General features: G+C 69.8%; 112 protein-coding genes, 4 tRNA genes, 1 pseudogene and 1 riboswitch (2 of these 118 only partly in view). Of the genes and pseudogenes, 46 read left to right on the top strand and 71 right to left on the bottom strand.

Going from position 1 to position 110872, the window contains the following annotated elements:
• On the bottom strand, positions 1–1060 hold the 5' portion of the coding sequence (locus tag ACFW0G_RS00805) for a hypothetical protein (RefSeq protein ID WP_378322504.1). The gene continues 299 nt to the left of window position 1, outside the view; 1060 of the gene's 1359 nt are visible here — the first part of the coding sequence; its start codon is at positions 1058–1060; its stop codon lies beyond the left edge, outside the window.
• Positions 1044–1886, bottom strand: coding sequence for a hypothetical protein (locus ACFW0G_RS00800; RefSeq protein ID WP_378322503.1), 843 nt, complete (start codon positions 1884–1886; stop codon positions 1044–1046). The genes ACFW0G_RS00805 and ACFW0G_RS00800 overlap by 17 nt, the downstream gene beginning before the upstream one ends.
• Before the next feature lie 243 nt (positions 1887–2129).
• Here ACFW0G_RS00800 and ACFW0G_RS00795 point away from each other — a divergent pair, with 243 nt between their 5' ends.
• Positions 2130–2606 (top strand): LuxR C-terminal-related transcriptional regulator, encoded by a 477-nt coding sequence (locus ACFW0G_RS00795; RefSeq protein ID WP_378322501.1) that lies wholly within the window; start codon positions 2130–2132, stop codon positions 2604–2606.
• Between the two features lie 88 nt (positions 2607–2694).
• Here the strand turns inward: ACFW0G_RS00795 and ACFW0G_RS00790 are convergent, their stop codons facing one another.
• The 5 genes from ACFW0G_RS00790 to ACFW0G_RS00770 form a co-directional block, all read right to left on the bottom strand.
• Positions 2695–3510 (bottom strand): FAD binding domain-containing protein, encoded by an 816-nt coding sequence (locus ACFW0G_RS00790; RefSeq protein ID WP_378322500.1) that lies wholly within the window; start codon positions 3508–3510, stop codon positions 2695–2697.
• A complete protein-coding gene (locus ACFW0G_RS00785) occupies positions 3507–3977 on the bottom strand; it encodes a (2Fe-2S)-binding protein (protein ID WP_378322499.1) in 471 nt (156 codons plus the stop codon). Before ACFW0G_RS00785 ends, ACFW0G_RS00790 begins: the two co-directional genes overlap by 4 nt.
• Positions 3974–6235, bottom strand: a complete 2262-nt coding sequence (locus ACFW0G_RS00780) for a xanthine dehydrogenase family protein molybdopterin-binding subunit (protein ID WP_378322497.1) — start codon at positions 6233–6235, stop codon at positions 3974–3976. The genes ACFW0G_RS00785 and ACFW0G_RS00780 overlap by 4 nt, the downstream gene beginning before the upstream one ends.
• Positions 6236–6353: 118 nt before the next feature.
• Positions 6354–7928 (bottom strand): FAD-dependent monooxygenase, encoded by a 1575-nt coding sequence (locus ACFW0G_RS00775; RefSeq protein WP_378322496.1) that lies wholly within the window; start codon positions 7926–7928, stop codon positions 6354–6356.
• Between the two features lie 13 nt (positions 7929–7941).
• Positions 7942–8904, bottom strand: a complete 963-nt coding sequence (locus ACFW0G_RS00770; RefSeq protein WP_378322495.1) for an MBL fold metallo-hydrolase — start codon at positions 8902–8904, stop codon at positions 7942–7944.
• 100 nt (positions 8905–9004) lie between these two features.
• On the opposite strand from ACFW0G_RS00770, the gene ACFW0G_RS00765 reads away from it, so the two are divergent.
• The gene (locus ACFW0G_RS00765; protein WP_378322493.1) at positions 9005–9535 is read left to right on the top strand and encodes a MarR family winged helix-turn-helix transcriptional regulator; all 531 of its coding nucleotides are present in this window, start codon (positions 9005–9007) and stop codon (positions 9533–9535) included.
• Position 9536: 1 nt separating this feature from the next.
• Here ACFW0G_RS00765 and ribA read toward each other — a convergent pair whose 3' ends face one another.
• Entirely contained in the window at positions 9537–10169 is a 633-nt protein-coding gene (gene ribA, locus ACFW0G_RS00760; RefSeq protein WP_378322491.1) for a GTP cyclohydrolase II, read from the bottom strand.
• A gap of 53 nt (positions 10170–10222) precedes the next feature.
• Between ribA and ACFW0G_RS00755 the strand changes: the two genes are divergently transcribed.
• Positions 10223–10852, top strand: coding sequence for a LysE family translocator (locus ACFW0G_RS00755; RefSeq protein WP_378322490.1), 630 nt, complete (start codon positions 10223–10225; stop codon positions 10850–10852).
• An 18-nt stretch (positions 10853–10870) separates the two neighbouring features.
• Here ACFW0G_RS00755 and ACFW0G_RS00750 read toward each other — a convergent pair whose 3' ends face one another.
• Both ACFW0G_RS00750 and ACFW0G_RS00745 read right to left on the bottom strand, forming a co-directional pair.
• Entirely contained in the window at positions 10871–11935 is a 1065-nt protein-coding gene (locus ACFW0G_RS00750; protein ID WP_378322489.1) for a cobalamin-independent methionine synthase II family protein, read from the bottom strand.
• Between the two features lie 136 nt (positions 11936–12071).
• Positions 12072–13190 (bottom strand): FAD-dependent oxidoreductase, encoded by a 1119-nt coding sequence (locus ACFW0G_RS00745; RefSeq protein WP_378322487.1) that lies wholly within the window; start codon positions 13188–13190, stop codon positions 12072–12074.
• Between the two features lie 282 nt (positions 13191–13472).
• Between ACFW0G_RS00745 and ACFW0G_RS00740 the strand changes: the two genes are divergently transcribed.
• Positions 13473–13733: a DUF3040 domain-containing protein gene (locus tag ACFW0G_RS00740; protein ID WP_378322486.1), complete on the top strand. Its 261-nt coding sequence runs from the start codon at positions 13473–13475 to the stop codon at positions 13731–13733.
• 49 nt (positions 13734–13782) lie between these two features.
• Positions 13783–14823, top strand: a complete 1041-nt coding sequence (locus tag ACFW0G_RS00735; protein WP_378322485.1) for a DNA polymerase IV — start codon at positions 13783–13785, stop codon at positions 14821–14823.
• 4 nt (positions 14824–14827) lie between these two features.
• On the opposite strand, the gene ACFW0G_RS00730 is transcribed toward ACFW0G_RS00735, so the two are convergent.
• Together ACFW0G_RS00730 and ACFW0G_RS00725 are read right to left on the bottom strand one after the other, a co-directional pair.
• On the bottom strand, positions 14828–15526 hold the full coding sequence (locus ACFW0G_RS00730) for an MSMEG_1061 family FMN-dependent PPOX-type flavoprotein (protein WP_378322483.1): 699 nt from the start codon (positions 15524–15526) through the stop codon (positions 14828–14830).
• Positions 15527–15556: 30 nt separating this feature from the next.
• The gene (locus tag ACFW0G_RS00725; protein WP_378322482.1) at positions 15557–16531 is read right to left on the bottom strand and encodes a PDR/VanB family oxidoreductase; all 975 of its coding nucleotides are present in this window, start codon (positions 16529–16531) and stop codon (positions 15557–15559) included.
• Positions 16532–16598: 67 nt separating this feature from the next.
• Between ACFW0G_RS00725 and ACFW0G_RS00720 the strand changes: the two genes are divergently transcribed.
• A complete protein-coding gene (locus tag ACFW0G_RS00720) occupies positions 16599–17276 on the top strand; it encodes a TetR/AcrR family transcriptional regulator C-terminal domain-containing protein (RefSeq protein ID WP_378322481.1) in 678 nt (225 codons plus the stop codon).
• Here the strand turns inward: ACFW0G_RS00720 and ACFW0G_RS00715 are convergent.
• The gene (locus ACFW0G_RS00715) at positions 17243–17947 is read right to left on the bottom strand and encodes a TetR/AcrR family transcriptional regulator (RefSeq protein ID WP_378322480.1); all 705 of its coding nucleotides are present in this window, start codon (positions 17945–17947) and stop codon (positions 17243–17245) included. The genes ACFW0G_RS00720 and ACFW0G_RS00715 overlap by 34 nt on opposite strands.
• 85 nt (positions 17948–18032) lie before the next feature.
• On the opposite strand from ACFW0G_RS00715, the gene ACFW0G_RS00710 reads away from it, so the two are divergent.
• From ACFW0G_RS00710 to ACFW0G_RS00690, 5 genes are all read left to right on the top strand, one after another.
• Positions 18033–18929, top strand: a complete 897-nt coding sequence (locus tag ACFW0G_RS00710) for a diiron oxygenase (protein WP_378322479.1) — start codon at positions 18033–18035, stop codon at positions 18927–18929.
• Positions 18930–18983: 54 nt separating this feature from the next.
• Positions 18984–19646: a hypothetical protein gene (locus ACFW0G_RS00705; protein ID WP_378322478.1), complete on the top strand. Its 663-nt coding sequence runs from the start codon at positions 18984–18986 to the stop codon at positions 19644–19646.
• 70 nt (positions 19647–19716) lie between these two features.
• Positions 19717–20466 (top strand): BPL-N domain-containing protein, encoded by a 750-nt coding sequence (locus tag ACFW0G_RS00700; RefSeq protein WP_378322477.1) that lies wholly within the window; start codon positions 19717–19719, stop codon positions 20464–20466.
• 31 nt (positions 20467–20497) lie between these two features.
• Positions 20498–20575, top strand: a riboswitch (S-adenosyl-L-homocysteine riboswitch).
• Positions 20576–20700: 125 nt separating this feature from the next.
• Complete coding sequence (gene ahcY / locus ACFW0G_RS00695) at positions 20701–22161, top strand: adenosylhomocysteinase (RefSeq protein ID WP_378322476.1); 1461 nt, start codon at positions 20701–20703, stop codon at positions 22159–22161.
• A gap of 134 nt (positions 22162–22295) precedes the next feature.
• A complete protein-coding gene (locus ACFW0G_RS00690) occupies positions 22296–22451 on the top strand; it encodes a hypothetical protein (RefSeq protein ID WP_378322475.1) in 156 nt (51 codons plus the stop codon).
• 55 nt (positions 22452–22506) lie between these two features.
• Here ACFW0G_RS00690 and ACFW0G_RS00685 read toward each other — a convergent pair whose 3' ends face one another.
• From ACFW0G_RS00685 to ACFW0G_RS00670, 4 genes are all read right to left on the bottom strand, one after another.
• Positions 22507–23109: a cation transporter gene (locus ACFW0G_RS00685; RefSeq protein WP_378322473.1), complete on the bottom strand. Its 603-nt coding sequence runs from the start codon at positions 23107–23109 to the stop codon at positions 22507–22509.
• A gap of 53 nt (positions 23110–23162) precedes the next feature.
• Positions 23163–23504, bottom strand: a complete 342-nt coding sequence (locus ACFW0G_RS00680) for an ArsR/SmtB family transcription factor (protein ID WP_378322472.1) — start codon at positions 23502–23504, stop codon at positions 23163–23165.
• A gap of 312 nt (positions 23505–23816) precedes the next feature.
• Positions 23817–24029 (bottom strand): hypothetical protein, encoded by a 213-nt coding sequence (locus tag ACFW0G_RS00675; RefSeq protein WP_378322471.1) that lies wholly within the window; start codon positions 24027–24029, stop codon positions 23817–23819.
• A 252-nt stretch (positions 24030–24281) separates the two neighbouring features.
• On the bottom strand, positions 24282–25181 hold the full coding sequence (locus ACFW0G_RS00670) for a Ku protein (protein ID WP_378322470.1): 900 nt from the start codon (positions 25179–25181) through the stop codon (positions 24282–24284).
• A gap of 205 nt (positions 25182–25386) precedes the next feature.
• Between ACFW0G_RS00670 and ACFW0G_RS00665 the strand changes: the two genes are divergently transcribed.
• The 4 genes from ACFW0G_RS00665 to ACFW0G_RS00650 all read left to right on the top strand — a co-directional run bounded on the left by ACFW0G_RS00665 (position 25387) and on the right by ACFW0G_RS00650 (position 31533).
• The gene (locus tag ACFW0G_RS00665) at positions 25387–26043 is read left to right on the top strand and encodes a TetR/AcrR family transcriptional regulator (RefSeq protein ID WP_378322469.1); all 657 of its coding nucleotides are present in this window, start codon (positions 25387–25389) and stop codon (positions 26041–26043) included.
• Positions 26044–26086: 43 nt separating this feature from the next.
• Positions 26087–27820, top strand: coding sequence for an ABC transporter ATP-binding protein (locus ACFW0G_RS00660; protein WP_378322467.1), 1734 nt, complete (start codon positions 26087–26089; stop codon positions 27818–27820).
• 76 nt (positions 27821–27896) lie between these two features.
• Entirely contained in the window at positions 27897–29918 is a 2022-nt protein-coding gene (locus ACFW0G_RS00655) for an ABC transporter ATP-binding protein (protein ID WP_378322466.1), read from the top strand.
• A 157-nt stretch (positions 29919–30075) separates the two neighbouring features.
• Positions 30076–31533: a DNA polymerase ligase N-terminal domain-containing protein gene (locus tag ACFW0G_RS00650; RefSeq protein WP_378322464.1), complete on the top strand. Its 1458-nt coding sequence runs from the start codon at positions 30076–30078 to the stop codon at positions 31531–31533.
• A gap of 3 nt (positions 31534–31536) precedes the next feature.
• On the opposite strand, the gene ACFW0G_RS00645 is transcribed toward ACFW0G_RS00650, so the two are convergent.
• The 6 genes from ACFW0G_RS00645 to ACFW0G_RS00620 form a co-directional block, all read right to left on the bottom strand.
• On the bottom strand, positions 31537–31935 hold the full coding sequence (locus ACFW0G_RS00645; protein ID WP_378322463.1) for an SPW repeat protein: 399 nt from the start codon (positions 31933–31935) through the stop codon (positions 31537–31539).
• Positions 31936–32035: 100 nt separating this feature from the next.
• Positions 32036–32920 (bottom strand): non-homologous end-joining DNA ligase, encoded by an 885-nt coding sequence (ligD, locus tag ACFW0G_RS00640; protein WP_378322462.1) that lies wholly within the window; start codon positions 32918–32920, stop codon positions 32036–32038.
• Positions 32917–33834, bottom strand: a complete 918-nt coding sequence (ligD, locus tag ACFW0G_RS00635; protein WP_378322742.1) for a non-homologous end-joining DNA ligase — start codon at positions 33832–33834, stop codon at positions 32917–32919. The genes ligD (ACFW0G_RS00640) and ligD (ACFW0G_RS00635) overlap by 4 nt, the downstream gene beginning before the upstream one ends.
• A 139-nt stretch (positions 33835–33973) precedes the next feature.
• Positions 33974–34462 (bottom strand): hypothetical protein, encoded by a 489-nt coding sequence (locus ACFW0G_RS00630; protein WP_378322461.1) that lies wholly within the window; start codon positions 34460–34462, stop codon positions 33974–33976.
• Positions 34463–34572: 110 nt separating this feature from the next.
• The gene (locus ACFW0G_RS00625) at positions 34573–37419 is read right to left on the bottom strand and encodes a tetratricopeptide repeat protein (RefSeq protein WP_378322460.1); all 2847 of its coding nucleotides are present in this window, start codon (positions 37417–37419) and stop codon (positions 34573–34575) included.
• A 152-nt stretch (positions 37420–37571) separates the two neighbouring features.
• Entirely contained in the window at positions 37572–38276 is a 705-nt protein-coding gene (locus tag ACFW0G_RS00620; protein ID WP_378322459.1) for a DJ-1/PfpI family protein, read from the bottom strand.
• A gap of 98 nt (positions 38277–38374) precedes the next feature.
• Here ACFW0G_RS00620 and ACFW0G_RS00615 point away from each other — a divergent pair, with 98 nt between their 5' ends.
• The 3 genes from ACFW0G_RS00615 to ACFW0G_RS00605 are packed head-to-tail and all read left to right on the top strand — an operon-like array spanning position 38375 to position 41259.
• Entirely contained in the window at positions 38375–39352 is a 978-nt protein-coding gene (locus ACFW0G_RS00615) for a GlxA family transcriptional regulator (protein ID WP_378322458.1), read from the top strand.
• A gap of 48 nt (positions 39353–39400) precedes the next feature.
• Positions 39401–40945 carry a YibE/F family protein gene (locus ACFW0G_RS00610; RefSeq protein WP_378322457.1) on the top strand — a complete coding sequence of 515 codons (1545 nt, stop codon included), beginning with the start codon at positions 39401–39403 and terminating at the stop codon, positions 40943–40945.
• A 26-nt stretch (positions 40946–40971) separates the two neighbouring features.
• On the top strand, positions 40972–41259 hold the full coding sequence (locus ACFW0G_RS00605; protein ID WP_378322456.1) for a hypothetical protein: 288 nt from the start codon (positions 40972–40974) through the stop codon (positions 41257–41259).
• Here the strand turns inward: ACFW0G_RS00605 and ACFW0G_RS00600 are convergent.
• On the bottom strand, positions 41231–41887 hold the full coding sequence (locus ACFW0G_RS00600) for a hypothetical protein (RefSeq protein ID WP_378322455.1): 657 nt from the start codon (positions 41885–41887) through the stop codon (positions 41231–41233). The two genes, ACFW0G_RS00605 and ACFW0G_RS00600, sit on opposite strands and share 29 nt — an antisense overlap.
• A complete protein-coding gene (locus tag ACFW0G_RS00595) occupies positions 41884–42474 on the bottom strand; it encodes an MBL fold metallo-hydrolase (RefSeq protein WP_378322454.1) in 591 nt (196 codons plus the stop codon). Before ACFW0G_RS00595 ends, ACFW0G_RS00600 begins: the two co-directional genes overlap by 4 nt.
• A gap of 190 nt (positions 42475–42664) precedes the next feature.
• Here ACFW0G_RS00595 and ACFW0G_RS00590 point away from each other — a divergent pair, with 190 nt between their 5' ends.
• The 3 genes from ACFW0G_RS00590 (at position 42665) to ACFW0G_RS00580 (ending at position 44728) form a co-directional block, all read left to right on the top strand.
• On the top strand, positions 42665–43546 hold the full coding sequence (locus ACFW0G_RS00590) for a peptidylprolyl isomerase (RefSeq protein WP_378322453.1): 882 nt from the start codon (positions 42665–42667) through the stop codon (positions 43544–43546).
• 250 nt (positions 43547–43796) lie between these two features.
• Entirely contained in the window at positions 43797–43991 is a 195-nt protein-coding gene (locus ACFW0G_RS00585; RefSeq protein WP_378322452.1) for a hypothetical protein, read from the top strand.
• 86 nt (positions 43992–44077) lie between these two features.
• Positions 44078–44728: a hypothetical protein gene (locus ACFW0G_RS00580; protein WP_378322451.1), complete on the top strand. Its 651-nt coding sequence runs from the start codon at positions 44078–44080 to the stop codon at positions 44726–44728.
• A 4-nt stretch (positions 44729–44732) separates the two neighbouring features.
• Here ACFW0G_RS00580 and ACFW0G_RS00575 read toward each other — a convergent pair whose 3' ends face one another.
• The 14 genes from ACFW0G_RS00575 to ACFW0G_RS00510 all read right to left on the bottom strand — a co-directional run bounded on the left by ACFW0G_RS00575 (position 44733) and on the right by ACFW0G_RS00510 (position 57859).
• A complete protein-coding gene (locus tag ACFW0G_RS00575; protein WP_378322450.1) occupies positions 44733–45512 on the bottom strand; it encodes an enoyl-CoA hydratase-related protein in 780 nt (259 codons plus the stop codon).
• Positions 45513–45608: 96 nt separating this feature from the next.
• Positions 45609–47969, bottom strand: coding sequence for a RelA/SpoT family protein (locus tag ACFW0G_RS00570; protein ID WP_378322449.1), 2361 nt, complete (start codon positions 47967–47969; stop codon positions 45609–45611).
• 112 nt (positions 47970–48081) lie between these two features.
• Complete coding sequence (locus tag ACFW0G_RS00565) at positions 48082–48600, bottom strand: adenine phosphoribosyltransferase (protein WP_378322448.1); 519 nt, start codon at positions 48598–48600, stop codon at positions 48082–48084.
• Between the two features lie 14 nt (positions 48601–48614).
• A complete protein-coding gene (gene secF / locus ACFW0G_RS00560; protein ID WP_378322447.1) occupies positions 48615–49859 on the bottom strand; it encodes a protein translocase subunit SecF in 1245 nt (414 codons plus the stop codon).
• A gap of 1 nt (position 49860) precedes the next feature.
• Complete coding sequence (gene secD / locus ACFW0G_RS00555) at positions 49861–51636, bottom strand: protein translocase subunit SecD (RefSeq protein ID WP_378322446.1); 1776 nt, start codon at positions 51634–51636, stop codon at positions 49861–49863.
• A 180-nt stretch (positions 51637–51816) separates the two neighbouring features.
• Positions 51817–52230, bottom strand: coding sequence for a preprotein translocase subunit YajC (gene yajC / locus ACFW0G_RS00550; RefSeq protein ID WP_378322445.1), 414 nt, complete (start codon positions 52228–52230; stop codon positions 51817–51819).
• A gap of 133 nt (positions 52231–52363) precedes the next feature.
• Positions 52364–53440 carry a Holliday junction branch migration DNA helicase RuvB gene (gene ruvB, locus ACFW0G_RS00545; RefSeq protein WP_378322444.1) on the bottom strand — a complete coding sequence of 359 codons (1077 nt, stop codon included), beginning with the start codon at positions 53438–53440 and terminating at the stop codon, positions 52364–52366.
• 6 nt (positions 53441–53446) lie between these two features.
• On the bottom strand, positions 53447–54040 hold the full coding sequence (gene ruvA / locus ACFW0G_RS00540; protein ID WP_378322442.1) for a Holliday junction branch migration protein RuvA: 594 nt from the start codon (positions 54038–54040) through the stop codon (positions 53447–53449).
• Positions 54037–54636 (bottom strand): crossover junction endodeoxyribonuclease RuvC, encoded by a 600-nt coding sequence (gene ruvC, locus ACFW0G_RS00535; protein WP_378322441.1) that lies wholly within the window; start codon positions 54634–54636, stop codon positions 54037–54039. Before ruvC ends, ruvA begins: the two co-directional genes overlap by 4 nt.
• Positions 54637–54733: 97 nt before the next feature.
• The gene (locus ACFW0G_RS00530) at positions 54734–55255 is read right to left on the bottom strand and encodes a DUF4262 domain-containing protein (protein ID WP_378322439.1); all 522 of its coding nucleotides are present in this window, start codon (positions 55253–55255) and stop codon (positions 54734–54736) included.
• 88 nt (positions 55256–55343) lie between these two features.
• Entirely contained in the window at positions 55344–56099 is a 756-nt protein-coding gene (locus tag ACFW0G_RS00525; protein ID WP_378322438.1) for a YebC/PmpR family DNA-binding transcriptional regulator, read from the bottom strand.
• A gap of 45 nt (positions 56100–56144) precedes the next feature.
• Entirely contained in the window at positions 56145–56768 is a 624-nt protein-coding gene (gene pdxT, locus ACFW0G_RS00520; protein WP_378322437.1) for a pyridoxal 5'-phosphate synthase glutaminase subunit PdxT, read from the bottom strand.
• A 63-nt stretch (positions 56769–56831) separates the two neighbouring features.
• Entirely contained in the window at positions 56832–57152 is a 321-nt protein-coding gene (locus ACFW0G_RS00515) for an AzlD domain-containing protein (protein WP_378322436.1), read from the bottom strand.
• A complete protein-coding gene (locus ACFW0G_RS00510; RefSeq protein WP_378322435.1) occupies positions 57152–57859 on the bottom strand; it encodes an AzlC family ABC transporter permease in 708 nt (235 codons plus the stop codon). Before ACFW0G_RS00510 ends, ACFW0G_RS00515 begins: the two co-directional genes overlap by 1 nt.
• Positions 57860–57927: 68 nt before the next feature.
• On the opposite strand from ACFW0G_RS00510, the gene ACFW0G_RS00505 reads away from it, so the two are divergent.
• On the top strand, positions 57928–58500 hold the full coding sequence (locus ACFW0G_RS00505; RefSeq protein ID WP_378322434.1) for a helix-turn-helix domain-containing protein: 573 nt from the start codon (positions 57928–57930) through the stop codon (positions 58498–58500).
• Between the two features lie 57 nt (positions 58501–58557).
• Entirely contained in the window at positions 58558–60762 is a 2205-nt protein-coding gene (locus ACFW0G_RS00500) for a penicillin acylase family protein (RefSeq protein WP_378322433.1), read from the top strand.
• 60 nt (positions 60763–60822) lie between these two features.
• Here ACFW0G_RS00500 and pdxS read toward each other — a convergent pair whose 3' ends face one another.
• Both pdxS and ACFW0G_RS00490 read right to left on the bottom strand, forming a co-directional pair.
• On the bottom strand, positions 60823–61737 hold the full coding sequence (gene pdxS, locus ACFW0G_RS00495; protein ID WP_378322432.1) for a pyridoxal 5'-phosphate synthase lyase subunit PdxS: 915 nt from the start codon (positions 61735–61737) through the stop codon (positions 60823–60825).
• A 104-nt stretch (positions 61738–61841) separates the two neighbouring features.
• A complete protein-coding gene (locus ACFW0G_RS00490) occupies positions 61842–63296 on the bottom strand; it encodes an FAD-binding oxidoreductase (protein WP_378322431.1) in 1455 nt (484 codons plus the stop codon).
• Positions 63297–63470: 174 nt separating this feature from the next.
• Between ACFW0G_RS00490 and ACFW0G_RS00485 the strand changes: the two genes are divergently transcribed.
• A complete protein-coding gene (locus tag ACFW0G_RS00485) occupies positions 63471–65579 on the top strand; it encodes an elongation factor G-like protein EF-G2 (RefSeq protein WP_378322430.1) in 2109 nt (702 codons plus the stop codon).
• A 10-nt stretch (positions 65580–65589) separates the two neighbouring features.
• On the opposite strand, the gene ACFW0G_RS00480 is transcribed toward ACFW0G_RS00485, so the two are convergent.
• The 6 genes from ACFW0G_RS00480 to ACFW0G_RS00455 form a co-directional block, all read right to left on the bottom strand.
• Positions 65590–66099: an XdhC family protein gene (locus tag ACFW0G_RS00480; RefSeq protein ID WP_378322429.1), complete on the bottom strand. Its 510-nt coding sequence runs from the start codon at positions 66097–66099 to the stop codon at positions 65590–65592.
• Positions 66100–66243: 144 nt separating this feature from the next.
• Positions 66244–66726, bottom strand: coding sequence for an NUDIX hydrolase (locus ACFW0G_RS00475; protein WP_378322428.1), 483 nt, complete (start codon positions 66724–66726; stop codon positions 66244–66246).
• Positions 66723–67868: a glycosyltransferase family 4 protein gene (locus tag ACFW0G_RS00470; RefSeq protein ID WP_378322741.1), complete on the bottom strand. Its 1146-nt coding sequence runs from the start codon at positions 67866–67868 to the stop codon at positions 66723–66725. The genes ACFW0G_RS00475 and ACFW0G_RS00470 overlap by 4 nt, the downstream gene beginning before the upstream one ends.
• A gap of 25 nt (positions 67869–67893) precedes the next feature.
• A complete protein-coding gene (locus ACFW0G_RS00465; RefSeq protein ID WP_378322426.1) occupies positions 67894–68805 on the bottom strand; it encodes a phosphatidylinositol mannoside acyltransferase in 912 nt (303 codons plus the stop codon).
• Complete coding sequence (pgsA, locus tag ACFW0G_RS00460; RefSeq protein WP_378322425.1) at positions 68802–69473, bottom strand: phosphatidylinositol phosphate synthase; 672 nt, start codon at positions 69471–69473, stop codon at positions 68802–68804. The genes ACFW0G_RS00465 and pgsA overlap by 4 nt, the downstream gene beginning before the upstream one ends.
• Before the next feature lie 99 nt (positions 69474–69572).
• Positions 69573–70103 (bottom strand): MarR family winged helix-turn-helix transcriptional regulator, encoded by a 531-nt coding sequence (locus tag ACFW0G_RS00455; RefSeq protein ID WP_378322424.1) that lies wholly within the window; start codon positions 70101–70103, stop codon positions 69573–69575.
• 114 nt (positions 70104–70217) lie between these two features.
• On the opposite strand from ACFW0G_RS00455, the gene ACFW0G_RS00450 reads away from it, so the two are divergent.
• Positions 70218–70766, top strand: coding sequence for a YceI family protein (locus ACFW0G_RS00450; protein WP_378322423.1), 549 nt, complete (start codon positions 70218–70220; stop codon positions 70764–70766).
• Positions 70767–71182: 416 nt separating this feature from the next.
• On the opposite strand, the gene ACFW0G_RS00445 is transcribed toward ACFW0G_RS00450, so the two are convergent.
• The 5 genes from ACFW0G_RS00445 to ACFW0G_RS00425 form a co-directional block, all read right to left on the bottom strand.
• Positions 71183–71719: an HIT family protein gene (locus tag ACFW0G_RS00445; protein ID WP_378322422.1), complete on the bottom strand. Its 537-nt coding sequence runs from the start codon at positions 71717–71719 to the stop codon at positions 71183–71185.
• A complete protein-coding gene (gene thrS, locus ACFW0G_RS00440) occupies positions 71716–73776 on the bottom strand; it encodes a threonine--tRNA ligase (protein WP_378322421.1) in 2061 nt (686 codons plus the stop codon). The genes ACFW0G_RS00445 and thrS overlap by 4 nt, the downstream gene beginning before the upstream one ends.
• A gap of 114 nt (positions 73777–73890) precedes the next feature.
• The gene (locus tag ACFW0G_RS00435; protein ID WP_378322420.1) at positions 73891–74496 is read right to left on the bottom strand and encodes a malonic semialdehyde reductase; all 606 of its coding nucleotides are present in this window, start codon (positions 74494–74496) and stop codon (positions 73891–73893) included.
• Between the two features lie 161 nt (positions 74497–74657).
• Positions 74658–76190 (bottom strand): sugar transferase, encoded by a 1533-nt coding sequence (locus ACFW0G_RS00430; RefSeq protein ID WP_378322419.1) that lies wholly within the window; start codon positions 76188–76190, stop codon positions 74658–74660.
• A 732-nt stretch (positions 76191–76922) separates the two neighbouring features.
• A tRNA-Val gene (locus tag ACFW0G_RS00425) sits at positions 76923–76994 on the bottom strand.
• A gap of 385 nt (positions 76995–77379) precedes the next feature.
• Between ACFW0G_RS00425 and ACFW0G_RS00420 the strand changes: the two genes are divergently transcribed.
• The 4 genes from ACFW0G_RS00420 (at position 77380) to ACFW0G_RS00405 (ending at position 78186) form a co-directional block, all read left to right on the top strand.
• Positions 77380–77805, top strand: a complete 426-nt coding sequence (locus ACFW0G_RS00420; protein WP_005159130.1) for an SsgA family sporulation/cell division regulator — start codon at positions 77380–77382, stop codon at positions 77803–77805.
• A gap of 138 nt (positions 77806–77943) precedes the next feature.
• A tRNA-Gly gene (locus ACFW0G_RS00415) sits at positions 77944–78016 on the top strand.
• Between the two features lie 23 nt (positions 78017–78039).
• Positions 78040–78110, top strand: a tRNA-Cys gene (locus ACFW0G_RS00410).
• A 1-nt stretch (position 78111) separates the two neighbouring features.
• Positions 78112–78186 (top strand) — tRNA-Val (locus ACFW0G_RS00405).
• On the opposite strand, the gene ACFW0G_RS00400 is transcribed toward ACFW0G_RS00405, so the two are convergent.
• From ACFW0G_RS00400 to ACFW0G_RS00370, 7 genes are all read right to left on the bottom strand, one after another.
• A complete protein-coding gene (locus ACFW0G_RS00400; RefSeq protein WP_378322418.1) occupies positions 78157–79005 on the bottom strand; it encodes an integrase in 849 nt (282 codons plus the stop codon). The two genes, ACFW0G_RS00405 and ACFW0G_RS00400, sit on opposite strands and share 30 nt — an antisense overlap.
• Positions 78989–79582: a hypothetical protein gene (locus ACFW0G_RS00395; protein ID WP_378322417.1), complete on the bottom strand. Its 594-nt coding sequence runs from the start codon at positions 79580–79582 to the stop codon at positions 78989–78991. Before ACFW0G_RS00395 ends, ACFW0G_RS00400 begins: the two co-directional genes overlap by 17 nt.
• 92 nt (positions 79583–79674) lie before the next feature.
• Entirely contained in the window at positions 79675–80001 is a 327-nt protein-coding gene (locus ACFW0G_RS00390) for a helix-turn-helix domain-containing protein (protein WP_378322416.1), read from the bottom strand.
• Entirely contained in the window at positions 79998–80156 is a 159-nt protein-coding gene (locus tag ACFW0G_RS00385; protein ID WP_378322415.1) for a hypothetical protein, read from the bottom strand. Before ACFW0G_RS00385 ends, ACFW0G_RS00390 begins: the two co-directional genes overlap by 4 nt.
• The gene (locus ACFW0G_RS00380) at positions 80153–80620 is read right to left on the bottom strand and encodes an XF1762 family protein (RefSeq protein WP_378322414.1); all 468 of its coding nucleotides are present in this window, start codon (positions 80618–80620) and stop codon (positions 80153–80155) included. Before ACFW0G_RS00380 ends, ACFW0G_RS00385 begins: the two co-directional genes overlap by 4 nt.
• 74 nt (positions 80621–80694) lie before the next feature.
• Positions 80695–81696: a DNA methyltransferase gene (locus tag ACFW0G_RS00375; RefSeq protein WP_378322413.1), complete on the bottom strand. Its 1002-nt coding sequence runs from the start codon at positions 81694–81696 to the stop codon at positions 80695–80697.
• On the bottom strand, positions 81689–82681 hold the full coding sequence (locus ACFW0G_RS00370) for a hypothetical protein (RefSeq protein WP_378322411.1): 993 nt from the start codon (positions 82679–82681) through the stop codon (positions 81689–81691). Before ACFW0G_RS00370 ends, ACFW0G_RS00375 begins: the two co-directional genes overlap by 8 nt.
• 526 nt (positions 82682–83207) lie before the next feature.
• Between ACFW0G_RS00370 and ACFW0G_RS00365 the strand changes: the two genes are divergently transcribed.
• The 3 genes from ACFW0G_RS00365 (at position 83208) to ACFW0G_RS00355 (ending at position 86084) form a co-directional block, all read left to right on the top strand.
• Positions 83208–84230, top strand: coding sequence for a hypothetical protein (locus ACFW0G_RS00365; protein WP_378322410.1), 1023 nt, complete (start codon positions 83208–83210; stop codon positions 84228–84230).
• Positions 84231–84388: 158 nt separating this feature from the next.
• Positions 84389–84733, top strand: a complete 345-nt coding sequence (locus ACFW0G_RS00360; protein WP_378322409.1) for a pilin — start codon at positions 84389–84391, stop codon at positions 84731–84733.
• 4 nt (positions 84734–84737) lie between these two features.
• Complete coding sequence (locus tag ACFW0G_RS00355) at positions 84738–86084, top strand: hypothetical protein (RefSeq protein ID WP_378322755.1); 1347 nt, start codon at positions 84738–84740, stop codon at positions 86082–86084.
• Positions 86085–86375: 291 nt separating this feature from the next.
• Here ACFW0G_RS00355 and ACFW0G_RS00350 read toward each other — a convergent pair.
• Positions 86376–86555 (bottom strand): annotated as a pseudogene (locus ACFW0G_RS00350) (helix-turn-helix domain-containing protein); the annotation flags it as partial.
• Positions 86556–86773: 218 nt separating this feature from the next.
• Here ACFW0G_RS00350 and ACFW0G_RS00345 point away from each other — a divergent pair.
• Positions 86774–88474 carry a hypothetical protein gene (locus ACFW0G_RS00345; RefSeq protein WP_378322407.1) on the top strand — a complete coding sequence of 567 codons (1701 nt, stop codon included), beginning with the start codon at positions 86774–86776 and terminating at the stop codon, positions 88472–88474.
• Positions 88475–88484: 10 nt separating this feature from the next.
• Entirely contained in the window at positions 88485–88955 is a 471-nt protein-coding gene (locus ACFW0G_RS00340; protein WP_378322406.1) for an NUDIX domain-containing protein, read from the top strand.
• Between the two features lie 91 nt (positions 88956–89046).
• On the opposite strand, the gene ACFW0G_RS00335 is transcribed toward ACFW0G_RS00340, so the two are convergent.
• Complete coding sequence (locus ACFW0G_RS00335; protein WP_378322405.1) at positions 89047–89232, bottom strand: DUF397 domain-containing protein; 186 nt, start codon at positions 89230–89232, stop codon at positions 89047–89049.
• A complete protein-coding gene (locus ACFW0G_RS00330; RefSeq protein ID WP_378322403.1) occupies positions 89229–90098 on the bottom strand; it encodes a helix-turn-helix domain-containing protein in 870 nt (289 codons plus the stop codon). The genes ACFW0G_RS00335 and ACFW0G_RS00330 overlap by 4 nt, the downstream gene beginning before the upstream one ends.
• Positions 90099–90331: 233 nt before the next feature.
• Between ACFW0G_RS00330 and ACFW0G_RS00325 the strand changes: the two genes are divergently transcribed.
• From ACFW0G_RS00325 to ACFW0G_RS00280, 10 genes are all read left to right on the top strand, one after another.
• Positions 90332–90478 carry a hypothetical protein gene (locus ACFW0G_RS00325; RefSeq protein ID WP_378322402.1) on the top strand — a complete coding sequence of 49 codons (147 nt, stop codon included), beginning with the start codon at positions 90332–90334 and terminating at the stop codon, positions 90476–90478.
• Positions 90475–91332 (top strand): SAM-dependent methyltransferase, encoded by an 858-nt coding sequence (locus ACFW0G_RS00320; protein WP_378322401.1) that lies wholly within the window; start codon positions 90475–90477, stop codon positions 91330–91332. Before ACFW0G_RS00325 ends, ACFW0G_RS00320 begins: the two co-directional genes overlap by 4 nt.
• A 175-nt stretch (positions 91333–91507) precedes the next feature.
• On the top strand, positions 91508–91816 hold the full coding sequence (locus tag ACFW0G_RS00315) for a hypothetical protein (RefSeq protein ID WP_378322400.1): 309 nt from the start codon (positions 91508–91510) through the stop codon (positions 91814–91816).
• A gap of 29 nt (positions 91817–91845) precedes the next feature.
• Positions 91846–92178, top strand: coding sequence for a hypothetical protein (locus ACFW0G_RS00310; protein WP_378322399.1), 333 nt, complete (start codon positions 91846–91848; stop codon positions 92176–92178).
• Positions 92175–92714 (top strand): hypothetical protein, encoded by a 540-nt coding sequence (locus ACFW0G_RS00305; RefSeq protein WP_378322398.1) that lies wholly within the window; start codon positions 92175–92177, stop codon positions 92712–92714. Before ACFW0G_RS00310 ends, ACFW0G_RS00305 begins: the two co-directional genes overlap by 4 nt.
• 278 nt (positions 92715–92992) lie before the next feature.
• The gene (locus ACFW0G_RS00300; protein ID WP_378322397.1) at positions 92993–93451 is read left to right on the top strand and encodes an NUDIX domain-containing protein; all 459 of its coding nucleotides are present in this window, start codon (positions 92993–92995) and stop codon (positions 93449–93451) included.
• A 103-nt stretch (positions 93452–93554) separates the two neighbouring features.
• Complete coding sequence (locus ACFW0G_RS00295; RefSeq protein WP_378322396.1) at positions 93555–94028, top strand: zinc finger protein; 474 nt, start codon at positions 93555–93557, stop codon at positions 94026–94028.
• On the top strand, positions 93986–94771 hold the full coding sequence (locus ACFW0G_RS00290) for a DUF5753 domain-containing protein (RefSeq protein ID WP_378322395.1): 786 nt from the start codon (positions 93986–93988) through the stop codon (positions 94769–94771). The genes ACFW0G_RS00295 and ACFW0G_RS00290 overlap by 43 nt, the downstream gene beginning before the upstream one ends.
• Before the next feature lie 780 nt (positions 94772–95551).
• Positions 95552–96073, top strand: coding sequence for an SET domain-containing protein-lysine N-methyltransferase (locus ACFW0G_RS00285; RefSeq protein ID WP_378322393.1), 522 nt, complete (start codon positions 95552–95554; stop codon positions 96071–96073).
• A complete protein-coding gene (locus ACFW0G_RS00280; RefSeq protein WP_378322392.1) occupies positions 96057–96626 on the top strand; it encodes an AMP-binding protein in 570 nt (189 codons plus the stop codon). The genes ACFW0G_RS00285 and ACFW0G_RS00280 overlap by 17 nt, the downstream gene beginning before the upstream one ends.
• Before the next feature lie 77 nt (positions 96627–96703).
• Here ACFW0G_RS00280 and ACFW0G_RS00275 read toward each other — a convergent pair whose 3' ends face one another.
• Positions 96704–96979 carry a hypothetical protein gene (locus tag ACFW0G_RS00275; protein WP_378322391.1) on the bottom strand — a complete coding sequence of 92 codons (276 nt, stop codon included), beginning with the start codon at positions 96977–96979 and terminating at the stop codon, positions 96704–96706.
• A 699-nt stretch (positions 96980–97678) separates the two neighbouring features.
• On the opposite strand from ACFW0G_RS00275, the gene ACFW0G_RS00270 reads away from it, so the two are divergent.
• Positions 97679–100474 carry a LuxR C-terminal-related transcriptional regulator gene (locus tag ACFW0G_RS00270; protein ID WP_378322390.1) on the top strand — a complete coding sequence of 932 codons (2796 nt, stop codon included), beginning with the start codon at positions 97679–97681 and terminating at the stop codon, positions 100472–100474.
• Positions 100475–100486: 12 nt separating this feature from the next.
• On the opposite strand, the gene ACFW0G_RS00265 is transcribed toward ACFW0G_RS00270, so the two are convergent.
• The 3 genes from ACFW0G_RS00265 to ACFW0G_RS00255 are packed head-to-tail and all read right to left on the bottom strand — an operon-like array spanning position 100487 to position 104820.
• Complete coding sequence (locus tag ACFW0G_RS00265; RefSeq protein ID WP_378322389.1) at positions 100487–101677, bottom strand: cytochrome P450; 1191 nt, start codon at positions 101675–101677, stop codon at positions 100487–100489.
• Positions 101674–103284 carry an FAD-dependent monooxygenase gene (locus ACFW0G_RS00260; protein ID WP_378322387.1) on the bottom strand — a complete coding sequence of 537 codons (1611 nt, stop codon included), beginning with the start codon at positions 103282–103284 and terminating at the stop codon, positions 101674–101676. The genes ACFW0G_RS00265 and ACFW0G_RS00260 overlap by 4 nt, the downstream gene beginning before the upstream one ends.
• A gap of 24 nt (positions 103285–103308) precedes the next feature.
• Entirely contained in the window at positions 103309–104820 is a 1512-nt protein-coding gene (locus ACFW0G_RS00255) for a flavin monoamine oxidase family protein (protein ID WP_378322386.1), read from the bottom strand.
• Between the two features lie 297 nt (positions 104821–105117).
• On the opposite strand from ACFW0G_RS00255, the gene ACFW0G_RS00250 reads away from it, so the two are divergent.
• Positions 105118–105870, top strand: a complete 753-nt coding sequence (locus ACFW0G_RS00250; RefSeq protein WP_378322385.1) for an alpha/beta hydrolase — start codon at positions 105118–105120, stop codon at positions 105868–105870.
• 42 nt (positions 105871–105912) lie between these two features.
• Here the strand turns inward: ACFW0G_RS00250 and ACFW0G_RS00245 are convergent, their stop codons facing one another.
• The 5 genes in view from ACFW0G_RS00245 to ACFW0G_RS00225 are tightly spaced (at most 34 nt apart) and all read right to left on the bottom strand, a layout consistent with a single transcriptional unit that may run on beyond the window.
• Positions 105913–106413, bottom strand: a complete 501-nt coding sequence (locus ACFW0G_RS00245) for a flavin reductase family protein (protein ID WP_378322383.1) — start codon at positions 106411–106413, stop codon at positions 105913–105915.
• On the bottom strand, positions 106410–107666 hold the full coding sequence (locus ACFW0G_RS00240; protein WP_378322381.1) for a cation:proton antiporter: 1257 nt from the start codon (positions 107664–107666) through the stop codon (positions 106410–106412). The genes ACFW0G_RS00245 and ACFW0G_RS00240 overlap by 4 nt, the downstream gene beginning before the upstream one ends.
• A 27-nt stretch (positions 107667–107693) precedes the next feature.
• Positions 107694–109235 carry a tryptophan halogenase family protein gene (locus tag ACFW0G_RS00235; protein ID WP_378322380.1) on the bottom strand — a complete coding sequence of 514 codons (1542 nt, stop codon included), beginning with the start codon at positions 109233–109235 and terminating at the stop codon, positions 107694–107696.
• 34 nt (positions 109236–109269) lie between these two features.
• Positions 109270–110283 carry a methyltransferase gene (locus ACFW0G_RS00230; protein WP_378322378.1) on the bottom strand — a complete coding sequence of 338 codons (1014 nt, stop codon included), beginning with the start codon at positions 110281–110283 and terminating at the stop codon, positions 109270–109272.
• Positions 110280–110872 carry the end of an FAD-dependent oxidoreductase gene (locus tag ACFW0G_RS00225; protein ID WP_378322377.1) on the bottom strand. Its footprint extends 670 nt past the window's final position, so 593 of the gene's 1263 nt are visible here — the last part of the coding sequence; its start codon lies beyond the right edge, outside the window; its stop codon occupies positions 110280–110282. The genes ACFW0G_RS00230 and ACFW0G_RS00225 overlap by 4 nt, the downstream gene beginning before the upstream one ends.

Below are 110872 nucleotides of genomic sequence, written 5' to 3'. Positions count from 1 at the left end.
CGTCGATGAGCTTCGGGCGGGGATACAGCCGGTGCCACAGCCGCGCGTATCCCTCGGCACGCTGCGGAAAACCCATGCGCCGCAACAGTTCGACGGACAGCTTCCCGCGCAGGTACGGGATCGGGTGCACCGCGCGCGGGGAGAACCCGAGCGACTCCGGCCCGGTCCGCCCGATCACGTCGAACAGCGAGCCGACGATCTCCGGGCCGCCGAGCAGCAGCCCGGACAGATCCGCGAACGTCTCCCGGTTCCAGCGGACCCAGACCGACACCAGCGGACGCGGGATCCCCGCCTCGGTCAGGCGCGCGGCCACCTGCAACGGGATCGCCCTCGCCAGACCGAGATCGTTCTGCAGGTTGTGGCTGACCTCGTGCAGGACCGCGCCCAGCGTCCACGGATTCACCAGCCGGTGATACGGCAGCTGGATCAGCGGGAACGGGTTGAGCCGGTTCGCCAGCCGGCGCACCGGGATCCCGCGGCGGGTGGTGGCGGGCCCCGAACCGGTCTTGAGGTAGCAGAACGGCGGCGGCGACGGGATCGACCGCCAGCTGCCGATCCCGAGGTACGCGTACTGGTAGCAGTCGAGCGCGACCCTGTCGCAGGCGACCAGCCACGGGGCGAACGCGCCCTGCCGCTGGTTGAACAGGTCCAGGTAGAAGTCCCACACCCGCTCGGTGGTCCGCACCCAGCGATGCGCGCGCGACTTCGTGTACAGCAGCCCCTCCAGCTGCGCGGCGGTGGGATTCCCCGCCGCGCTTTCCGCCGCCCGGCGAGCCGCTCTCGTCGCCGTGTACAGCGGCGCGCGCAGGGTCGACATCATCGCGTTGACCGCGGCCAGATGGGCCCGGCTCGGGCCGGTGGCCGGATCGCCGAACTCGGACCACCGGAACGGCCGCAGGGCCGCCAGATGCCGTTCGACGTTGGTCGCCTGGGTCAGCACCCAGGTGCGGAGCTCCTCGTCGGCGGCCGGTGTGGTGAGCGTGCGCCGCGCCCGCCGGGACCCGGTGAGCGCGACGAGGTCACCGGACGCGGCGGAACGCGGGCTAACGGCGGCGCGCACGGCCCCGGCCGCGCCGCTGCCGGCTGCCCCCGCGTGCCCTGGCCCGCACCGGCTGCCTGCGGTGACCGTGCCGCCGCGCGTGTGCCGGACGGTGCCCGCGCCGTCGCTGCTGCGGACGGCCGCGGTGCCGGCGCTGCTGGTGCCGCGAGTGATCGGCGGCGTGCACGGCGTGGCCCACCAGCGCGCGGGACACGGTGTGGGCGTCGATCGGCCTGCCCGCCGCGTAGTGCTTGCCGAGTGTGCGGACCGTGCGCCCGAGGATCTTGGGCACCTGGCGGACGGCGGCGCGGGTGGCGGGCCTGCTCCACAGTTTCTTGCCGAGGTTGACCGCCCCGCGAATGATCTTCGGCGCGTACTTCGCGATATGCGGCGCCGCCCATTTCGCGGCCTGGAAAGCCAGCGGGGCGAGCGCGCCGAGGAATGCTTCCGCCTCTTCCTCCGATTCCGCGTTCTCCGCCTGAAAAGCGAGCTGCGCCATCATTTCCGCGTCGGAGTAGATGCGGCGGGCGGGGTTCGAGAAATCCTCGCCTTCGAGTTCGAATTCGGTTTCCAGCTCCCGGACGAGCGTCTCGAATTCGGCTTCGGCCTCGTCTTCGTCTTCGTACTCGAAGTACGCCTCGTCCTCGAGCTCGTCCTCCAGCTCGTGGGCGAGCCCGCCGACCTCGTCCTCGAACTCGTCTTCGTCTTCGTACTCGAAGTACGCCTCGTCCTCGAGCTCATCTTCCAGCTCGTGGGCGAGCCCGCCGACCTCGCTCTCGAACTCGTCCTCGAGCTCGCGGGACAACTCGTCTTCCAGCTCGCCCTGAATGGCCGGGTAACGGCTCATGATGTTCCTCCTTGACTGCATGACCGATGAAGAAGCCCAGATCCGTGAGATCCCCGGCGCGAAGCGTCGGTGAGCGCTGACCGACAGTGCACACGGCGGCCAGGACATCGGGTAGTCACACGTTCACCCGCAGCACGACAAAGCTAGTTCACCCGGGTGTCACACGAATCGACGATGCGGAATGGCCGATTTACGGGTTTCCTGGTCGGTAGGGAACCGGGGGGACTCTGGGGGAGGCAGGACATGTCGGCTCAGGCCACGACCACGTCCGAACCACGAACACGCACGGCCGCCAGGGCGCGGCCGGCGGAAAGACACGAGGAGCCCGTCGACGACGAGCTGGTCCAGCATCTGGTCCGCGCGCTCGTGCGCCGGGTGTCCGAGCTGGCCGATCCGGACGCGGCGCGGCGCCGTCCGCTGCTGGACTGCGCGGAACTGGGTGTCCGGTGCCTGCTGGTCCCGATCGCGCCCGCCGCCCACGACGTGCTCAGCCCGCGCGAGCACGAGATCGCGCGCATGGTCGGGCTCGGCTACACCAACCGGGCGATCGCGACCGTGCTCGACATCAGCCTGTACACCGTTTCGGCACATATGCGGCGCATCTTCACCAAGCTCGGGGTCGGCACCCGTGCCGCGATGGTGGCCGTGCTCTCCGACTCCGCCGAGCCCTACCCGGCTCCCGAGGACGGCTCCGACCCGGTACGCCCACTCCCGGCCTGAAGATGCTGAAGGGGACTTTCCTCGCATCGCACGCGACGAAAGTCCCCTTCAGCACGTCCTACGAGAGGAAAGTCCCCTTCAGCTCGTGTCAGGCGATACCGGCCTGGCGCAGGGCTCGCGCGGTGAGGACGCGCGCGAGATGACGCCGGTATTCGGCGCTGGCGTGTGCCTCGTCCGGGGGCGAGGTGTCCTCGGCGGCGAGCGCGGCGGCGTCGGCGGCCGAAGCACCGGCCGCCAGCGCTTCCTCGGTCGCGCGAGCGCGGACCGGCGTACCGGCCATGTTGACCAGCGCGACCGCCTTCCCCGCCACCACGACCCCGACGATCGCCCAGTCGATCGCGCGCCGGGTGAACTTCTCGAAGCCCCAGCCGATCCCGGTCTGCCGCGGCACCCGGATCTCGGTCAGCAGCTCGTCCGGCTCCAGCGGCGTGGTGAACGGGCCGACGAAGAACTCCGCGGCCGGGATCCGCCGCTCCCCCGACGGTCCCCGTGCCACGAGGACGCCGTCGCAGGCCAGCACCGCCGCGGGCAGGTCGGCCGCGGAGTCGGCGTGGGCGAGCGAGCCGCCGAGGGTGCCGCGGTGCCGGACCTGCTGGTCCCCGACCGAACCCGACACGTGCGCCAGCAGCGGCGCGTGCTCGGCCAGCACCGGATCGTGCTGCAGGTCGTGGTACCGCGTCAGCGCCCCGATCGCGATGTCGTCGCCGTCGAGCCGGACGTACCGCAGCTCGTCCAGCGGCGCGATGTCGACGACGACCTCGGGCGCGGCGAACCGGAGTTTCATCAGCGGCAGCAGGGAATGCCCGCCGGCGAGGACCTTCGCCTCGTCGCCGTGCTCCGACAGCAGCGCCAGCGCTTCGTCCACAGTGGACGCCCGGTGGTAGGCGAACGCGGCGGGGATCACCGGTCCACCTCCTGCCCGGACGCCTCGATCACGGCGCTGACGATGTTGTGGTACCCGGTGCAGCGGCACAGATTGCCTTCGAGACCCTCGCGGACCTCGTCCCGGGTCGGCTTCGGATTGTGCGCCAGCAGCGACACCGACGCCATGATCATCCCCGGCGTGCAGAACCCGCACTGCAGCCCGTGCTGCTCGCGGAACGCCCGCTGCACCGGGTGCAGCTCGCCGCCGGGCTCCGCCAGGCCTTCGACCGTGGTGACGGCGTGCCCGTCGGCCTGCGCGGCGAGCACCGTGCACGACTTCACCGACTCGCCGTCGAGCAGGACCGTGCACGCCCCGCACGACGTCGTGTCGCAGCCGATGTTGGTGCCGGTGAGGCCCGCGGTGTCCCGCAGGAAGTGCACGAGAAGCGTGCGGTCCTCCACCTCCTCGGTCACCGCGCGGCCGTTGACCTCGATCCCGACCTTCACTTCTTCTCCGCCTTCCCAGCCTCGTCCAGTGCCGCCCAGACCCGCATCGGGGTCGCCGGCATGTCCAGGTGCCGCACCCCGTACGGCGCCAGCGCGTCCACGACGGCGTTGTGCACCGCCGGCGTCGACCCGATGGTCGCCGCCTCACCGATTCCCTTGACCCCCAACAGGTTCCGCGTCGTCGGGGTCGCCAGGTCCACCAGTTCGAAGTCCGGCAGCTCGGTCGCGGTGATGAACGAGTAGTCGGCCAGCGTCGCCGTGGTGGGGTTGCCGTCGGAGTCGTAGTTCATCACCTCCAGCAACGCCTGCGCGACGCCCTGGCCGAGCCCGCCGTGCCGCTGGCCCCGGAAGGTCAGCGGGTTGACCACCGGGCCCGCGTCGTCGGCCGCGACGATCCGCCGCAGCACGACCTTCCCGGTCTCGGTGTCCACCTCGACCACCGCGAGGTGCGCGCCGAACGGGAACGTCGGCTTGCCGTCGGCGAACCAGACGTCGGCCGTCAGTTTCGTCTCCCCCGCCGCCTCGGCCAGCCGCGCCCAGGTGAGCACCGTGCTGGACGGCGCGCCGCGCACCTGCCAGACCCCGCGCTCGGCGTCGAGCTCGATGTCGTCCGCCCCGGCCTCCAGCAGCTCGGCCGCGATCTCCCTGGCGTGCGCGATCACCTCGTCGGCGGCCTGCCGGATCGCCGAACCGCCGAACTGCAGCGAACGCGACCCGAACGTGCCGACCGCCTTCGGCACCTCGTCGGTGTCACCGTGCTTCACGGTGATCTTCCCGAGCGGCACCCCGAGCCGGTCCGACAGCAGCATCGCCAAGGACGTCGCCAATCCCTGACCGTGCGGGGAACTCCCGGTGTACGCGGTCACCGAACCGTCGCGGTTGATCTCGACGCGGCCGCTCTCCCCGCCGCCGTCCCCACCGGTGATCTCGACGTAGGTCGCGATCCCGAGCCCGAGCGCCACGACGTCGCCCTCGGCCCGCCGCCGCTCCTGCTCGGCACGGAGTTCCGCGTACCCGGCGGCTTCGAGCACCGCGTCGAGCGCCTTGGCGTACTCCCCGGTGTCGTAGGACGCACCGGTCGCCGTCGTGTAGGGGAACTCTTCGGGCCGGATGAAGTTGATCCGCCGCACCTCGGCGGGATCCATCCCGATCTCCGCGGCGAACAGGTCCATCGCGCGTTCGACCGCCGCGGTCGCCTCCGGGCGCCCCGCCCCGCGGTACGCCGCGATCGGAGTCGTCGTGGTGACCACCGCGCGGCTGGCCGCCTCCACCTTCGGGAACCGGTAGACGCCCGGCGCCATCAGCTCGGTCAGCGTCGGCAGGAACAACGCGCGCGGGTAAGCACCCGCGTCCTGCACGACGTCGATCCGGTACGCGAGCACCGTGCCGTCGCGCCTGCCGCCGATGGTGACGGTGTTCCGCTGGGCGCGGCCGTGCGTCATCGCGGTCAGGTTCTCGCTGCGCGATTCGGTCCACCGCACCGGCCGTCCGGCCCGGCGCGCCGCCCAGGCGAGGACGATCGCCTCGGGGTCGGCACCGATCTTCGCGCCGAACCCACCACCGACGTCCGGTGCGATCACCCGGACGGATTCCTCGCCGACGCCGAGCCCCATGGCGAGCTGCGACCGGCCGATCTGCGCGTTCTGGGTGGACAGCCACATCGTCAGCCTGCCGTCCCCGCCCCACGCGCACGAGGCGCCGCGGACCTCCAGCGGCGCGGCCGCGAGCCGCTGGTTGAGCACGGACTCGGTGACGACGACTTCGCAGTCGGCGAACGTCGCGTCGTCGAACGGACCGCCGTGGGTCTGCACGACATTGTCTTCGAATTCCGGGAAAAGCACGGTCTCGCCGGACAAGGCCGCGTCGATGCCCGCCACCGCGTCCAGCGGGTCGTAGTCGACGTCCACCAGCTCGGCGGCGTCCGCCAGCTGGTACCGCTCCTCGGTCAGCACGAGCGCGACCGGCTCACCGACGTACCGGACGACGTCCGAAGCGAGCCACGGCTCCTGCACCGGCCCCGAGTCGTGCGGGGCGAGGTCGAGATCCGCGGCCGTGAGGACCGCGACCACGCCCGGCGCTTCCAGCGCCGCCGAAACGTCGATCCCCTCGATCCGCGCGTGCGCGATCGGACTGCGCACGAACACCGCGTGTACGGCTCCGGAAAGCGCTTCCTCCCGCAGATCGTCCACGTACGCGCCACCCGTGGTGATCAGCTTCTGGTCCTCCACGCGGACCACCCTGGTGCCGACAATGCTCATCTGGCCTCCCGCTCACGGCTTTCCCCGCCGATCATGCCCTGCGCACCGGTGTCGCGTCAGCCCGGCACGGGATTCCTGCCCCATCGACCAGCGGTATAGGCCGTTATACATCCGCCGTTCAGCGGAATGGAGTGTCCGAAGTGGACGGATAGCCGTGGGCGCGGCGGAGCGCGGCGGCGAGTTCCCCGGGGGTGACGGCGACAGCGGCGACGTGCGCGTCCGGGCGGACCACCCAGGTCTCGCCGGGACGCGCGCCGAGCGCGGCCGTCGTCCCCGGGTCGAGCGAGCACATCCGGACCGGCGACGAGGTGCTCGCCGCGACCGCCGAACGCAGCTCGGCGGTGTCCGCGCCGAGAGCCGTGAGCAGCAGGAACCCGGCCCTCGCCAGAGCACGCAGCCGCTCGCCGCCGGGCAGCACGACGTCCGGGACGAGCACGCCGGGGCCCGCGGCGGGAAGCGTCCCGCGCGGTGGACGATCGACGAAGGGCCGCGCCGGATCCGGTGTGGTCAGCGGGGATCCGGTGTACCAGAACGGTTCGGCGAGCCGTCCGGAGTCGACCTCGGCGTGCAGGGCCGGATCGCGCGTGGCCCGGTCCAGCACGTCGAGGCGGCGGGCCCGGTGCTCCGGCGTGCGCGGCACGAGGAAGTCCATCGTCGCGCTGGTGACCGCGAGGTTCTCCAGCGCCGCCGCGTGCCGTTCGTCGTGGTAGCTCTCCAGCAGCCCCGGCCCCGCCCAGCCCCGCAGGACGTAGGCGAGTTTCCACGCCGCGTTCTCCGCGTCCGCGACTCCGGAGTTGAGCCCGCGCGCGCCGAAGGGCGCCATGAGGTGCGCGCAGTCCCCCGCCAGCAGGACGCGGCCCGCGCGCAGCCGGTCGGCGACCCGGGAATGGAAGCGGTACACCGATTTCCAGGCGATCTCGTAGGGCTGGTCGCCGATGATCGCGCGCACTCGCGCGTCGAGCCTGCCGTCGCTTTCCTCGGCGGCGAGGTCGTAGTCGCCGGGCACCTGCCAGTCGATGCGGAAGTGCCCGCCTGGGCACGGATGGATGAGCACCTGCCGCCCCGGGTTCCACGGCGGGTCGAAGTAGAACCGCCGTTCGGTCGCCCAGCCTTCGAGGTCGGCGCGGATGTCGCAGATCAGGAACAGATCGTCGAAGGACTGCCCGCCGAAGCCGACGCCGAGCATCCGCCGGACGTCGTCGCCCCGGGCGCCGGCGCACGCGACGGCGTAGTCCGCCTCGATCCGGCTCGGGCCGCCGGTGGTCTCGCACCGGATCCCCACGCCGTCCGCCGACTGCTCGATGCCGGCGACCCGATGGCCCCACCGCACGTCGATGAGCGGCTGCGCCGCGATCCGCTCGTCCAGGATTTCCTCGGTACGGGACTGGGACAGGTTGACGAACGGCGGGAGCCGCGTGTCGGGACTGGGCAACCGGTAGGAGAACAACTCACGATCGCGGTAGAACGTCCGTGCCGTGGTCCAGGTGACGCCCTCCGCCGCGACGGCCTCGCCCGCGCCCACCGCCGCCCAGATGTCGAGGACGTCCCGCTGCTGGCAGATCGCCTTCGAACCGACGAGATCGCGAGCGGGCCGCCGGTCCAGCAGCACCACCGGAATCCCCCACCCGGCCAGCAGCAGCGCCGTCGTCTGCCCGACCGGCCCGTTGCCCAGCACCGCCACACGCGCGGTCACGGTGTCCACGGTCCTAGTCCTGCAACTGGTCCCAGACCTCCCGGTCCCGCTCGGCCGTCCACACCACGGGCCGCTCGATCCCGGAGAGCTCGTCCCACAGCCGCGAGACGTCGAACGGCAGGCAGTGCTCGAAAATCGGCCAGTGCCCGTAGCCGTCCACGAGCGCCGCGTGGGTGCGTTCGAAGGCCTCCTTCAACGTCCCGCCGCGCTCCTGGACCGCGCCGACTTCACGGATCATGACGGTCAGGAAGTGCCGCGTCTGCGCGATCGCCGCGTCCACCGCGTCCCGGCCCCGGCTCACCCCGCCCCTGCCGCCGATGAGCACGTCGGCGCCGAACGCGGCCACCGTGTCCAAAGTGGACGAAGACCAGTCGCGGTGGAAGGCGTCGCCGGTGTACAGCGCGGCCTCGGCCTCGACGAGGTCCCCGGCGTAGAGGATCTTCTGCCGGGGCAGCCAGGCGACGATGTCGCCCTCGGTGTGCCCGCGCCCGCAGTACTGGAGCACCAGGTCGCCCCTGTCGCTGCCGAGGTCGATGGTGAGCCGGTCGGAGAACGTCAGCGTCGGCCAGGTGAGCCCTGGCACCGAATCCGCGCCCTTCGCCAGCCGCGGCATCCGGCCGAACTCGCTCTCCCAGTCCTCCTTGCCGCGCTCGGCGACCAGTGCGCGGGTGTTCTCGTGCGCGACGATCACCTCGGCGTCGAACGCGGACGCGCCGAGCACCCGGACCGCGTGATAATGCGAAAGAACCAGATAGCGCACGGGTTTGTCGGTGTGCTCGCGCAGTTTCGCGAGCCACTCGGCCGCGGCGACCGGCGTCGCGAGCGCCTCGAAGCAGACGAGGAAGTCCTCGCCCTCGATCGCCCCGATATTGGGGTCTCCCTCGGCCGTGAGCGCGTACACGCCGTCGGCGAGCACCTCGAGAGTCTGCTGCTTCTCGTCGAGGTCCGCCGAGGAGGCGAAGGCCTTCTTGGTCATGACGAGCACTCCCTCGTACTAGTCAAAGGTTTGACCATTCTCGGTGTCAGGCTAGCCCGCCTCCCCGCCGGTGTGAAGCCCTTTGGCTTAGCCTGTGCGAATGCGCGAGGAACCGGCCGAGCTCGACTACCTCTCGTTCGTCGACTACGCGATCGAGAAGACCCACAGTGAGCTGCCCGCGATCGACCCTGCCGCGATGCGTCTCGGGCTCACGCTGCACCGGCTGGCCAGCGCGCTCGTCTACGACTGGGAGTCGACCGTGCACCGCCCGCGCGGCTGGAGCTGGGCGGGGTTCCGGGTGCTGTTCGTGCTGTGGCTGGCCGGGCCGCTGGAGGCCCGGCACGTCGCCCGGCTCTCCGGGATGAGCCGGGCCGCGGTGTCCGCGCTGGTCAACACGCTGGAGCGGGACGGGCTGGTCTCGCGGACCCCGGCCGAGCACGACCGCCGCGCGGTGCAGCTGAGTCTCACCGACGCGGGGCACGATGCCGTCGTCGGCGCGTACCAGGACCACAACGCGCGCGAGCGGGCCTGGGCCTCGTCGCTGACCGAACAGGAGCAGACCGTCCTCATCGGACTGCTGGAGAAACTGACCACCGGCCCCGCGGCCGCGGCGGCGAAACGACGGTCGTGATTCAGCTGGCCAGGCCGGGCAGCGTAAGACTGTGGCCGGTCTGTTCCGCCTTCGCCCGCAGGTAGCGGACATTGCTCTCGGTCGCGAACACCCCGGTCGGCACACATTCGCGCAACGCGATCCCGGCGGCCCGCAGCTGCCCGGCCTTGTCGGGGTTGTTCGACAGGAGATCCACTCGCGTGACGCCGAGCGCGCGCAGCATCTGCGCGGCGGCGGTGTAGTCGCGGGCGTCCTCGGGCAGCCCGAGCGCGGTGTTCGCCGCGTAGGTGTCGAGCCCCTGGTCCTGCAGCGCGTACGCGTCGAGCTTGTTGTAGAGGCCGATGCCCCGCCCCTCCTGCCGGAGGTAGAGCAGATAGCCGCCGGTCTCGGAGATCCGCGCGACCGCTTCGCGCAGCTGCGGGCCGCAGTCGCACCGCGCCGACCCGAAGACGTCGCCGGTCAGGCACTCGGAATGGATTCGCACCAGGGGGACGCTGTCACCAGGAGTGCCGAACGCGAACGCCAGATGCTCCGCGCCGTCGACGAGACCGCGGAACGTGACGGCTTCGCCTTCGACCTCGAAACCGTCGAAGCGCACCGGAATCCGCACCCGGGTCCGGATCTCCGCGACGGTGTCGGCGCTGTCAGCACTCATGATCGAACCCTACAGCTTTGCTCGAAGATGCGGCGGACAAGTAGGGTCCGCACATGGTCTCCGCCGCCACCGCGTTCTCGTTCGCGCTCGTCGTCCTGCTCGGTGCCATGCTCCCCGGCCCGGATTTCGTGGTCGTGACGCGGAGTTCGCTCGTCGGCGGGCGCCGCGCGGGCATCGCCGCCGGAATCGGGATCGCGTGCGGGGTCTTCGCCTGGGTGGTGGCGATCGCGTTCGGCGTCGCCGCGGTGCTGGCCGCCTCGGCGGTGGCGTTCACCGTGGTGAAGCTGATCGGCGCGGCCTACCTGATCTTCCTGGGCGTCAAGGCATGGCTCGCCGTCCGCCGCGGCGAGTACCAGGAGCTTCGCCAGGACGGCCCGAAGCAGCTCACCGCGTGGGCGGGGTTCCGCCAGGGCCTGCTCACCAACCTGCTCAACCCGAAGGTCGCAGTCTACTTCCTGGCGCTGGTCCCCCAGTTCCTCCCGCGGTCGGCGTCGACGGCGCAGGTCCTCGAACTCGCCGTCCTCGCCCTCGCCTCGACCGTGGTGTGGTTCATGACGCTCGCGGTCGTGGTCGGCCTGCTGCGGCGGTTCCTCACCAGGGCCAAGGTCCGGCGCGCGCTGGACGCCGTGATGGGCTCGCTGCTCGTCGCGCTCGGCGTCCGGGTGGCCGCCCAGAGCACCTAGCGCGACGAGCGAGCCAGGTCAGACGCCCAGGGTTTCGGCGGCCAGGCGGGTGCCTTCGACCCTGGCCGCGATCTTCGCGAACGCCGTGTCCCGCGACGTCGAAACGTCATCGGCGAACGGCGAGAACCCACAGTCGTCGCAGGTGCCGAGCCGGTCCACCGGGATGTGCCGCGCCGCGGCGAGCACCCGGTCGCGGACCTCCTCGGCCGTCTCGACCCGCGGGTCGATCGGATCGATGACGCCGACGAAGACCCGTTGGTCCGGCCGCAGGTGCTCGGCGATGATCCGCAACGCCTTCTCCGGGTCGCTTTCGCTGGCGAGCTGGACGTAGACCCGGCCGACGTTCAGCCGGAACAACGTCGGCAGCAGACCCGAGTAGTCGACGTCGAGGCTGTGCGCCGAATCCTGGTCCCCGCCGGGGCAGGTGTGCACGCCGATCCGCTGCCGCTCCTGCTCGGTGAACCGTTCGAGCACCCGGTTGTTCAGGTCGACGAACAACTGCAGCAGCCCGCCCGAGGGGTCCAGTTTGAGCGAAAGACGTCCCTCGGTGAAGTCGAGCTGGACGCTGTCCGCGCCGGCGTCGAGGCTGCGCCGGATGTCGGCCGCCGCCTCGTCCACCAGATCGGCCACGAACTGTTCGTTGCTGTACCCGTCGATCCCGTCCTGCGGGTAGATCAGCCCGATCGCCGACGCCGCGATCACCGCCTGCTTCACCGGCTTGTCGGTCAGTTTCTTCGCCCGCACAAGGTATTCGTCCGCGTACGTCTGGTACCGGAAGGGACCGGCCGTCAGCTTCGGCAGCTGGCGGGTGTGCCCGTCGGCGAACGGGATGACGACGCCGTCCGGCGCCAGCGAGTCCGAGCCCGCCAGCGGATAGGTCGCGAAGCTCGGCTTACCCTGCTCGCCGTCGGTGAGCACCGGGGAACCGGTCTCCTCGAGACGGCCGATCGTTTCGGCCAGTGCCTTGGCTTCCAGTTCCGCCAGCGCGTTCGCGTCGATCCGGCCTGCGGCGAAGTCACCGAGCCCGGACACGAGGTAGGCGGGCCGCGGGATGCTGCCGATAGGTTCGGTGGGAATGGTCAAGGGTCCTCCAGAGGATGTCGCCTGATCACAGCCGGTCACCAGTCCCGCACAAATTACCGTGCGGAAAGGGTTTTCCCGGATTCCCGCCCGCGTTACCGCCCATCCGGACGAATTCGAGCGCTCAACCGGCCATCCGTCACGCCGGTTTCGGGACGTAGGCGGGCATCGCCTCGAGACTGTGGCGCACGGCCTCGGCGCCGTACTCGAACATCTGCCGCTCGTAGTCGCCGACCGCGCCAAGGAGATCCTGGCGTCCCTCGGCGGCTTCGACCAGGCAGCGACGCAGCAGGTCGGCGTCACGCAGTGCGGTGTTGGCGCCGTTGCCGCCGGTCGGGGAAGTGGCGTGGATGGCGTCACCGAGCAGCGTGACGGGGCCGGGCGCCCAGCGCTCGCCGGGCTCGACCACCCGGATGGACAGCAGGGTGCTGTTGTCCGGATCGGCCTCCTCGATCAACGTCCGCAGCTCCGGATGCCAGCCGTCCATCCTGGACAACACGGCTTCCTGCGGGGTCAGGTCACTGAGCGAGCCGGTCGGCGGCAGGATCATCGCCCAGCGCACGTAGTCGCGGATGTCGGGGAGGGTCACCTCGGGAGCCAGCTTCTCGGCCGCCTCCTTCGGCGGAGTACGGAAACGCATCGCGCCGAGCAGCAGGCTCACCCCGTCCCCGGCGATCTTCCCGCCGTAAGCCCGCGAAACTCCGGCGAAGCGCTCGGACAGCGGCGTGCGGCCGATGACGAACCGGACACCGGTGCCGGACGGCGTGGTCCGCGGCGACAACACCGAGCGAACCGCGGAGTTGACCCCGTCCGCCCCGACGAGCAGGTCGGCGGTGGCCGCGCCACCGTGCGCGAACCGGGCCTCGACCCTGCCGTCGTCCAGTACGTCGTAGCCGGTCAGCGCGGCTCCGGTGTGGACCGTGAGACCGGTGAGCAGCAGGCAGCGGAGCACATGGCGGTCGACCACGATCCCGCTCCTGGCGGGGCCGAGCTCGCCGATCTTGTTCAGCTGCGGATCCAGGGCCAGCCGCTCGACGTAGGCGTCACTGACGACCTCGTCGAGCAGAGGGTGCCAGCGCGGCGGCAGACAGCTCCGCAGCGCCTCGAATCCCACCGGGTTCAGCACGAGCCGGTAGCCCTGGAACCGCGCGGTGATCGCCGGGTCGCGCTCGTAGACGTCGGCCTCGATCCCGGCGCCACGCAGCCCTTGCGCCAGGCACAGGCCGCCCAGACCGGCTCCGACGACGGAAACTCGCATCACATACCTCCCGAACTGGTCTCTCGAACACGGCTCAGGGAGCTGGGCGAGGCCGGGAAACCGGATTGACGAACTTAGTTCGTGTTGACGATCTAAGTTCTACGGGAGGCTGGGGCGCGCGTCAAGGCGATAGTGACCCAGACTCCGGGCGACCGCCCCCGGACACCCCGAAAGTGTCCATTGTGGACCGACGGGGTGAATAGGACGTTATACGGTTATTTCGCGTCGCGGGTGGGTATTCCCCAGGTGACTGCCGGGTCCGGCGCCGAAGGAGGCTACGCGATGCTCAGCCGTCACGACCGCCACGAGCTGGACAAGATCGAGCACTGGTTCGAGACGACCGATCCGGAGCTCGCCGAGATGCTGCGGTCGGCGAAGCCCTCGTCGTCGCGCTGGCTGACGGCCCTGGCGATCGCGCTCGGCGCGGCGGCACTCGTACTGCCGGTCGTGGGCGTGCTGACCTCCACGGTCCCGCTCGTCCTGTACGCCGTCCCGGCCGCGGGCGGTGCGATCTGGGCCTACGCCGCGCGCCGCCGCCGCTGACCCGGGCTCCGGATGCGCCGGGGGCCGGCGCTCCCGCACACTGGACCGCGTGTCCGCCACCGACTGGGTCCTGCACTTCGACCTCGACCAGTTCATCGCCGCGGTCGAGATCGCGCGTCATCCCGAATTGCGCGGCCGCCCGGTGGTCGTCGGCGGCACCGGCGACGTGACCGAGCGAGCGGTCGTGGCGACCGCGTCGTACGAGGCGCGGGAGTTCGGGATCCAGTCCGGGATGCCCCTGCGGACCGCGGCGAAACGCTGCCCCGACGCCGTTTTCCTGCCCACTGACGCCCCCGCGTACGAGGAGGCGTCCGAGCGGGTGATGGCCGTGCTGCGCGAATTCCCGGTGGTGGTGGTGGAGGTGCTCGGCTGGGACGAGGCGTTCCTCGGCGCGGTCACCGACGACCCCGAGACACTCGCGGCCGACGTCCGCCACGCCGTCGCCGAACGGACCGGTCTGTCCTCTTCGGTCGGGATCGGGGACAACAAGCTGCGTGCGAAACTCGCCACCGGATTCGGCAAACCGGCGGGGATTTTCCGGCTTACCCAGGAGAACTGGTGGGACGTGATGGCCGGCCGCCCGACCGACGCGCTCTGGGGCATCGGCCGCAAGACCGCGAAGAAGCTCGCCGAGGCCGGTCTGCACACGGTGCTCGATCTCGCCGGGGCCTCCCCCGACGACCTCGCCGCGCGGTTCGGCCCCCGGCTCGGCCCGTGGTACCGGCTGCTCGCCGGCGGGATCGGCGACGCCGAGGTCACCGCGACTCCGTGGGTGGCCAAGTCCCGCAGCCGTGAAACCACCTTCCAGCAGAACCTGACCGACCCCGGCGCCGTGGCGGCCGAGGTGGCCACACTGGCCCAGCGCGTCGCCGAGGACGTGTCCGAAGAGGGCAGACCGGCCGCGCGGGTCGCGGTGAAGGTGCGCTTCGCTCCGTTCCTGACGCACACGCACAGCGTCACCCTGCCCGAGCCGACCGCCGACGCCGCCGAAATCGCCCGCGCGGCCCGGACGGTGCTGGCGATGTTCGAGCTCACCAAACCGGTGCGGCTGCTCGGCGTCCGCGCCGAATTCCCCGTTGTGGCCGACTAGCCGCTCAGTACAGCTCGGTCCGGTAGGCGTGTTCGAGGCGCCCGCCCAGCTCACCAGCCTGTTTGCCGAGGACGCGGTCCATCTTCCCGGCGTTCTCCGCGACGTGCAGGGAGCTGAAGCTCCCGCCCACCGTCACGGCGTCGGCGAGCCCGCGCTCGTCACCCTCCCACAGCTTCGCGCGGATCACCGCTTTGCCGCACTGGCCGAACACCTCGCGCACGCGCACGATCGTCGCCAGCACGGCGGGTTTCCCGTCGGCGCCGAGCCGTTCCAGCAGCCCGGGGTCGTCGGTGACGAACGCGTCCCCGTTGACACGCAAGGTTTCCCGCAGGCCCGGCACCAGGAACACCATGCCGACACCCGGGTTGCGGGCCAGGTTCTCGAACGTGTCCGCGGACTTGTTGCCGGGCCGGTCCGGAATGGCCAGCGTCCACGGGTCCAGCACCCGCACCGCCCCCGGCGGATCACCTTTCGGGCTGGTGTCGAGGTTCCCGTTCTCGTCGGAGCTGGCCAGGACGAAGAACGTGCTGTGCGCGATGAACCGGGCGGCGAACTCGCCGATGCGGGGTTCCTTCTTCTCAGCGATGAACGGCGTCGGGTGACCGATGATCTCCCGGACCCTGGCCATGTCGATGGGCCGGTAGTCGTCGGCCGCCGTGTGGACGGGAACGGCGCCGCGGGCGCTGCCGATGTCGACGCTCATGGGATTCTCCTTGTCACTGCGGGATTTTCGTCAGACGTCGAGGACCAGCCGCGGGCCGAGCGCCCGCGACACACACGGGTACATCACGTCGCCGGAGACGCGGTCGTCGCCGGAGAGGATGTCGTCGCGGTGGTCGGGGTCGCCGTCCAGCACCCGGGTTTCGCAGGTGCCGCAGATGCCTTCGCGGCAGGACCCGGTGATCGGCAGCCCTTCCTCTTCGAGCACCCCGAGGACGCTCCGGTCGGCGGGCACGGTCACCGTCCGCTCCGACCGGGCGCACACCACCTCGATCTCGGTGTTCGGCCGCGCGGGTTTGGGACGGGCCTTGAACCGCTCCGCGTGCACGGCACCGGGACCCCAGTGCGCGGCGCCCTCCTCGACCGCGGTCAGCAGGCGTTCCGGACCGCACACGTAGACGTCCGTGCCGGGCGGCGGCTGTTCGAGCCACTCGTCCAGCGGAATCCGGCCACCGCGGTCCGCGGGGTAGAGCCGCACCCGATCCCCGTACGGCCGCAGTTCGTCGAGGAACGCCATCGAATCCGCGGCCCGGCCGCCGTACACGAGCTGCCACGGCACTCCCCTGCTTTCGGCGTCACGCACCATCGGGAGGATCGGCGTGATCCCGATCCCGCCCGCGATGAACAGATAGGCCCCGGCGGGACGGAAGCCGAAATTGTCCAGCGGACCGCGCACGCGCACCGGCTGTCCCGGGCGGAGGAACGCGTGCACGTACTCCGAGCCGCCGCGGCTGTTCCGCTCGCGCAGCACGCCGATGCGATAGCAGGACCTGTCCTCCGGCCACCCGCACAGCGAGTACTGCCGGGAAATCCCGGTGGGCAGCACCAGTTCGAGGTGCGCGCCGGGACGCCACGGCGGCAGCTCGCGCCCGTCGGCGGCGGACAGCTCGACCGAGACCACCCCGGCGGCCTCCCAGCGCAGCTGCCGCACCACCATCGGAAGATCGGCCTTTTCGGTACGCGCCCGCACCGGAGCCACACTCGTCATGACCGCTCCAATTGGTGTTAACAACGTTATCGCTCTCGAAATCCAATGTAGTGATATCATCGTTAACATGTCAACGAGAGTCGCTGGGACACAGCCCCGGAGCAAGGTACGGGCGGAAACCGTGGCGCGCGCCGCGCTCGCCCTGGTCGGCTCCGGCGGGCTGGAGTCGCTGACGATGCGCAAGCTCGCCACGAGCCTCGGCGTACAGCTCCCGACGCTCTACCGGCTGTTCGAAAACAAGCAGGCCCTGCTCGACGAGATGGCCGAGACGATCACGGCCGGAGTGTCCGAGCGGGTCCGCTTCGACGGCGCGGACTGGGCGGAGAACGTCACCGTCTTCGCGCGGGAGATGCGGGAATCGTTGCTGGCACAGCGCGACGGGGCCCGTATCGTCGGTGGCAGCTACGTCACGAAGCAGCACACGATGACCCTCGGCGATCGGACACTGGCGATGCTCGACGCCGCGGGCTTCCCCGAGGAAACCGCGCTGTGGACGCTCACCACGATCTTCAGCTACGTCCTCGGCGAGACGCTCGAACAGCAGGGCGCGAGCGGTACCGAGGCCGAGACGTTCACCGCGGCGCTGGACCCCACGGCCTACCCCCGTCTCTCGATCGCGACGATCGGCCGGTTCCTCGACTTCGACGGGCGCTTCGAGTTCGGGCTGCGCGTCCTGGTGACAGGCTTGCGCGCGGAACTCGGCGGCGGCGCTCAGTCCATACCGTCGGGCAGCGGCAGCGGCTGATCCGGGTCGAGTTCGACGCCGCGGGAGCGCAGCGTGTGGTCGAGCATCGCCCAGATCGTGCCGGACAACTGCTCGGACAGCTCGGCCTTGGTCAGCTCACCCGGATGGTCGAGCCAGCGCGTGGTGGCCGATTCGACGTACCCGACCAGGCCGAAGGCCACCGTGTCCGCCGGGGCGGTGTCGAGCCCGAACGCCGCGAGGTAGCCGGCGAACAGCTTGCTCAGGTGCAGCGCGATCGCGGAGCGGATGTCGGGCAGCGCCCCGGTTTCCCCGCTGCTGCGTACCGTCCGCAGCAGGTAGCGGTGCAGCTGGGCGTGCTCGGTGAGCCAGCGCAGATGGGTGCCGATGGCGGCCGCGATCATCTCCCGCGGCGAGCCCTGCGGGCGCCACAACGGGGCCAGTTCGGCGGTCACCAGCTCGGCCGCCCGCTGGGCGATGGCGCGCTGGAGGTCGGACGCGTCGGCGAAATGCCGGTACAGCCGCGTGCGGGCGACACCCGCGCGTTCGGCGATCTGCTCCGTCGACACGCCGGGGCCGTGTTCGGCGATCGCCTCGAGCGCCGCCTCGACGAACTCCGCCCGCCGCCGCTCCTGTTGCCCCGCCCAGCGTGCCGCCCGTCCGTCGACCTTGTGCGCGGCGGGCTTCCTGGTGTTCGCGGCGGGCACTGCCATGGGGCAAGCCTACTCAACCGTCCGGGAGCGGGTGTACGCTGCGCAGGTACCTAGTACGTCGCGTACCCCCTACTTGGAGATCGCCATGGCTGTCGAGATCCAGCCCCAGGATCGGGATGTCACCGCCACACGCCTGCTGAAGAGCTCGGCGAAGAACTCGTACGACCCGTACGTCGACATCGACTGGGACGCCCCGCTCGTCGACGGTAAGGCGTTCATGCCGCTGGAACGGGTTTCGCTGTATGGCACGCCGCTTTGGGACCGGCTGACGCCGGACCAGCGCATAGAACTGTCCAAACACGAGATCGCCAGCATCATGAGCGTCGGGTTGTGGTTCGAGATCGTGCTGATGCAGCTGCTCGCCCGCTACGTCTACAACCTCGACGCCCGCACCGAGCACGCGCAGTACGCGCTCACCGAGATCGGGGACGAGACCCGGCACTCGGTGATGTTCGCGCGGACGGCCGAACGGCTCGGCGTGCCCCGCTACGGCGTCCCCGAGATCGTGCGCAGGCTGGGCAAGGTCTTCGCCGCCACCGCCGCCGGGCCGTCGATGTTCGCGGCGGTGCTGGTGGCCGAGGAGACCACCGACCGGCTGCAACGGTCCATGATGGACGATGACGGCATCCAGCCGCTGATCCGCGCGGTGAACCGGATCCACGTGGTGGAAGAGGCCCGCCACGTCCGGTTCGCGAAGGAGGAGGTACTGCGGACGGTGCCGCGGCTGTCCCCCGCGGGCCTGCGCTGGCATCGGGCCCGCACCGCCCTGGTCTCCTACGGCGTCGTCGACACCCTCGTCGACCCGCGCGTTTATCGCAGCGTCGGAATCGATCCCCGGGAAGGACGGGCCGCCGCGCTGGCCAACCCGCACTTCCGTGAGACCCGCCGGTGGATGGCCGAGAAGATCGTGCCGTTCCTGCGGGACGCGGGGCTCATCGGCGGGCGGTCCGAACGGATCTGGCGCGGGGCGTTTCTCCTGTGAGCTGACGGCATTACTGCCCTTACCGCACCGGACGAGATCCGCGACGCTGCCCGGGTGACCGCACCTGCCCTCCCCAGCGCGCCCGCCGCTTCCCCTGCCCCCAGAGCCAACCGCACAGTTCTCGTCGCGCTTGCCGGTGTCGTCGTCGGCGCGCTCCTGGTCGGTGTTCCCTGGCTCGTGATCGGGCTGTCCGGCCCGGGCGTCTCCGGCATGACGCTCAAGGCGCCGGACACGATCGGCGGCCTGTCCCGTTATCAGGACGCGCTGGCCAAGCGCGGCGGCGACAAGACCAAGAGCCTGGTCGACGGTGAGAACGCGGATGAGGTCAAGAACGCCGAACGGCTGTCGTCCGCCTATCACGGCGCAGGCGCGGTGTCCCAGCGCTACGCCGACGCCGAACTCGAAGAAATCGTGCTGCTGCAAGCGGTCCGGGCCGATTCGCCGGAGCCGTTCGTGCCCTACGTCGACGCGGCGCGGCTGGGCCTCGCCGCGCCTCAGCAGGATCTCGAACGCGTCGGCGACGTCGTGTGCGTCATTTACAACCAGCCGACGCGGGCGGGTGAGAAACCCGCGGAGGACGCCAAAGGCGTGATGAGCTGCCAGCGCAGCGGCGGCGGGCTCACTGTGCAGATCGTGGTCGGGTCCAGCGGCAAACTGCGCCACGACGCGGGCGCGGTCGCGGCTCTGATCGGGCAGGCGTGGCCGAAGCTGTCCTGAGTGTCACGACACACCACGGACTCACCACCGCGCGGCTAGCCTTGACGCACTGTCCCCTGTGGAGGTGGCCGTGCGAAGACGGACTCTGCTCATCGGTGCCGGCGCCGTCGTGGCCGCCGGCGGGCTCGGCTGGGCCGGAGTCGCCACCTTCACGTCCGACGACCGGCCGCTCGCGCTCGTCTACCGCGGCCCGGCCGCCTGCGACGGCTGCGCCGAGGCCGTCGCGACGTTGCTGCGGGGCACCACCACGCCGTTGCGAGTCGAGTACTGCGGGCCGGGCGAAGCGACATCACTCACCCGGGCCTCGCTCGACAAGGCCGTCCTCTACGCCCAGCCCGGCGGGGGCAGCCTGGACGACGGCTGGCGGAAGATGCGCCGCTACGCCGACGACATCCGCGGCTGGGTCGCCGACGGCGGCCGCTACGTGGGCTTCTGCCTCGGCGGCTACCTCGCCGGGGCCACTCCGGGGTTCAACCTGCTGCCCGGCGACACCGACCAGTACATCGCCTCCCGCAAGGCCAGCGTGCGCACCACCCAGGACACGGTGGTGACCGTGTCCTGGCGCGGCCAGAACCGGACGGTGTACTTCCAGGACGGCCCGGAGTTCAAGCTGCGCCCTGGCGCGAGCGCGAACGTGCTCGCCACCTACGACACCGGAACCCCGGCCGCGGTGGTCGTCGCTCACGGGAAGGGCCGGGTCGGCGTGGTCGGGCCCCATCCGGAGGCGGACGCGACCTGGTACCGCTCGGCGAAGCTCGCGATGCCCGGCAGCGGCGAGAGCGATCTCGGCCGCGATCTGGTCGAGACGACGCTGGCTTGACACTCCCCGGCGGCTTTGCCACTCTGGTTTCCGGGCCGAGAGGCGCTGCGACGGAATTCTTTCCGCCACGCTCGGCCCGCGATGACGACTCCAAGGGCGCCTCCTGAACTCAGGAGGCGCCTTCGTGCATTCGAGACAAGAAAAGCACTGACCCGCCCCTGAGTGGGTGTTTCCGTCCTGCACGGAAATGCCCTGATTCCTCCTGCCCTTGTCCAGCCGAGAAGAGAGCGAGAAATGAGCGAAAAACTGCGGGAGATCAACGGAATGGACTTCGCCGTCGCGGATCTGGCGCTGGCCGAGGCGGGCCGGATCCAGCTGCGGCTCGCGGAGCACGAGATGCCCGGCCTGATGGCCATCCGCGAGGAGTACGCCGCCGCGCAGCCGCTCAAGGGCGCCCGTGTCGCGGGTTCGCTGCACATGACGGTGCAGACCGCGGTGCTGATCGAGACACTGGTGGCGCTCGGCGCCGAGGTCCGGTGGGTTTCCTGCAACATCTTCTCGACCCAGGACGAGGCCGCCGCGGCCGTCGTCGTCGGGCGCGACGGCACCCCGGACCGTCCACAAGGGACTTCCGTGTTCGCGTGGAAGGGTGAGACGCTCGACGAGTACTGGTGGTGCACCGACCAGCTTTTCCGGTTCCCCGGCGGGAAGACGCCGAACATGATCCTCGACGACGGCGGTGACGCGACGCTGCTGGTCCACAAGGGAGTCGAGTTCGAGGCGGCGGGCGCCGTGCCCCAACCCGCCGACGACGAACCCGAGGAGTACCGGATCATCCTGCGCACGCTGGCCGAAAGCCTGGCCGCCGACGGGCAGCGGTTCACCCGCATGGCCGCCGACATCCGCGGTGTCACCGAGGAAACCACCAACGGCGTCAAGCGGCTCTACAAGCTGGCGCGCGACGGCGAGCTCCTCTTCCCCGCGATGAACGTCAACGACTCGGTCACGAAGTCCAAGTTCGACAACAAGTACGGGATCCGGCACTCACTCGTCGACGGGCTCAACCGCGCCACCGACGTGATGATCGGCGGCAAGCAGGTGGTCGTGTGCGGCTACGGCGATGTCGGCAAGGGCGCGGTGGAGGCGTTGCGCGGCCAGGGCGCGCGCGTCGCCGTCACCGAGATCGACCCGATCTGCGCGCTCCAGGCGTCCATGGACGGCCTCGACGTCGTCGAGCTGGACGACGTCCTCGAACGCGGTGACATCTTCATCACCACCACCGGCAACTTCAACATCATCATGGCAGGCCAGCTGGCCCGGATGAAGCACAACGCGATCGTCGCCAACGTCGGCCACTTCGACAACGAGATCGACATGGCGGGGCTGGCGAAGATCCCGGGCATCACCAAGACCGAGATCAAGCCGCAGGTGCACGAATGGCGGTTCGCCGACGGGCACGCGATCATCGTGCTGTCCGAGGGCAGGCTGATGAACCTCGGCAACGCCACCGGGCACCCGTCGTTCGTGATGTCGAACTCCTTCACCAACCAGGCGATCGCGCAGATCGAGCTGTTCAGCAAGCCGGGTCAGTACAGCACCGAGGTGCACCGGCTGCCGAAGCAGCTCGACGAGAAGGTCGCGCGGCTGCACCTCGACGCGCTCGGCGTGAAGCTGACCAAGCTCACCAAGGAACAGGCCGACTACATCGGCGTCGACGTCGAAGGCCCTTACAAACTGGAGCACTACCGGTACTGAGCGAGATTGCGCCGAACGCCGCGCCGGCTGCTCCGAACGGCGCGTTTCCCCTGCGGTGCGGCGGAAACCCTCCTTCCACACGCCCGTCCGGGACTCCTTTCCGGACGGGCAGTGAGGAGAAGGAGCGTGACGACGTGATCATCCTCGGTGTCATCCTGCTGGTCGTGGGATTCGTGACCGGCATCCAGGTGCTCTGGACGATCGGTATCATCCTCGCGGTGGCCGGTGCCGCACTCGCCGTGCTCGGCGCGACCGGGCGGCAGATCGGCGGCCGCGCGCACTGGTACTGACCCGCGACCGGCGCACACTGCCCGGCGTCGAGCGCCTGTCGCGCTCGGCGTCGGGTCAGCAGCAGTGTTCGCCGCGCCAGGCGGTCCTGCCCTCCCTGACCGCGACGGCGGCGATCGCCAGCGCGACCACCGGATCCGCCCACCACCAGCCGAACAGCCCGTTCAGCAGCAGACCGGCCAGCAACACACCGGAAAGGCCGGTGCAGAGCAGCGTCTGCCGGGAATCGGCGACCGCGCTCGCCGAACCGAGTTCGCGGCCCGCACGGCGTTGCGCGGCCGAAAGCAGCGGCATCACCGCGAGTGAGACGGCGGCCAGCACGATCCCGGTGACCGACGGCCGGGCTTCCCCCGCCCCCGCGAACGCCCGGACCGCGTCCACGGTGACATAGCAGGCGAGCCCGAAGAAGGACAGCGCGATCACCTTGAGCGCCAAGCGTTCCCGCGCTTCCGGGTCCCGTCCGGAGAACTGCCACGCGACCGCGGCGGCAGACGCGACCTCGACGACCGAATCGAGCCCGAAGCCGATCAGCGCGGCCGAAGACGCCCGCGATCCGGCGATCAGCGCGACCAACGCCTCGACGAGGTTGTAGCCGATCGTCGCCGCCACGAGCAGCCGGATGCGGCGGACCAGCACCGCCCGGCGATCCGCGGCGAGCACGCGGGACTCCCCCGCGCAGCAACCGTCCGGGCAGCCTCCGGCAGGCGCGGGAATCACGCTTCACTCCCCACGGCCCGGTCCTCGTCCGCGCAGTCGTCGGCGGGTTCGACGGCGAGCACGACCTGGACGAGTTCGCGCAGCGCGCGGGCGAGATGCGCGTCGGCGAGTTCGTATCGCACCGAACGGCCCTCGTAACTCGCCACCACGAGCCCGCAGCCCCGCAGGCAGGACAGGTGGTTCGAGACGTTCGACCGGCTCAGCTCCAGCTCGGCGGCGAGCCTGCCGGGATAGCGGGGCCCGTCCAGCAACGCCGTCAGGATGCGGCACCGCGTCGGATCGGCCAGTGCGCGGCCGACGCGGGTCAGCGCGGCCTCTCGAGTCTCACAGGTCACCACACACTGAACAGTACAGCACTGACTGACCTATCGAACCGATCAGGCCCCGGGAAAATAAAGGGCCCTCCGGCTCCGAGGGGGAGGGAGAGCCGAAGGACCCCGTTAGTGGTAGCACATCGTCGAGGCGGTGTACACGCGGACCTACACGATCGGGTAAGGAATTCGGTCTCGACGGACCACAAGGGACACCGGCGGGCCCCGCCCGGCGGGCAGCTGTCCGGGACGCCGAAATCGTCCGCCCCGCCCGGAATCCGGCCAGGACAGCATCGAGGGGCGCCTCCACGCGGGAGGCGCCCCTCGATGACGGGAGGCTCAGGAAGCTTGGGACAGCACGATTTCCGCGTGCTGCTCGACGACGCAGTCACAGGCCGCGTCGAGGGTGTGGCAGTCGATGATCAGGGCGTGCCGCACGCGATCGTCATCGGTGCAGCCGTCGTCCGTGCATTCGGCGAATCCGCCGTCCGGATGCACGACCAGTGTGCCGTGACAGTGGTCGATACCGGCGGTACAGGACGCACAGTCCATGATGCTGTTCCGCCTTCCGTGTCCTGCGGGCTTCCGCGATCTTGCTCGATTCGACCCGACTGCTTCTTGGTACCACCCGGGGAGGCCAGAGTCTGGCATACGCGCGGCGTGTCGCCGTCACCGGTCCGGTACTCCCGGTGAACAGCCTGGTCACCGCCTCGGCCCCGCCCGGAGTCCACTTCGGACCCACGGTGCGCCGACACGCGTACGCAGACGGACGACTCGCGTATCCGGACGGACGACTCGACGGTGTCAGGCGCTCTTCGGCGAACGCCGTGCGCGCGGTGTGGCGGGCTTTTTCGCGGTTTTCGGGTCCGCTTCGGACTTTCCGGACGCCTTGCGCACCGCGGGTTTCCGCGCGGGGGCGGGTTTGCGGGACTTCTTCGCCGCGTTGACGCTCGCCTGCAACGCCGACATCAGATCGACCACGTCGGCCTTCGCCGCGACCGGGCCGGGTTTCGCGGTCTCGTTCCCCGCGACCTTCGCCTCGATCATCGATTCGAGCGCTTCGCGATAGCTGTCCGAGTACTTCTCCGCCTCGAAGACCGGTTCCGACAGCGAGTCGATCAGCGAACCCGCCATGGTGATCTCCTGCGCGCGCACCTGCGGGAGATCCTCGTGCAGGAACGGGAAGTCCGGGGTACGGACCTCGTCGGGCCACAGCATCGTGGTCATCACCAGGACGTCGTCGTGCACGCGGAGCACGGCCAGGCTCTCCCGCTGCCGGACGGCGACCTTCGCGATCGCCACGTGGCTCGCCTTCTGCAGCGCGTCCCGCAGCACGACGTACGGCTTCACGGCGTTCTTCTGCGGTTCCAGGTAATAGGTCTTGTCGAACTGGATCGGGTCGATGGACTCCATCGGCACGAACTCCAGGACGTCGATCATGCGCTGGGTGGGCAGCGGCAGGTCGGCCATGTCGGCGTCGGTCAGCACCACCATCTCTCCGTCGGGCAGCTCGTAGCCCTTGGCGATCTCGGCGTAGGGCACTTCCTGCCCGTCGACCGTGCAGAACCGCTTGTACTGAATCCGCCCGCCGTCGGCCTCGTGCACCTGCCGCAGGGAGACGTTCTTGTTCTCGGTGGCCGCGTACAGCTGGATCGGGATGCTGACCAGCCCGAACGACACCGAGCCCTTCCACATCGCCCGCATGCCCGCACCTCCGCCGATCGCAGAACCCGTACTCACGCTACGTAACAACCGTAACCCGAAACGCCCACCCGCGACAGTCCGGCCAGGGGTGACAGCCTTCTTCCAGTGTGCCCACCGCGACCGGAAGGCCACCCGGAAGTGTGCCCGATTCGTGCGTGACGCGCAGATTTTTGCGTGCCACGCAACTTTTGGCTACGCTCGCCGTATGCCCTCCGAATCCCGGTCGCGGCCCGGCCTGCGCGAACGCAAGAAGCAGGCGGCCCGTCGCGCGCTCAGCGAAGCCGCCCTGCGCCTGGCGGTCGATCGCGGCCTGGACCAGGTGAAGGTCGAGGACATCGCCGCCGAAGTGGGCGTCTCCCCGCGCACGTTCAACAACTACTTCTCGTGCAAGGAGGAGGCGGTCTGCGAGTTCGTCGTCGATCGCCAGCACCGCGTCCGCGACGCACTGCTCGCTCGTCCGGCGGAGGAGCCGCTGTGGGAGGCCATCACCGGCGCGGTGCTCGAACAATATTCGCGTGACGGCGAACCCGATCGGGCCTATGTTTCCCGGGTCCGCGCGCTGATGGGGCATGCTGCCTTGCGGGGAGAGTTCCTCAAGGCACATCACACCGTCGAACGCCTCCTCGCCGACGCCATCATCGAACGGGCCGAAGCCGACACCGGGGACGAGCTGTACGCCCGTCTGATGGCCGGGGCGGTGGAAAGCGCGGTCCGGCTCGCCTTCGTCGAATGGTTCACGTCGGACCAGCAGGTGTTCCTGCCGACGCTGACCCGGCTCCTGGGGGAACTGTCGGCGGGTTTTCCCACGCTCACCACCACTTCCGGTCGCCGGGACACGGACCGGGAAAGCACCATCGCTTAGCACCACCCGAACGACAACACCACCACTGGGGGGAGTCACCGTTGTGCTGATCAAGCTCCTGCGCAGTCATCTGCGCCCGTATCAGGGCGTCCTGTGGCTGGTCGCACTGCTTCAGCTCATCCAGACGCTGGCCGGGCTGTACCTGCCCACACTGAACGCCGACATCATCGACCACGGCGTGGTCAAGGGGGACATCGGCGCCATCCTGGGCATCGGCGGCGCGATGCTGCTGGTCTCGCTTGTCCAGATCGGCGGCTCGCTGGGCGCGGTCTACTTCGGCGCGCGCACCGCGATGGCGCTGGGCCGGGACGTCCGGTCCGCGGTCTTCCACCGGGTGCAGGACTTCTCCGCCCGCGAGGTCGGCCAGTTCGGCACCCCGTCGCTGATCACCCGCACCACCAACGACGTCCAGCAGGTACAGATGCTGGCGCTGATGACCTTCACCCTCATGGCGTCCGCGCCGATCATGTGTGTCGGCGGCATCATCATGGCGCTCAACCAGGACGTCCCGTTGTCCTCGCTGCTGCTGGTCATCGTCCCGGTGCTGGGGATCGCGGTGAGCGTCATCGTGGCGAAGATGCGCCCGGCCTTCCGGCTCATGCAGGAACGGCTGGACCGGATCAACCAGGTCCTGCGCGAGCAGATCATGGGTATCCGGGTGATCCGCGCGTTCGTCCGTGACACGCACGAGCGCGAGCGCTTCGCGAAGGCCAACGACGACCTGCTGACCGTGTCGCTGCGGGTCGGCAGGCTCATGGCGCTGATGTTCCCGATCGTGATGCTGGTGATGAACGCCTCCAGCGTCGCCGTGCTCTGGTTCGGCGGGCAGCGCATCGATTCGGGCAGCATGCAGATCGGCGCGCTGACCGCGTTCCTGTCCTATCTGATGCAGATCCTGATGGCGGTCATGATGGCCACCTTCATGTTCATGATGGTGCCGCGCGCGGAGGTCAGCGCCGAGCGGATCACCGAGGTGCTGGACACCGAGCCGAGCGTGCGCCTGCCGGTCACGCCCATCCGGCCCGGTGCCGTGCACGGTCATCTCGAACTGGCCGGGGTGGAATTCCGTTACCCCGGCGCGGAAAAGCCGGTGCTGTCCGACATCTCACTGATCGGCCGCCCCGGCGAGACGACCGCGGTGATCGGCAGTACCGGCACCGGGAAGACGACATTGCTCAACCTCATCCCCCGCCTGATGGACGCCACGGCGGGCTCGGTGAAGGTCGACGGAGTCGACGTCCGCGACCTCGACCCGACGACCCTGTCGTCGGTCGTGGGGCTCGTCCCGCAGAAGCCGTACCTGTTCGCGGGCACGATCGCGAGCAACCTGCGGTACGGCAATCCGGACGCCACCGACGAAGACCTGTGGCACGCGCTGGAGGTCGCGCAGGCCAAGGATTTCGTCGAGCAGAAGCCGGAAGGACTCGACACGCCGATCGCGCAGGGCGGCACCAACGTCTCGGGCGGCCAGCGCCAGCGGCTGGCGATCGCCCGGATGCTCGTGCACAAGCCCGAGATCTACCTCTTCGACGACTCGTTCTCGGCGCTCGACTACGCCACCGACGCCGCGCTACGGCGGGCGCTGGCGGCCGAGACCGCGGAAGCCACCGTCGTCATCGTCGCGCAGCGGGTCAGCACGATCCGGGGCGCCGACCGCATCATCGTGCTCGACGAAGGCCGGGTCGTCGGCACCGGAACCCACCACGAACTCATGGACGGCAACGAAACCTATCGGGAGATCGTGCTGTCGCAGCTGACTGAACAGGAGGCGGCATGAGCGACGCTTGCGAGCGAATCATCGACATCATGCGCCAAAAGGGACTGGACACTGTCTCGCGAAGCGAGGCCATCGCATGAGCACCACCGACTCCTCGGAGACCGCCAAGACCGAAGCGGGCGAGCGGCCGACCGCCGCGCGGACGCACGGGAGCGCGCCCGGGACGGGGCCCAGCCAGAGCGGGCCCGGCAGATGGATGTCCGGCGGCATGCCGCCGGAGAAGGCGTTGGACTTCAAGGGATCCTTCGCCCGGCTGCTGCGCCTGCTGCAGCCGCAGCGCGCGGCGCTGGCCGGGGTTCTCGCGTTCGGCGCGCTGAGCGTCGCGATGACCGTGATCGGGCCGAAGGTGCTCGGCAAGGCCACCGACCTCATCTTCGCGGGGGCGCTCGGCCACGACATGCCGGCCGGTCTCAGCAAGGAAGCCGTGATCGCCGGGCTGCGGGCCCACGGCGAGAACACCAAGGCCGACATGCTCGGCGGCGTCGACTTCGTGCCCGGGGCGCCGATCGACTTCACCGGGGTCGGCCGGATCCTGCTGATCGTGCTGGGCCTGTTCGTCATCGCGTCGTTCTTCTCGCTGATCCAGGCGCGGCTGACCACGACGCTGGTGCAGCGCGCGGTGTTCGACCTGCGGCAGCAGGTGGAGTACAAGTTCGCGCGGCTGCCACTGAAGTACTTCGACCGCCAGCCGCGCGGCGAGGTGCTGAGCCGGGTCACCAACGACATCGACAACCTCGCGCAGTCGCTCCAGCAGACGCTCGCGCAGATCGTGTCCTCGGTGCTGACGGTCATCGGCGTGCTGGTGATGATGTTCATCATCTCGCCGCTGCTGGCGGTGATCGCGTTGCTGACCGTGCCGGCGTCGGTGTTCGTGGCGGCGAAGATCGGCAAGCGGGCGCAGCCGCAGTTCATCAAGCAGTGGTCCACCACCGGGCGGCTCAACGCGCACATCGAAGAGATGTACACCGGGCATTCACTGGTGAAGGTGTTCGGCCGCCGCAAGGAGGCGCAGAAGACCTTCGTCGAGCACAACGACTCGCTGTACGCGTCGAGTTTCAAGGCGCAGTTCATCTCCGGGATGATCCAGCCCGCGATGATGTTCATCGGCAACCTGAACTACGTGCTGGTGGCCGTGATCGGCGCGCTGCGGGTCACCTCGGGCGGGCTGTCGCTCGGGGACGTGCAGGCGTTCGTCCAGTACTCGCGGCAGTTCAGCCAGCCGGTCACGCAGATCGCGAGCATGGCGAACCTGCTGCAGTCCGGTGTCGCCTCGGCGGAGCGGGTGTTCGCGCTGCTGGACGCCGAGGAGCAGGAACCGGAACCCGCCGAGCCCGCGCGGCCCGAGGTCGTCCGCGGCCAGGTCGAGTTCCAGGACGTCTCGTTCCGGTACCTGCCGGACACGCCGCTCATCGAGAACCTTTCGCTCAGCGTCGAACCGGGCCACACGGTCGCCATCGTCGGCCCGACCGGCGCGGGCAAGACCACGCTGGTCAACCTGCTCATGCGGTTCTACGAGATCGACGGCGGCCGGATCACCCTCGACGGCGTCGACATCGCGAAGATGAACCGTGAGGAGCTGCGCGACAAGACCGGCATGGTGCTGCAGGACGCGTGGCTGTTCGGCGGGACGATCGCGGAGAACATCGCGTACGGCGCGGACAACGCCACGCGCGAGGAAATCATCGAGGCCGCCAAGGCGACGCACGTCGACCGTTTCGTGCGTACCCTGCCCAACGGCTACGACACGGTGATCGACGACGAGGGCGGCACCGTCAGCGCGGGTGAGAAGCAGCTCATCACGGTGGCACGGGCTTTCCTGGCGAAACCGGCGATCCTCATCCTCGACGAGGCGACCAGCTCGGTCGACACCCGCACCGAGGTGCTCATCCAGCGGGCGATGAACTCGTTGCGGGCCGGCCGGACGAGCTTCGTCATCGCGCACCGGCTGTCCACGATCCGGGACGCCGACGTCATCCTGGTGATGGAATCGGGCCGGATCGTCGAACAGGGCGACCACGAAACCCTGTTGCTGACCGGCGGCGCGTACTCGCGGCTCTACGCCGCCCAGTTCGCCGAGGCGATGGCCGAAACGGACTGACCGGGAAGCGGGCCGAAGGGGACTTTCGTCGCATCCGACGCGAGGAAAGTCCCCTTCAGCGCGTCCGCCGCAAGGAAAGTCCCCTTCGGCCCGAACCCCCGTACGGAGGTTTCCCGGTGCGACGGAAGGGATACGCTGGGGAACGACCGAACGGGGAATGGGGGTGCCACGGCCGGATATGGCGGAACAACTCGGCGAGTACCGGCGCAAGCGTGATCCCCGGCGCACCTCGGAACCGTGGCCGCGGCGGCCCGAACCCGGCGCCGACGACCTGTTCGTGATCCAGGAACACCACGCGCGCAGGCTGCACTGGGACATCAGGCTGGAACGCGGCGGCGTGCTCGTGTCGTGGGCGGTCCCGAAGGGCCTGCCGATGTCGCCGGACGTCACCCGGCTCGCGGTGCACACCGAGGACCATCCGATGGAGTACGCCGATTTCGAGGGCGAAATCCCCGCCGGCGAGTACGGCGGCGGGCGGATGACCATCTGGGACCGCGGGCGGTACGAGACGCTGCACTGGAACGACCACAAGGTCGAAGTCGTCTTCCACGGAACGAAGGCGCGCGGCAAGTACGTCTTCGTCAACCGGCACGATCCGGAGTCCGAACGGGACTGGGTGCTCAAACGATTGGACCCGGCCGAACCCGGCCGCGAGGAGACCCCGTCGTTCCTGGCACCGATGGCGGCGAAACCCGGCCGGTTCCCCGCGGTGTCCGAAGACGCCGAGTGGGCCTACGAATTCGCCTGGTCCGGCCAGCGCACGATGCTCCGGGTGTCCGGCGGGCGGGTCACCGCCTACGACGAGTCCGGGGCGGACGTCACCGCCCGCTACCCCGAACTGCGCGGGCTGGGCGACCAGCTGGGCTCCACCGAAGTCCTGTTGGACGGCGAAATCGTCGCGTTCGAGGACGGCAGGCCGAGCGCCGAGGGTCTCCGCCGCCGTGGCCAGGCCGACGCGGCCGCGGCGAAACGGCTCAAAGACCGTTATCCCGCCTTCTTTCTCGCCTACGACCTGTTGCATGTGGACGGTCGGTCCTGTCTCGACCTGCCCTACACCGCACGCCGTGAGCTGCTCGACGGCCTCGACCTGACCGGGCCGTTCTGGCAGGTGCCCCAGCACTACCTCGGTGACGGCGGCGCGGTCGCGCGCGCCAGCCACCAGCACGGCCTCGCCGGGATCCTCGCCAAGCGCGCGGACAGCCCGTACCGTCCCGGCCGCAGCACCGGTGACTGGCTCACCATCACCGATCCGCACGTGCAGCGGGTCGTGCTCGGTGGCTGGCGGCCCGGTGGCGGACGGCGCAGCGGGACCTTCGGCTCACTGCTGCTCGGCGTGCCCGAGGGCGACGCGCTGCGGTACGTCGGGAATGTCGGCGTCGGATTCTCCAGCGCCGAGCTGGACACCCTGTCCCGGCGGCTGAACCGCCTCACCCGCAAGACTTCGCCGTTCCACGAGGTCCCGGCACGACAGGCCGAAGACGCCCACTGGGTGCGGCCGGTACTCGTCGGCGAAGTGGTCTACCGCGGCTGGACCTCAGGCGCCTGTCTCGCCGCGCCGCGCTGGCGTGGGCTGCTCGAAGACGCCGCCCCCGAAGACGTCGAACCGGACGAATGACCGTCACTCGCGGGTACGGCGCGGGAAAATCGCCAGCGCCGCGACCGCGGCGACGACACCGGCGACGGCGTTGCCGACCCACGCACCCGCGGACGGCGGCGTCTCCGCGTTGAACCGCAGCACACCGGGCGAGGCCACGGCCCAGGCGCCGAGGACCGGCGCGACCCACCACAGCGGGCGCAGCCGCTCGTCGAGCGTCCGCCCCGCGGCGAGGCCCACCAGCGCCAGCCCGGTGACGGTGTTGCTCACCGCGAGGTCCGCGGCGCCGCCGAACCGGGTGATCCAGGGCGCGACGATCAGGTAGAGCCCCGCCAGCACCACCAGCCCGGCCCCGGCCCCCACGGCGCCGCGTGCCGTGCCCATCCGCTCCGGATGCGTGACCGGGTTGCTTCCGCTGGCCATGAACGATCACCTCGAACCCTCTGGTCGGTCCCGTGTCCGCTCCCCGGGTACCCACCCACGGCGCTCCGGAACATCGGACTTCACCGGAGGCCACGGCGGCTCAGTACTGCTTGAGCTGCGCCAGCGCTTTTTCCGCGGACGCCGCGTGCTCGGCCATGTCGCGCCACGGATCCGCCTTGCGCGCCAGGCGCCGCTTGATCCGGTCCGGCGTCCAGCCGTCCGGGGCGGCCTTGCCCAGCTCACCCCAGTCGAGCGGGGTGGCGACCCCGGCGGCGGGCCGCGCGCGCAGCGAATAGGGCGCGATGAACGTCTGCGTGTAGCCGTTGCGATTGGTGTCGAGGAAGACCCGGTCCCCGCGCTTGTCCCGGCGCTGCGCCACGGTCAGCCGCTCGGGGTCGACCCGCACGAGCAGTTCCGAGGCCTTCAGCGCGACCTGCCGCACGACGGCGTAGCTCGCGGTGGGTTCGACCGGCGCCACGACGTGGAAGCCGCGGCCGCCGGTGGCCTGCAGGTACGCGGTGAGCCCGACGGCGGTGTACACCTGCCGGATCAGCTTGGCGATGTCCCGCAGCTCCCGGACGTCGACGTCGTCGGGCGGGTCGATGTCGATCACGACCATGTCCGGCTGCTCCAGCGCGTCCATTGTGGACGTCCAGATGTGGTACTCCACCACCGCCTGGTTGGCCAGGTACACCAGCGACGCGGCGTCGTCGCAGATCACGTGACGGACCGTGGCCGAGGTCCGCTGCGGGACGTTCTCGACCCGCAGCCAGTCCGGGAAGTGCGAGCTGGCCTCCTTCTGGAACCAGGTCTCCCCGTGGATGCCGTGCGGATAACGGCGCAACGTCAGCGGGCGGCCGCGCAGATGCGGGACCATCACCGCGGCGACGGTGCGATAGTGCGCGACGACGTCACCCTTGGTCAGGCCGCTTTCGGGGTAGAAGACCTTGTCCGGATTGGACGTTCGTATCTCGTCCGGGTTCACCGGTCCTCCCGCACCACGTCGGCCGCCGCCTTGTCGTCACGGATCCCGGCGAACCGCGCGTGCCGGAGCTTGCCCTCCGGCGTCCATTCGGCGAACCCCGCCTGGATCACCAGTTCCGGGCGCACCCAGTGACTGCCGCGTTCGCGCACCGTCCCGGCGAACGGCGAGGACCGCTGCTCCAGCGGCGTCAGCCTGCCGAGCAGTTCGCGCAGCATCGCGTCGTCGAAGCCGGTGCCGACCTTGCCCGCGTACCGCAGCGCGCCGTTGTCGTGGTACCCCAGCAGCAACGCGCCGAGCCCGGACCGCGTGCCCTGCGGATCGGTGTACCCGCCGACGACGAACTCCTGTTCCCGTACGCACTTGAACTTCAGCCAGTCGCTCGAACGGCCTGGGGTGTAAGGCGAATCGGCGCGTTTCGCGATCACGCCCTCCCAGCCGTTGCCACAGGCTTCGGCGTAGAACCGCTCGCCGTCGCCGTTGCGGTGTGCCGCGTACCGCAACGGATCGCCGAAGTCGAACGCGTCGCGCAGCAGTTGCTTGCGCTGGCGCAGCGGCAGTCCCACCGCGTCGATACCCCCGAAGTGCAGCAGGTCGAACGCGTAGAAGTACACCTTGACCCCGCTGCGGCGCGCCCGGCCGGGATCGGTGAGGTGCATCCGCGGCTGCAGCGCGGCGAAACTCGTGCGGTGGCCGTCGAACGCGACGATCTCACCGTCCACGACGAACTGTTCACCGCCGCGTTCGGCCAGCGCGTCCGCGATCTCGGGATAGGCCCCGTTCATCGGTTTGCGCGCCCGGGACCACAGCCCGACCTCGCCGCCGTCGCGCACGCAGAGCGCGCGCACGCCGTCGAGCTTGCGCTCGAAGACCCAGTTCGGGTCCGAGAAACGCCGCTCGGTGAGGGTGGCCAGCATGGGCTCCCGCCATCCCGGCCGGACCAGGTCCGTCACAGCCAGCAGGGTACCCGGCACCACCGTGACCTCGCCTGATGAAGATCCGCCTGGCCGGAAGCTGTCCGTCGCCCTCATGCGGACAGCTTCCGGCCGGTCCTCGCTAGAAGTACGTGATGTCCCAGTGGTCGCCCTCGTCGCAGTAGAGGTTGCCCGACGCCGCCTTCCACTGCGGGTAGCCGTCCCCTCGCTTGCCTGCGTAGGTGAAGCTGCGCTTGACGTAGCCGTCGAGACAGCTGTTGTGCGAGATGTCCACTTTGTAGCCGTTGTAGTGGCTGTAGGTCCCCGCGGCGTGGCCGACCTCGGTCCCGCCGGTGATGCCGAGAGCACAGCCGCTCGCGCGCTTGAGCGTCAGCACGCCGTCCACCGTGCTGACGTTGATCTGCTCGTAGGAGGTGCAGTGGGAGTTGGTCCGGGTGGTGCAGTCACCGCTCGACGAGTGGGTCACGCCCGCCGCACTCAGCTTCGCCGCCGCTTGCGCCTGGGTCAGTTTCGTGACGGCCGACGCCGTGCCGATGGTGGCGAACACCATCGTCGCGGCCGCCGCGGTCAGTCCGAAGGCCGCTCGGGGCAGCATGGGTGAGAACCGCATGACTTGCCTTCCTCGGGGGTGTCCGGCAGAGGTGCCCGACACAGGACAGCCAAATCGGTGTCGCCATAACTTCGCCAAACACCCGGCCCTGCGGTGCCCAGGCGAGCCCGTCAGGTCCGGATTTTCGTCAAGACTTCACGAGTCCGCGCGGACTCGGGCGAGTTGCCGGTGACGGCGTTCAGCTCGCCCAGCGCCCGCAACTCCCACAGCGGGAAGCCCAGTCCCGCGAAGAGGTCGGCCGCGCGGCGCAGGACTCGCCGGGCGTCCGCGAGGGCGCCGGTTCCGGCGTAGGAACGGCCGAGGCTCATCAAGGCGTACCCGGCGCCACGCCGGTCGCCGAGATCGTGGAAGACGCTCATCGCCGCCCGCAGATGCGCCCGCGCGCCGGCGTGGTCACCGGCCAGCCTCCTGGCCTCGGCGAGGCTGCGATGCGTGTAGGCGGCCGCGTGCCGGTGCCCGATGTGGTCGAACAGCGTCAACGAGCGCGTCAGGCACCGCTCCCCCTCCCGCCACTGTCCCGCCTCGGTGTGCAGATCCCCCATGCTCCGCAGGACGTGGGCCTCCCAGTGCCGCTCCCCGGTCCGGACCGCGCCGCCCAGCGCGTCGTCGAGCAGGTCCGCGGCCTGGTCCGTCCGGCCGCCGCGGCGCAGCACGTCGGCGTAGCGTTTCGTCACCTGGTCGAGCGAACGTTCGTCGTCGCTGTGCTGGGCGAGCAGCAAGCTCGCCTCGAAGCTCTCGACGGAACGGGGGAAGTCGCCCAGGTCTTCCAGCAGCGAACCGAACTGGGCCGCCGTGACGGCTTGACGCCGCCGGGCGCCGCACGCACGCAACAGCTCGAGCGCCTCGCGCAGTCCTTCGACCGCGGCCCGCGCGTGGCCGGTGTCGAGGTCGATGTCGGCGATAGCGCTGAGCGCCGCACCGGTCTGTTCCAGCTCGCCGAGCGCACGGAACCGGGACTCGGCCATGACGTAGTAGCTGCGGGCCAACCGCCAGCGCCCGCCCTGGGCATGCACCGAACCGAGGGTCAACAGCCTCCCCGCCTCCGCGCGATGATCGCCCCGGCGCCGGGCGGCCACCAGGCCGCGTACCGAGACGGCCCACGCGGCGCGGCCCAGCCACGGCGTGCCCGCCCGCGCGGCGCACGCGTCGGCGAGCTGCCCGGTGAGTTCCGTCCAGCCGTGGCGCGACGCGAGGCGCACCGCGGCGGCGAGCTGCTCGGTGTCCGGTCCTGGCGCGGTGCCCCGGGTCCTGGCGAGCATCGTTTCGAGCGCCTGGCGCAGTTTCCCCGGATCGAGCCGGGCCCGGGGCTGCTCGGCCAGAGCCAGCCGGACGAAGCCGGGCAGGGTGTACGCCGGCCCCGGCAGCAGCAGGTGCCCGTCGGCGAGGGTGTCGAGCAGGTCCCGCACCTCCGGGAGCGGACGCCCGAGCAGCAGGGCCGCGCACCAGTCCGTGATCGGGCCGCCGAACGCGGCGAGCAGGGCCAGCACGTCCCGTTCGCCGGAGGTCCGCTCGCGCAGGGCCGAGGCCAGTAGCGTCCGAACGCTGAGGTCGCCCACGACGAGTTCGTCGAGTCTGCGGCGTTCGTCGGCGAGGCGGGCGGCAAGGTCGTCGACGCGCAGCCGCGGCCGTTGCGCGAGCTTCGCCGCGGCGATCCGCACGGCGAGGGGCAGCCCGGCGCACTGCCGCAGCACCTCCGCGACGGCCTCGGGTTCGGCCCGCGCCCGTTCCCTGCCCACGATCGCCCCGAACAGCTCGCGAGCGTCCACTGTGGACATCTCGGGCAGGACGATCGGACGCGCGCCCGGCAGCCCCGGCAGTGCTCGCCGGGAAGTGATCAAGGTGGCGCAGCCGGGCCCGCTGGGCAGCAGCGGCCGGATCCGGCGTTCGGCGGTCGCGTCCTCCAGCAGGACGAGGAGCCGCCGGTCCGCGGTCATCCCCCGCCAGGTGGCGACCAGCCCGGCGAAGTCTGCGGGCAGTTCGGCCGGAGCGACGCCGAGCGCACGGAGGAAACCGGTGAGTACCTCGCGCGGCTCGGCGGTCACGCTGGCCACGAGCTGCCCGTCGGGGAATCGTCTCCGCGCACGCCACGCCGCCCGCACGGCGAGAGCCGTCTTCCCCGACCCGGCCGGCCCGTGCACGACGACGGGCGCCTGGCCGCGCAACGCCTTGGCCACCGCGGTCAGTTCCGCTGTCCGGCCTGCGAAGTCCGGGAGGTCCGGCGGGAGCTGGGCGGGCGCGCCGCCCGCCGTCCACTCGGTACCGGCGACGCGCCGGTACACCGAACGCAGTTCCTCGCCGGGATGCACCCCGGCCTCGTCCCACAACGCGCGGCGGGTCCGCCGCAGGACGTCCAGCGCCGCGTCGCGCCGGTCCAGCGCGTCGAGCGCGCAGGCGAGCCGCGCGGCGACCCGCTCGTCGGCGGGACGCGCGGCCAGCACCGGATCCAGCCGGGCGACGACCGACGCCCCGGCACCGTCGGCCAGCTCCAGCTCGGCCAGCTGAAGAAGCACGGACCGCCGCCGGTCCTCCAGCCACAGCTTGTGCGCCTCGACCAGCGGGCCCCCGGCGACGTCGGCCAGCGCCGCACCGCGCCAGCAGGACAACGCTCGCTCGAAGAGATTCCGGCGCTCCACGCGATTCGCCGCGACCATCGCGGCGTTCACCTGTGCGCAGAAGTCGTCGGCGTCGAGTTCCCCGTCCGCGACGGTGAGCGCGTACCCGCGCGGCCCCGACCGCAGCCGCTGCCCGGCGTCGTCCACCGCACGACCCGGCGACACCGTCTTGCGCAGCTTCGACACCGTCACCTGCACGATCGCGGCCGCGCTCGGCGGGGCCCCGTCCGGCCACAGCTCGTCGACCAGGGTGTCCCGGGAGACGAACTCGTTCGGGCGAGCGAGCAGGATCGCCAGCAGCCTCCGCGGCTGGGCCGCGGACGGCAGCGGCACGGAAGCAGCCAACGGGCCGAGAATCTGGAACCGCACTGACGTCCCCACCAGCGTCGCGTCTGCATCGCACGGGCAGAGGCGAATCTAGCCGCTGACGCGGCGTCACGGACCCTCTCGCACGGACCTCACCCGGTTGGCCGCCTCCGTTCGGTGCAGCGGGACGCTCAGGCGTGGGCGAGCAGTTTCTCCAGCAGCTCCGGGTTGTCCGCGAGGCCCTCACGCAGCGCGCGTTCCCGCAGCGGCGTGAGCGGGCCGAACGGCGGATTCGACCAGTCGAGCGGCCCGAGCGGCGGCTGCGGATCGTACTCGACGGCGAACTGGACGATCCTGGCCACCTCGGCGCCTTCGAGCCGCTCGACGATGTGCAGCGCGAGGTCGATGCCCGCCGACACGCCCGCCGCAGTGATGACCGGGCCGTCCTCGGCCCACCGCTGTGCCACCGGCTTCGCGCCGAACGCGCGCAGCACGTCGCGGAACATCCAGTGCGTCGTCGCGGGCCTGCCCTCCAGCAGCCCGGCCGCCCCGAGCAGCAGCGAGCCGGTGCAGACCGAGGTCACCAGCTTCGCGCTCGACGCCGCCGAACGCAGGTAGCCCAGCAACGGCTCGTTCGCCAGCGCGCGGATGGTCGGCGGGCCGCCGCCCGGCACGAGCAGCGCGTACGGTGCGGGCACGTCGGCGAAGGTGTGGCTCGGTGCGACCCCCAGTGGTGTGTCCGTGCCGAGCCCGTCGAGCGTCTCCCCCACGACCACGACCCGGTACCGCGCGTCGAAGCTCGCCAGCGCCGAAAGCACTTGAAGGGGACCGACCAGGTCCAGCACGGTGAATCCGGGGTACACCACGAAGGCGAAAGTCTTCTGTTCTTCCGTCATGCCGCCACCGTGGCAGCGGGCCGGACCGCACGTGGCGAGGATGTCCGGAATCCTGCGAACCGTGTCTCACCGCCAGTTCAGGTGTTACCGTGCGGCGTATGCCGGGTTCACCCAGACGTGTCGTGATCATCGGCTATCCGGACGCCGACATCCTCGACATCGCCTGCCCGGCCGACGTGCTCCACGCGGCGAACAAGCTCGGCGCGCGGCCGGGGTACGAGATCCGGCTGGCCACTGTGGACGGTCGCGACGTCGAGTCCTCGTGCGGGCTCACGCTGCGCACCCAGCACCGGCTGGACCAGATCACCGGCGACCTCGACACGCTGATCATCGCCGGTGGTTTCGGGCACGAGGCAGCCGCCGCGGACGAGCGGATCCTCGGCCACGTCCGGCGGCTCGCCCAGAGCAGCCGCCGGATCGCCTCGGTCTGCACCGGCTCCACCGTCCTCGCCTCGGCCGGCCTGCTCAACGGGCGCCGGGCCACCACCCACTGGATCTACGCCAACCGGCTCGCCGAGCGCTTCCCCCAGATCACCGTCGACCCGGTCCCGCTGTACGTCCGGCACGGCAACGTCTACACCTCCGCCGGAGTGACCAGCGGGCTCGACCTGACGCTCTCGTTCGTCGAGGAGGACAACGGCCCGAGCCTGGCGCGCGAGACCGCCCGCGCGCTGGTCACCTACCTGCAACGGCCGGGAAACCAGGCCCAGGTCAGCATGTTCCTGTCCGGGCCGCCGCCCGAGCACCGCCAGGTCCGCGATCTGACCGCGTACATCGGCGAACACCTCGACGCCGACCTCGGCACCAACGCGCTCGCGCAGCGGGCAGGCGTCAGTGCCCGCCAGCTGACCCGGCTCTTCGACGCGCATCTGGGGACTTCGCCGAGCCGGTATGTCCGCACGGTCCGCACCGAGCACGCGGCCCGGCTGCTCTCCTGCACCGAGCTCCCGCTCACCGCGATCGCGCGCCGGTGCGGGTTCGGCTCGACCGAGACGCTGCGTCAGGCGTTCCTCGATCATTTCGACACGCCGCCCTCGGCGTATCGCCGCGTCCACCTTCGCCAGTCGCCCGCCTGATCCGAGCCCCGCCGCCACCCGGCCGCGCCCGCTGTGGAGGATGTGGTCGTGGATCGCCGAGACAATTCCGATGACGACACAGGCCCGATTCGCCGGGTCTCGGACGGTCCGTCGCCTTCGACACCGCGCCGCGTGCCCGGAACGACCCGGAACGCCGGAAATCCGCCCCGGCGCACGCCCCCCGAGGGCGGCCGCCGCCGCGCCGACACCGGCGAGACGCCACGCACCCGCGCGGACGTACCGCGCCGGAAACCGCCCACCCGGCCCGCGCCGAAACCCACCGCGAAGAGCACCGCCGCCGACGTCGGCCACGGGCATGGGCATGGGCACAGCCATGGCCACGGCCCGGCCGCACCCGCGTCCCACCGGGTCCGCCTGCTGCTGATCTGGCTGCTGACCCCGCTCGCCCTCGCCACCGTCGTGGGCATGATCGTGCTCTACCCGTGGGGCAAGGCGTCGCCGAAGAGCGTCATCCAGCAGGGAACGCCGGTGAAGGCGACCATCGCGAGCACGGTCACCGGGCCGTGTCTCGCGCCGGGCCAGGTCCAGGTCGGCACGCCGCCACCGTCCGACGGCAAGCCCTGCCTGACCGCCGAGCTGAAGATGACCGACGGCCCGGGCGAGGGCAAGACGCTGCGCCTGTCCGTCCCGATCGAACCCAGCACGCCGAGGTTCGCCGCGGGTGACGACATCGTCCTCGCCTACAACGGCGGCAACGCCGCGGATCCGGCGTCGTTCCAGATCGTCGACTTCCAGCGCGGGACGCCGTTGCTCGTCCTGGCCGCGTTGTTCGCCGTGGCGGTCCTCGTGCTCGGCCGCTGGCAGGGCCTGGCCGCACTCGTCGCGCTGGTGCTGAGTTTCGTCGTGATCGCGCTGTTCATCCTGCCCGCGATCCTCGCCGGGGAGAATCCGCTGCTGGTGGCGATCGCGGGCGCGGGGGCGATCATGTTCATCGCGCTCTACCTGACGCACGGGCTTTCCGCGAGAACCTCGGCCGCGGTGCTCGGCACGCTCGTCAGCCTCGCGCTCATCGGAGTCCTCTCCGCGATCTTCTCCGCCGCCGCCTCGCTGACCGGGCTCGACGAGGACACCGCGAGCTTCATCGGCTCCCTCGGCCACGGCATCGACGCGCGCGGACTGCTGCTCGCGGGCGTCGTCATCGGCGCGCTCGGCGTACTGGACGACGTCACCGTCACCCAGACCAGCGCGGTGTGGGAGCTGCGGCGCGCCAACCCGGCGCTGACCTGGCGCGAGCTGTACAGCTCCGGACTGCGGATCGGCCGCGACCATGTCGGCTCCGCGGTCAACACCCTGGTCATGGCCTACGCCGGGGCCGCGCTGCCGGTCCTGCTGACGTCGTCGATCTCGGGCGTCGGACTCGGCGCGCTGCTCGGCAGCGAGAACATCGCCGCGGAGATCATCCGGACCCTGGCGGGCAGCGTGGGGATCGTCGCGGCCGTCCCGGTGACGACGCTGCTGGCCGCGCTGATCGCGTCGCGAGAGCCCGCGGGTCACCTCAGCGGCACCACCAGTCCCCCGCGTTCACTCCTGTCACGCAAGCGAACCCCGGCGGAGGAACCTGGCCCCGTGTGAGGTACGAAGTCGGGCACACAGCGTCGGTGGGAGGGACCGTGTTCGACTTCGTGCTGGCTGGTCCGCGGCAAGCCGTGCGCCTGGCGCGGCGGCTGCTCGGCGCCGCGCTGGACGCCGCCGAGTCGGTGCCGCGGATCGCGTCCGCGGTCGAGGACGTCCGCGCCACGCTCAAGCATGTCGAACGGCTGGCGAGCTACGTGGCCCACGAAGTCCCGGAACTGGTGTACCAGCTGGAACTGATCCGGGCCCGGGTCGACGAGCTCGACAAGAAGGCCGAACCGGCGGTCAGTCCAGGGTCGCCACGAACCGGCTGACCGCCTCCATGGTGAACCGCTGCACGTACTTCCCGGACGGCGCCGCCGAAGCCAGCCGGTAGAGCGGGCGGTCGGCCACCGCGTCCCCGCGCGCCTCGGCCTTCAGCTCGGCGACCAGCAGCTCGGAGAAGACGAGCCCGTTGGCCTCGGTGTTGTTCATCAGCGCGTTGGCGAGCCTGCGCAGTTGCAGCACACCGAGTTCGCGCCCGCCCGCGCCGGAGAACAGCGCCAGATCGACCTTGGCGACCTTGCGGCGCTGCCCCGCGTTGACGAGCAGGCTCACCGTCCTGGTGCCGCGGACGTCGCTGATCACCAGGTCGAGCCGCTCCGCGGTGACCAGGTCGACCCGCCGGATCCCCCATGTCCGCACGAGCAGGACGGTGCCCTCCAGCCAGACGCGCCGGCGGAGGTTGTACGCCAGCAGGTACAGCAGCGGGAGCGCGATCACCCCGGCGACGACGAGCCCGGCGACCTGACCGCCGATGAGCCCCGCGATGCCGCCGAACGCGGCGGCGAAGATCACCACCCCGGCGACGCCCGAGCAGCCGCGCCGGCGCCGGGACCGCGTTTCCTCGTGGAAGAGCGGAAGCCGTTCCGGCGCGGCGGGTTCCCCGTTCGCTTCGCTCATGCCCTGCTCATCTCGGTCAGGAACGGATTGGCGGCACGCTCCTGCCCGATCGTCGTCGCCGGGCCGTGGCCGGGCAGCACCACGGTGTCCTCGGGCAGGGGCAACAGCAAGGTGCGCAACGATTTCTCCAGTTCGGCGCCGGCTCCGTCGGTACGCCCGATCGAGCCGGCGAACAGCGTGTCCCCGGTCAGCACGAGCCTGCCGCCCTCCTCCGTGGCGAGCCCGAGCACCACCGACCCGGCCGTGTGCCCCGGCGCGTGGCCGACCGTGACGTCCAGTCCGGCGAGGGTGTGCGTGCCCGCCTCCAGCGGCTCGCTCGCGACGTCGAACGCGGCCGCGTCGGCCGGGTGCAGCAGCAGGGGGATCCCGTGGGCGGCCGAGAGTTCCGCGGCCGAGCCGACGTGGTCGGGGTGGCCGTGGGTGGCGAGCATCGCCACCGGGGTGAGCCGGTGCTCGGCCAGCGCCTCCGCCACCGGTTCGGTGGCCTCCTGGCCTGGGTCGACGAGCACGCAGTCGCCACCGGCGGCACCTGCGAGCAGATAGCAGTTCGCCTGCAGCGGGCCGGACCCGAACCCGACTACGAGCACGAAACGCCTCCTGCTTCCGGCGGCATCCTGGCGACGCCGCTCACGATCGTGATGAGACTAGCCGCCCCTGTACATGGGCCTCACAGGCTGTGCCCATACACTGCCGCTACCCCACCGAGGCGGCTTCGCGCCGTCGAGGCGGCGGGTGACCCAGACGTGTGACACCGAGCGGAAACCTGGAGGGCCTCCGGTGGCGACCAACCAGCAGCGCCGCGAAGCTGCGAAGCGCAAACTCGAGCGTCAGCTCGTACGCCGTGCGGAGCGGGCGAAGCGCCGGAAGATCGTGGGCGTTGGTGTGGTCGGCGGTGTCGTCCTCATCGTGGCCGGTGCCGTGGTGTGGATCGTGAACAGCAGCGGGAGCAGCAACGACGCGGCGAACCCGCCGTCCAGCTCGGCCGCGCCCACGCCGCCCATCCAGATCCCGACCCAGCGCGCGCCGATGCCGAAGCGGCCGACGCCGCTGGCGAACCCGGTCAGCTGTGACTACAAGGCGGACGCCAAGGGCAAGACGCCGAAGAAGGCCGAGGTGCCGGACGGCAAGAACGTGCCCTCGACCGGCACGGTCAACGTGACGCTGAAGAGCACGGCGGGCGACATCCCGGTCACGCTCGACCGCGACCTCGCCCCCTGCACGGTCAACAGCTTCCTCAGCCTCGCCAAGCAGAACTTCTACACCGACACGATGTGCCACCGGCTCGGCACGAGCGGCCTGCAGATGCTGCAGTGCGGCGACCCCGGCGCCAAGGGCGACCCGCAGACCGACGGCCAGGGCGGCCCTGGCTACACGATCCAGGACGAGAACTTCCCGCAGCTGACCTACGGCCGCGGCATTCTCGCGATGGCCAAGACGCGCGAACCGAACTCCGGCGGCAGCCAGTTCTTCATGGTGTACGGCGATGCGCAGCTGCAGCCCGACTACACCGTGTTCGGCAGCATCTCCGACGAGGGCCTCAAGGTGCTCGACAAGGTCGCTCGCGCCGGGATCACGCCGGAGTCGCAGGCCAGCAGCCCGGACGGCACCGGCCTCCCCGCGATGCAGGTGAAGTTCACCGGCGTCAGCGTCGCCAACTGATCTCAGCCCTCCAGTCCGTGAAGGACTCCTTCCCGGCGCCCAGTGCCGGTAAGGGGTCCTTCACGGATTTCGCCCATCCGATCGGCGGCTCCGGCGCGTCCGGATGTCCCAACTTCGCCGTTTTCTCGAACCGTCTCGAAGCCTTCGCCGTGTAGGGGGCAATCCGAACACGCAGAGGAACGCGGGAGAGACGAGCGATGGATTTTCGCCGCGCAGACCGGACTTCCGTCCGGCGGGCAGGTGGACGCGGATGCTGACGACACTGGGCGCGGGAGCGGGCGGTGTCGTGCTGGGCGCACTCGGGATGATCGGCTGGCTTCGATTCCGGCGCGGCAGCACCGCGCCTGCCACCGCAGCGGCTCCGCCTCCGCCCGAGCCGCCCACCCAGCCCCTCCCGGTCGCGCGGATCTTCACGTTCGCCCCGGACGGGGACCGGGAAGGCTGACCCCGCACACACGCTGAGCGACGATCCTGCGACCGTCCGGAAACTCAAGACTGGTTTTCGGTCCCGCACCGGGCAATAGTCGTGTGATGACCTCGGATCCGTTCGGAACGCTGAGCAAGGCACTCTGGATCGGTGGCGCGCAGTGGGCGGGCAAATCGACGGTGGCCCGGCTGCTTGCGGCGCGGTACGGCCTCACCGCGTATCACTACGACTACCACGACGCTCGCGGTCACCTCGATCGCCGTGTCGCGCACCGGGTCCGGCGCCAGGAGACGGCCGCCGACCCGGACCCGGAGGCCGTCTGGGTGAACACCACTCCCGAACGCATGACCCACGAAACCCTCGCCGGGTTCCCGCAGCGTTTCGAGTGGGCGCTGGACGACCTCCGCGCGCTCGACTCGGAACGCCCCATCATCGCCGAGGGCTGGGGACTGCGGCCCGAACTCGTCGCCCCGCTGCTGGACTCCCCCGCCCGCATGGTCGTCCTGGTGCCGACCGAACTGTTCCGCCAGCACCAGATCCGTCAGCTGCCGCGGGCGGCGGCGCTCGCCACCCGGGTCAGCGATCCCCTGCGCGCGCAACGGAACCGCATCGCGCGCGACCGGCTCGTCGCCGCCGACGTCATCCGTTCGGCGCGCAAGCACGGCATCCGGGTGATCGAGGTCGACGGCCTCCTCGGCCCCGACGCCGTCACCGACGTCGTGGCCGGGCATTTCGCGCCCTACCTCAAGAACTGACCGCTCACCGGAACAGGAAGTGCGGGGGCCGCCGGTCCAGGAAGGCCGCGACCCCCTCCGCGTAGTCCTCGCCGTGCAGCGCGCCGAGCCGGATCTCGTCCACCTCGGCGTCATTTTCCTGTTGTCCCGCAACGATCTTCTCGATGATCCGGTTCATCCCGCGGATCGAGGCCTGCGAGCGCGAGCACAGCGTGTCGACGAACGCCAGCGTCGAGGCTTCGAGGCCGTCCGCCGGGAAGACGTCGTTGAGCAGTCCGATCTCCCGCGCGCGGGTGGCGTCGACGAGTTCCCCGGACAGCAGGAAGAACTTCGCGTGCGCGGGCCCGACGAGCGAAACCAGCTGACGGGTCGAGTCGAAGTGGTAGACGATCCCGAGCTTCGCCGGGGTGATGCCGAAGCGGGATCCCTCGGCAGCGAACCGGAAATCGCACGCCACGGAGACCTGGCAGCCGCCACCGATGCAGTTGCCCTGGATCATCGCGACCGACGGCTTCCGCATGTTCGTCAGCGCCGCGACCGCGCCCTCGACCGCCTTGTCGTACCGAGCCGCGCCCTCGGCCGTGGTCCGCAGCTCGCCGAACTCGCTGATGTCCGCGCCCGCCGAGAAGTGCTTGCCCGCACCCGCGATGACGAGCACCTTCAGCGCCGGATCCGCCTCGGCCTCGGCCACGATGTCCGGGATCGCCGACCACATGCCGTAGGTGATGGCGTTCATCTTCTCCGGCCGGGCGAACGTCAGCCGCGCGACATCGCCGTCCCGCGTGAACTCGAAACCGTCGGTCATGGATGCACCCTAACCGGATCGTCGCGGGGCATCACCGGCTGTGAGCAATGTCCCGTTCGGCGGCCGGGCCCACCGGCACCCGGTTCAGGAGTCCACTTAGGACGCCGACGTCACGCGGTAGACGTCGTACACGCCCTCGACACCGCGAACGACCTTGAGCACGTGGCCCAGATGCTTCGGATCGCCCATCTCGAACGAGAACCGGCTCACCGCGACCCTGTCCCGCGAAGTGGTGACCGAGGCCGACAGGATGTTGACCTTCTCGTCGGCCAGCACCTTGGTGATGTCCGACAGCAGCCGGTGCCGGTCCAGCGCCTCGACCTGGATCGCCACCAGGAACACCGAGGACGCCGACGGCGCCCATTCGACCTCGACCAGCCGCTCCGGCTGCGCGCGCAGGTCGTCGGCGTTGGTGCAGTCCGTCCGGTGCACGCTGACGCCACCGCCGCGCGTGACGAAGCCCAGGATCTCGTCACCCGGTACCGGGGTACAGCAGCGCGCGAGCTTGGTCCAGATGTCGCTGGCGCCCTTGACCACCACGCCGACATCGTTCGAGCCGCGGCGGCGGGTGACCGTGGACGGCGTCGCGCGCTCGGCGAGCTCCTCCTCGGCTTCGTCCACCCCGCCGATCAGCGCGACCAGCCGCTGCACGACGTGCTTCGCGCTGGTGTGGCCCTCCCCCACGGCCGCGTACAGCGAGCTGATGTCCGGATGCCGCAGTTCGGTGGCGACCGATCCCATCGACTCCGCGGAGACCAGCCGCTGGATCGGCAGCCCGACCTTGCGGACCTCCTTGGTGATGGCCTCCTTGCCCGCCTCGATCGCCTCGTCGCGGCGTTCCTTGGCGAACCACTGCCGGATCTTGGCCCGTGCCTTCGGCGAACCGGCGAACTGCAGCCAGTCCCGGCTGGGGCCGGCGTTCTCCGCCTTCGAGGTGAAGATCTCGACGACTTCGCCGTTTTCGAGCTTGCGCTCCAGCGCGACGAGCCTGCCGTTGACCCGGGCGCCGATGCAGCGGTGGCCGACCTCGGTGTGCACCGCGTAGGCGAAGTCGACCGGCGTCGAGTCGACCGGCAACGTGATGACGTCGCCCTTCGGCGTGAACACGAAGATCTCGCGCGCGGCCAGCTCGTACCGCAGCGATTCGAGGAAGTCGCCGGGGTCGGCGGCCTCCCGCTGCCAGTCGAGGAGCTGGCGCATCCACGCCATCTCGTCGACGTCCATCGCGTTGCCGCTGTGCGTGCCCTTGGTTTCCTTGTAGCGCCAGTGCGCGGCGATGCCGTACTCGGCGGTGCGGTGCATCTCGTAGGTGCGGATCTGCACTTCCAGGGGCTTGCCGTCCGGGCCGATCACGGTGGTGTGCAACGACTGGTAGACGCCGAACCGCGGCTGCGCGATGTAGTCCTTGAAGCGGCCGGGCACCGGCTGCCACAGCGCGTGCACGACGCCCATCGCGGCATAGCAGTCGCGGACGTCCTCGACGAGGATGCGCACGCCCACCAGGTCGTGGATGTCGTCGAGGTCGCGGCCGCGGACGATCATCTTCTGGTGGATCGAGTAGTAGTGCTTCGGACGGCCTTCGACCTTCGCCGTGATCCGGGCGTCGACGAGGTTCTGGGTGACTTCGGTGATCACCGAGCGCAGGTAGATGTCGCGCGACGGCGCCCTGTCGGCGACCAGCCGCACGATCTCGTCGTACTTCTTCGGCTGCAGGATCGCGAACGCGAGGTCCTCCAGCTCCCACTTCACCGTGGCCATGCCGAGCCGGTGGGCCAGCGGCGCCAGCACTTCCAGCGTCTCGCGGGCCTTGCGGGCCTGCTTCTCCGGCGGCAGGAACCGCATCGTGCGCATGTTGTGCAGCCGGTCGGCCAGCTTGATGACGAGTACGCGGGGGTCGCGCGCCATGGCGATGACCATCTTGCGGATGGTCTCGGCCTCGGCCGCGGTACCGAGCTTGACCTTGTCCAGTTTGGTGACGCCGTCGACCAGCTCGCCGACCTTCTCGCCGAAGTCGGCCTTCAGCGCCTCCAGCGAGTACCCGGTGTCCTCGACGGTGTCGTGCAGCAGGGCCGCCACCAGCGTCGTGGTGTCCATGCCCAGCTCGGCCAGGATCGTCGCGACGGCCAAGGGGTGGGTGATGTACGGGTCGCCCGACTTCCGCCGCTGATCGCGGTGCAGTTCCTCCGCGACGTCGTAGGCATGCTGCAGCTGCGCCAGATCGGCGTTCGGGTGCAGTTCGCGGTGGATGACGGCCAGCGGCTCGAGCACCTGCTTGACCGGCGCCGCCCGCTGCGCGGTGATCCGGCGCGCCAGCCGCGCGCGGACGCGCCGCGTCGCCGAGGGCGTGGGTGCCGCGCCGTTCTGCCGGGGCTGGCCCCCCTGCGCGCCGCGTGGCTCGGTGCCGTCCTTGGCGGACGCGGCCTTCCCCGGTGTCCCGGCGTCGAGCTCTTGGCTCACCCGCACCTCCTGCTGCTCGTGCGGCCTGGAAACACCAAGGGTAACCGCTTACGCCGAAAGACTTCGCACGACGCCCACCCAGGGGGTCACCGGCGCACCGAGATGTCTCCGGTCAGCAGACTTCGAGGGCGTGGACCGCGCGGCCGGACAGCACGTTCCGGCCACCCAGCGCGGCGAGTTCGACGACCACCGAGACGCCGTCGACGACCGCGCCCGCGTCCTCCAGCAGCTTGCAGGTCGCGGCGACCGTGCCCCCGGTGGCCAGTACGTCGTCCAGTACCGCTACGCGCTGGCCGGGACGCACGATCCCGGCCGGGAGCTCGACACTCGCGGTGCCGTACTCCAGCGCGTAGTCGACCCGGCCAGCGACGCTCGGCAGCTTGCCGGGCTTGCGGATCAGGGCCACGCCGAGGCCTCGGGCGTACCCGACGGCCGCGGCGAGCAGGAAGCCCCGTGCCTCGACACCGGCCAGCAGGTCGACCCCGGGATCGACCGTGGCGGCCAGCGCGTCAGCCACCGCCGCGAACGCCGGGGCGTCCGCGAAGAGCGGGCTCAGGTCCCGGAACAGCACGCCCGGCTCGGGAAAGTCCGGCACCTCGGCGATCCGGCCGAGTGCCTGGTCCAGCTCCATCCGTCGGGGCCCGCTCAGTGCTTCCGCTTGCCCGACGGCTTACCGGACGGCTTGCCCTTGCGCGGAGTCTGCTTCGGGTGACGTGCGGGGACGCTCGCCGCGGCCGCGTACGCCTTCTCCTTGCGCAGCTCGGCCTGGAGCGCGTCGTCGTCGTTCGGGTCGAAGTCGCCCTCTTCCGCCTGCTCGGCGGCCTTGCGCGCCTGGTTCTTGCGGCGCGCCTCGACGCGCGCGGCCTGCTGCCGGTACTTCGGGTCGCGCATCTTGAAGTCGACCAGCAGCGGGGTCGCCAGCGCGACCGAGGACAGCACACCGACGATGGTGCCGGTCAGCTGCACCAGCGCCAGGTCCTGGAGCGTTCCGGAACCGAGCAGGACGTAGCCGACGATGAGCAGGCCGAGGATCGGCAGCATCGCGATGACCGCGGTGTTGATCGACCTCATCAGCGTCTGGTTCAACGCCAGGTTGGCCGCCTCGCCGTAGGTGCGGCGCGTCAGCCCGAGCAGGCCGCGGGTGTTCTCCCGGACCTTGTCGAACACCACCACCGTGTCGTAGAGCGAGAACCCGAGGATCGTCAGCAGGCCGATCACGGTCGCGGGCGTGACCTCGAAGCCGACCAGCGAGTACACCCCGGCCGTCACCACGATGTCGTGCAGCAGCGAGATCAGCGCCGCCGTCGCCATCCGCAGGTCGAAGTAGACCGCCAGGAAGATCGTGACCGCGACGAGGAACACCGCGAGCGCGATCAGGGCCTTCTGCGAGATCTCCCCGCCCCACGACGCGCTCACCGCGCTGTCGCTGATGGCCTGCACGTCGGCCTTGCCGTTGCCGCCGATCGGGGCGAGTTCCTTCGCGATCGACTCCTTGACCTTGAACACCTGGGCGGCGTCCAGCGTCTCGGAGCGGATCTGGATGGTCGTCGCGTTGCCGGTGCCGACCTTCTGCGTCTCCACCGCCTTGTCCCCGAGCGCGTCGATGAAGGTCCGCTTCACCTGGTCCTCGGTGATCGCGCCGTGCGTGCCGTGCGCGGGCAGCTGGATCTGCGTCCCGCCCTCGAACTCGATGCCGAAGTTGAAGCCCCGGAACACCATCGACCCGATGCTGATCAGGACCAGCGCGACGAAGAAGACATACCAGCGCTTGCGGGCTCCGACGACGTCGAAGGCACCGGTGCCGACGTGGAGCCGGTGGAAGAGGCTCTCCTTCTTGGCAGGCGCGGGCTTGGCAGCCTCGGCGTCCGTGCCCAGCTCGTCAACGCCCACGTCAGGCCTCCTTCACGTGCGCGCGGCCGACGCGAGCCGGCTTGCGCTGCGAACCCACCTGCTGCACGGCCCCGAGGCCGAGATGCTTCGGGTTGGACAGGAACTTCGACTTCGACGTCGACACCATCGCGACCAGCGGATGCGTCACCAGGTAGACCACCACCAGGTCGAGCACCGTGGACATACCGAGGGTGAACGCGAAGCCCTTCACGTCGCCGACCGCGATGATGTACAGGATCGCCGCCGCCAGGAAGCTCACGCCGTCGGAGGCCAGGATCGTGCGCCGGGCCCGGACCCAGCCTCGTGGCACGGCGGAACGGAATGTTCTGCCTTCGCGGATCTCGTCCTTCAATCGTTCGAAGTAGATGACGAACGAGTCCGCCGTGATACCGATGGCGATGATCAGACCGGCGACGCCCGCGAGGTCGAGGGTGTAGCCGATCCAGCGGCCCAGCAGCACCAGCACCGCGTAGACCAGCAACCCGGACAGGCCGAGCGACAGGATCGTCAGGATGCCGAGCAGCCGGTAGTAGAACAGGCAGTAGATGAACACCACCAGCAGGCCGATGCCGCCCGCGATCAGACCGGCCTGCAGCGAGGCGAGGCCGAGCGTGGCCGACACGGTCGTCGCGTCCGATGAGGCGAACGACAGCGGCAGCGAGCCGTACTTGAGGATGTCCGACAGCTGCTTCGCCTCGGTCTGGGTGAACTTGCCGGTGATCTGGGTGTTGCCGTCGAGGATCGCGACCTGGATGGTCGGCGCCGACACGACGTTGGTGTCGAGCACGAACGCCGCCTGCTGGTTGGTGTTCTTCGAGGTGAAGTCGGCCCAGACCTTCGTGCCCGCGCTCTTGAAGCTCAGGTCCACCACCCACTGGCCGCGTTCGCGGTTGTAGTTCGAGGAGGCGTTCGAGATCTCGGTGCCGGGCAGGAACTCCGGCTCCAGCAGGTACTTGTTCGTGTCCTTGTCACCACAGGCGACCAGCGGCAGCTTCGGGTCGTCGTTGCCGATCAGCGGGTCCTTCGCGTTCGGCGTGCAGTTCAGCGCGGCGAACGCCTTCTCGGCGGCGGCCTTCTGCGCGGCCTGGGCGGCCGGATCGCTCGGGTTGGCCGGGGCCAGCGCCGGGTTCTGCCGGATCGCCTTGGCCTCCTGGATCTCCTTCGCGGCCTGCGCGTCGACCGAGCCGTCGGCCGGCTGCGACGCGGGGGCCTGCGAGGACGGCGGAGCGGGCGTGCCGCTCGGCTGCTGCGCGGGCGCGCCGGCAGCTCCGCCACCGCCGGGCTTGGTGCTCGGGGCGCCGCTCGAAGCGGGCGGCGGGGTCGCGTTCGAAGAGGGCGCGCCCGTCGCCGGGGGCTGGCCGGGCTGCTGGCCCGGCTGCTGCTGCGGCTGCGGCGCCACCGGCTGGGACGTGACGACCTTGCGGAAGCCCAGTTTCGCCGTCCTGCCCAGGTTCTTCGCCTCGTCGCCCTGCGAGCCGGGGACCGTGATGACAACGTTGTTGCCGTCGAGGAGCACCTCGGTCCCGCCGACGCCGATCCCGTTGACCCGGCTCTCGATGATCTGCCGAGCCTGGTTGAGGGACTCCTTCGTCGGCGTGCTGCCGTCCGGAGTGCGCGCGGTGAGCGTGACCCGGGTGCCGCCCTGCAGGTCGATGCCGAGCTTCGGCGTCGGCTTGCCGCCACCGGTGAAGAACACCAGGGCGTACAACACCACGACGATCAGGGCGAACAAGGCGAGATAGCGTCCCGGGCGGAGATGCCCGGCCGATGCTGGCACTGTGCTTCGGTCTCCTCGGACTGGGTGTTCCCCATCGGTTTTCGGTCAGGCGCGCTTGGCTGCGACCGTGGACGTGACCAGGACGACACGCACGCAGCACCGAGACCTTACTCGGTGCTGCGTGAGCCTGGCGTTGACCCACACACCGACTTTCGTCGGGATGTGAGCGGCCGGGGGAAGTTACTTCTTCCCGTGCTCCAGCGGGGGCGCGACCTGCGCGGTCGACGTCGCCTCGACGGGCTCGTCCTTGGCCTCCTCCTTGACCTCGGCCTTCACGTCCGCCTCGACAGGGGCGTCCGCGACCTCGGTCTCGGTGGTGTCGTCCTCGACGGTCGGCTGGACCTTCTCGCGCACCGCGAGCCGCAGCCAGGTGGTGACGACGCCGGGGGCGATCTCGATGTCGATCGTGGTGTCGCCGCTCGCGTCGGCCACGGTCCCGTACAGGCCCGAGGTGGTCATCACCCGGTCGCCGGGGCCCAGGCTGTCCTGGAGCTCCTTCTGCGCCGCGGCCTGCTTCTTCTGCTTGCGCGTGCCCATGATGAGTGGCACCGCCACGACAAGCATCAGCAGCAACGGCAGCAGTAACTGGTTCATGACTCTCCATTCGGCGGACGCCGCATGTTCGCCGATACGTCCGATTTGGCGGGATGTGCTCTTGTTCGAGTGTGCCAGGTGCCGGCGAGAACGCCAGCACCCACCGTCTGTAGGTACCCGGTTCGACGCCTCGTCAGTCCTGGTCGAACAGGGTCGGGCCCCCCTGTTCGGGCCGTCCGGGGTCAGCGGGCGGCACCAGGCCGAGGTGCTCCCACGCGGCCGGGGTAGCGACCCGGCCACGGGGCGTCCGGGCGAGCATACCGGCGCGCACGAGATAGGGCTCACACACCTCTTCCACGGTGGTCGCCTCCTCACCGACCGCGACCGCGAGCGTCGAAATCCCGACCGGCCCGCCGCCGAACGAACGCGTCAGCGCCGACAGCACGGCCCGGTCCAGCCGGTCCAGCCCCAGCTCGTCGACGTCGTAGACGGCGAGCGCCGCGCGTGCCACCTCACGGGTGGCCTCGCCGTCCGCTCGTACCTCAGCGTAATCGCGGACCCGGCGGAGCAGCCGGTTCGCGATGCGTGGCGTACCTCGCGAGCGGCGGGCGATCTCGGCACAGGCGTCCCGGTCGATGGGGATGTCCAGGATCGTCGCGGCCCGGCGCACCACCAGCTCCAGCTCGCTGTCGGAGTAGAACTCCATCTGCCCGGTGAAGCCGAAGCGGTCGCGCAGCGGCCCGGTGAGCGAGCCGGACCGGGTGGTCGCGCCGACCAGCGTGAACGGCGCGATCTCCAGCGGGATGCTGGTGGCGCCGGGTCCCTTGCCGACGACGACGTCGACGCGGAAGTCCTCCATCGCCAGGTACAGCATCTCCTCGGCGGGCCGGGCGATGCGGTGGATCTCGTCGATGAACAGCACGTCGCCGGGCGCGAGGTTGGACAGCATCGCGGCGAGGTCGCCCGCGCGTTCCAGCGCCGGGCCGGAGGTGATCCGGATGGCGGCGCCGAGTTCGGCCGCGACGATCATGGCCATGCTCGTCTTGCCGAGACCGGGCGGGCCGGACAGCAGCACGTGGTCCGGCGGGACACCGCGCCGCCGGGCGCTCTCCAGCACGAGTTCCAGCTGTTCGCGGACCCGCGGCTGGCCGACGAACTCCTCCAGCTTGCGTGGGCGCAGCGTGGTCTCGACGTCCCGCTCCCCCGTCTGCGGCAACGCGGACAGCGTCTCGTCGTCCGGCTCGTACTCCGTCACGGCGTCGTATTCCACGGGCCCCTACCGCTTGCGCCCGAGCATGGCCAGCGCCGAGCGCAGCACCGTGGACGTCGTGTGCCCGTCGCCGTCGGCGAGCACCTTGTCCACCGCCTGCTCGGCCTGTTTCGCCGGGAAACCGAGACCTGCCAACGCTTCCACGACCTCGGACCGTACCGCGCTCGGCGCGACCGACGGCGCGTCCTCGGCGCCACCGAGCGCGGTGACCTTGTCCCGCAGTTCCAGGCTCAGCCGCTCGGCGCCCTTGCGGCCGATCCCGGGCACCTGGGTCAGCACGGTGATGTTGCCTTCCACGAGCGCGGCGCGCAGCTTGTCCGGTTCGAGCACCGCGAGGGTGGCCAGCGCGAGCCGGGGCCCGATCCCGGACACCGTCTGCAGCAACCAGAACAGGTCACGCGCGTCGGTGTCGGCGAACCCGAACAACGTCAACGAGTCCTCGCGGACCACGAGCGCGGTGTGCAGCCGGGTCTCCTCGCCACGCCGCAGCGTCGCGAGGGTGGACGGGGTCGCTTGCACGGCGAAGCCGACACCGCCGACCTCGACCACCACATGGTCCAGACCGACGGAAAGCACTTCACCGCGTACCGAGGAGATCATCGCGCCGCTCCTGTGTTCTTCTTCGGGCCCGTCTGCCTGGCCTTGGCCGCCGCGGCCAGCCGCGCCTTGTGGATCCGGGCGATCTCGGCGGCGCGGGCCTCGGCCTCGGCGAGCCGCTGCCGCATCGGCTCGCGCCACAGGTGGCAGATCGCCAGCGCGAGCGCGTCCGCCGCGTCCGCCGGGCTCGGTTTGACCTCGAGGTTGAGCAGGCGCATCACCATACCGGTGACCTGCGCCTTGTCCGCGCGGCCCGACCCGGTGACCGCGGCCTTGACCTCACTCGGCGTGTGGAACACGACCGGCAAGCCCCGCCTCGCGGCCGCGAGCGCGACCACCCCGCCTGCCTGCGCGGTGCCCATCGCCGTGCGCACGTTGTGCTGGGCGAAGACGCGCTCGACCGCGACCGCGGCCGGTTTGTACTTGTCCAGCCAGCGTTCCACCTCGTCGGAGATCCCGAGCAGCCGCCGGGACAGCTCGGCATCGGCGGGTGTGCGCACCACGTCGACGGCGACGCAGCGGACAGCGCGGCCCTTGCCGCCGTCGACCACTCCGAGACCACATCTGGTCAGACCGGGGTCGACCCCGAGCACGCGCACGCGTCTCCTCCTCGACGAACATCAGTTCGAGGTGAAGGCTACCGTCCGCTTCCGCCCGCGCCCCGCAGGACATGCCGAGCGGAGACGCGCGGCCGGATCAGGGGCCGTCGACGCCGGGGCGCCAGCTCTCCGGCGCGCCGCTCTCGGTCAGCACCGGCTGCCATTCGGCGAAGCCCTCCGGAGCGTCGGCGTGCCAGGGGAAATGCCCGTCCGGGGTCGCGACGATCAGCTGCAGCGCCGGGAAGTCGCCGTCGGGATAGACGAGGAACGCGCTGCCGAAGTACTCCATGTAGTACCCCTTGGCGACGCGCTCGAACACCACCGGGACGCCTTCGAAGAAATCCTCGTACGTCTTGCCGACCTCGAAGATCTCCCCGGCGGCCGCACGGTCCACATAGGCGTCGAGCAGCACGGGCGCCATCTGCTCCGGCAGGCCGACCACGACCGCCTCCGGAACGTTGTGCAGCGCCCACGCGCACGCGGTGAAGCAGTAGCCGGAACCCTTGTCGTCACTGGGAACCGCGATGACCGCGTTGCCTCTCTCCTTCGCCTGGGACTCGATCCACGTGATCAGTTCCTGTTCTGCGGAGGAGAGGGCTGGAGTCGTCACGGCGGACATTGTGCCGTACGGCGGCGTCCTCGGACAGTGCACACGCCCGGAAAATCTCCGGATGTGTCAAGGATTCCGGCTACGCAACGAAAACCCGTCAGCCGACTTCGGCGAGAACCTCGTCCGAAACATCGAAGTTGGCGTAGACGTTCTGGACGTCGTCGCAGTCTTCGAGCGCGTCGATCAGCTTGAAGACCTTCTTCGCGCCGTCGGCGTCCAGCGGCACGCTGACCGAAGGCAGGAAGGTCGGGTCCGCCGACTCGTAGTCGAATCCGGCCTCCTGCAGTGCCTTGCGCACCGCGAAGAGGTCGGTGGCCTCGGAGACGATCTCGAAATTCTCGTCGAGGTCGTTGACCTCCTCGGCACCGGCGTCGAGCACCGCCATCAGGACGTCGTCCTCGGTGGCCTCGCCCTTGGGCATGATCACCACGCCCTTGCGGTTGAACATGTAGGACACCGAGCCGGGGTCGGCGAGCGAACCGTTGTTGCGGGTGAGCGCGGTGCGCACCTCCATCGCAGCCCGGTTCTTGTTGTCGGTGAGGCATTCGATCAGGACCGCCACGCCGTTCGGGCCGTAGCCCTCGTAGGTGATGGTCTGCCAGTCGGCGCCACCGGCCTCTTCACCGGCGCCGCGCTTGCGCGCGCGCTCGATGTTGTCCTGCGGGACGGAGTTCTTCTTCGCCTTCTGGATGGCGTCGTAGAGCGTGGGGTTGCCATCCGGGTCGCCACCACCGGTGCCGGTCCGCGCGGCCACCTCGATGTTCTTGATCAACCGCGCGAAAAGCTTGCCACGCTTCGCGTCGAGGTTGGCCTTCTTGTGCTTCGTGGTGGCCCACTTGGAGTGGCCGCTCATCTCTCCTCCATCCGTTCCGTGCCCGGCACTGGGCACGCGTACGCGTCAGACGTGCTGTCGCACGAGGTCCACGAACAGCCGGTGCACCCGCTCGTCCCCGGTGATCTCCGGATGGAACGCGGTCGCCAGCACCGCCCCCTGCCGGACCGCGACGATCCTAGCGACCGAGCCCGTTTCCCCGGGGACCTCGGCCAGCACGTCGACACCGTCACCCGCTTTTTCCACCCACGGGGCGCGGATGAACACCGCGTGCACCGGCGGTCCCTCGATGCCGGCGAAGTCGAGATCGGCCTCGAACGAGTCGACCTGCCTGCCGAACGCGTTGCGCCGCACGACGACGTCGAGACCGCCGAGCTGCTGCTGGTCGGGACGCCCGTCCAGCGCCTGGCGCGCGAGCAGGATCATCCCCGCGCACGAACCGAACGCGGGCATCCCGGCGCCGATCCGTTCCCGCAGCGGCTCGAGCAGTTCGAAGCTCTCCAGCAGCCGCGACATCGTGGTCGACTCGCCGCCGGGGAGCACCAGACCGTCCACTTCGGACAATTCGGCGGGACGACGGACCGCCGTGGCCCGTGCACCGGCGTGTTCCAGCATCGCCATGTGCTCCCGCACATCGCCCTGCAACGCGAGGACGCCGATGACCGGCGCCGCTCCGGACGTGATCGCCACCCGACCTCCCGAAAAGACCTTCCCTCCAGCTTAGGCCGCCCCCGGACCGGCGCGAACAGCAGGTCAGGGCACCCCGGCCAGCCGCAGCAGCGCCGCGGTGGCCGCGGCCGCGACGACCACGGCGACGAACGGCGCCTTTCGCCAGGCGAGCACTCCCCCGACCAGTACCCCGGCGGGCCGGGCGAACCCGGCGAAGCCGTGCCCCGCCACGAGCGCGCTGGTCGCCACGAGCGCGGCCAGCAGCACGACGGCCGCCAGCGTCATCAGCCGCTCGGCCTTCGGCGACAGTTTCACCTTGCTCCGCAGCACCGGCCCGGCGAAGCGGAAGGCGAACGTCCCCGCGGCGAGGATTCCGGTCGCGACCAGCAGCTCCACGCCGTCCATCAGCGCACCTCCTCCAGTTCCCGTGTCCGCTCGCCCGGTTCCTTGGCGGCGATCCCGGCCAGCACGCCGACCAGGGCGAGCAGCACCGGGAGCCCGGCGGGCAGGAACGGCGTCGTCGCCAGTGCCACCACGACGCCGACGAGCACCGGGAGCCGCGCCGCGCGGTCCTTGAGCGACGGCAGGACCAGCGCGAGCAGGACCGCGGGGAACGCGGCGTCCAGCCCGAACACGTCGGTGTCGCTGATCGCCGTTCCGGCGAACGCCCCGGCCAGCACCCCCAGGTTCCAGCAGACGAACAGCCCGATCCCGCAGGCCCAGTAGGCCGCCCGCCTGCGCTGCGCGTCCTTCTGGGCGAGCGCGAAGGCCACCGACTCGTCGATCATGAGGTGACTGCCCGCGATCCGGGCCGCCCACCGCTTGCCGAGCACGTCCCCGACGGCGAATCCGAACGGCACGTGCCGCGCGTTGACCAGCAGCCCGGCGACGACCGCCGCGAGGGGGTTGCCGCCGGAGGCCACGATCCCGACGAACATGAACTGGGAGGCGCCGGCGAAGACCAGCAGGGACAGCAGCATCGGCGCCCAGAGCGGGAAGCCGGAGCTCACCGTGATGGCACCGTAGGAGACCCCCACGAGACAATCGGCCAGACAGACCAGCCCGACGTCCCGTGCGAGGCCCCGATCGAGTGTTCGCCAAATCGAACGCATAGTGCCATATACTGAACAACGCATCCCCTGTTCGTCAAGACGAACGGGAAGACTGATGGAGCGAACACATGTCGCAGGACAGTGCGCCCAACGGCGGCGCACCGCTGGAGATCATCGCCGCGTCCCTGCGCCGCGAGCGCACCCGCGCCGGGCTGTCGCTGACCGAGGTCGCCCGCCGCGCCGGGCTGGCCAAGTCCACGTTGTCGCAGCTCGAATCGGGCACCGGGAATCCCAGCGTGGAGACGTTGTGGGCGCTCGGCGTGGCCCTCGACGTCCCGTTCTCCCGGCTCGTCGAACCGGACCGGCCACGCGTCCGCGTGATCCGGGCGGGCAAGGGCCCCACGGTGTTCGCCGAACACGCCGACTACGCCTGCACTCTGCTCAGCGCCTGCCCGACCGCCGCTCGCCGCGACGTCTACGTCGTCCGCGCCGAGCCGGGCACCCCGCGCCGCTCCGACCCGCACATGACCGGCGTCGTCGAGCACACCGTGCTGTGCGCGGGCCGCGCGCGGGTCGGCATCATGGACGACCCCGTCGAGCTGCTGCCGGGCGACTACATCTGCTACCCCGCCGACGTGCCGCACATCTTCGAAGCGCTCGAACCGGGCACCTTCGCCGTCGAGATCTCCGAATACAACTGAATTCCGGCACCACTGTCGTCTGTCGTCTCACGACGCCCGCGGAAGGTGGACCATCGCATGAACGAAGGACTGAGCCGACGCCGGTTCCTGGGTGGAGCGGCGGCCGCCGCCGTCACGGCGAGCCTGCCGGCCGGCCGCGCGGCGGCCGATCCGGCGCAACCGCCACCCGATCTCGCTCGCTGGCGCCGGCAGGCGGAGCAGGTGACGATCACCCGCGACGACTGGGGAATCCCGCACGTCCACGGCAGGACCGATGCCCACGCCGTGTTCGGGATGATGTACGCCCAGGCCGAGGACGACTTCAACCGGATCGAGGTCAACTATCTGACCAACCTCGGCCGGCTCGCCGAGGCCAACGGCGAGAGCGCGATCTGGCAGGACCTGCGCCAGCGGCTGTTCGTCGATCCCCAGGTACTGAAGTGCGATCTCTATCCGCGTTGCCCTGCCTGGTTGCGCAAGCTGATGGAGGCCTGGGCGGACGGGCTGAACTACTATCTCGCGACGCACCCCGGGGTACGTCCGCTCGTGATCACCCGGTTCGAGCCCTGGATGGCGCTGAGCTTCACGGAAGGCAGCATCGGCGGTGACATCACGCGAGCGTCGCTGACCCGGCTCCAAGCTTTCTACGACAACAACGCGGTGGCGCCCACCGATGCGGAGCCCGGGTTACCGCCGCGCGAGCCCACGGGCTCGAACGGCATCGCGATCGCGCCGGACCGCACACGGGACGGCCACGCGCTGCTGCTGATCAACCCGCACACCACCTTCTACTTCCGCTCGGAACAGCAGGTGACAAGCGGCGAAGGGCTCAACGCCTATGGCGCGGCCACCTGGGGCCAGTTCTTCCTCTACCAGGGTTTCAACGCGAACGTGGGCTGGATGCACACGTCGACCGGCGTCGACAACGTCGACGAGTTCGCCGAGACGATCGTGCGGGCGGCGGACGGCCGCCTTTTCTACCGGTACGGCGCCGAGTTGCGTCCGGTGACGACGAAGACGATCACCTTGACCTATCGCACCGCGGATGGCGGGCGGGCCCAGCGCGGCTTCACCACTTTCGCCACGCATCACGGCCCGATCGTGGGCAAGGCGGACGACAAGTGGATCGCGTTCGCGCTGATGAACAAGCCCGTCGAGGCGCTGCAGCAAAGCTATCTGCGCACCAAGGCGCGGGACTACCGGGAATACATCCGGGTGGCGGAATTCAAGGCCAACAGCTCGAACAACACGATATTCGCGGACTCGAAGGGGGAAATCGCCTTCCTCATGCCGCAGTTCATGCCGGTCCGCGACGATCGCTTCGACTACACGAAACCCGTCGACGGCAGCGATCCGGCCACCGACTGGCAGGGGCTGCACCGCCTGGAGGACCTACCGCGGGCGGTGAATCCGGAGAACGGCTGGGTGTTCAACTCGAACAACTGGCCCTGGACCTGCGCCGGGCCGGACAGCCCCCAAGCCACCGATTATCCGCGATACTTCGACCAAGCCGGTGAGACCGAACGCGGACCGCATGCCGCCCAGTTGCTGACAACGAGGAATGTCTTCACCCCCCAGACCCTGCGCGACGTCGCCTTCGATTCCCACATTCCCGCCTTCGCCCCTGACGCGGGTAATGGGGAGCCGGTGAGCGGTCTCGTCCCGCAGCTGGTCGAGTCGTGGAACAAACTACCCGGGGACAACCCCCGAAAGGCGAAGCTCGCCGGCCCGATCCGCCTGCTGCGTGACTGGGACTATCGCTGGGACACGGACTCGACGGCGACTTCGCTGGCCGTGTTCTGGGCCACGGGGCCACATGACACCGATGAGCAGCGACTCGCATCGCTGGAAGCGGCGATGGACCGGCTCACGCACGATTTCGGCGGCTGGCAGGTGCCCTGGGGAGAGATCAACCGCTTTCAGCGCCTCGACGACGCGATCGACCAGAAGTTCGACGACGCGAAACCGAGCACCCCGGTGCCTTTCGTCTCCGGGTCGTGGGGTTCCCTCGCCTCGTTCGGGGCGAAACGCCAGCCGGAACCGTCCGGTGGCACCACGAAGCGCTTCTACGGCACCAGTGGCAACACATTCGTGGCGGTCGTGGAATTCGGGCCGAGGCTACGTGCCAGGGCGGTGCGGGAGGGCGGCGCGAGCGGACACCCCGACTCGCCGCACTTCACCGACCAAGTCGAACGGTACGCGAGCGGCAACCTCCGGCCCGTCTACTTCCATCCCGACGACCTCCACGGCCATATCGAGCGGAGCTACCACCCAGGCGAATGATCAATCGCCGGAGGCCCCGTGGACGACCGTCCACGGGGCTCTCGATCGACCTGGGTGGCTTTACCAGCCGCGCTCGGCGAGCCGGTGCGGCTCGGGCAGGTCCTCGACGTTGATGCCGACCATCGCCTCACCGAGGCCACGCGACACCTTCGCGATGACGTCCGGGTCGTCGTGGAAGGTCGTGGCCTTCACGATCGCCTCGGCGCGCTGCGCGGGGTTGCCCGACTTGAAGATGCCGGAGCCGACGAACACGCCCTCGGCGCCCAGCTGCATCATCATCGCCGCGTCGGCCGGGGTCGCGATGCCGCCCGCGGTGAACAGCACCACCGGCAGCTTGCCCTTCTCTGCGACCTCCTTGACCAGCTCGTACGGCGCCTGCAGCTCCTTCGCCGCGACGAACAGCTCGTCCTCGGGCAGCGACGACAGCTTCCGGATCTCCGCGCGGATCTGCCGCATGTGTGTCGTCGCGTTGGAGACGTCGCCGGTGCCCGCCTCGCCCTTCGAGCGGATCATCGCCGCGCCCTCGGTGATCCGGCGCAGTGCCTCGCCCAGGTTCGTCGCCCCGCACACGAACGGCACGGTGAACGCCCACTTGTCGATGTGGTTCGCGTAGTCCGCGGGCGTCAGCACCTCCGACTCGTCGATGTAGTCGACACCCAGCGACTGCAGCACCTGCGCCTCGACGAAGTGGCCGATGCGGGCCTTCGCCATCACCGGGATCGAGACGGCTTCGATGATGCCGTCGATGAGGTCGGGGTCGCTCATCCGCGCGACGCCGCCCTGCGCGCGGATGTCCGCGGGCACCCGCTCGAGCGCCATCACCGCGACCGCGCCGGCATCCTCGGCGATCTTCGCCTGCTCGGCGGTGACGACATCCATGATGACGCCACCCTTGAGCATCTCCGCCATCCCGCGCTTCACCTTGGCGGTACCCGTCTCGGGCTGGACGGCTGGGGTGGACTGGACTTCAGACACGGCTGGACCTTTCGGGGAACACGGTGGTTACCCCACGAGCGTAAGCCGATTGTGGACCGCTGAAGCAGGCCAGTAGGCCACTATCTGGCCAGTCCACTTCGCGGTCAGTCCACTCCCTGCGGGAAGGCGAAGAGACGGTCCGGGTCGTAGCGGCCCGCGACGGCACGCAGGCGTGGCAGGTTCCGCCCGTAGTAGGCCCGCGCCCAGTCAGGCATCTCCGGGTCGATGTAGTTGACGTACCCGGTGGTGCCGACGTCCTCCCCCAGCCCGTCCCGCACCACACCGACCGCGCGTCGCGCCGCGGCCTCGCCGCCGTCCACCTGCTCGACGTCGCGCAGGACCTGGATACTCGCCAGCGCGTCGCGATGCGGGAACGCCGAATCCTCCGGCCGCACCGCCGCGATCGCGCCGCCGAAACCGTCGACGATCGTGTGCAGCGCCGGATCGCTGGTCAGCAGGCGCGCGACCGCGTCCGGGTCGGTGACCGGACGCCGCAGCATCCGCGACGCCGCCACGTACCTGCCCCGCCCGAGCGCCCCGCCCCCGCCGTTCCACGACGGCGCGCAGCCCGGCCCGGCGAGATCCGTGCAGCCCGCGTAGTACGCCATCGCCGCCAGGTAGTCCCGCTCCCGCTCGGTGCGATCCACCGGTCGCGTCCCGACCCGGCGCACGAGTTCGTCCACCAGCGGCCGCAGTCTCCCCACCGGCCCGGTCAGGCAGCCACTCGCGACGACCCGGCCGTCGCCGAACAGATCGCAGTTCGCCCAGAGCTCGTCGGGCATGGCGTGCTGCCAGCGCGGCCACACCGCCAGCAGGGCCGCCATCGTGCCGCGCGGGAACTCCAGCCGGAACGTACTCAGGTCCGGCACCGGCACGGTGCGGAAGGTGAAGGACGTGACGATGCCGAAGTTCCCGCCACCACCGCCCCGCAGCGCCCAGAACAGGTCCGGCTCCGACGCCGCGGACACGGTCCGCAGCCGCCCGTCCGCGGTGACCACCCGCGCCGAGACGAGGTGATCACAGGTGAGGCCGTACTTCTTCGCCACGACACCGATTCCGCCACCGAGCGCCAGCCCGCTGATGGCGACGGCGGGACACGTGCCGCCGGGCAGCAGGCGTCCGGCGGCGCCGAGCATCGTGTAGACGGGGCCCAGCCGGGCACCGGGAGCGACCTCGGCCTGCCCGTCCGGCCGCGGCCGCACCGTGGTCATCCGGCTCAGATCGACGACCAGCCCACCGTCCACAGTGGAGTATCCGGCGTAGCTGTTCCCGCCGCTGCGCGCGGAGATCGGGAGCCCGTACTCCGCGGCGAACCCGACGCAGGCCTGGACGTCCTCGGCGCGCAGGCAGCGCGCCACAGCGGCGGGCCGCCGGTCGTACAGCGCCATGAAGCCCTGGCGGGCGGTGTCGTAGTCCGGTTCGCCGGGCCGGTACAGCGGACCGGACAGCCGGCGCCGCAGCCGTTCCCAGCGATCCGCGCCGGGCCACCCGTCCCCGGTGGCCACCGCGGCCGGCACCGCACCCGCCGCGGTGAGAAAGGTCCTCCTGGTGAGCGCCATCGCTTCCCCCGAGATCGCCCGAGCCGTTCCGCCACGCTCCGCGAGCAGCCGTGAGCATAGCGCGAAAGCTGGCCATTCGGCTGGTCCCGGCGCCCTCACCTTGCCGGGACCAGGGCCACGGGTGTGTGATCGGGGACACAGCTGGTTCCAGAGCCGTCCGGTGAGGAGGCCGCCATGGCCGAAAAGCAGAGCAGGAACTCCGATCCCGGGGCCGCCGTCGCTGTGGACGACCCCGCGAAGGTCCGCAACGTCGTGCTCGTCGGGCCCTCCGGTTCCGGGAAGACCACGCTGACCGAAGCGCTGCTCGCCGCGTCCGGCACCGTGCCTCGGGCCGGTTCCGTCGTGGAGGGCACCACCGTGTGCGATCACGACCCCGCCGCGGTACGCCAGCAACGTTCGGTCGGGCTGGCCGTGGCCCCGGTGCTGCACAACGGGTACAAGATCAACCTGATCGACACCCCGGGCTACGCGGACTTCGTCGGGGAACTGCGCGCCGGGCTCCGCGCGGCCGACGCCGCCTTGTTCGTGGTGTGCGCGGCGGAAGGCGTCGACGCGGCCACGGTCGCGGTGTGGGAGGAGTGCGCCGCCGTCGGGATGCCCCGCGCCGTCGTCGTCTCCCGGCTCGACCACCACCGCGCCGACCCGGCGGCCGAGATCGCCGCCTGCCAGGCGGCGTTCGGGGCGGGGGTGCTCCCGCTCTACCTGCCCGCGGGCGACGGGCTCGTCGGCCTGATCACGCAACGGTACTTCGACTACTCGGCGGGTCACCCACCGCGCGTGGCCGAGCCCGACCCGGCCGACCTCGCCAGGATGGAGCAGGCACGCAACGAGCTGATCGAAGGCGTCATCGCCGAGAGCGAGGACGAGACCCTGATGGACCGGTACCTCGCCGGCGAGGAGATCGCCGAGGACACGCTCATCGCCGATCTGGAGACCGCGGTGGCACGGGGTACCTTCCATCCGGTGATCCCGGTGTGCTCGCAGACCGGCGTCGGGCTGGCCGAGATCCTCGACGGGGTCGTCCGCGCCTTCCCCTCGCCGCTGGAGCACACGCCGCCCGACGTCACCTCGCCCGACGGCGCGCCGCACACCGACCTGAAGGCCGACCCCGACGGGCCGCTGGCCGCCGAGGTTGTGCGGACCGCGGTCGATTCCTACGTCGGCCGGGTGTCACTGGTGCGGGTGTTTTCCGGGACCCTGCGCCCGGAACGGCCGGTACACGTCTCGGGGCACGGGCTCGCCGAACGCGGCCACGAGGACCACGACGCCGACGAACGCGTCGCGCACCTCTATTCGCCGCTGGGCGCGAACCTGCGCGAGGTCCCGTACTGCGTCGCGGGCGATCTCTGCGCGCTGACCAAGGTCGGCTCGGCGGAAACCGGCGACACCGTGTCGTATCCGGAGGAACCCCTGCTGATGCGGCCGTGGGCGATGCCGGAACCCCTGCTGCCGGTCGCCGTCGTGGCTAAGACCCGCAGCGACGAGGACACGTTGGCACGCAACCTTTCCCGGCTCGTCGCGGGTGATCCGACCCTGCGGCTGGACCGCAACGCCGAGACCAATCAGCTGGTGCTGTGGTGCATGGGCGAGGCACACGCCGACGTCGTGCTCTCGCGGCTGCGGGCGGGCGGTGCCGACGTCGACACCGAACCGGTGAAGATCAGCCTGCGCTCGACGTTCGCGAAACCCGCCAAAGGACACGGCAGGCACGTGAAGCAGTCCGGCGGGCACGGGCAGTTCGCGGTGTGCGACATCGAAGTCGAACCGCTGCCGCGCGGCGGCGGGTTCGAGTTCGTCGACAAGGTCGTCGGCGGCGCGGTGCCGCACCAGTTCATCCCGAGCGTGGAGAAGGGCGTGCGGGCCCAGCTGCAGCGCGGGCTCGTCGACGGGCATCCGGTCATCGACGTGCGGGTCACGCTCGTCGACGGCAAGGCGCACAGCGTCGACTCCTCCGACGCCGCGTTCCAGACCGCGGGTGCCCTCGCCCTGCGCGAGGCGGCCGCCGCCGGGCACGTCACGCTGCTCGAACCGCTGGAGGAGGTCGCCATCCACCTCCCGGACGACCACCTCGGGACGGTGCTCGGCGATCTCTCGTCCCGGCGCGGGCGGGTGCTCGGGACGGAGTCCGGCCAGGGCGGCCGCACGATGATCAGGGCCGAGGTGCCCGCGGCGGAGCTCCTGCGGTACCTGATCGACCTGCGCTCGATGACCTCGGGCACGGCGACGTTCACCCGGCGCCACGCCCGGTTCGAGCCGATGCCGGAAGGAGTCGCCGCCCGGTAGCACGCGACCCCTAGAACGCGAACCCGCCGGGGCGTCCGGTCCGGTCGGCGATCAGCCCGGCGATCGTCGCGATCGCGATCTCCGGCGGGGTGCGGGACCCGATGTTGAGCCCGACCGGCCGGTGCACCCGAGCGATGGCCGGCTCCGGCACGCCGAGTGCCTTCAGCGCGGCCACGTGCGGGCCGGGATGCCGGGGGTTGCCGAGCACCCCGATCCAGCGGGCCCGGCCGGTCAACGCCGTCTGGAGCGCCGGGCCCAGCTCGGGGCGGTGGTGGTCGGTGACGACGACGTCGGCGGTGTCGTCGAGTTCGGGCAACGTCGTGCTCGTCTCGAAATCCTCCGGCACATCGGTCGCGCGGGCCGCGTCGGGCTCGAACAGCACGACGTCATAGCCGACGTCGCGACCGTACGCGAGCAGATAGCGCGCCACCGGCGAGGCGAACACCGCGACGAGCGTCCGCCTCTCGTGCTCCGCTTCGGCCTTCCCATGCGCGACTTCGCACGCCTCCGCTCCAGTCATGCGCTCAGTCTCCGCCCGATCACGCGAGATCTCCATCCAGACACGGGAAATCTCCGCCTGCACACGTGACGCCGCCGGACCCGATTCGGAGACCTCGCGTGATCGGATCGCGTTCTCGCGTGATCAGACGGAGATCTCGCGTGTTCAGAGGTCGGGTTCGGCGATTTCGAAGTATTCGGGGAGCGGCGCGGTGCCGGCGAGGCCGAAGTAGCGGACCTTACGGCGGCGGCGCAGGGTCAACGTGTCGCGGACGGCGTCGTTGTGGACGCGGCGGGCGATGACGACACGGTGTTCGGCGTCGGTCAGTTCCCCGGCCAGCGCGGCGGGGAGGCGGACCCGGTCGACCCGCGCGAGCCGCAGTGTCAGCTCGTTCTCCTCGGCCTCCCGGTCCGGCCGCGCCGCCGATTCGGCGCGTTCGGCCGCGGTACGCAGATCGTCCTCACCGAGGACGGCGGCGGCCGCGCGGGCGACCACCGCCCGGCGGGCCAACGCGGCGTCGAGCGCCGCCCAGCCCGCGTCGGTCCGGATGTGCAGCCGGTCGAGCCGGTTCGCGGTCGCGAGCAGGAACAGCCCGCCCAGTACGACGATCGCCGCCACCGCGGGCAGCAGCCAGCCCAGCACTGTCACCGCGCGGGCTCCCGATCCGTGGCGCCGACCCGGCGAGGGTCGGCCGCGACGGCGGTCTCGTAGACCCTCAGCACCTGGGTGACGACCACCGGCCAGTCGTACATCGCGACCCGCTCCCCCGCCGCGGCCGCGAGCGAGGCCCGGCGGGCCGGGTCGCCGAGCAGCTCCCGCAGTCCGCCCGCGAGCGCGGCGGCGTCTCCGGTTTCGACGAGCATCCCGGCCTTTCCGTCGTCGAGCACCCGGCGGAACGAGTCGAGGCCGCTGGCGAGCACCGGCGTCCCCGCGGCCATCGCTTCGGTGAGAATCATGCCGAAGCTCTCGCCCCCGGTGTTCGGCGCGCAGTAGACGTCGACACTGCGCAGCGCGCGGGCCTTCGTCTCGTCGTCGGCCTGTCCCAGCAGCTCGATGTGCGGCGCCAGCTCGGGCCCCGCCTCCCGGCGCAGTTCGTCGGGATCACCGCGGCCGACGACGAGCAGCCGCAGGTCCTCGAACTCGTCCAGCAGCATCCGCGACGCCGCCAGCAGCACGCCCATTCCCTTGCGTGGCTCGGTGAACCGGCCGACGAACCCGACCGTCCCACCGGCCCGCGGATAGCCGTCCAGCGGGGTCGCGCGGGCGAAGAAACCGGCGTCGACGCCGTTGGGGATCTCCACCGCGTCCCCGCCAGCGTGCTCCACCTGGACCCGACGGGCGAGGGCGGAGACGGCGATCCGCGCGGTGATCTTCTCCAGCAGCGGCCGCAGCACCGGCTGGAACGCGGAAAGGGTGCGGGAGCGCGGGGTGGCCGTGTGGAAGGTGGCGACGATCGGCCCGTCGGCGACCATCAGCGCCAGCAGCGAAAGGCTGGGCGCCGCGGGCTCGTGCAGATGCAGCACATCGAAATCGTTCTCGCGCAGCCAGCGCCGCACGCGCGCGTAGGACACCGGGCCGAACTGCAGCCGCGCGACCGACCCGTTGTACGGGATACCGAGCGCCTTCCCGGCGGGACAGACGAACTCCGGCAGGACGGCGTCCTCGTCGGCGGGCGCGAGCACCGACACCCGGTGGCCACGCGCGATCAGCGCCTTCGCGAGGTCGAGCACGTGCCCCTGCACGCCACCGGGTACGTCGAAGGAGTACGGGCACACGATGCCGATGTTCATCACGTGTGCCGGCGGGGAGTCCACGTCAGCTCGCTTCGCTGGCACTGAGCTGTTCGGCGGCTTCGAGGTCGGCGGGCCAGAACTTCTGGAGCATGTGCCAGTCCGCCGGGTGCGCGGCGATGTCGGCGGCGAAGATGTCCGCCAGCGCCTGGGTCGCCGCGGGTACCTCGGCCCGGTTGGTGACCCGGATGCGCGGGTGCATCCGCACCTCCCAGCCGTCCTCGGTGAACCAGCACCCGGCCGGGATGAGCGCCGCGCCCGTGGTCGCGGCGAGCCGGGCCGGGCCCATCGGCAGCCGCGCCTGCTCGCCGAAGAACTTCACCGGGACACCGCTGCCGGAGAGATCCCTGTCCCCGACCAGGCAGACGACCTTGTTCTCGCGCAACCGGCTCAGCAGGACCCGCATGCTGGAGCTGTCCCCGGTCAGCGGCACGATCTCGAAGCCGAGGGACTCGCGGTAGGCCACGAACCTGCGGTACAGCGACTCGGGTTTGAGCCGCTCCACGACCGTGGTGAACCCGCCGGTGTGCCCGGCGAGCCAGACCCCGGCGGCGTCCCAGTTTCCCGTGTGCGGCAAGGCGATCACCGCGCCGTTGCCCTCGGCGAGCGCGGCGTCGATGTTCTCCGCGCCGGTGGCGATGACCTTTCCGCGGATCTCGGCCTGGTCCGTCGAAGGCATCCGGAACGTCTCGAACCAGTAGCGCGCGTACGACCGCATCGCCCGGCGCGTCAGCTCGTCGAGTTCCTTGCCGTCCGCCTGGGGCACCACCCGCTGGAGATTGCGCCGCAGCTGCCGGACGCCGCCGCCGTCGCGCCGCACCGCCAGATCCGCGCCGAGCGAGAACACCGCCGAGCCGAAGGAACGCGGCATCCAGCCCGCCAGCCGCCAGGCCGTCAGGTAGCCGAACGCGCTCAACCGCTCGGACAGCGTCGTCATGGTCGCGCCCCTCCTGGCCGCGCGTCACCGGGCCGCGCGTCACCGGGCCGCGCGTCACCGGGCCGCGCCGCCCGCGCGGCCGCGGCCACCGCCGCGGCCCGTTGCAGCAGGGTCACCACCGACAGCACGGCGAGCAGCCACAGCGACACCTCGACCGCGTACGGCACGCCGAAGCCCTGCAGCCCGGTGCCGACCAGGGCGATGATCAGCCGCTCGGCCCGTTCGACCAGGCCGCCGTCGGCCTCGAGCCCCGACGCCTCCGCACGGGCCTTGACGTACGAAATGACCTGGGCGAGGACGAGGCAGATCAACGCGGCGGCCGCGGCCCGCTCGTTCCCCGCGCGGACGAAGCACCACCAGGCGATCGCCGCGAACAGCGCCCCGTCGACCAGCCTGTCGCAGGTCGCGTCCAGCACCGCGCCGAACGGCGTCCCGTAGCCACGGGCCCTGGCCATCGCGCCGTCGAGCAGGTCCAGCATGGCGAAGCCCCACACCGTGAACGTGCCCCACAGCAGCATGCCGTTCGGGAAGAACACCAGCGCGGACACCATCGCGCACGCGGTGCCCACGACGGTCATGACGTTCGGGGTCAGCCCAGCCCTGACCAGCGCCTGGCCGATCGGATCGGTGACGCGGGAAACGGACGTACGCGCGAAGATGTTGAGCATCGGTTCTCTGGTTGCACCTGGCTGCCGGTTCGGGTGGGCGTGCGAAGCCTATCGACACCACCCGGCGACGCCCGCGTACCCGCCCCCGACCCGCCGGGGTCAGCTGGATTTCGGCAGCTCGACGACCTCGCCCGCGTACTCGGCGGCCTCCTCGGCCGCGACGGCCGCCGCGCACCGCGGCGAAAGCTGCCGCCGGATCGCGGCGCTGATCTCGCCCAGCGCGGCCACTTGTTCCTCGGTCAGCGGGTCGAAGACGCTCTCGCGGACGGCATCGACGTGTCCGGGCGCCGCCTCCGCGAGCGCGGCGAAGCCTTCCTTCGTCAGCACCGCCCACGCCCCCCGCTTGTCGGTCGGGCAGGACTCCCGGCGGACCCAGCCGTTCGCCTCCAGCCGGGACACGGCGTGGGACAACCTGCTGCGTGACGAACGTCGCTTGTCGGCGAGTTCGCTCATCCGCAGCCTGCGGCCGGGGGCCTCGGACAACGCGACGAGAACCTCGTAGTAGGTATAGGGCATGCCCGAGTCGTGCTGCAGCTGGCCTTCCAGATGCGCCTGGAGCATCGCGATCGCCTGACCGAATTCGCGCCAGACCTTCTGCTCCCCCGCCGTGAGCCATCGAGTTTCGGACATGGCTCCCATAGTACCTCTAGTTGAGGACTCAACTAGGTAGCGCTACACTTCGATTGAGCGCTCAACCAGATGGGCGCGAACCTGGACCCACCACGTAGAACCACTGGAGACTTGATGACCGCCACCACGGAGATCCCCGGCTACGTCGCCGGCAAGTGGACGATCGACACCGCGCACTCGAACATCGCCTACACCGTCAAGCACCTGGGCCTGGCGAAGTCGCGCGGCAACTTCACCGCGTTCACCGGCACCGTCGTGACCGCGGACGACATCCTCGGGTCGTCGGTGACTGTCGAGATCGACGCCGCCTCGGTGGCCAGCGGCGTCGACGGCCGCGACGAGCACCTCAAGGCGGAGGACTTCTTCCACGTCGCCGAGCACCCGACCATCACCTTCACCTCGACCGGGATCCGCGCCGAGGGCGGCGACGACTACCTCCTCGACGGTGAGCTGACCTGGCGCGGCAAGACCGTCCCGGTGACGCTCGAGGCGGAGTTCAACGGCATCGGCGTCAACCCGGCCAACAACAACGCGACCACGCTCGGCGTGTCCGCCAGCGCGACGGTGAACCGCCGCGACTTCGGCATCGGCCCGGAGGGCAACGCCTTCCTGTCCGAGAAGGTCAAGATCGACATCGAGCTGCAGGCCTACCTCCAGGGCTGAGCCCGGCCCCCGCGTCCGAGCGCCCCATGAGGTTTTCTCGCTAAGGGTTCTGGGGCCCTGAGTGTTGCCGGTTGTGTTGTAGGACGCCTTCGGTGCGCTGGCTGGGGGTGCGACAAGGGCGTCCCTGGGTGCGGTGGACGCACCCAGGGCGTCCCTCGGACTTCCCGCGCACGAGCCGACACCCCTCGCCCGATGTCGCGAACGCTCCGTTGCCGACGATGAACGTCCCGAACGGAGCGTTCGCAACACATCCCCGGACCCACCGCAGGCCGTGAAGGACCCCTTCACCACCTCACCAAGCTCCCGGAAAGCGCCCACCAGCAAAACCGCACCCCCCGCACCTCCCGAGAAACCCCAATGTGGCATTGGGTGCGTCCAACGCACCGAACGCCACATTGGGGCGCTTGAGCCAGGGCCTACCAGGCGTCGGCGAGGAGCTTCCGGGTTTGGCCGAGTAGCTGTGGCAGCACCTTCGTGTGACCCACCACCGGCATGAAGTTCGAATCCCCGCCCCAGCGCGGCACGACGTGCTGATGCAGGTGCGCGGCGATCCCGGCCCCGGCGACGACGCCCTGGTTCATCCCGATGTTGAACCCGTGCGCGGCGGAAACCGCGCGCACGACGCGCATCGCGTGCTGGGTGAACTCCGCGAACTCGCGCGTCTCCTCCGGCGTCAGGTCCGTGTAGTCCGGGATGTGCCGGTAGGGCACCACCATGAGATGACCGGGGTTGTACGGATACAGGTTCAGCACCGCGTACACCAGTTCCCCGCGCGCCAGGATCAGCGCGGTCTCGTCATCCTTCGCCGGCAGTGTGCAGAATGGACAGCCCTCGTCCGCCTTCACTCCACTTTGGACGTAGGCGAGCCGATGCGGGGTCCACAGCCGCTGCAAGGCGTCCGGGACCCCGATCCCGTCCTGCTCGACGAGATCGGGACCTTCCGCCGCACTCACCGAAGGATCGTCTCCAGCGCCTCGGCCGAGGGCGAACTGTTCTCCCGGCGGGCAATCCAGCCGGCGACCGCCTCGACCGCGTCAGCGACGGGCACGCCGTTGACCTGGGTACCGTCACGGAACCGGAACGAGACCGCGCCCGCCTCCACATCCTTCGCCCCGGCCAGCAGCATGAAGGGCACCTTCTGCGTGGTGTGGGTGCGGATCTTCTTCTGCATCCGGTCGTCACTCGCGTCGACCTGCGCGCGGATTCCCTTGGCGCGCAACGCCTTCTCCACACCCTGCAGGTGCTCCACCTGATCGGCGGTGATCGGGATGCCGACCACCTGCACCGGCGAAAGCCACGCCGGGAACGCACCGGCGTAATGCTCGGTGAGCACCCCGAAGAACCGCTCGATCGAGCCGAACAACGCGCGGTGGATCATCACCGGCTGCTGCCGCGAGCCGTCGGCCGCGGTGTACTCCAGCTCGAACAGCTTGGGAAGGTTGAAGTCCAGCTGGATGGTCGACATCTGCCAGGTGCGGCCCAGCGCGTCCTTGGCCTGCACGGAGATCTTCGGGCCGTAGAACGCCGCGCCGCCCGGATCCGGCACCAGCTCCAGCCCGGAGTCCTCGGCGGCCACCCGCAGCACCTCGGTCGCCTCGGCCCACATCTCGTCGGTGCCGACGTACTTCTCGTCGTTGCGGGTCGACAGCTCCAGGTAAAAGTCGTCGAGACCGTAGTCGCGCAACAGGTTCAGCACGAAGTCCAGCAACGACTTCAGCTCACCGGGCACCTGCTCGGGGGTGCAGAAGATGTGCGCGTCGTCCTGCGTCATACCGCGAACGCGAGTCAGCCCGTGCACCACACCGGACTTCTCGTAGCGGTACACCGAGCCGAACTCGAACATCCGCAGCGGGAGTTCCCGGTACGACCGGCCGCGCGAGCGGAAGATCAGGTCGTGGAACGGGCAGTTCATCGGCTTGAGGTAGTAGTCCTGGCCGGGCTTGCGGACGTTGCCCTCGTCGTCCAGTTCGGCGTCCAGGTGCATCGCCGGGTACATGCCGTCGCGATACCAGTCCAGGTGCCCCGAGGTCTCGAAGAGCGTGCCCTTGGTGATGTGCGGCGAGTAGACGAACTCGTAGCCCGCCTCGACGTGGCGGCGCCGCGAGTAGTCCTCCAGCTCCTGGCGGATGATGCCGCCCTTGGGGTGGAACACGGCGAGCCCGGAGCCGATCTCGTCCGGGAACGAGAACAGGTCCAGCTCCGCGCCGAGCTTGCGGTGGTCACGCCGCTCTGCCTCGGCGAGCCGCTCCAGGTAGGCGTCCTGCGCCTCGGCCGACTCCCACGCGGTGCCGTAGATCCGTTGCAGCTGCGGGTTCTTCTCGCTCCCCCGCCAGTACGCCGCGGCGACCCTGGTCAGCTTGAACGCCGGGATGAACTTCGTGGTCGGCACGTGCGGGCCGCGGCACAGGTCGCCCCAGACCTTCTCCTTGGTGCGCGGGTCGAGGTTGTCGTAGATGGTCAGCTCACCCTCGCCGACCTCCATCACCTCGGAAGTGTCCACTTCGGACTTGAGGTCGACGAGCTCGAGCTTGAACGGCTCGTCGGCGAGCTCCTTCTTCGCCTCGTCGACGGAGTCGAACACGCGGCGGGAGAACTGCTGGGCGCCCTTGACGATCTGCTTCATGCGCTTTTCCAGCGCCTGCAGGTCCTCCGGGGTGAACGGGGTGTCCACGGCGAAGTCGTAGTAGAACCCGTCCTTCACCGGCGGCCCGATGCCGAGCTTGGCGTCCGGGAACTGCTGCTGCACCGCCTGGGCGAGCACATGCGCCGCCGAGTGGCGGATGACGCTGCGGCCGTCCTCGGTGCTCGCCGCGACCGGCTCGACCTCGGCGCCGGCTTCCGGCGCCCAGGAAAGGTCCCGCAGCTTGCCCTCGGCGTCGCGCACCACGACGACGGTGTCCGGCCCCTTGGTCGGCAATCCCGCTTCGCGGACCGCGGCCCCGGCCGTAGTGCCCGCCGGTACCACCACGCGCGCGGCGGGTACGACGGAAACTGGGGGCTGCTGGGACACGGTCGGCTCCTCGGAGACGGATGACGGAGATGCCAACTGCTGTTGACATCTCCGTCATGTTATCTGCCGCCGGTGCCCGGCCTCATCCGCATTACGCGAGGGACAACACGCAGGTCAGAGCGACTCGACGACCTCGTCGAAGGCCAGCCGCGGCAGGCGGTCGAACCACGGGTTCTCGCCCGGCTTGCCGATGTTCACCACGACGAGCGACTTCCACGGCCGGTCGGCGAAGAACTCCTTGTCCACGCCCTCGGCGTCGAAACCGGTCATCGGGCCGGCGGCCAGCCCGGCGGCGCGCACGCCGATGATGAAGTAGCCGATCTGCAGCGAGGTGTTCAGCTTCGCGACCTCGACCCTGCCCGGCTCCTCGCTGAAGACGTCCTTGGCGCCGGGAAAGTGCGGGAACAGCTGGGGCAGGTTCTCGTGGAAGTCGACGTCGGCGGCCAGCACGACGGTCAGCGGGGCGGCCTCGGTCTTGGCACGGTTGCCCTCGGACATCAGGGGCAGCAGACGCTGCTTCGCTTCGTCGGTACGGATGACGAGCGCCCGCAGCGGCTGGGTGTTCATCGACGTCGGCGCCCACTTGATGAGTTCGTAGATCGCGCGGAGCTGCTCGTCGGTGACCTGCTCGTCGCTGAAGCTGTTCGCCGTGCGCGCCTGGCGGAACAGCAGGTCCTGGACGTCGGCAGGCAGCTGGAGGGCGGTCTCGGTGGTGGTCATGGGGCTGGTTCCTTTCACTCGCCGGTCTGCCATGACCAACATAGTTGAGCGTTTCACTATTTCCCGCGCGGCCGGATATGCGGTGGATCACAACCGGAAACGACGACGGCCGCCGTCCCGGTCGGGAAACGGCGGCCGCGTGGGGAAAACGAGGCGTGGCGTCAGTAGGCTCCCTGGCCGAACACCACGGCGCGGAAGGTCTTCCAGAGGATCACCAGGTCCAGTGCCAGCGACCAGTCCTCGACGTAGCGCAGGTCCAGCCGGATGCTCTCGGCCCAGGTGAGATCGCTGCGGCCGCTCACCTGCCAGAGCCCGGTGAGCCCCGGCTTCACCAGCAGACGGCGCCGCGCGTCCGGCGCGTACTTCTCCGTCTCCTCCGGCAGCGGCGGGCGCGGGCCGACGAGCGACATCCGGCCGGTGAGCACGTTGATCAGCTGGGGCAGCTCGTCGAGCGAGTAGCGCCGCAGGATCGCGCCCACCCGCGTCACCCTCGGGTCCCGGCGCATCTTGAACAACGGCCCGGCGCCCTCGTTGTCGGCTTCGAGCGCCGCGCGGATCCGGTCGGCGTCGGTGACCATGGTGCGGAACTTGAGCATCGTGAACGTCGCGCCGTCGCGGCCGACCCGGCGCTGACGGTAGATCACCGGGCCACGGTCACCGAGCTTGACCGCGACCGCGATCACGAGCAGCAGCGGGAGAAGCAGCGTCAGCAGGAAGGCCGAACCACAGCGATCGACGATCTCCTTCACCACCCGGCGTCCGCCGCTGAAGCTCGGCGCCGCGACCCGCAGCAACGGCATGCCGAGCACACCGGAGACGTTGAGCCGGGGGCCGGCGACCTCCATCAGCACCGGAGCGACGACCATCTCGGCCGAGGTGCCTTCCAGATCCCAGGCCAGCTGCTGCAGCCGTCGCGGGCTCCAGTACTGGTCCGCGGTGATCGCGACGACGCGGTAACCGCCGCGGCGGACGTGCCGCGCCAGCTCGTCGAGCTTGCCGACCACGGGGACACCTTCGATCTCCCCGCTGTCACGCTCCGCGCCGGTGCCGGACGTGCACGCCGCCTCGACCCGCCAGCCGACGTGCGCCTCCTTACGGGTGCGCTCGATCAGGTCGGCGACCGTGTCCGCGCTCCCCGCGGCCATCACCGGCAGGAGACAGCGGCCGTGGCGGCGGCGCCGGTGCAGCACCTGGCGCAGCACGTACCGCTGCGGGAAGGCGACGAGCGCGATCGCCGGCACCACGATGAACACCCACGGCTGTACTTCCAGCGCGCCGAACAGCAGACCGCCGAAGGCGACGACGACCGCGGCGAGGATGAGGCCGCGCCCGAGCGTCCGGTACTCCTCCGCCCCCTCGCCGAGCACCCGCTGGCTCCACGCGCGGCTCAGCGGCAGCGAGCACAGGACGGCGGCGGCGGTGCCGAACGCGTGCATGTCGTGCGGGGCGACCCGATCGATGATGTAGGCACTCACGGCGATCACCAGCGCGACCGCGAAAACGTCACTGCCGACCACCCAGGCCCAGTACCGTCTTTCCCATGCCGCGGGCATTGTTCTCGACAGCGGCGCCGTGCCGGGTTCGAGCACATCGGCGGGCTGTGCCATCTCTTCCGCCGGACGCGGAACAGCCTGGAGGTCGATGTGCGGCGGCGGTGTCCGAACTGTGGACGAAGGCCGCACCGACTCTTCCATCAGACCTCCCGGAACCAGGGAAATAGGGTCTCCGTCAGCACTCTGCGTGAACGAGAATGATTGCGCCGGGTAATCGGCACTCATCCCGTCCGGGCGCCCAACGAGCGACGCTCGCCAAGGTATCGGCGCCTCTCGACGCTTCGTTACAAGGATTTTCTGCCACATCCCCAGGGTCGTCCCGGCGAAAGAATGGCGTCAATATAACGGGATGATGACAACTCGGAGTAAGACGTATCCCCGCCGATAACTACTGAAAGTAGCAGGAAAATTCACCGCGACCACAATGCGAGAGACTAACCGACCACGCGCCGCGACCCGCCCCTCGACCTTCCATTGTGGACGATCGAGTTCCCGGCCGTCCACAATGGAACGCCGCGGCGCGCGGAAGGTAGCCGGTAACCGTCCGGTGACACTTTCCGGAAACCTGTCACCACGACACCTTTTCGTCACAGATCCACCCCGCCCCGGCGAGCCACCTCCCGCGATACGGACGCGACCCGGCGTGACCGCCGCCACGGCGACGGAGGGGCGCTCTCAGTGGTCTGGACCGCACCCGGGGAGAAGGAGTGCGCAGGATCACATCACCCGCTCCAGGCCGTACGCCCGGCAGGAAGGGCGCGCCCCCGGCGCCGGGGCCGGAAGAGCCGTCGAGGGCAGGAAACCCGGACGAGGCATGGTGGCCGCAGAAACGACAAAGGCCCTGGACTCGCAGGTCCAGGGCCTTTGTGGGGGTGGGCGATACTGGGATCGAACCAGTGACCTCTTCGGTGTGAACGAAGCGCTCTCCCGCTGAGCTAATCGCCCCCTCGCGGTGTGAAACAGACTCTACAACACGACTTTTGGGGGCCTGCAAACGGGTGGTTCAAAGCGACCACCCTCCGCATAACCGCAGGTACGGAGCGAACAACCCCGAGCTAACGGAGGTCATCCGGGCTCGGGGCCGCCCGACGCGCCGATCGGCGTCCGTGCGACGGTGCTATCGCACGGCGGCTAAACCGCGCAGTATGTACGTGTGGCCTGCCCGCAGGCGCACGCGAAGGCTGCGCGTCGTGGACGTTGACGAGCGCCACAGGGGCCGATGACCCCAGACGGGTGATCTCCGGAGAACCCGCGATCGAATCGGCCTCCTGGCGCGTCTCATCATCGTCCTCGGTCGGCCGGGCCGGGAAGGGAGACGAAAGGTAGGACGATGCGCAACGATCACGTGACCCTCCGCTCGACGGCGGTCTTCGACCTGCTGGCGCCGCGGACTCCCGCGGTTCCGGTGAAGGTGGAGCTTCGCTACGACACCCGCGACCCCTACGCGGTCGTGGCCGCCTTCCGCACCGGCCGGGCAGGCTGGGTCGAGTGGGTCTACGCGCGCGACCTCCTCGCGGACGGCCTGCTCGCCGACGCGGGTGACGGGGACGTCCGCATCCGTCCCTCGGTCGAGGATCCCGAGTCCGTGCTCATCGAGCTCAACTCCCCCTCCGGGCACGCCATGTTCGAGGCGTCGGCCCAGGAGCTCGCCGACTTCCTCGACCGCACCTACGACGTCGTGCTGCCGGGCAACGAGCACCTGTGGGTCGACGTCGACGACGCGCTCACCCACCTCATCCCGAACGATCTGGCCTGATCAACCGGCCCGCGACGGCGAGATGACACCCCGGTGTCGGGCGGGTTTTCCGGGTCCGATAATGTACTTACACACCACGGAGACGGGGCAGGGAACAAGGCCGAGGGTCTTGAGCCGGAAGTCCGGATCCGCGGAAGTGCGGACGTAGCGCAGCTGGTAGCGCATCACCTTGCCAAGGTGAGGGTCGCGGGTTCGAATCCCGTCGTCCGCTCGGAAGGCTCGCGAGCCTTGCACGGTGGAGTGGCCGAGAGGCGAGGCAACGGCCTGCAAAGCCGTGTACACGGGTTCGAATCCCGTCTCCACCTCGCGCGATTAGCTCAGCGGGAGAGCGCTTCCCTGACACGGAAGAGGTCACTGGTTCAATCCCAGTATCGCGCACCACTCGGGTTTGTGCTGTTCAGGGGCGTCCCCTTCGGGGCGCCCCTTTCCCGTGCTCGTGGTGCGTGCTGACCCGGGGGGCCGAGCCCCCCGGACCCCCACGGTGCGGTCGGTGCCTGAACCAGCGTGGTCACCCTTCACAGCGAGGTCGCCCTTCGAAGCGGAACTGGCTGTCCGCTCGTTGGGCAGCAAGGCCGTCACCGACGAGCACCAGCGGGTTTCGAGTGCCTGCAGGATCTGGTGGCGCATCTCCGGCGTCACGTGGTCGTAGATCCGGCCCATGCCCTTCATCTTCTGGCCGAGCCGGGCACGACGGGCCACCTCAGGGATCCCGTCTTCGGCCAGCCACGTCGAGTGACTGTGCCGTCCTTCGTGGAACGTCAGCCCCGGCCGGATGGGCGGGACCACCATGCCCGTCTGAGTGCCGTCCCATACCGGTCGCCAGAACCGGGCCCGGAAGTTCGACCGCCGCAGCGGATTCCCCTCGGGAGTCGAGAACACGAACGGGTACCGGTGACTGTCCATCAGCTCCTCGTAGAACACCGCGATACTCGGCGGCAGCTCGACCGACCGGGTTCCAGCCGGCGTCTTGGTACGGCCCTTCTTCTTCGCCTTCCGACGCCGCGGCGTCGCCGGACGCGCCGGCCCCGGACGCGCCCCCGCACCGGCACCGGTGTCGCAGGCCCCGGCGATGTCGATGCGGCGCCCGCCCTTGTAGAGACGGCCACCGACTTCCTTCAACGGCGCACAGATCGCGATGGCACGCTGCTCGGCGTCGTACTCGTGCCGCTGCTGTCCGACCAGCTCACTCCCACCGGCCACCGGTGTAGAAGTCGAGCAGGCCCAACACGAATCCGGTGAGCCCGAGGCCGCTCTCGTAGAGCCGCATCGACGCGCGCAGCGCCTGCACCGGCGTGGCCACCAGATGCTCGATCTCGAACTCACCTGAGGTGACCCGGACACCCTGGCACGGGTTCGCGGGAATCTTCCGAGCCTTCACCGCCGCCTGCAGGTACGTCGAGAACAACGCGAAGATCGACGCGACCGTCGAATCCTCGTAGTCCTCGTGCAGTTCGGAGACCCACTTCTGGATCTCCACATAGCTGTTGAAGATCCCCGCCAGCGGCCAGCTCTCCCACTGCGGCAGCAGGTGATTGTCGGTCAGCGACCGGTACTTCGCCATGGTCGCCGGCTGCAGCCTGGGCTCGACCGCGTCGAGATACTCCTCGATGAACTCCCCGAACGGGGTTTCCGCCTCGCGCGGATCCAGCCACAGATTGCGCCGGATCAGCGCCTCCTGCTCCGCACCCCACGCCTCGGCGGCCTTCTCCGAGTTGAACCCGGCCCTGCTCCCCCACGTCCCATCGGGACGCTTGTACCGGGCACGCCACCCCGGCATCGCTCCATCGGTCGGTTGGCCGTACGCCATCACATACCTCTCTTCCGGCTGAATCGCCCCAGCGGATTCCAGGGCGTACTGCCGACCACCCGTCACGCTGCCCGGCCCCCGCGGGATTGCTGAGCGCATCCGGTGATCCGGACGATCTCGGCGACGTCCCCACGGCTGAACCGGTAGTGCTTGCCGAACCTGCGGTGCGGCAAGGCTCCCGCTGCAGCGCGGTCCTTCAGAGTCCGAGGAGACAACCCGAACAACTCACCTACCTGCTCGGCGGTGAGCAAGGTGTCGGGGTCCCTCGGCGCGTGCTTCGCCAGCAGCCGCACCGCGTACGCGAGCTCCCGGATCGCCTCCGCGAGCGCCACACCAAGTTCCTCACGGTCCACATCGGAACGATCGGGACCGGATGCGTTCTCACTCACAGCTCGTCTCCGTCGGTCTTGCGCAGCAGCACCTCGCTGACGATTTCCACGAGCCGCGGGTGAGCGAAACAGCTGAGCACGGGCTGGTGGTCGGCTGTGCGCCAGCTGTACCAGCTGAAACAGCTGGCAGGCAAGGAATTCCGCCGCACGGTCACTCGACCACCCGATCGCGGGTTGGTGCTTGAGCGGCGCGGATCTCCCACCGCATCCGGCCGACACCGTCGACACCGCGCGACGTACGCGGCCGGCACGGCGTCGTCCATCCAGGACGCGCGCGAAGCTCGGCAACCATGACGAACCCGGCCGCACGAAGACTCGCGCCGCTCTCGCCAACCTGGGTGTAGGTAACCAGCCGTCGATACCCCATCGCCTTCGCGGCCCGCCATGCGGCCCCGTACAACATCGAGTTCGCGTTTCGCGCACCGAGCGTGCACGTGCGCGTCACCTCAGCGGTGACGCCGTCGTCCAGATGCCGAGCGACCGGGCGCCCAACCGTCGCGACACCAACGAGACCGTCGTGCCCACGAACACCGACAGCGAACTTCATCCCCCGCGGCGGCCGATGATGCCGGTGGTGACCAGCGATGAACGCACACGCCTCCCGGAACGTCACCGGCACGACCACCAATCTGATCTCCGCCCCGACTCTTTCCGGCCGATCAGGGCCTGGGTAATCCATGGGTTCCCCCGCAGTCAGGCCGCTCGCGAAGCAGCAGGCGCGACGTACTCGGGCCGGTCTACGAGCCGCGCTGCTTCCACAGGAAGGAGAGCTGCCTGGGCCCGCGAGGCGTAGAACTTGCGATGCGTGCGGTGGTGCCGTCGGGGCGGCACCAGCAGTGGCGGGATCGGCAGGGCCAGTGCCGGATCCACGGCATCGGGATCGACCCGGAACACCAGCGCGGTGTGGTAAGTCGGCAGCGCGACCGGGTGGCCGAGCACGCGTTGCGCGTGGGTCGCGGCGCGCCGTTGGGCGAGGGTGGCGTGGCTGTACACGCGGCGCCGCCAGAGCCCGGCAGTGAGAGCGAGACAGCGGACGACCGGCGCCAGCCCGGCGGCACTGCCCACAGCCGCGATCTGACTCGGGATGTCGAGCAGGTCGTGCCGGACGGGGTGCCGGTGCGGTGCGCTCGTGATCACGACGTGCCCACCGGGACGAAGCAGCGGCCGGTAGGCGGTCAGCAGTGTCTGGAGGCGGTCGAGCGCGCCGGTGGCATCGCCGTGCGGACCGGGCGAGCGCAGGGAGGTCAGCAGCAGATCGACGCGTCCGGCCAGCCCGGCGGTTTCGGCTGCGGCGGCGGTGCCGGTGCGGCGGTCGAGGACGAGGACCATGCCGTCGACGAACGCGCCGCGGGCTTTGGTAGCGGTGACGTTGGTGCGAGCCAGGCGCCACCACCGGCGCTGCCCGGTCAGCCCGATCGCGTGCCGCCCGGCACGCAGCGCTTCGACGATCGTGGTGCCGGCCCCGCAGTCCGGGTCGAGCACGATGTCGCCGGGCCGGGTGAGCGCTGTGATGGCGTGTTCGGCGACGGCCGGGGGCATCAGCGCTGGGTCGGTTCGTGTGGCGGCGTGGTAGCCGCGTTCGGTCAGCTGCGCGTGCGCGCCGGCCGTGCCGGTCGGCCACACCGAGGTCAGGACCGGGCCATCTGGCGACTCCCCTGTCGGCTGCTGGCCCGCGTAGTCGGGGCGTTCAGACATCCGAGGTCTCCCCTCGGTTCGACGGAGTGCTTCGTGACAGCGGGACGGCCAGGCGTCCGAACAGAACGAGGTCGTGATGCACTCGGCGCACCGGCCACACCGCGGCGGCGCTCTCTCGCGGCGGCCGTCCGTGCGCCGGGGCGAGGGTGTTGCGCGGTGCGGCGTCCGCTGCGATCGTCGGGCGGGGCGGCGGGGCAGTGTCCAGCACGGCGATGTGGTCGAGGCACCGGAGACCGCGGTGACGGAATGTGTCCGTGATGGCGGGCTGGGGGTCGAGAAGCCGTCCGGCGCGGGTTTCACTGTGTGTGATGACGGCGGCGAGGCCGGGTGGGGTGAGGATCGTGTCCCAGTCGGTGCGGGCGAGCCAGTCGGTGGCGTGCGGGTCGACCGTGGTGATGACCAGATCGAACCCGCGGCCGGGGCGGCTCGCGGTGCGGTCGGGGTGGTGCGCTGAGTCGGGGTTCGGGTCGGTCGGGGTGTGCAGTCGGAGTCGGTCGGGTCGGGGTCGCGACCCGGACTGTGCTCCGGTGTGACCGACGGAGTCGGTCCGGTCGTGGAGGTGGTCCGGTGCGGGTGCGGCGGTCGCGGTGTCGGTGCTGCGGCCGAGCCGGGTGATAGTCCAGACGGCCTCGGCGAGTCCGGCGTACGGGTCGCCGCCGGGTGCCCGCCCGGGCCGCTGCGGCGACTGTCGCGGGGAGGGTGGTGGAGTGAGGAGGAGGACTCGGTCGCCGGGGCGGGTGTAGGTGGTGACGAGGGTGAGGATCGTGCGGCCGAGCCAGGCCGCCAGCAGTGCGGTGCCGGGCAGTGGTTCCGCGTCGCCGCAGAGCCACAACGCGGCCGGGCGCGCCGCGCCGCGACGTCCGGCGGCATGCGCCGGGGACGGTGCGCGATGCCGGCCGAGCCCAGTGCGCGCCGGGGCAGACGGAGGGCAGTGGCGTGGCCGGTGGGAGCGGCGTCCCGGCTCGCGCTGAGGTGCTGAAGTCATCGGTGGCCTTCCTCGCGGGTGGTCGGCGTGGTCTGCCAAGTCACCCCAAGAAGCCGGTTTCCGGGCCGTTTTTCGACACCAAGACCCAAACTTTCTGACGCGCGCACCGAAAGCAGCCGGAAATGCCCACGACAAACAGTAGACACGTCCAGCCTCGGCTCTCCTCTGCCGAAATAGTCGCAGCACCGAGGCCAGTCGCCCGCGCCGTCTCGGCGGCACCGCAAAACACCGTCGAGCATCTGACTTCAAGAATTTTCGCGGCCCGACGGCCGCCCACCACGCGAGACCGCCCGCCTCTGCCACTAAGAAGCACTTAAATGACCAGCTCGAAGGCTACTAAAGGCCAGCCGGACAGGTCGTCACCCGGCGACCTCACAGTGATCGAACTGAATCCTTACAGTCGGTTTTTTAGTAGCGGCATGCGCCTACTAAGAAGATCATCATTGTTCTTTTCTTGTCCTTTTCTTGTCGCCGTTCCGGCTTCCTTACGGGGTCGGTTTCCGGTGACTCGAACAGGAGCACAGTGATGACGAACGACGACACTGTTTCGACGTCTCTCCGGCGTGGTTGCGACGGCCACGAATGGCTGCCGTTGGACACGGCGCGCGACGCCTTCAGCTGGCTGGTCGCCGGCCCGGAGCCGATGGCGGTGCAGGGGGCTCGGTTCGCTGGGTTGCCGCGGCGGCGGGTGCCGTTGGATGAGTTGCGGGATCGGGTGATGAGCAAGCAATGCCCGCCCCGCACCCAAGACGACGTGTGGGCGCATCTGGTGCTGCGATCCCGCGCGCACGGGGGTGCCTGGACGGTGGTCTGCGTCGGGATGGCGCTGCCGTCGCTGGCCTCGAGTGCCCGGTGGCTGGCGGCGCGCTATCCGCGCGATCGTGCGGATGTCCACGCGGCCGTGCTCGCCGGATTCGTGCACGCGTTGGCGACCGTGGATCTGACGGATCCGGGCATCATCGCCCGGCTGCATTTCGCGGCGCGCCGGGCCGGGCAGGCGGCGTTGGAGGAGTCGCTCGATGCGCCATTGCCCGCGGGCACGGGGTATCGCTCGGCGGCGCCGCGGCCGCCGTATGGGCACCCGGACCTGGTGCTCGCGCGGGCGGTCGGTGCACAGATTCTCACCCATCGCGAGGCGGAGCTGATCTCGGCCACGCGTCTGGGCGGGGAGTCGATGACCGAATGGGCGCAGCGCCACGGCACGGCGCTCAAGACCGCGTTCAAGGCGCGCGATCGGGCCGAGGACCGACTCGTCGCGTGGCTGCGCGAGCAGGCGTCCGAGTCCGGTTTCGAGGACCCGGTCGCCGAGGCCGCCCTGTCGTCCCTGCACGCCCGCGCCGCCGACGCTCCGGTCGACGAGCGGCCAGGGAAGTCACGCGCGGTGAGTGGCCGTCTGCGCAACGGCCGCCCGGCCACGGCGAAGAAGTCTTCACGCTTGGTGTCGAAAAACGACCCGAAATCCGGCTTCTTGGGGTGCGGGGAGACCTCAGCCGGCTCTCCGCGTACCGCCGCGCAGGAGCCGACTTCGGAGGTGCGCCGATGCGCCTGACACCCCACCCCCACCACCCGCACGCCAGCGCACCACCACCGTCCCCCGCGCCAGAGTCGCCCGAGCCGAGGATGCCGAAACCGCGTCGCCCTGGGGTCGGCAATCGCATCTCACGGAACGGCCACAGGCGATCCAGTCATCCGAGCTTTCGTCGGCCGGTGGTGCGTCGCGCGGGTTCCGGGTGGGTCGTTGCGGCGGTCCTCGGCGCGGGTCTGCTCTGCGTCGTGACCGCGGAGTCGGCGCAGGCGTCCACGGTGGTTCTCGCGTTCGCGGCGACCGTCGATCAGGTCTTCACCAACATCAGGAATTGGTTGGTCGGGATCTTGGCGGGGTTGGCGACGGTGTTCCTGACCGTCGGGGGCGTGAGGTATCTGCTGGCGGGCGGTGACCCGGGCGAAGTGGAGAAGGCGAAGCAGTGTTTCAAGAGCGCCGGGTGGGGCTACGGGTTGGCCGCGTTGGCGCCGGTCGCCGTGGAGATCCTGCGCGGGATTGTCGGGGGCTGAGGCCATGTCCGCGACCCGACGTCCCCGCGTGCCCGCCCCCGATCGCGGTGAGCCCGGCCTCGGTGCGAGTCCTGCTGTGTGGGCGTGCCGGGAGCGGGTCCTGCTCGCACCGGCTGTCCCGGTGCGCACGGGCCGCGGGTCGCGGCGGCGGTGGGTGTGGCTGCTGGCGCTCGGCCTGATTGTGGTGCTCGGCGGTCTGCTGGCGATCCAGGCGTGGGCGGCGCCCAGCCCACCCGGCGCGCAGCGGGCCGCGCTCGCGCAGCCCGCACCGCCACAACCGCCGCCACTGCCCTTGCCGACCGTCGCGCCGCCGACCACGTGTGCCCCGGATTCGCCGGATCCGACGTGTCATTTCCCGACCGGTACGCCGCGCCCGTCGGTGCCGGCGACGCCGCTGCCGCCGATCACCGAACTGCCGCCGCCAGCGACGTGTGTCCCCGGTCAGATCGGCTGCACCCCTGGCGGCCCGGCCGCCGCCCCGAGCGCGCCGTGCACCGGCGAGAACTGCATCCCGCAACCCAGCACCACTCCGCCCACCACGATGCCGGGTCAGAACGGGCCGGGTGTCGACGGGGATGATCCGGACTGCGGGATCACCAACATCAGCGGCTGCATCAACAAGGCCATCACCGTCGTGTTCCGGGACCTGGCCAAGTCCGCGCTCGACCCCGTCCTCAAGCTGCTCGGCAATACCGCGTTCACTACTCCGCCCCTGGACGAACTGCCCGGGGTGGCGAATCTGTGGCACAACTCCTGGCTGATCGTGATGGCCTGCTACGGCGGGCTGATCATGATCGGCGGGATCATCGTGATGGCCCACGAGTCGGTGCAATCCCGCTACTCGATCAAGGAGATCGCGCCCCGGCTCGTCGTGTCGTTCTTCGCGTCGATGTTGTCGCTGTTCCTCATCGACAAAGCCATCAAACTCGCCAACGCCCTCTCCGCCGCGGTGCTCGGTGGAGGTGTCGATCCGCCCAAGCTCGGCGCCACGCTCGCCCAGTCGATCAACGGCATCTACTCCGCCATGACCTCGGGCGGGCTGTTCGTGATCCTGCTGCAGGTCCTCCTGCTGGTCGCGGTGATCGCGCTGCTGGCCGCTGGCGTCGGCGGCCTGCAACCCGCGGTCGGCGGCGGTCCACGCGAGCTGGTCTCGGCCGGTTTTGATGCCGAGGTCGGTGGCCACGGTGTAGAGCTCGGCGAGCTGGACGTGCGCCGCGTGGGCGACGTCGCTGGCGGGTGGATCGGCGCTCGTCGCGGCCGCGGCGGCGATCAGGCCGGGCAGCCGTGCGGCGACGTCGGTGTAACAACCGTGGGCGAATACCGACCAGACGGCCGCGACGGCCTGCCGTAGCTGCGCCACCTCTACCGGAACGCCGGCGGTCAAGGGCGGGGCAAGGAGTGCCTGCTCCAGTGCGGCAATCGGGTCGGCGCCTGCGGCGGCGGCCGGATGCGCGACGCCGAAGACCGCCTTGCCGGCGAGGGCACCCGCCCCCACGAGCAACGTGCGTCGACGCATCGGGTCGTGCTCCTCCCGCACCGATATCGGCTGACCGCCGCTCACCTTATGGGCTGCCGACGCCGCCAGCCGGGTGGACACCCCGGCAGAGTGGTCGATCGCTAGGCCGAACACCTCCACGGGCAGGAACAGCACGCGTGCCAGGGTGCGCAGCGTCTCGACGTAGCGGAGCGGGGAACTGCCGGTTTCCCAGCGGGAGATCTGGCTGCGTGAGTAGCCGCACCGGCGCGCGAGCTCAGCCTGGTTCCAGCCGGCGGCGATGCGCGCGATCCGCACGACTTCTCCGTGTGTGTGGTGCTGGCTCATCAGGGTGGCGACGACCCCGCGGTGCGCGGTCGATGGCATCGGGTCCTCCTGGGAAGGTCGAGCTCAGCGCTCTCACCGTAACCGATTTCCCACCGCGTCAACGGAATGTGAAGAACGTGCACACCACGCGCGGAGGCCACGCAGTCACCTGCCCGTCGGCACCGCTCAGCGGTTTTCTGGCAAGGACCTGCTGATCCGCACAGGAGGGCCTTCCACCGATGTATCAATCGACGTCCCCCAGCAGCCCCGCAACCGACGCCTATCTGCGCGCGGGCCGGATCATCTCCGAGAACGAGACCGCGCAGGACATGGTCACCCGCATCGTCACCGCGCTGGAAACCGTCGACGCGCGGTTCGATCCGGACGGTGCGGCGCGATTCGGCGAGCGGCTCGGCTGGGCGCTGGATACCGAACGTGTCGTGTTCTCCACTCCAATCATGACCAACGCCGGACGGTTTTCCGATCGACCGCTGGCTGCTTGCGCGGTCCCGCCGGTAGACCTGCGCGGCGATCTCGGTCGGGTGAAGACGATCGTGGACGGCTACCACCGGGCCGGGATGGGCACCGGGTTCCGCCTTGACGGGCTGGAGGATCCGGTCGGAGTGCTGCGCTACCTCAACGACGTCGCGGTCACCGGCGCGAACTCCGGCGCCGAGGACCGGCCGGTGGGGAACATGGCGATCCTGTCGCTGGAGCACCCGCGCGCTGCGGAGTTCATCGGCTGCAAGCTCGGCGCCGACGCCCGCGGGGAGGCTTGGAAGTTCAACATCTCCCTGGCGGTCACCGACGCGGCGATGCGGGCCGCGCTCGGCTCCCCCGGGCGGGAGCGCGATCTGCTGATCGCCGCGGCCGTGGCCGCGCACGCCTGCGCCGACCCGGGCCTGGTGTTCACCGACCGGCTCGACGAAGGCAACCCGACCCCGGAGGTCGGCGCGTACGTGTCGACCGCACCGTGCGCGGAAGTCGGGCTCACGGCAGGGGAAACCTGCCAGTTCGGCTACCTCAACCTCGGCCGCTTTCACACCGGCACCGGTGCGATGCCCATCGACGTCGACGCGCTCACCGACACGACCCGGACGCTGGTGCGTGCCCTGGACGACGCGGTCGAAGCCAGCCTCGCGTACTACCCGTCGCCGATGTCGGTGCGGGTCATGAGCGCCAAACGCAAGATCGGGGTGGGGGTGTGCGGCCTGGCGGATCTGCTGCTCGCCGCCGGGCTGCCCTACGACAGCGTCGAGGCCCGGCGGATGACGCAGGAAGTGCTGGCCCTGGTCAACTACGTCTCCAAGCTCGCCTCCGTCGAGCTGGCCCAGTCCCGCGGCGGTTGCCCGGCGGTGCTTGGCGGCCGCTCCCGCTACAGCGACCCGGCATTCCTGCGCCGCTTCGCCGAACTGGAGGTCGATAGCGTGACCCGCGGCGACTGGGCCGCGCTGGCCGACCGGATCGCCGCCACCGGGCAGCTGCGCAACTCCTCCACAAGCGCGATCCCGCCGACCGGGCGGTCCGCGCCGGTCGTGCACGCCTCGACCGGGATCGAGCCGCTGTTCCGGCTCTCCGACGACCAGCTCGGCCACCAGCGCGCCGGAGTCGTCGCGACGCTGACGCAGGTGGGTCGAACCGACGTGCTCGGGTTCGTCGACACGAACGGGTGTCTTCCGGCCGACCCGAGCCTGCCTGAGCGGCTGCGGGCTGTCCTGGCGACCGCGACACAGATCAGTCCGGCCGGGCACCTGGCGATGGCGGCCGCGGTGCAGGGCTGCGTCGATGAGGCTGTGTCCAAGACGGTGAACCTGCCGAATTCGGCGCAGTCGGCCGATGTGTACGACACCTACGCCACCGCGTTCGAGCTGGGCTGCAAGGGCATTACCGTGTACGTCGACGGATCCCGCGACGTCCAGCCGCATGCCCTCGCCAGCTGAGGAGAATTTCGTGTCCGACCAGGAGTACGTGTTCGACACCAAGCACGACCGCTATCCCCTAGCGGTGCACGTATTCCTTGTCCAGCACGGAAAAATCCTGTTGATGCGACGAGCGGGATCCGGATACGCCGATGGACTGCTGGGACTGCCCGCCGGTCACGTGGACCTGGGCGAGACACCGACCGCGTGCGCGGTTCGCGAAGTCGCCGAGGAACTCGGCATCACTCTCGCGCCGGCGGCGCTGCGGCCGGGCGGGACGATGTTCCGTCTTAGCCAGGAACCGCGCGTGGACATCTTCTTCACCGCACGTGCCTGGACGGGGACACCGGAGATCCGGGAACCGAACAAGTGCACCGAGCTGGCCTGGGCGGACCCCCACCAGTTGCCCGACGACACGCTCGAGTTCATCGGGCCTGCTTGGGAGGACGCGCAGAACGGACACGTCCTGCGCGAATTCGGATTCACCCCAAGCCCGGCGTAGCAGCGACGCACGGAGTACAACCGGGCCACGGACCGTAGACGCCGGCAGTGAGCACCGGCTCGGCGACGCCATCGGCGCGGGTGGCAACAGGTCAGCCCTGCTTGACGACGGCCACCAGCGCTGTCCACGCACATCGAGCGACAGTCAGCTGGCCGGCTTCCCGCTCCTTGGTGTCCCGCACGCCGACCTCCTCGCCGAGCCTCACCTCGACGCATTCGCTCTTGTCCGGGCTCCAGCTCGACTTGAACCACTCGCCCGGCTCGTGTCGCATCGTCATTCGCGCTCCAGCTCCCGCAGTTCCCGCTTCTGTTCCTGCAATACCTCCGCGATATGCGCGGCAGTCTCTTCCGGGCTTATCGCCTTCTCCCGAGCCCACTCGGCGTCACGCCGATGCTTGTCGATGTCTTCCTTGGCACGCAGCGTCAAACCGCTACCGTGCAGATCCAAACTCACGATCGGCCGGGCCTGGTCGGACTCGTACAACGTGAACGAGCCAACGAGGATCGGCGACCAGCCAGCGCGGTACGGGACAAGCCGGAGTTCGACGTTCGGCAGCTCCCCCATCTCGAGCAGGTACTGCAACTGCTCCGCCCAGACAGCGGGCCCACCGATCACATACCGGATAGCGGATTCTCCGAGCACAACATCAAGATGTGCCGGATTCCGACGCGTGATCAAGTCCCGGCGACCGATGCGGGTGATGACCCGCTCCTCGATCTCCTCCGACGGAACTCCGGCTTCGTGCATGAGCGTCCGGATGACGTCGGCAGTCTGCAGCACGCCCGGAACCATCAGGGGCATGACCTGCGTGACGTGTGTCGCGGTGCGCTCAGCGGTCAACATCTCGGCAAGTTCCGCACGCCGTTCAGGCAGCGTCACGGCGAACTTCCGCGACTGGCCCACCCCAGTCGCGAGTACGAGCAGCTCGTCGGCTTCGTCGCCGCCGAGCTCGAGCGCGTCGATGACCAGCGCGACCTCGTCGGGAGTCGGCGTGCGGTCGCCAGTCTCCCATCGCGAGACGGTACCGGCGCTCTTGCCGATGTCCGCACACAGTTTGCGCTGCGAAACGCCGCGCGCTTCCCGCGCTACACGGATCGCCTCCCCGAGAGCAGGCGGCGGTTGCCTGGAGGTGATGCCAGCCATGCATCACATCGTAGAGCAGGTGGCGCCTTCACTCGACATCACCCGATCGAATCCCCCGACCAGGCATTCCAGCGGTTGACAGTGGTGCGCATCGCTGGCATCGTTAGGCATCACATGATGTGGTGCACAGCGACCGTAGCGGGAGGGAAACGATGCCAGTACTCCGATGGCGCTCACGCCTCGTCGTTCCGGCCCGCACGCTTAGCGGTGAGACCACGCAGGTTGTGGTTGGCGTGCTGGAAACGAACGAAGGACCGAAACGCGCAGTCCTGGTCGGACACGGCACCGACGCCGCCATCCTGCCGCGGCAGGCGATGGCCGAACTGATCCACAGCACCACGGCGATCCTGCACGAGCGCCTCCCCGAGGACCGCATATGAGCATCTCCCGCAACGATCATCAGCCTCCATCGACGCCGTTCGACTATCGGCTGGACTTCGCGCGGCCGAGCCGAGCCCGCCTGACGAACCTGCTACTCGGCGGCAACGAGGCCTTCGAAGTCGACCGACGTGTGCTCGGGGAACTGAAAGCCATAGCAGCAGACATCGACCGGTTCGCACTCGACGAAGCCGGATTCGTCGAGCGGGCGTGGCGCTACCTGTCCGAGGTGATCGGTATTCGGCAGGTGATCCATTGTGGCGCGCCGCTATCACCGGGACGCCCGCCGCATCACGTTGCTTGGGAAAACACAGAGATTCTCGATCAAGGTCCGGTCATCTACGTCGAGCCGGACCCGGTGCTGGCGGCGAAGGGGCGCGTCTTCCTGGCCGACCACGAGACGATCTCCGTCGCCGACACCGACCCCACAGATCTTGACGCAATGCTGGGGAATCTCGAAGTCTCCCAGCGCCTCGACTTCAGAGAACGAGTGCTGGTTATCGCACCAGGCCTGCTGCATCAGGTTTCGGTCGAACGAGCCGCCGACCTTGTGACAGGCTTCGGCGAACAACTCGCTCCCGGGAGCGTGATCGCGGCTACGCACGCCCTGGATCCGGAAACCGAGGACGGCACGGCGCTCGCTCAAAGGATGCAGGACGTCTTCGAGCATGGCGCGATGCCCACGTACTTCCGAACGAAGGCCGACATAGCCGCGCTGTTCTCCGGATACGACCTGTTCGCACCTGGAGTTGTCAGGTGCAGCCGGTGGTGGCCGAGCGGCCCGCAGCTACGGCCACGCACCCCGTGCGAACAACTGAACGCCGGCGTCGTCGCGAAGGTCGTACGGGCCCCTTGAGCAGCCCGGCCGGTGCGCGGCGCCCCGACAACGCACTGGCCGGGTGTCCATCCTCATCGAACTACCGCGTCACAAAGGGAGATCTGCCATGCCTGTGCCCCGACCAGCAACTACGCAGTCATGCCGCGCTCGCTGCGCCGGGGCCCTCTGCTTTGTGCCACCGAAGGAGAGTTTCGTGCGCATGCCCCTCGATGATGTCACCCCGGACACGCTGTGCCCGGCAGTGCTCGGCGGCCGAATCCGCCACCACGCTCGGTTCGTCGGCGACACCGCGGTCCGGGTGACCGACGCGTATCAGGGCATCGTAACCGCCGTATTGATAGCGCGGTGCGACCCGAGCGTTCACCTGGTGCCGCCGAAGACCGACGAAGACTCAACCGGACTCCTGTCATGTCCCCGTTGCGAGGAAACCCGTTCGCAGCCCGCCGTGACCAGACCACCTCCTGCCTTGCTTGAACGCATCCTTGCGGACTCGAACCGCTAAAAACCCAACCCGAGAAAGGTGATTCCCTCATGAGCGAGTCCGTTGAATCACGCTGGAGCTGGTCAAAGTCCAATGTGGACTATGACACCGTCCGGGTCGCTTTGCACGCCGTCCAGGCGCAGGCAGTCGAATCCGCCGCGGTCCAGGAGCGCTATCAGGTCGGCGAGTGCACCGTGGACATCGACGTCAAACTCGGTCAGCCGTTGCTGACGATCGAAGGCCCGTCCGAAGCCTCGGTACGTGACGGTGCCCGTCGGCTGGCCTACAACGACGCCGACGGCATCGTCCGCGAGGTGCCGGTGAGCTCGCCTCAGCGCGCAGCGCCGGCGAACGTGACCTCGAGCAAGGCCGGTGCGTCGTGAGCGTTCCTCCGATTCTCTGCGTCATATCGTTCGGCTACTTGTGGAGCGATCCGCCGGTCGCGAACGCCGTCCTCGACCTCCGGTGGATGCCCGACCCGTTCACCTGCGCCGAGTTCCGTGATTTGTCCGGCCGGGACACGCCAGTGCAGCGCTGGCTGTTATCCAACGATCAGGTAGAGCGTTGGGTCGATGCCACGATGGACACGCTTTGCCCCCAACTCGGGCACGCGGAGCGTAGGTGCTCTCGTGCGACGACGTGGGCCTTCGGCTGCCTCGGCGGTGTGTACCGATCGTCGCCATCGCCGAACATATCGCCGCGACGATCCGCCGGACGCCGGGGATACGCGTCACCGTCGAGCACCTGGACATCTACCGCCGGGGCAGCACTCATCCGCCTTCGGCGAGGCGGTGATCCGGTCATGGCGCAAGCAACGGTGGCTGTCACCGACATCGGCGACGGCCACGAGCATCAGGTCGCAGACTCGGACTTCCAGGTAACTCGACGATGCCCATTCCTGCCCGTGCTCTGCGGATAGCGAGTCCTTCCTCAAGCCTCCCCGTTTCCGAGCGGTCCGCCGTGCCAACCTTGTAAGTCCATCCTGGCCGCATCGCCGACATCAGCAGAGTAGACGAGGCCTTGCGACGTCGACGAATTGTGCGCACGGTACGGCGTCCCTCGCCAACAGCACCGAGCCTGGCACCGGCGCCTCGGTCCGCTGAGCCGCGTCCTGCACCAGCTATCTCACCAACTTCGCAAGACAACATCGAACCGGACAACGACGCGCGTGTCCGTTCGCCGCCATGGAGGTGAATCATGACGAGCAAGCTCATGAGGAGTCCGGGCAATGCTCCTGGACCACGGGTCGCCACCTACGCTCTGATCGGGCGTGATCAAGAACTGCTTATCCACGACGACGGGGACAACGGTTGCTCGCTGCCAGGCACTGCCGTCCAAGATGGCGATCCAGTCGAAGCGGCGCTGCATCGAGCGCTTGCCGAAAAGCTCCACGCCGTGCCGATCGCGGTGGACTTCTGCACCGTTGTCGAACACGACATCACGCCTGAAGGATACGGGCCAGCGTCAGAAATTGCCTTCCTGTTCGACGTCACACTCGACGAGCAACACGCTGGGCAAAGCTCTTGGCCGGGTCATTTCCATTGGGACAACGAAAACTTCCTTGTCCGGCTACAGCCATTGGCCGTCCGAAAGCTGTGGCGTCAAGGCCTTCTCTCCATCGCAACCCCTTGGCACGCTTGGGCTCCCAGGGCCTGACCTCCTTCGCCACGACAATGCCAAGGCGAGAGTCGCTGATCAGCACGCCGTCTTCCACACGGCAGCAAAAGCAGGTTTTCTTAGCCAGAAACGATAGTAGGCGATGATAGCGATGGGTGCGGTCATCTACGTCGACACCAACGCGATCCACCCCGTAGTGGACGGCCGGTGGCATCACACCCGGCTGGCCCGCGTACCCGAGCCCGGCGAAACCGTCACGATGCTGTGCGGCGTCTCCGCCGCCGCGGAGTTCGCCCAGTCGCAACTGCGTGACAGCCACGGTGCCCCGCAGACCTGCTGGGACTGCGACCTCATCTACCGCCGCGAACACGACCTGGACGTGTGGCCCGGTCACCCCGCACTCTCCCCACAACCCGTGCCACATCCACGCGGCGCACGGACCACCGCACCGAAGCGGCATCGCCAAGAAAAGTCAGGAGTCTCGCGGGTAACGAACGAGCGACGCCCGCCGCACTCGCGCTGGGACTCGGCCTGCGCTACGCACGCGAACAACGCCGGATCGGTCTCAGGGCGATGGCCGCGGCACTGGGGATCGCCCCTGCCACCGTCTCACTGATGGAATCGGCCACCCGCACCCCTACCATCGAATACACGACCCGGGTCCTCGGATTTCTCGCGATCCAAGGCGGCGAGTACCGGCGGCTGCTGGAACTGGCGCGGCATGCCAAAGACCCGAACTGGTCCGAACCTGGTCCCCACGAGTATCCCGCGCTGCTGGTGGAATACGAACGAAGCGCGGCCACGATCCTCGCCTGGGCGCCGAAGGTTGTGCCCGACATGGTGCAGATCCCCGACTACGCCCGTACAGTGCTGGACTCGGGGATCCTCACCGGCGACGAAGTCGACCAGGGACTCATGATGCGCTTGGTCCGCCGCGACGTCGCGCTCACTCGAGCTACCCCCGCCGCCATCACCATCCTGCTGGCCGACGAAGTCCTCGCACACCACGTTGGCAGTGCCGGAGTGCTATACGAACAGCTTCGATACCTGCTCACCCTGATCCAGAACCATCAAGTCAAAGTACGAATAGTGCCCGCCGACCCGAAGGGCAGGCCGGGCCTGCTCAGCCCGTTCTCCCTGTTCCGCTTTCCCCAACGTGACCCGGTGGTCGGTGTCTGCCAAGACCACCTCTACGCCTTCCTCACCGAACCGGCCGACGTGACCCGGTGCGAAAACGCCGCGAACCGCCTGACACTCCGCGCCTTGAACGAACGGTCATCTCGCGCGCGCCTTACCCGCGCTCTCGCCGAACTGGACGCTAGTTTCACTCGGGCGGACATTACCGTTGCACAGCCGTAACACGCACCATGGAGAACATGCCCTCCGACCGAGCCGACCACCTCCCCATCTCCCAAACCCCCCGGAGCCATAGCCGAGTTCTACAGCAACATCACCCAGCTCCTGAACTCTTTCAGCACACTGCGCCGCGAACGCGGCCCCGAACAAGCGACCCTCGACCTGATCGCCGTCATCAAACCCGAAGACCGCAACTGGGCACACGTACACCTCGCCGTCGCCATCGCCGCACTCGACGAAGCCACCACACCATCCCACAGCTAGGCCAACTCGAACTCGCGATTACCTCACCGCCACGGACACGACCTCCGCAATGATGCTCACCGACGTGATCCAGCACCTGCCGACGGTGATTCTCAGGGGCGGCAGCGGGATCGCGCAGAATCTTGACGTCGTGAGCCGACGCACGCGACCTCCGGTCAGGACGTGGCAATGAGACAGCGGCTGCACGGACGCCGGTCAGCGTGGACCCACCCGTCGTGGGCGGCTTCCAGCGGTAGCGCTCGGACACGGTTCCGGCGTCGATATGGTGACCGCAAAGACGTGGAAAGAACCGGACGTGCCGTGTGCCGTCCGGTTCGCGCTTTTCCGGCCCTGACCAGGCTCCCCACGCGGGCGCTGTGAGGACGCTGAGACGTTCTCCCCGGTTTCCGCGCCCGCCGGTTGAACCCCGCACGAGCCCGGGTCGTGTTCACGGATGCGGCACGATCGCAGGCCCTCGCCCGATGGCGGGTGGCCGCGGACCGGCGTGCCCGCGTTCGCTTTCCGGTGGGAGGTTGTGCAATGGGTGAACGGTGGTGTGCCGGTATTTCCCGGCTCGTCGGGGTGCTGCGCGAAGCCGGGGAATACCGGCTCGTGGTGACCCAGCCGGTAGCGGCGGGCACCTGTCTCTTCACCATCGGCGGTGAGGTGACCGGCACGCCCACCCGCTACACCGTGCAGGTCGGCGCGGGCGAGCACATCGACGTACCACCGGACTGCGGGAACGACGAGGTGCAGGACCTGTTCTCGTGGCGGTTCATGAACCACAGCTGCGAGCCCACGGTGGAGATCCGCGGCCGGAAGGTGTTCAGCGTCCGCGCGATCGGGCCGTGGCAGGAGATCACCTTCAACTACAACACCACCGAATACGAGATGGTGGAGCCGTTCGCCTGCCGGTGCGGCGCGGCGAGCTGCCAGGAGCAGATCCGCGGCTTCCGGTTCCTGCCCGCCGCCGAGCGCGAGCGGCTGCGGCCGTGGCTGGCCGGCCATCTGCTGTCCATACTCGACAGTGAGCTGGATGACCGTCATGTCGTTGGACATTGAGCCGCTGCGTGGTGCGGTCGAGGACGAGGCGGGCCGGCCGGCTTCGCTGTACGAATACTTCGAACGCGCCGCGAGCCGCTGGCCCGACGCGGTCGCCGTGGACATCCCGCCCTCGGCGGACCGCGCGGACCGCTGCCTGCTCACCTACGCCGAAGCCCGGCACAAGGCCGGAGCCGCCGCGCGGATCCTGCGCCGCGCCGTCCCGCACAGCTGCGTCGTCGCGGTCCTGCTGCCCCGGACGTCCGAACACCTGTACCTGACCCAGCTGGCCGTGCTCAAGGCCGGATCGGCGTATTTCTGCGTCGATCCCGCCTTTCCGGACGACCAGCTTTCGCACGTGCTCGCCGATTCCGAGGCCGCGATCCTGGTCACCGACGCCGCCGGGGCGGAACGGGCCGAGCGCATCGGGTATCGCGGCGCGGTGCTGCGGGTCGATCGGAAACTCGACACCACGGGCTGGCCGGTCGCCGCGCCACCCGCACCGGAAGATCTCGCCTGCGGCAGCGCGAGCGCGGTGTTCAGCGCCAGCGGCGCATCGAGGTTGACGGCGTAGCCGGCCATGGCGCGAGAGTGGTCGTCCTCGATCGCGGTCAGCCACGACCGGTTCGGTTTCCCCGAGGGCAGCCGGACCTACCGGTCAAGCTGGGTGCGGTCGGCATGCCAGATGTCGTTGAGGCGTACGGCTTCGCGACGGTGGATCAGGTCGAACACCTTCCCGTAGCGTTTGACGCCCTCCTGGCCGAAGGCGCGCAGACTCTGGTCGATCGCGTACATCGTGCCGCAAGGTGGCATCGGCCGACCCCGCTCCGGCGCGAGCCCTGGGACTGTGCGGTGGATCGTCGCGGCGCTCGGCGGTGGCTGCCGCAGCGCCAAGCCCTCGATCAGCAACACATGCAGATCGGGCACCGCCGCCAGCGCGACGCTGGCCCTGGCACAACGAGATCTACAGCCAGCGGCAGACGTTCGAGGAGCAGCCTCGCTGGCCGACGAGCACGGGCGACTCCCGCTTCGACTCGCTACCGGACCAGACCCGACAAGCGCGCCGCGAGATGCTCGACGCCGAGGAGCGGTTGCGATTGGTGGTCGCCTACGGCCGGGAGTTCATCAAGCCGCAGCCGTAACACTCAAGGACCTCACCAGGGCGACCGGCATGTCGATCTCCGGCACCCGCATTGCTCACACCGTCGGGGAGGTCGCCACCGTCGCACGGCGCATCGGCCAGCAACCCCGCTTCCGCACCGGGGGACACCAGAAAGTAAACCGTGACCGAGGACGAGATCATCGCCGCGGCTCATCCCCGCCAAATGCGCCTGCACCCCGCCAAGCCCGTCCTCGCGATCACCTGGGAGGACGGCACGACTGACCTGTGCTCGTCGCTGGCGCCCCGGACCCGATGGCCCCGTACGACCTCCTGCCGGATCGCACGCTCGATCAGCTGTAGCCGGGGCTGATCGGAGAACTGCGGGTGGCGGCCGCCCCACTCGCGACTGTGACAGATCTTGCGTTCGAGGACGACAAGTTGCGCCACGAGCGCGCTTGAACGACAAGCTGAATAGCTCGAATAACCGTATGTCCCAAAGATAAACCGACGCGACAGGAGAGAGTATGGTGCCTCGGACTCTTGAGAAGATCACGAAGCCAGCGCAGCTGCAGGCGTCGTCGGCAACGTTGCCGTTGCGCGGCCGTGAAGAGCAAGTGCGCCGCATCGAGCAACTGATGCGCGCGACGACCGAGCACCACCAGGGGCACCTGGTGGTGCTCGAATCTGGCGCCGGCACCGGTAAGACCAGACTACTGCTCGAAGCGATGTCGTTGGCAGAGCAGAACAGCTTCGCAATGCTCGACGGCGCGCCGAAGTCGTTCACCATGGTCAGTCCTCGCCACAGCCGCCACGACAACGACCACATCAACTGGCTTGAGGGGCATCTCCGGCGCGGCCCGACGCTTGTAGCGCTGGACGACGTGCAGTGGACCGACCCGGCAGTGCTGCGCGCCATCAGCACGTTGATATCGAGGCTGGACAACGCACCGGTGCTCTGGCTGTTCACGCTGTGCACCGAGCATGCCAAGTCAGCCAATGGCCTGGCACTGCGCAACCTGGCGCGAACCTGCCGAAGCGAATGGCTCGGGCCGCTCGATCCATTGTCGCGCAACGCTGTCATCGACATCGTCAGCGACCTGCTCGGCGCGGTTCCGGATGACGATCTGATCGCGATCTGCGAGAGCGTCGGCGGCACCCCGCAGGCAATCGTCGACCTGGTGCTCAGCCTGCGAGAGCAGAGCTGCGTCACCTTCACCGACCGCGTCGCGCGGCTCGTCTCGGGGCCGCTGACCTCGGGCATCCCCTCCGCCGTTGTCGAGCCCGGCGCGCAACTACCGCAGCCATTGCTGAAGGTGGTGCGTGGGCGGCTGCGTGAGCTCTCGCCACGAGCACAGGACGTGCTGCAGGTCGCCGCGGTGCTCGGCAGCGGCTTCGCACCACGCGACCTCGCCGAGATGCTGAGCGAGCGCCCCGCCCAACTGCTCGGACCGCTCCGTGAGGCCTTGGACGCGGGACTGCTGAGCATCGGCCGTGGCAACGGGGAGTTCATCTTCCACCGCGAACCGGTGTGGCAAGCGGTGCTCGACACCGTGCCCGAACCGCTGCGGTCGATGTTGCACCGGCAAGCCGCCGCGATGCTGCTCGAACGTGCCGAGGATCGAACCGAGGCCGTCGCGGTCCACCTGGTGCACTGCGCCAAAACCAACGACGCGCACGCCATCGCCACGATACGTGAGGCAGCCCGGCGGCTGCTGCCCGCCTCACCACGGGCGGCGGCGGCACTGGCTGCCCGTGGTATGGAGATCACGGAGCCGAACGGGCCGGACCAGATCGCGCTGGCGATCACGGCAACCGCGGCGCTGGTCCGCCTCGGCGAGCTGACCCGGGCCATTGAACTCGCACGAAGACAGCTGCCCACCGACGACGAACACGGCGACATGGCGGCAACCCGCCCACTGCGCACCTGGCTGGCCACCGCGCTGATGTTGCGCGGCGACACCTCCACATGGGACATGTCGCACGAGTCCTTCGCCACGATCTCCGCCGACGGCGCCGACCTGCCGCCTGAACTGTTGTTGTTGAACGCGTTGTCGCACAACAACCGAACCGCGGTGATCGAACTCGCCGACCAGGTGCTGTCGACCGTCGGCGCGCACAGCGACGACGTCCGGGCCGCGGCGTTGAACGTGCGGGCGATGGCGAACTGGTGCGACGGCAGGATCGACGACGCGCTCGCGTCCGTGGATGAGGCGGTGCAGCTGCGCGGGCAGCTCACCGAGACATGGCAGGGCGATCCACTGTGGACGAAGGCGTGGCTGCTGACCCGGATCCGCAGGCTCGATGACGCACTCGCGGCGGCCGGCGCGGCCCGCCGCACCATCGACGCCGAATGCGCCGACGTGCTGATCCCGGTCCCACTCGCACTGCGCGCGACGATCCTACTGGCCAAGGGCGACATCGCCGGGGCCGAGGCGGACGCGGCGGCCGGCCTGGCCGCCGCGGAGCAGGCGGAGATGCCGCTCTACGAGCCTCAACTGCGCGCGGTGCTCGTGATCGCCGCGCTGCGGCGTGGTGATCTCGCCGCAGCCGCTGACGGACAGCGTCAGCTGGCCAAGTCCTTACCCGCCGAACGCTCCCGCCCATGGTCCTCGGTGCACAGACTGCTCGCCGCGATGGTGGCCTCGACCAAGAGCGGACCGCACGCGGCGATCGACGAGATCCGAGAGGTTCTGGCCGAGGCGTCCCTGCGTAGGCAGTTCGTGCTCGAGGACCCGTCGGTCACTGCGTGGACGGTACGCACCGCGCTCCCGGCAGATGAGCAAGCCGTCGCCGAGCTCATCGTGGCGACTGCCGAGGAGATCGCCGCGGGCAACCATGGTCACAGCGCGGTGGTCGCGGCCGCACGGCACGGCCGGGCGCTGCTGGACGGTGATGTGCGGGCGCTCGCCGGGCTCGAAGACCTGTACGGCGACCCGTGGGCGGCCGCATCGGTCATCGAGGACATCGGCTCGCTGCACCGTGAGACCGACCGCGAGCAGGCGGTCGCAGACCTCAATCGCGCGATGGCGATCTACGAAAAGCTGGGCGCCGAATGGGATTCGGCGCGGGTGCGACGCAAGCTCCGGCAGCTCGGTGTGCGCCGGCGGCACTGGAACCATCAGGTCCGGTCCGAGGCCGGCTGGGGCAGCCTCACAGGCACCGAGGAGAAGGTCGCCCGACTGGTCGCCCGGGGCCTGACCAACCGCCAGGTTGCGAGCGAGCTGTTCATCTCGCCCCACACCGTGGGCTTTCACCTGCGCCAGATCTACGGCAAGCTCTCCATCCGGTCCAGGGTGGACCTGGCGCGTATCGCGCCGTGACCGTGCAGCTAGTCAGTACCGGCGTAAGACGACGCTGGACGGGCCATGGAAAACCATGTCGTACGGGTACTCCACGCCCTCCACGATGAACTCGCCGAGGGCCGCAAGCAGCAACCTGAGTCCGATCTCGATCTCCGCCCGGGCCAGCGTCGCGCCGAGGCAGTAGTGGATCCCCAACCCGAAGCTCAGGCCTCGGCCGCCCGACCGGTCCAGCTGGAGCTCGGTGGGCGCGGCAAACCGCGCGGGGTCGCGGTTTGCCGCGCCGAGCATGGCCACCACCTTGCTGCCGCGGGGGATCTCCATGCCGGCCACGCTGGCGTCCGCGTAGGCCCACCGGCTCACCGCCTGCACTGGCGAGTCGAACCGCACCAGCTCCTCGACAACCAGCGGGCTCACCCCGGAAGACCGCAGCACGGCCAGTTCCGGCCGCCTCGACGACAAGGTAAGCACCGCTTTGCTGAGCACGTTTGTCGTCGTCTCGTGGCCGGCTGTCACCAGGTGCACGCAGGTGGCCGCGATCTCATCGGACGACAGCGGCTCGCCCCGCAAACGCGCTGCGACCATCAGCGACAGCAGGTCGTCACCCGGCGACGTGCGCCGTTCGCCTGCCAGGGCGAGGAAGTAGTCCCGCAGTTCGCGTGCGGCCTGCCCGGCAATCTCCTGGGCGTGGGGATTGCGGGCGGCACGGCTGCTGCTGGCCTCCTGAAGGCCGATGGCCTGACGGCGCAGCCAGTCCGACCGTTCGCGCGGGACGCCGAGCAGTTCGGAGATCACCAGGACCGGGAAAGGCGCGGAGAACGTCTCCACGAGGTCGAATGCCCGAGGCAGTCCGTGCAGCAGTTCCTCGGCGATCTCGGTGATCCGGTCGCGCAGATTCGTCACCACGGTAGGCGAGAACTCCCGGTTGACCACGGACCGCAGTTCGGTATGCCGGGGTGGGTCCAGGAAGACCAACCAGTTCTCTACCATCGTACGCAGCATCAAGTGCCCGGTCGGAACCGGGCCGTTCACCGCCGACCGTCGGCCGAAGACCTGGCTGGACAACACAGCCGACACGGCGTCGTGGCCGAAGACGTAGTAGGCGCCGTCGGCGAGGTGCACCGGCGACTCCGCGAGGTAGCGCTCGTACACCGGGTACGGATCACGGACATCGGCATCGGCCCAGCCCTGCAAGCTGAACGGCGGCAGTCTCGTCGCGGTCATCGCGCACCCCCGCGCACTTGGTCGGCGATCTCTCCGACCGCCGCGGGCGCCGGCAGCTCATGACCACGCCAGGCAACGTGCCCGTCCGGACGGACCAGCACGAACGGCCGCTCGTAGACCGCCGCGACCTCCGCGTTGCCGAGCGCAACGATGCTGAACGGAATTCCGCGCGAGCCGAAGGCCGCCGCGAACGCGTCCACCCGTTCGGACTCCGCGAAGCACAGCAGCACGAAGCCATCGCCGAATAGGTCCAGTGTGGACATCCCCGGCCTGACCCACGCGTGCGGGGCGCGGGAGCCCGGCCGGGTGTTGGGCCGCCGGTCCTCGGTATTCTCCGCGGTGGGGTCGGGCACGATCAGCGGCGAGCCCGCGTAGGTGAATCCGAGGTGGATCTCGGGCGCGTCGAACTCGCGGGCCACGCCGCCACGCCGCAGTCCCTCGCCGATCTTGCGGCGGAGGAACTCACCCTGTGGGGTGTCGTCGTTGAGCTCGTCCGGGACCTGGCGCCGCATCGCGCGTTCCAGGTTGCGGTTGGCCTCCTCCAGCCCTTCCAGCGCAACCGGCGTGCGCTCACTGGTGTAGCTGTCGAGCAGGCCGGGTCCGGCCCAGCCGGCCAGCTCCGCCGCCAGCTTCCAGCCGAGGTCAGCCGCGCCGCAGATCCCGGTGTTCATGCCGAAGCCGCCGGACGGGGATAGCGTGTGAGCGGAGTCACCGACCAGGAACACTCGGCCGTCCCGGAAGTTGTCGGCGACACGGTGCACCAGGTGCCATTCGTTGTCGGACAACACCTCCACCGGCGTGTCGAACGCGATGGCCTTACGCACCAGGGTCTCCGCGTCCTGCAGCGACTCGGGGTCGCCCTGCAGGCCGACGGTGAGCCGGTACAGGCCCATCCCGTCCAGCGCGCGCACTGGGAACCGCAGCGCGGAGGAGATCATCAGGTAGTAGAAGTTCGCGTTACGCTCGCCGAGGCGTCCCCGCAGTTCCGGCGCGTGGAACAGGATGTTGCGGAATACCTGGGTCGCGTGCCGGGCCGGCGCGCCGATCCCACAACGCTTGCGGATCTCCGACCCTGTACCGTCGCAGGCGATCAGGTACCGGGCGTGCAGCTGCGTCACCGTGTCGCTCCCCAGGTCGGTGAGCGTCGAGGTGATCCCATCGGTGTCCTGGCTGAACTCGTCCAGCTGCGTGCGCATCCGCACCGGCCCGTCGGGGTGCACGCCGAGTTCGGACCGCAGCAGCGGGCCAAGCCAGTGCTGCGGGCAGATCGCGTCCGGCTCCGGGGTGTGCCGGAACTCCGGCCGGGTGTCCATGGTGTGCCGATCGAGGCGGAACAGTTCGTGGCCGCCAATGCGGGTGGTCCAGACGCAGTCCAGCGGGTAATCCCCCGGCCAGCCGGAGTGCCGGATGCGATCGGCGACGCCCCAGCGCCGGAAGAACTCCATCGAGCGCGGGCCGATGCTGCTGACCTTGGGGTGGCTGACCGTGCCGTCGCCAGCCTCGACGAGCACGAAGCCGACGCCGCGGGAGCGCAGCTCCAAAGCCATCGCCATGCCAGTCGGGCCGCCACCGACGACGAGCACGTCTGTGGTGAGCGGGGAGCTCATCTGTCTTCCCTTCGTAGAACGGCGTCAGGCTGCGCCGCCGGGAATCCGGCGGTAGCCGCGGGACTCGACTGGATAAGTGACCGGCGCGGACGCGTGGATCTCCTGGGCGGCGGCGAGCCCGGACTCGATCGCGCCCTCGACCCACGCGGGATGCGACGAGCAGTGCTCGCCAGCGAAGAAGAGCGTGCCCTGCGGCCGGGCCGCGAGTTCCCGTTCCTCCTCCGCGGTCACGATGTCCTTGCTCCAACGCACCGATGCCGCGCCCATGCTGGCGGAGTCCTCACCCCACGCCTGGGTCACGACGTCCAGCACCATGCCAGGCTCGGTCAGCTCCGGGTGGATGGCGCTCAGCTCGTCCAGCACCACCCTGGTCCGCTTCTCCTTCGGTACCTTGGCCAGCGCGTCCACGTCCGGCCCGATGGTGTAACTGGCCAGCAGCGCCGCGCCGAGCCGCGGATCGCTCTCCACCGGCGGGTAGTAGGTCTGGCGCACCAGCCCACCAGTGAACGAGCCGCCCCCGCTGATGCCGTCGCGCTCCCAGAACGCCTCTCGGCAGTGCGCCGCGATCTTCGTTGCCGGCCAGTACTGCATGTCGTGCACGGCCGCCAGCTTGTCGTCGTCGAACCCGGTGAGCCGGATCTTCCGCAGCACCGAGAACGGCACGGTGCACAGCACGTAGTCGCAGTGGCTGGCCGTGGTGGCGAGCCCGCGCCGCGTCTCGACCACCACGCCGTCGCCGCGCACGTGCAAGCCGACCACCTTGCGCCCGTGGTACACAGGCGCGCGCAGGCGTTCGGCCAGCCGGCGGGCGATCTGGTCCATCCCGCCTTCGAGCCGGAACAGGGCCGACGAGGTCTCGGTGGTGATGTCGTGGAAGAAGTGCTGCAGCCGACTGCGCGCGGCGAAACCCGCGTTGTTGGCAAAAAAGCGGTTGAGGTCGATGCGTTCGGACGCGCCGTCGACCACGAAGGGCCGCACGTCGATGCCGTCGAGCAACTCCAGCAGTTCCAGGTTGAGGTCAGCATGCAGGCTCTGCCGGAAGGTGCCCGGCGCGACCGCGTTGACGCTCGCCGTCAGCCAGGCCGCACACAGAATGGACTCGTCGCGATAGGGCCGGCCGGCTGGCAGACCCCGGCGGAACTCCTCGACAAGCACCGGCGACGCGTCCCGCACCCGCCGGTACCCGGCTGGCGTCTCCAGGAAGTTGGCGTCGTCGGAGAACAACGTGCGGAACTGCCGCACCCGGTCACTCAACCCCAACAGGTCGATCCACTGCATGGTTCGGTGGTGAGACGCGGGAATCCGCATCGCGCCGAGTTCGACCAGCGGGCCGCGGGCGCGTCCGGCGAAGCCGTGGGTCCGCACCCTGCCTCCGACCCACAACCGTGATTCCAGCACCCGCACGCTGTGCCCGAGCCGTTCCAGCTCATGGGCGGCGACTAGGCCGGCGACCCCCGCGCCAATGATGGTGACCCGTTTCGGATTTCGCAGCGAGCGCCAGCGTTGCACGTCGGCGGGGAGAAGGCTGGTGTGCACCGGATTCCCTTCAGTAGAACGGGGTCGAACGGTGGGCCGGTTCGGCGTGAATCAATCCTGGACAACCGCCGACCGGTCACACATCCCCAGCCACCGCTGGCGATAGAGTGTTTGTGGTGCCCGCACCCCACGCGATTGGGGCCGAACCGACAGCTGACACCGCGCGAGGCAATAGAATCCGTCGCTCGCATGTGTTCGCCGGACCGTCCACAGGCGACTCTGGTGGCCTCGATCTGACCAAGAGAGCAAGGGGCCGCGATGTCAATGCGCACAGTCGGAACACCGCGTCACACCACGGTGCGCACCCACGACGGCCTGCGACTGGCCGCGACCCTGGTGGCACCCGAGTCGGCTCCCTGCCATGCGGTGCTGATGCTGCACGGCGAAGGGGCGACCCGCGAGCAGAACGGCTTCTACCCGCGGTTGGCCGCCGAGCTAGCCGAGCGCGGCGCGGCGAGCCTGCGCTTCGACCTCCCGGGACACGGGGAAAGCGAAGGCAACCACGAAGAACTCAGCCTCTCGTCGCTGCTGAACACGATCAGCTCCGGATTGACGCACCTGCGCGAGAACTTCCCCGGCATGCTGGGGACCTTGATCGCCACTGGGCTGACCGGCGGGGTCGCGGCCGGCTACGCCGCGCGCAAGGGCCCTGAGGTGGATCGGCTGGTGCTGTTCAATCCCCTGATCGACTACAAGGAGCACTTCGTCGACGCGCAGCCCGCGTGGACCGGCGATTTCCTCGACGAGCTGGCAGGGCGGGCCTTGTTGGCAGACGGGCGGATGCGGCTGTCGCCGACGTTCGCGGTGGGCCGAGCAATGCTCAACGAGGTGTTCTGGCTGCAGCCACGCGGTGTGCTCGACGTGATCGCCGCGCCGACGCTGATCGTACACGGCGCCGGCCCGACGGATGTGCCGCTGGAGTCGTCCCGCGCCGCGGCCGACGTGCTCACCTGCCCACACCGGCTGGTGGAGATCAGCGGTCCGCAGGGCGGGTACTGGCAGGCGCCAGTGATCAGGGCGGCGACCGACTGGATCATCGACCGCAGCTAACCGGACACCACAAACGGCGGGGGCGCCCCGCTGTTTGTGCGTTCAACCAACGGGCCAGGCCGCATACTGCCGCATCCCGTAGAGCAGCGGGTGCTCCCCCGGCCGGTGCGTGACGTGCCCGACCTCGCTGAAAACCACGACATGGGTGCCAATCTGCTGCCAGCGACTGATCCGGCAGTCGGCCATCGCGTGCGCGTCCCGCACCAGGTGTGGACCGCCCAGCGCGGGCGGGTCCTCCCAGTCGACGCGGTCGAAGCGGTCCGGGTCGCCAGAGGCGAACAGCTCGGCGACCGGACGTGCGCCGTGGTGCAACAAGTTCACGGTGAACTTGCCCCGCCGCAACATCGCGGCCAGCGTCGGGCTGCCGTCCCGAACGCAGACCAGCAGCGTCGGCGGCGTCTCCGACACGCTGCACACCGACGAGCACGTCATGCCCCACGGCGTGCCGTCCGGGTCGAACGTGGTGATCACCGCGACGCCGGTCGGGAAACTCGCCATCAGCGAACGGAATCCGGTCGGGGTGACGCCGCAGGAAATGGTCATGGAGTCGCACCTTCCCGTTCCGGGAGTGCTTTCCGCCGTGCCGTGCAGCGATCGACGAGATCGAGCAGCGGCCCGGTCAGCGCCGTGGTGACCAGCGCCATCGCCAGCAGCGCCACCAACAGCCCCGGCGTAAGCAGGCCGGCGGCGTAACCGACCTGCAGCACTACGATCTCGGTCAGCCCCCTGGTGTTGAGCAGCACGCCGATCCGCACCGAGGTCAACCGGTCCTCGCCACCCCACCGGGCGCCGAGGTATCCGCCTAGCACCTTGCCGAGAATGCCCAACGCGATGGCCAGCACGACCGCGAGCCACGGCAGCGCAGCCACACCGCCGGTGAATACCACCGTGCCAGCGACCACGAAATACACCGGGACGAACGCCCGGCCGACGCGGCCGATCAACGTGACGACCGCCGGCCAGCCCTCGGTCTTGGGGATCATCATGCCGACCAGGCACGCGCCGAAGACCGCGGTCAGCCCCGCCAGGCGCACCTCTGCCCCCGCCGTCACCGCGAGGGCACCGAGCACCACCGCGACCAGGCGGGGATTGCTCGCGCTGAGCCGGGTCACCCCAGGGGTGGCCAAGCCCCGGTGCGCCGCGAAGGCGACCACGCCGCCGATCGCGAGAACCACAAATGCTTGGAGGACACCGCCGAGGCCGCCGCTCTGCAGGCCCAATGCGACCGCGAGCAGCAACCAGGACAGCGTGTCGATCAGCACGGACGCCATCATCGACAGCTCGGCGGAGCGGCCGAGGGCCACCCTGCGCTCCTCGACGATGCGCGCCAGCACCGGGACCGCCGTCACGCTCATCGTGACCGCGAGCAACAGCACCAGCGCGGGCGTGGCCGCCTGGCCCCGCAGCTGCGGCGGTGCCAGCCACAGCACCCAGCTTGCGAACGCCAACCCGGCCACCAGCGGGATCACGAACGACGCGATGGAGATCCGCCGCACCCCCTTGCCGCGCAGTCCGCCCGGCCCGTGGTCGAACCGATGGACGATGCCGACCAGGAAGAGCACCATGCCCGCCTCGCCGATCTCTTTGAGCACCGCGAGGAGGTCCTGGGGCAGCGCCGCGGCAAACACCGCCGGGCCCGCGGTGGCCAGCAACGCCGGGCCAAGCAGCAGGCTCACGATGATTTCGCCGATCACCGATGGCAACCGTGCCAACCGGGCCAGCATCCGTCCGACCGCTGCGGCCACGCACAGCGCACCCAGCAGGATGAGCAGGTGCACGCCGTTCTGCAGAACCATATTCACCCTTCCTGTTCGGCCGGCTTGTCAGTGGAACTGGGCGAAGTACTCGTACTGGGTGGGCAGCGTGCGCTCGAGCTCAGCGGCCTGCTCGGCGACGAGCTTGAACTCGTGCCGCGCCGACGACGAGTCCAGCAACGCAAGCGCGGGCGAGGACTTGAGGTCGATCCCGCCGAGCCCCAGCAGCATGCAGACGTACGAGTACGACTCGAAGCCGTGGTAGTGCGGGTAGACCGTCTCGGCGTCGGGGAGGCGGGTGCGCCAGCGCTCGATGCGCTCGGCCAGACCGTCCGGCAGTGGCCGCTTCTTGGCGTCCTGCCAGTACTGGTTGTCCTGGCGCTTGGCCGCGTAGTAGTGCAAGACGAGGAACTCCCGCACGCCGTCCATGCACCGGTTGATCAACTGGTTGTACGAATCACGCAGTCCGTCGTTCCAGTCGGTGTCCGGGAAGTGCTTCACCAGCTGCTCGATGGCGTTCTGGATGAAGAAGATGCCGGTGGACTCCAGCGGCTCGACGAAGCCACTGGACAGCCCGACCGCCACGCAGTTGTGCACCCAGTGCCGACGGCTGCGGCCGATCCGCATCTTGATGTGGTTGGCCGGCAGGTCGTCGGCGGCCGGGCCGACGAACTCCCGCAACCGCTGCTCGGCCCGCTCGGGCGTGCTGTAGTCGCTGGCGTAGACATAGCCGGTACCGACGCGATCGAACAGCGGGATCGTCCAGATCCAGCCCGCCTCCTGCGCGGTAGCGGTGGTGCACGGCCGCAGCCCCTTGTGCTCCATGTCGAGCGGCACCCGCAGGGCAACGGCGCTGTCGTTGGGCAGCGTGTCCTGATAGGACACGAACGGCTCCTCCAGCGTCTTGCCCAGCAAGATACTGCCGAAGCCGGTGCAGTCGATGAACAGGTCACCGGTGAGGTCGCCGCTCTGCTTGGTGGTGACGTGGCTTATCCAGCCGCGCTCGTCCTGCGCCACGTCCACCACGTCGTCAACGATGTGCCGCGCGCCGCGCGCCACCGCGTAGTCGCGCAGGTAGTTCGCTAGCAGCGTCGCGTCGAAATGATAGGCGTAGGGGAACTGCGTCGTCTGCTCTGACAACGTGGTCCGGCAGGTGGACCGCTCCCCGGGGAGGTCACCCTCGAACAGGACCCCGTCCATGCGGCGCGGGGACTTGAGGTTGTCGCACAGCGTGCCGACGAGGAAGCAGTCCTTGTCGAAACGGTCCGAGGACGGCGCGCTCAGCCACCAGTCGGGCAGGGTGAACCCGTCGACGACCCGCTGCCGCTCGAAGAGGTGGTAGAAGTGGCGGCCCGGCTCACGCCAGTTCTCGAACCGGATCGCGAGCTTGTAGGTGGCATTGCACGCGGGCATCCAGTCCTTCTCCTTCAGTCCGAGATAGGTGAAGAAGTGGCGCACCGTGCTGAACGTGGCCTCGCCGACGCCGATCGTGCCGACGCGGTCCGATTCCACCAGGGTCACCGAGATCCGGCCGCCGAACGCCGCCGTCAGGTACGACGCGGTCATCCATCCCGAGGTGCCGCCGCCGACGACCACAACATTTCTCAACATCAAGATCCTCCATTGACTGGTGCTAGGGAGCCGGTCATGCCGTGACGGCTTCGATCAGGCATTGCGGCGAACGGGTCGGTGTCACGCCGGTCCGTCGCAAGCCGGCCGCGGTGAACAAGGCGTCGTAGTGGTCAAGGTCCCGTTCCCTGCCGGACACGACCGCGAGCATGTTCAGGTCCAGCAGCGGGGCGAAGCCGGGTTCGCCGATCGGGCCCAGCGGCATCTCCACCACCACGACGCGGCCGCCGGGGTTGAGCGCGGCCCGGCAGTTGGACAGGATGCGCACGCAGGCGTCGTCGTCCCAGTTGTGCAACACGGCCTTGAGCAGGAACAGGTCTGCGGCCGGGATCGGGTCGAAGAACGAGCCGCCGACCACCGTGACCCGGTCGTCCAGCCCGGCCTTCTCTGCCTCGGCGGTCGCCGTGGCCTCGACGACGGGCAGGTCGAGTACCACGCCCCGCATCTCGGCGTTGGACCGAAGCAGCGCGTGCAGCAGCGCGCCGTTGGCACCGCCCACGTCCACCGTGACGCCGACGCCGGTGGTGTCCAGCAGCTTGGCGATCTCCTCCGACAGCCCGGCGGTGAGTTCGGTCATGGAGTTGATGAACCGGCTGCCCTCGGTCGGGTTGCCGGCGTAGTGGTCCCAGATGCCCATGCCCAGCGCGGCCTTGGTCTGCGGCTCGCCCGCCCGCACCGCGTCCGGGAACTGGCCCCAGGACAGCCAGTGCCCCGGCGAGCCGTGCACGATCGCGATGTCCCGGAAGGAATGCGGCACGCCTTCGCGCAGCAGCGCCATCAGCGGGGTGCTCGCGAATGTGCCGTCGGGCCGTCCGGCGGCCAGTTCCAGCGTGACGCACGCACGCAGCAGGCGCGCTGTCGCGTCCTGGTCGCAGCCGGTCAGCTCCGCGAGCTCCGCCGCCGTCCGGGAGCCGTCCGCTAGGTGGTCGGCGATCCGCAGCGCGGCGACGGCATGCACGATCTGGGTCACCCAGTAAGCCATGATCATCGACATCATCCGCGCCTCGGGCGGCGGTCCCTGCGGGGTCATCCTGGGATCCCTTCGATCTGCGCTGCTTCCGGGGTGCGCACGTGCTCGGGACGGAAACCGAGCCCGATGATTCGGCTCATCAACCATCGCGCCGGGGCGAGCTTCTCGAACAACTTGGGTGCCGGAGGCTGGCCCGAACCGTCGAGGGCGTCGTCGATGCCGAAGCGCTGGGTCGCCCGCTGCAGTCCCTGGGACAGCGCGGTGGCCAGCCGCCGCCGCTGGATCGCAGCGAGCCGTGAGTCGTCGAACGCGGCGCCGGTCCGCTGCGTGTGCAGCAACGGCGCGACGAGCGCGTTGGCCGCGGCGACCGCGTCCTGCACCGCGAGGTTCACGCCGAAACCCGCGACCGGTGACATCGCGTGCGCCGCGTCGCCGATGAACAGCAGACCGGGCCGGTCCCAGCGTTCCAGCCGGTCGATGCGGGCCTCCAGCAGGCTGAGGTCGTCGAACGACGACACCTCGTAAACGCGGTCGGCGAGGAACGGCACCAGCGCGGCGAGATCGGCCCGGAACGCGTCGATCCCGGCGCGGCGCACCTTGTCCAGGCCGCCCTTGGTGGTCTCGTACGACATCTGCCAATAGGTCCGGC

This window comes from Amycolatopsis sp. NPDC058986, assembly GCF_042741125.1.
Taxonomy (GTDB): Bacteria; Actinomycetota; Actinomycetes; order Mycobacteriales; family Pseudonocardiaceae; genus Amycolatopsis.
Note: the sequence above shows the minus strand (reverse complement) of the source record. Positions and strands in the feature narration are given on the sequence as shown.

What these genes read in the sequence shown, in the direction of transcription:
- ACFW0G_RS00745 (WP_378322487.1), bottom strand. Translation starts at nt 13,190, where the DNA reads ATGCGAGTTTCCGTCGTCGGAGCCGGTCTGGGCGGCCTGTGCCTGGCG.
- ACFW0G_RS00435 (WP_378322420.1), bottom strand. Translation starts at nt 74,496, where the DNA reads ATGACCACCACCGAGACCGCCCTCCAGCTGCCTGCCGACGTCCAGGAC.
- ACFW0G_RS00795 (WP_378322501.1), top strand. Translation starts at nt 2,130, where the DNA reads ATGTCGGCTCAGGCCACGACCACGTCCGAACCACGAACACGCACGGCC.
- ACFW0G_RS00715 (WP_378322480.1), bottom strand. Translation starts at nt 17,947, where the DNA reads ATGGCAGTGCCCGCCGCGAACACCAGGAAGCCCGCCGCGCACAAGGTC.
- ACFW0G_RS00230 (WP_378322378.1), bottom strand. Translation starts at nt 110,283, where the DNA reads ATGACCCCGCAGGGACCGCCGCCCGAGGCGCGGATGATGTCGATGATC.
- ACFW0G_RS00335 (WP_378322405.1), bottom strand. Translation starts at nt 89,232, where the DNA reads ATGACGATGCGACACGAGCCGGGCGAGTGGTTCAAGTCGAGCTGGAGC.
- ACFW0G_RS00450 (WP_378322423.1), top strand. Translation starts at nt 70,218, where the DNA reads ATGACCGCCACCACGGAGATCCCCGGCTACGTCGCCGGCAAGTGGACG.
- ACFW0G_RS00245 (WP_378322383.1), bottom strand. Translation starts at nt 106,413, where the DNA reads ATGACCATTTCCTGCGGCGTCACCCCGACCGGATTCCGTTCGCTGATG.
- ACFW0G_RS00345 (WP_378322407.1), top strand. Translation starts at nt 86,774, where the DNA reads ATGTATCAATCGACGTCCCCCAGCAGCCCCGCAACCGACGCCTATCTG.
- ACFW0G_RS00565 (WP_378322448.1), bottom strand. Translation starts at nt 48,600, where the DNA reads ATGGAGCTGGACCAGGCACTCGGCCGGATCGCCGAGGTGCCGGACTTT.
- ruvA (WP_378322442.1), bottom strand. Translation starts at nt 54,040, where the DNA reads ATGATCTCCTCGGTACGCGGTGAAGTGCTTTCCGTCGGTCTGGACCAT.
- ACFW0G_RS00455 (WP_378322424.1), bottom strand. Translation starts at nt 70,103, where the DNA reads ATGTCCGAAACTCGATGGCTCACGGCGGGGGAGCAGAAGGTCTGGCGC.
- ACFW0G_RS00515 (WP_378322436.1), bottom strand. Translation starts at nt 57,152, where the DNA reads ATGGACGGCGTGGAGCTGCTGGTCGCGACCGGAATCCTCGCCGCGGGG.
- ACFW0G_RS00510 (WP_378322435.1), bottom strand. Translation starts at nt 57,859, where the DNA reads ATGCGTTCGATTTGGCGAACACTCGATCGGGGCCTCGCACGGGACGTC.
- ACFW0G_RS00800 (WP_378322503.1), bottom strand. Translation starts at nt 1,886, where the DNA reads ATGAGCCGTTACCCGGCCATTCAGGGCGAGCTGGAAGACGAGTTGTCC.
- ACFW0G_RS00505 (WP_378322434.1), top strand. Translation starts at nt 57,928, where the DNA reads ATGTCGCAGGACAGTGCGCCCAACGGCGGCGCACCGCTGGAGATCATC.
- ACFW0G_RS00310 (WP_378322399.1), top strand. Translation starts at nt 91,846, where the DNA reads ATGAGCGAGTCCGTTGAATCACGCTGGAGCTGGTCAAAGTCCAATGTG.
- ACFW0G_RS00490 (WP_378322431.1), bottom strand. Translation starts at nt 63,296, where the DNA reads ATGGCGCTCACCAGGAGGACCTTTCTCACCGCGGCGGGTGCGGTGCCG.
- ACFW0G_RS00295 (WP_378322396.1), top strand. Translation starts at nt 93,555, where the DNA reads ATGATAGCGATGGGTGCGGTCATCTACGTCGACACCAACGCGATCCAC.
- pgsA (WP_378322425.1), bottom strand. Translation starts at nt 69,473, where the DNA reads ATGCTCAACATCTTCGCGCGTACGTCCGTTTCCCGCGTCACCGATCCG.
- ACFW0G_RS00725 (WP_378322482.1), bottom strand. Translation starts at nt 16,531, where the DNA reads ATGACGAGTGTGGCTCCGGTGCGGGCGCGTACCGAAAAGGCCGATCTT.
- ACFW0G_RS00370 (WP_378322411.1), bottom strand. Translation starts at nt 82,681, where the DNA reads ATGACTTCAGCACCTCAGCGCGAGCCGGGACGCCGCTCCCACCGGCCA.
- ACFW0G_RS00710 (WP_378322479.1), top strand. Translation starts at nt 18,033, where the DNA reads ATGGCTGTCGAGATCCAGCCCCAGGATCGGGATGTCACCGCCACACGC.
- ACFW0G_RS00730 (WP_378322483.1), bottom strand. Translation starts at nt 15,526, where the DNA reads ATGAGCGTCGACATCGGCAGCGCCCGCGGCGCCGTTCCCGTCCACACG.
- ACFW0G_RS00780 (WP_378322497.1), bottom strand. Translation starts at nt 6,235, where the DNA reads ATGAGCATTGTCGGCACCAGGGTGGTCCGCGTGGAGGACCAGAAGCTG.
- ACFW0G_RS00615 (WP_378322458.1), top strand. Translation starts at nt 38,375, where the DNA reads ATGCCGGGTTCACCCAGACGTGTCGTGATCATCGGCTATCCGGACGCC.
- ACFW0G_RS00330 (WP_378322403.1), bottom strand. Translation starts at nt 90,098, where the DNA reads ATGGCTGGCATCACCTCCAGGCAACCGCCGCCTGCTCTCGGGGAGGCG.
- ACFW0G_RS00670 (WP_378322470.1), bottom strand. Translation starts at nt 25,181, where the DNA reads ATGCGGGCGATGTGGAAGGGCTCGGTGTCGTTCGGGCTGGTCAGCATC.
- ACFW0G_RS00765 (WP_378322493.1), top strand. Translation starts at nt 9,005, where the DNA reads ATGCGCGAGGAACCGGCCGAGCTCGACTACCTCTCGTTCGTCGACTAC.
- ACFW0G_RS00720 (WP_378322481.1), top strand. Translation starts at nt 16,599, where the DNA reads ATGTCAACGAGAGTCGCTGGGACACAGCCCCGGAGCAAGGTACGGGCG.
- ACFW0G_RS00575 (WP_378322450.1), bottom strand. Translation starts at nt 45,512, where the DNA reads ATGACCGACGGTTTCGAGTTCACGCGGGACGGCGATGTCGCGCGGCTG.
- ACFW0G_RS00240 (WP_378322381.1), bottom strand. Translation starts at nt 107,666, where the DNA reads ATGGTTCTGCAGAACGGCGTGCACCTGCTCATCCTGCTGGGTGCGCTG.
- ACFW0G_RS00580 (WP_378322451.1), top strand. Translation starts at nt 44,078, where the DNA reads ATGACCTCGGATCCGTTCGGAACGCTGAGCAAGGCACTCTGGATCGGT.
- ACFW0G_RS00645 (WP_378322463.1), bottom strand. Translation starts at nt 31,935, where the DNA reads ATGGCCAGCGGAAGCAACCCGGTCACGCATCCGGAGCGGATGGGCACG.
- ACFW0G_RS00525 (WP_378322438.1), bottom strand. Translation starts at nt 56,099, where the DNA reads ATGAGCGGCCACTCCAAGTGGGCCACCACGAAGCACAAGAAGGCCAAC.
- ACFW0G_RS00675 (WP_378322471.1), bottom strand. Translation starts at nt 24,029, where the DNA reads ATGGACTGTGCGTCCTGTACCGCCGGTATCGACCACTGTCACGGCACA.
- ACFW0G_RS00235 (WP_378322380.1), bottom strand. Translation starts at nt 109,235, where the DNA reads ATGTTGAGAAATGTTGTGGTCGTCGGCGGCGGCACCTCGGGATGGATG.
- ACFW0G_RS00260 (WP_378322387.1), bottom strand. Translation starts at nt 103,284, where the DNA reads ATGAGCTCCCCGCTCACCACAGACGTGCTCGTCGTCGGTGGCGGCCCG.
- ACFW0G_RS00500 (WP_378322433.1), top strand. Translation starts at nt 58,558, where the DNA reads ATGAACGAAGGACTGAGCCGACGCCGGTTCCTGGGTGGAGCGGCGGCC.
- ACFW0G_RS00320 (WP_378322401.1), top strand. Translation starts at nt 90,475, where the DNA reads ATGAGCATCTCCCGCAACGATCATCAGCCTCCATCGACGCCGTTCGAC.
- ACFW0G_RS00485 (WP_378322430.1), top strand. Translation starts at nt 63,471, where the DNA reads ATGGCCGAAAAGCAGAGCAGGAACTCCGATCCCGGGGCCGCCGTCGCT.
- ACFW0G_RS00285 (WP_378322393.1), top strand. Translation starts at nt 95,552, where the DNA reads ATGGGTGAACGGTGGTGTGCCGGTATTTCCCGGCTCGTCGGGGTGCTG.
- ACFW0G_RS00665 (WP_378322469.1), top strand. Translation starts at nt 25,387, where the DNA reads ATGCCCTCCGAATCCCGGTCGCGGCCCGGCCTGCGCGAACGCAAGAAG.
- ACFW0G_RS00650 (WP_378322464.1), top strand. Translation starts at nt 30,076, where the DNA reads ATGGGGGTGCCACGGCCGGATATGGCGGAACAACTCGGCGAGTACCGG.
- ACFW0G_RS00630 (WP_378322461.1), bottom strand. Translation starts at nt 34,462, where the DNA reads ATGCGGTTCTCACCCATGCTGCCCCGAGCGGCCTTCGGACTGACCGCG.
- ACFW0G_RS00740 (WP_378322486.1), top strand. Translation starts at nt 13,473, where the DNA reads ATGCTCAGCCGTCACGACCGCCACGAGCTGGACAAGATCGAGCACTGG.
- ahcY (WP_378322476.1), top strand. Translation starts at nt 20,701, where the DNA reads ATGAGCGAAAAACTGCGGGAGATCAACGGAATGGACTTCGCCGTCGCG.
- ACFW0G_RS00290 (WP_378322395.1), top strand. Translation starts at nt 93,986, where the DNA reads ATGGCCGCGGCACTGGGGATCGCCCCTGCCACCGTCTCACTGATGGAA.
- ACFW0G_RS00620 (WP_378322459.1), bottom strand. Translation starts at nt 38,276, where the DNA reads ATGACGGAAGAACAGAAGACTTTCGCCTTCGTGGTGTACCCCGGATTC.
- ACFW0G_RS00395 (WP_378322417.1), bottom strand. Translation starts at nt 79,582, where the DNA reads ATGCCGGGGTGGCGTGCCCGGTACAAGCGTCCCGATGGGACGTGGGGG.
- ACFW0G_RS00265 (WP_378322389.1), bottom strand. Translation starts at nt 101,677, where the DNA reads ATGACCGCGACGAGACTGCCGCCGTTCAGCTTGCAGGGCTGGGCCGAT.
- ACFW0G_RS00600 (WP_378322455.1), bottom strand. Translation starts at nt 41,887, where the DNA reads ATGAGCGAAGCGAACGGGGAACCCGCCGCGCCGGAACGGCTTCCGCTC.
- ligD (WP_378322742.1), bottom strand. Translation starts at nt 33,834, where the DNA reads ATGCTGGCCACCCTCACCGAGCGGCGTTTCTCGGACCCGAACTGGGTC.
- ACFW0G_RS00280 (WP_378322392.1), top strand. Translation starts at nt 96,057, where the DNA reads ATGTCGTTGGACATTGAGCCGCTGCGTGGTGCGGTCGAGGACGAGGCG.
- ACFW0G_RS00355 (WP_378322755.1), top strand. Translation starts at nt 84,738, where the DNA reads ATGTCCGCGACCCGACGTCCCCGCGTGCCCGCCCCCGATCGCGGTGAG.
- ACFW0G_RS00530 (WP_378322439.1), bottom strand. Translation starts at nt 55,255, where the DNA reads ATGTCCGCCGTGACGACTCCAGCCCTCTCCTCCGCAGAACAGGAACTG.
- ACFW0G_RS00470 (WP_378322741.1), bottom strand. Translation starts at nt 67,868, where the DNA reads ATGAACATCGGCATCGTGTGCCCGTACTCCTTCGACGTACCCGGTGGC.
- yajC (WP_378322445.1), bottom strand. Translation starts at nt 52,230, where the DNA reads ATGAACCAGTTACTGCTGCCGTTGCTGCTGATGCTTGTCGTGGCGGTG.
- ACFW0G_RS00375 (WP_378322413.1), bottom strand. Translation starts at nt 81,696, where the DNA reads ATGTCTGAACGCCCCGACTACGCGGGCCAGCAGCCGACAGGGGAGTCG.
- ACFW0G_RS00270 (WP_378322390.1), top strand. Translation starts at nt 97,679, where the DNA reads ATGGTGCCTCGGACTCTTGAGAAGATCACGAAGCCAGCGCAGCTGCAG.
- ribA (WP_378322491.1), bottom strand. Translation starts at nt 10,169, where the DNA reads ATGAGTGCTGACAGCGCCGACACCGTCGCGGAGATCCGGACCCGGGTG.
- ACFW0G_RS00300 (WP_378322397.1), top strand. Translation starts at nt 92,993, where the DNA reads ATGACGAGCAAGCTCATGAGGAGTCCGGGCAATGCTCCTGGACCACGG.
- ACFW0G_RS00465 (WP_378322426.1), bottom strand. Translation starts at nt 68,805, where the DNA reads ATGACGACGCTGTCCGAGCGGTTGAGCGCGTTCGGCTACCTGACGGCC.
- ACFW0G_RS00585 (WP_378322452.1), top strand. Translation starts at nt 43,797, where the DNA reads ATGCTGACGACACTGGGCGCGGGAGCGGGCGGTGTCGTGCTGGGCGCA.
- ACFW0G_RS00365 (WP_378322410.1), top strand. Translation starts at nt 83,208, where the DNA reads ATGACGAACGACGACACTGTTTCGACGTCTCTCCGGCGTGGTTGCGAC.
- ACFW0G_RS00420 (WP_005159130.1), top strand. Translation starts at nt 77,380, where the DNA reads ATGCGCAACGATCACGTGACCCTCCGCTCGACGGCGGTCTTCGACCTG.
- ACFW0G_RS00655 (WP_378322466.1), top strand. Translation starts at nt 27,897, where the DNA reads ATGAGCACCACCGACTCCTCGGAGACCGCCAAGACCGAAGCGGGCGAG.
- ACFW0G_RS00770 (WP_378322495.1), bottom strand. Translation starts at nt 8,904, where the DNA reads ATGACCAAGAAGGCCTTCGCCTCCTCGGCGGACCTCGACGAGAAGCAG.
- ACFW0G_RS00480 (WP_378322429.1), bottom strand. Translation starts at nt 66,099, where the DNA reads ATGACTGGAGCGGAGGCGTGCGAAGTCGCGCATGGGAAGGCCGAAGCG.
- ACFW0G_RS00755 (WP_378322490.1), top strand. Translation starts at nt 10,223, where the DNA reads ATGGTCTCCGCCGCCACCGCGTTCTCGTTCGCGCTCGTCGTCCTGCTC.
- ACFW0G_RS00430 (WP_378322419.1), bottom strand. Translation starts at nt 76,190, where the DNA reads ATGGAAGAGTCGGTGCGGCCTTCGTCCACAGTTCGGACACCGCCGCCG.